This is a genomic window from Marivirga atlantica (assembly GCF_016734805.1).
Taxonomy (GTDB): domain Bacteria; phylum Bacteroidota; class Bacteroidia; order Cytophagales; family Cyclobacteriaceae; genus Marivirga; species Marivirga atlantica.
On the sequence record NZ_JAERQG010000006.1, the window covers coordinates 1 to 98,401 of the forward strand.

Annotated in this window: 94 protein-coding genes; 11 read left to right on the forward strand and 83 right to left on the reverse strand. The window is 38.3% G+C overall.

The genetic code is table 11. The annotated features are described in order from the left end of the window. The 7 genes from JKP34_RS17395 to JKP34_RS17420 all read right to left on the reverse strand — a co-directional run. Positions 1 to 1,150, reverse strand: a 1,150-nt coding sequence (locus tag JKP34_RS17395) for an efflux RND transporter permease subunit (protein WP_201924318.1), incomplete at its 3' end; no start/stop codon positions are given. 329 nt (positions 1,151 to 1,479) lie between these two features. Then, complete coding sequence (locus JKP34_RS17400; RefSeq protein ID WP_201924320.1) at positions 1,480 to 1,797, reverse strand: DUF6660 family protein; 318 nt, start codon at positions 1,795 to 1,797, stop codon at positions 1,480 to 1,482. A gap of 228 nt (positions 1,798 to 2,025) precedes the next feature. Beyond that, a complete protein-coding gene (locus JKP34_RS17405) occupies positions 2,026 to 3,369 on the reverse strand; it encodes a dihydrolipoyl dehydrogenase family protein (RefSeq protein WP_201924322.1) in 1,344 nt (447 codons plus the stop codon). Beyond that, positions 3,369 to 3,587, reverse strand: a complete 219-nt coding sequence (locus JKP34_RS18250; RefSeq protein WP_317193726.1) for a GDCCVxC domain-containing (seleno)protein — start codon at positions 3,585 to 3,587, stop codon at positions 3,369 to 3,371. Before JKP34_RS18250 ends, JKP34_RS17405 begins: the two co-directional genes overlap by 1 nt. Continuing rightward, complete coding sequence (locus JKP34_RS17410; protein ID WP_201924324.1) at positions 3,587 to 3,919, reverse strand: heavy-metal-associated domain-containing protein; 333 nt, start codon at positions 3,917 to 3,919, stop codon at positions 3,587 to 3,589. The genes JKP34_RS18250 and JKP34_RS17410 overlap by 1 nt, the downstream gene beginning before the upstream one ends. A 24-nt stretch (positions 3,920 to 3,943) precedes the next feature. Further along, positions 3,944 to 4,579, reverse strand: a complete 636-nt coding sequence (gene merTP / locus JKP34_RS17415; protein ID WP_201924326.1) for a mercuric transport protein MerTP — start codon at positions 4,577 to 4,579, stop codon at positions 3,944 to 3,946. Beyond that, positions 4,576 to 4,950 (reverse strand): ArsR/SmtB family transcription factor, encoded by a 375-nt coding sequence (locus JKP34_RS17420; RefSeq protein WP_201924328.1) that lies wholly within the window; start codon positions 4,948 to 4,950, stop codon positions 4,576 to 4,578. Before JKP34_RS17420 ends, merTP begins: the two co-directional genes overlap by 4 nt. A gap of 187 nt (positions 4,951 to 5,137) precedes the next feature. Here JKP34_RS17420 and JKP34_RS17425 point away from each other — a divergent pair, with 187 nt between their 5' ends. Then, positions 5,138 to 5,755, forward strand: coding sequence for a recombinase family protein (locus JKP34_RS17425; protein ID WP_201924330.1), 618 nt, complete (start codon positions 5,138 to 5,140; stop codon positions 5,753 to 5,755). Positions 5,756 to 5,779: 24 nt separating this feature from the next. Continuing rightward, complete coding sequence (locus JKP34_RS17430) at positions 5,780 to 8,860, forward strand: Tn3 family transposase (protein WP_201924332.1); 3,081 nt, start codon at positions 5,780 to 5,782, stop codon at positions 8,858 to 8,860. 210 nt (positions 8,861 to 9,070) lie between these two features. Here the strand turns inward: JKP34_RS17430 and JKP34_RS17435 are convergent, their stop codons facing one another. The 6 genes from JKP34_RS17435 to JKP34_RS17460 all read right to left on the reverse strand — a co-directional run bounded on the left by JKP34_RS17435 (position 9,071) and on the right by JKP34_RS17460 (position 14,338). Next, a complete protein-coding gene (locus tag JKP34_RS17435; protein WP_201924334.1) occupies positions 9,071 to 9,241 on the reverse strand; it encodes a hypothetical protein in 171 nt (56 codons plus the stop codon). Between the two features lie 41 nt (positions 9,242 to 9,282). Beyond that, complete coding sequence (locus tag JKP34_RS17440; protein ID WP_201924347.1) at positions 9,283 to 10,248, reverse strand: deoxyhypusine synthase family protein; 966 nt, start codon at positions 10,246 to 10,248, stop codon at positions 9,283 to 9,285. 37 nt (positions 10,249 to 10,285) lie between these two features. Beyond that, positions 10,286 to 10,927 (reverse strand): TetR/AcrR family transcriptional regulator, encoded by a 642-nt coding sequence (locus JKP34_RS17445; protein WP_201924349.1) that lies wholly within the window; start codon positions 10,925 to 10,927, stop codon positions 10,286 to 10,288. A gap of 2 nt (positions 10,928 to 10,929) precedes the next feature. Continuing rightward, positions 10,930 to 12,525 (reverse strand): OmpA family protein, encoded by a 1,596-nt coding sequence (locus JKP34_RS17450; protein WP_201924351.1) that lies wholly within the window; start codon positions 12,523 to 12,525, stop codon positions 10,930 to 10,932. Positions 12,526 to 12,849: 324 nt separating this feature from the next. Beyond that, entirely contained in the window at positions 12,850 to 13,683 is an 834-nt protein-coding gene (locus JKP34_RS17455; RefSeq protein ID WP_201924353.1) for a universal stress protein, read from the reverse strand. A 46-nt stretch (positions 13,684 to 13,729) separates the two neighbouring features. After that, positions 13,730 to 14,338 carry a DNA-3-methyladenine glycosylase gene (locus tag JKP34_RS17460; RefSeq protein WP_201924356.1) on the reverse strand — a complete coding sequence of 203 codons (609 nt, stop codon included), beginning with the start codon at positions 14,336 to 14,338 and terminating at the stop codon, positions 13,730 to 13,732. Positions 14,339 to 14,411: 73 nt separating this feature from the next. On the opposite strand from JKP34_RS17460, the gene JKP34_RS17465 reads away from it, so the two are divergent. After that, a complete protein-coding gene (locus tag JKP34_RS17465; RefSeq protein ID WP_201924363.1) occupies positions 14,412 to 15,281 on the forward strand; it encodes a DUF2911 domain-containing protein in 870 nt (289 codons plus the stop codon). Positions 15,282 to 15,341: 60 nt separating this feature from the next. On the opposite strand, the gene JKP34_RS17470 is transcribed toward JKP34_RS17465, so the two are convergent. The 6 genes from JKP34_RS17470 to JKP34_RS17495 all read right to left on the reverse strand — a co-directional run bounded on the left by JKP34_RS17470 (position 15,342) and on the right by JKP34_RS17495 (position 22,471). After that, on the reverse strand, positions 15,342 to 17,078 hold the full coding sequence (locus JKP34_RS17470) for an OmpA family protein (RefSeq protein WP_236665059.1): 1,737 nt from the start codon (positions 17,076 to 17,078) through the stop codon (positions 15,342 to 15,344). A gap of 64 nt (positions 17,079 to 17,142) precedes the next feature. Further along, positions 17,143 to 18,816 carry a sodium:solute symporter gene (locus JKP34_RS17475; RefSeq protein ID WP_201924369.1) on the reverse strand — a complete coding sequence of 558 codons (1,674 nt, stop codon included), beginning with the start codon at positions 18,814 to 18,816 and terminating at the stop codon, positions 17,143 to 17,145. Beyond that, a complete protein-coding gene (locus JKP34_RS17480) occupies positions 18,813 to 18,950 on the reverse strand; it encodes a hypothetical protein (RefSeq protein ID WP_201924370.1) in 138 nt (45 codons plus the stop codon). The genes JKP34_RS17475 and JKP34_RS17480 overlap by 4 nt, the downstream gene beginning before the upstream one ends. A 66-nt stretch (positions 18,951 to 19,016) precedes the next feature. Continuing rightward, entirely contained in the window at positions 19,017 to 19,958 is a 942-nt protein-coding gene (gene hflC / locus JKP34_RS17485) for a protease modulator HflC (protein ID WP_201924383.1), read from the reverse strand. A 9-nt stretch (positions 19,959 to 19,967) separates the two neighbouring features. Beyond that, entirely contained in the window at positions 19,968 to 20,951 is a 984-nt protein-coding gene (hflK, locus tag JKP34_RS17490; RefSeq protein WP_201924385.1) for an FtsH protease activity modulator HflK, read from the reverse strand. Between the two features lie 53 nt (positions 20,952 to 21,004). Then, positions 21,005 to 22,471: a M20/M25/M40 family metallo-hydrolase gene (locus JKP34_RS17495; RefSeq protein ID WP_201924386.1), complete on the reverse strand. Its 1,467-nt coding sequence runs from the start codon at positions 22,469 to 22,471 to the stop codon at positions 21,005 to 21,007. 118 nt (positions 22,472 to 22,589) lie between these two features. On the opposite strand from JKP34_RS17495, the gene JKP34_RS17500 reads away from it, so the two are divergent. Then, positions 22,590 to 23,015, forward strand: a complete 426-nt coding sequence (locus JKP34_RS17500) for a nucleoside deaminase (RefSeq protein ID WP_201924388.1) — start codon at positions 22,590 to 22,592, stop codon at positions 23,013 to 23,015. A 167-nt stretch (positions 23,016 to 23,182) separates the two neighbouring features. On the opposite strand, the gene JKP34_RS17505 is transcribed toward JKP34_RS17500, so the two are convergent. From JKP34_RS17505 to JKP34_RS17555, 11 genes are all read right to left on the reverse strand, one after another. Beyond that, positions 23,183 to 24,451, reverse strand: a complete 1,269-nt coding sequence (locus tag JKP34_RS17505) for a protoporphyrinogen/coproporphyrinogen oxidase (RefSeq protein WP_201924390.1) — start codon at positions 24,449 to 24,451, stop codon at positions 23,183 to 23,185. 75 nt (positions 24,452 to 24,526) lie between these two features. After that, positions 24,527 to 25,864, reverse strand: a complete 1,338-nt coding sequence (locus tag JKP34_RS17510; protein WP_201924392.1) for a TolC family protein — start codon at positions 25,862 to 25,864, stop codon at positions 24,527 to 24,529. Continuing rightward, a complete protein-coding gene (locus JKP34_RS17515) occupies positions 25,857 to 26,549 on the reverse strand; it encodes an ABC transporter ATP-binding protein (RefSeq protein ID WP_201924394.1) in 693 nt (230 codons plus the stop codon). The genes JKP34_RS17510 and JKP34_RS17515 overlap by 8 nt, the downstream gene beginning before the upstream one ends. 230 nt (positions 26,550 to 26,779) lie before the next feature. Next, entirely contained in the window at positions 26,780 to 29,155 is a 2,376-nt protein-coding gene (locus tag JKP34_RS17520; RefSeq protein ID WP_201924400.1) for an ABC transporter permease, read from the reverse strand. 254 nt (positions 29,156 to 29,409) lie between these two features. Beyond that, positions 29,410 to 31,812 carry an ABC transporter permease gene (locus JKP34_RS17525; RefSeq protein ID WP_201924402.1) on the reverse strand — a complete coding sequence of 801 codons (2,403 nt, stop codon included), beginning with the start codon at positions 31,810 to 31,812 and terminating at the stop codon, positions 29,410 to 29,412. A gap of 79 nt (positions 31,813 to 31,891) precedes the next feature. Beyond that, positions 31,892 to 34,303, reverse strand: a complete 2,412-nt coding sequence (locus JKP34_RS17530; RefSeq protein WP_201924410.1) for an ABC transporter permease — start codon at positions 34,301 to 34,303, stop codon at positions 31,892 to 31,894. Positions 34,304 to 34,397: 94 nt separating this feature from the next. After that, a complete protein-coding gene (locus JKP34_RS17535; RefSeq protein WP_201924417.1) occupies positions 34,398 to 36,752 on the reverse strand; it encodes an ABC transporter permease in 2,355 nt (784 codons plus the stop codon). A gap of 77 nt (positions 36,753 to 36,829) precedes the next feature. Continuing rightward, complete coding sequence (locus JKP34_RS17540; RefSeq protein ID WP_201924425.1) at positions 36,830 to 39,286, reverse strand: ABC transporter permease; 2,457 nt, start codon at positions 39,284 to 39,286, stop codon at positions 36,830 to 36,832. A gap of 79 nt (positions 39,287 to 39,365) precedes the next feature. After that, positions 39,366 to 41,825 (reverse strand): ABC transporter permease, encoded by a 2,460-nt coding sequence (locus tag JKP34_RS17545; RefSeq protein ID WP_236665060.1) that lies wholly within the window; start codon positions 41,823 to 41,825, stop codon positions 39,366 to 39,368. 98 nt (positions 41,826 to 41,923) lie between these two features. Further along, positions 41,924 to 42,622 carry an ABC transporter ATP-binding protein gene (locus JKP34_RS17550; protein WP_201924439.1) on the reverse strand — a complete coding sequence of 233 codons (699 nt, stop codon included), beginning with the start codon at positions 42,620 to 42,622 and terminating at the stop codon, positions 41,924 to 41,926. Positions 42,623 to 42,657: 35 nt separating this feature from the next. Next, positions 42,658 to 43,911 (reverse strand): efflux RND transporter periplasmic adaptor subunit, encoded by a 1,254-nt coding sequence (locus JKP34_RS17555; protein ID WP_201924441.1) that lies wholly within the window; start codon positions 43,909 to 43,911, stop codon positions 42,658 to 42,660. Positions 43,912 to 44,217: 306 nt separating this feature from the next. Between JKP34_RS17555 and JKP34_RS17560 the strand changes: the two genes are divergently transcribed. After that, positions 44,218 to 45,606 (forward strand): sigma-54-dependent transcriptional regulator, encoded by a 1,389-nt coding sequence (locus tag JKP34_RS17560; RefSeq protein WP_201924443.1) that lies wholly within the window; start codon positions 44,218 to 44,220, stop codon positions 45,604 to 45,606. Between the two features lie 71 nt (positions 45,607 to 45,677). Then, positions 45,678 to 47,033 carry a sensor histidine kinase gene (locus tag JKP34_RS17565; protein WP_201924445.1) on the forward strand — a complete coding sequence of 452 codons (1,356 nt, stop codon included), beginning with the start codon at positions 45,678 to 45,680 and terminating at the stop codon, positions 47,031 to 47,033. Positions 47,034 to 47,041: 8 nt separating this feature from the next. Here JKP34_RS17565 and JKP34_RS17570 read toward each other — a convergent pair whose 3' ends face one another. The 4 genes from JKP34_RS17570 to JKP34_RS17585 form a co-directional block, all read right to left on the reverse strand. Then, complete coding sequence (locus JKP34_RS17570) at positions 47,042 to 47,965, reverse strand: caspase family protein (RefSeq protein ID WP_201924447.1); 924 nt, start codon at positions 47,963 to 47,965, stop codon at positions 47,042 to 47,044. A gap of 20 nt (positions 47,966 to 47,985) precedes the next feature. After that, entirely contained in the window at positions 47,986 to 54,000 is a 6,015-nt protein-coding gene (locus tag JKP34_RS17575) for a BspA family leucine-rich repeat surface protein (RefSeq protein ID WP_201924449.1), read from the reverse strand. Positions 54,001 to 54,012: 12 nt separating this feature from the next. Next, positions 54,013 to 54,777 carry a hypothetical protein gene (locus tag JKP34_RS17580; protein WP_201924451.1) on the reverse strand — a complete coding sequence of 255 codons (765 nt, stop codon included), beginning with the start codon at positions 54,775 to 54,777 and terminating at the stop codon, positions 54,013 to 54,015. Positions 54,778 to 54,925: 148 nt separating this feature from the next. After that, complete coding sequence (locus JKP34_RS17585) at positions 54,926 to 55,933, reverse strand: LacI family DNA-binding transcriptional regulator (RefSeq protein ID WP_201924453.1); 1,008 nt, start codon at positions 55,931 to 55,933, stop codon at positions 54,926 to 54,928. Positions 55,934 to 56,549: 616 nt separating this feature from the next. On the opposite strand from JKP34_RS17585, the gene JKP34_RS17590 reads away from it, so the two are divergent. Continuing rightward, positions 56,550 to 57,818 carry a phage integrase SAM-like domain-containing protein gene (locus tag JKP34_RS17590; protein WP_201924455.1) on the forward strand — a complete coding sequence of 423 codons (1,269 nt, stop codon included), beginning with the start codon at positions 56,550 to 56,552 and terminating at the stop codon, positions 57,816 to 57,818. Positions 57,819 to 57,831: 13 nt separating this feature from the next. Here the strand turns inward: JKP34_RS17590 and JKP34_RS17595 are convergent, their stop codons facing one another. From JKP34_RS17595 to JKP34_RS17650, 12 genes are all read right to left on the reverse strand, one after another. Next, entirely contained in the window at positions 57,832 to 58,497 is a 666-nt protein-coding gene (locus tag JKP34_RS17595; RefSeq protein WP_201924457.1) for a hypothetical protein, read from the reverse strand. 2 nt (positions 58,498 to 58,499) lie between these two features. Continuing rightward, positions 58,500 to 58,805, reverse strand: a complete 306-nt coding sequence (locus JKP34_RS17600) for a hypothetical protein (protein ID WP_201924459.1) — start codon at positions 58,803 to 58,805, stop codon at positions 58,500 to 58,502. Next, positions 58,789 to 59,973 carry a hypothetical protein gene (locus tag JKP34_RS17605; RefSeq protein ID WP_236665061.1) on the reverse strand — a complete coding sequence of 395 codons (1,185 nt, stop codon included), beginning with the start codon at positions 59,971 to 59,973 and terminating at the stop codon, positions 58,789 to 58,791. Before JKP34_RS17605 ends, JKP34_RS17600 begins: the two co-directional genes overlap by 17 nt. 65 nt (positions 59,974 to 60,038) lie before the next feature. After that, the gene (dcm, locus tag JKP34_RS17610) at positions 60,039 to 62,099 is read right to left on the reverse strand and encodes a DNA (cytosine-5-)-methyltransferase (RefSeq protein WP_201924470.1); all 2,061 of its coding nucleotides are present in this window, start codon (positions 62,097 to 62,099) and stop codon (positions 60,039 to 60,041) included. After that, positions 62,096 to 62,347, reverse strand: a complete 252-nt coding sequence (locus JKP34_RS17615) for a hypothetical protein (RefSeq protein WP_201924472.1) — start codon at positions 62,345 to 62,347, stop codon at positions 62,096 to 62,098. The genes dcm and JKP34_RS17615 overlap by 4 nt, the downstream gene beginning before the upstream one ends. After that, a complete protein-coding gene (locus tag JKP34_RS17620) occupies positions 62,328 to 62,846 on the reverse strand; it encodes a hypothetical protein (RefSeq protein ID WP_201924474.1) in 519 nt (172 codons plus the stop codon). Before JKP34_RS17620 ends, JKP34_RS17615 begins: the two co-directional genes overlap by 20 nt. A gap of 29 nt (positions 62,847 to 62,875) precedes the next feature. Further along, positions 62,876 to 63,046, reverse strand: a complete 171-nt coding sequence (locus tag JKP34_RS17625) for a hypothetical protein (protein WP_201924475.1) — start codon at positions 63,044 to 63,046, stop codon at positions 62,876 to 62,878. A 76-nt stretch (positions 63,047 to 63,122) separates the two neighbouring features. Beyond that, complete coding sequence (locus tag JKP34_RS17630) at positions 63,123 to 64,079, reverse strand: hypothetical protein (RefSeq protein WP_201924477.1); 957 nt, start codon at positions 64,077 to 64,079, stop codon at positions 63,123 to 63,125. Positions 64,080 to 64,106: 27 nt separating this feature from the next. Continuing rightward, positions 64,107 to 65,414: a hypothetical protein gene (locus JKP34_RS17635; RefSeq protein ID WP_236665062.1), complete on the reverse strand. Its 1,308-nt coding sequence runs from the start codon at positions 65,412 to 65,414 to the stop codon at positions 64,107 to 64,109. A 204-nt stretch (positions 65,415 to 65,618) separates the two neighbouring features. Then, the gene (locus JKP34_RS17640) at positions 65,619 to 67,388 is read right to left on the reverse strand and encodes a DEAD/DEAH box helicase (RefSeq protein WP_201924481.1); all 1,770 of its coding nucleotides are present in this window, start codon (positions 67,386 to 67,388) and stop codon (positions 65,619 to 65,621) included. Between the two features lie 145 nt (positions 67,389 to 67,533). After that, on the reverse strand, positions 67,534 to 68,466 hold the full coding sequence (locus tag JKP34_RS17645) for a nucleotidyl transferase AbiEii/AbiGii toxin family protein (protein WP_317193729.1): 933 nt from the start codon (positions 68,464 to 68,466) through the stop codon (positions 67,534 to 67,536). Between the two features lie 54 nt (positions 68,467 to 68,520). Next, positions 68,521 to 69,138, reverse strand: coding sequence for a DUF6088 family protein (locus JKP34_RS17650; protein ID WP_201924485.1), 618 nt, complete (start codon positions 69,136 to 69,138; stop codon positions 68,521 to 68,523). Between the two features lie 27 nt (positions 69,139 to 69,165). Here JKP34_RS17650 and JKP34_RS18455 point away from each other — a divergent pair, with 27 nt between their 5' ends. Next, complete coding sequence (locus tag JKP34_RS18455) at positions 69,166 to 69,432, forward strand: hypothetical protein (protein WP_394368683.1); 267 nt, start codon at positions 69,166 to 69,168, stop codon at positions 69,430 to 69,432. A 13-nt stretch (positions 69,433 to 69,445) separates the two neighbouring features. Here the strand turns inward: JKP34_RS18455 and JKP34_RS17660 are convergent, their stop codons facing one another. The 19 genes from JKP34_RS17660 to JKP34_RS17750 form a co-directional block, all read right to left on the reverse strand. After that, positions 69,446 to 69,856 (reverse strand): hypothetical protein, encoded by a 411-nt coding sequence (locus tag JKP34_RS17660; RefSeq protein ID WP_201924489.1) that lies wholly within the window; start codon positions 69,854 to 69,856, stop codon positions 69,446 to 69,448. Then, positions 69,856 to 70,263 carry a hypothetical protein gene (locus JKP34_RS17665; RefSeq protein WP_201924491.1) on the reverse strand — a complete coding sequence of 136 codons (408 nt, stop codon included), beginning with the start codon at positions 70,261 to 70,263 and terminating at the stop codon, positions 69,856 to 69,858. The genes JKP34_RS17660 and JKP34_RS17665 overlap by 1 nt, the downstream gene beginning before the upstream one ends. Then, complete coding sequence (locus JKP34_RS17670) at positions 70,260 to 70,487, reverse strand: hypothetical protein (protein WP_201924493.1); 228 nt, start codon at positions 70,485 to 70,487, stop codon at positions 70,260 to 70,262. The genes JKP34_RS17665 and JKP34_RS17670 overlap by 4 nt, the downstream gene beginning before the upstream one ends. Beyond that, positions 70,474 to 70,845, reverse strand: coding sequence for a hypothetical protein (locus tag JKP34_RS18260; RefSeq protein WP_236665063.1), 372 nt, complete (start codon positions 70,843 to 70,845; stop codon positions 70,474 to 70,476). Before JKP34_RS18260 ends, JKP34_RS17670 begins: the two co-directional genes overlap by 14 nt. A gap of 315 nt (positions 70,846 to 71,160) precedes the next feature. Further along, a complete protein-coding gene (locus JKP34_RS17680) occupies positions 71,161 to 71,700 on the reverse strand; it encodes a CHAP domain-containing protein (protein ID WP_201924500.1) in 540 nt (179 codons plus the stop codon). Then, positions 71,622 to 72,017, reverse strand: coding sequence for a hypothetical protein (locus JKP34_RS17685; RefSeq protein WP_201924501.1), 396 nt, complete (start codon positions 72,015 to 72,017; stop codon positions 71,622 to 71,624). The genes JKP34_RS17680 and JKP34_RS17685 overlap by 79 nt, the downstream gene beginning before the upstream one ends. Positions 72,018 to 72,019: 2 nt before the next feature. Further along, positions 72,020 to 73,048 (reverse strand): peptidoglycan-binding domain-containing protein, encoded by a 1,029-nt coding sequence (locus JKP34_RS17690; protein WP_201924502.1) that lies wholly within the window; start codon positions 73,046 to 73,048, stop codon positions 72,020 to 72,022. 2 nt (positions 73,049 to 73,050) lie between these two features. After that, positions 73,051 to 73,473, reverse strand: a complete 423-nt coding sequence (locus tag JKP34_RS17695) for a hypothetical protein (protein ID WP_201924503.1) — start codon at positions 73,471 to 73,473, stop codon at positions 73,051 to 73,053. Between the two features lie 3 nt (positions 73,474 to 73,476). Continuing rightward, entirely contained in the window at positions 73,477 to 73,662 is a 186-nt protein-coding gene (locus JKP34_RS17700; protein WP_201924505.1) for a hypothetical protein, read from the reverse strand. Further along, a complete protein-coding gene (locus JKP34_RS17705; RefSeq protein WP_201924512.1) occupies positions 73,662 to 74,546 on the reverse strand; it encodes a hypothetical protein in 885 nt (294 codons plus the stop codon). The genes JKP34_RS17700 and JKP34_RS17705 overlap by 1 nt, the downstream gene beginning before the upstream one ends. Position 74,547: 1 nt before the next feature. Then, positions 74,548 to 74,859 (reverse strand): hypothetical protein, encoded by a 312-nt coding sequence (locus tag JKP34_RS17710; RefSeq protein ID WP_201924514.1) that lies wholly within the window; start codon positions 74,857 to 74,859, stop codon positions 74,548 to 74,550. Beyond that, entirely contained in the window at positions 74,852 to 75,217 is a 366-nt protein-coding gene (locus JKP34_RS17715; protein WP_236665064.1) for a hypothetical protein, read from the reverse strand. Before JKP34_RS17715 ends, JKP34_RS17710 begins: the two co-directional genes overlap by 8 nt. After that, on the reverse strand, positions 75,177 to 75,563 hold the full coding sequence (locus JKP34_RS17720; RefSeq protein WP_201924518.1) for a hypothetical protein: 387 nt from the start codon (positions 75,561 to 75,563) through the stop codon (positions 75,177 to 75,179). Before JKP34_RS17720 ends, JKP34_RS17715 begins: the two co-directional genes overlap by 41 nt. A gap of 191 nt (positions 75,564 to 75,754) precedes the next feature. Then, positions 75,755 to 76,147, reverse strand: coding sequence for a hypothetical protein (locus tag JKP34_RS17725; RefSeq protein WP_201924520.1), 393 nt, complete (start codon positions 76,145 to 76,147; stop codon positions 75,755 to 75,757). A gap of 11 nt (positions 76,148 to 76,158) precedes the next feature. Further along, complete coding sequence (locus tag JKP34_RS17730) at positions 76,159 to 76,695, reverse strand: hypothetical protein (protein WP_236665065.1); 537 nt, start codon at positions 76,693 to 76,695, stop codon at positions 76,159 to 76,161. Positions 76,696 to 76,829: 134 nt separating this feature from the next. Further along, complete coding sequence (locus tag JKP34_RS17735) at positions 76,830 to 77,420, reverse strand: hypothetical protein (RefSeq protein WP_201924528.1); 591 nt, start codon at positions 77,418 to 77,420, stop codon at positions 76,830 to 76,832. 30 nt (positions 77,421 to 77,450) lie between these two features. Then, positions 77,451 to 78,860 carry a hypothetical protein gene (locus tag JKP34_RS17740; RefSeq protein ID WP_201924530.1) on the reverse strand — a complete coding sequence of 470 codons (1,410 nt, stop codon included), beginning with the start codon at positions 78,858 to 78,860 and terminating at the stop codon, positions 77,451 to 77,453. A gap of 6 nt (positions 78,861 to 78,866) precedes the next feature. Then, positions 78,867 to 79,793, reverse strand: a complete 927-nt coding sequence (locus JKP34_RS17745; RefSeq protein WP_201924531.1) for a transglutaminase-like domain-containing protein — start codon at positions 79,791 to 79,793, stop codon at positions 78,867 to 78,869. Beyond that, positions 79,793 to 80,275 (reverse strand): NDR1/HIN1-like protein, encoded by a 483-nt coding sequence (locus JKP34_RS17750; RefSeq protein WP_236665066.1) that lies wholly within the window; start codon positions 80,273 to 80,275, stop codon positions 79,793 to 79,795. Before JKP34_RS17750 ends, JKP34_RS17745 begins: the two co-directional genes overlap by 1 nt. 163 nt (positions 80,276 to 80,438) lie before the next feature. Here JKP34_RS17750 and JKP34_RS17755 point away from each other — a divergent pair, with 163 nt between their 5' ends. The 3 genes from JKP34_RS17755 to JKP34_RS17765 all read left to right on the forward strand — a co-directional run bounded on the left by JKP34_RS17755 (position 80,439) and on the right by JKP34_RS17765 (position 81,802). Further along, positions 80,439 to 80,624, forward strand: a complete 186-nt coding sequence (locus tag JKP34_RS17755) for a hypothetical protein (protein ID WP_201924603.1) — start codon at positions 80,439 to 80,441, stop codon at positions 80,622 to 80,624. A gap of 133 nt (positions 80,625 to 80,757) precedes the next feature. After that, a complete protein-coding gene (locus JKP34_RS17760) occupies positions 80,758 to 81,531 on the forward strand; it encodes a type IV toxin-antitoxin system AbiEi family antitoxin (protein WP_201924533.1) in 774 nt (257 codons plus the stop codon). Continuing rightward, on the forward strand, positions 81,521 to 81,802 hold the full coding sequence (locus JKP34_RS17765; protein WP_201924535.1) for a nucleotidyl transferase AbiEii/AbiGii toxin family protein: 282 nt from the start codon (positions 81,521 to 81,523) through the stop codon (positions 81,800 to 81,802). Before JKP34_RS17760 ends, JKP34_RS17765 begins: the two co-directional genes overlap by 11 nt. On the opposite strand, the gene JKP34_RS17770 is transcribed toward JKP34_RS17765, so the two are convergent. The 18 genes from JKP34_RS17770 to JKP34_RS17855 form a co-directional block, all read right to left on the reverse strand. Next, entirely contained in the window at positions 81,780 to 82,103 is a 324-nt protein-coding gene (locus tag JKP34_RS17770; RefSeq protein WP_201924537.1) for an SRPBCC family protein, read from the reverse strand. The two genes, JKP34_RS17765 and JKP34_RS17770, sit on opposite strands and share 23 nt — an antisense overlap. A gap of 95 nt (positions 82,104 to 82,198) precedes the next feature. Next, positions 82,199 to 84,613, reverse strand: coding sequence for a TonB-dependent receptor domain-containing protein (locus tag JKP34_RS17775; protein ID WP_201924544.1), 2,415 nt, complete (start codon positions 84,611 to 84,613; stop codon positions 82,199 to 82,201). Next, on the reverse strand, positions 84,600 to 85,070 hold the full coding sequence (locus JKP34_RS17780; RefSeq protein WP_201924551.1) for a PepSY-like domain-containing protein: 471 nt from the start codon (positions 85,068 to 85,070) through the stop codon (positions 84,600 to 84,602). The genes JKP34_RS17775 and JKP34_RS17780 overlap by 14 nt, the downstream gene beginning before the upstream one ends. Before the next feature lie 84 nt (positions 85,071 to 85,154). Next, positions 85,155 to 85,910 (reverse strand): COG4705 family protein, encoded by a 756-nt coding sequence (locus JKP34_RS17785; protein ID WP_201924553.1) that lies wholly within the window; start codon positions 85,908 to 85,910, stop codon positions 85,155 to 85,157. 46 nt (positions 85,911 to 85,956) lie between these two features. Then, positions 85,957 to 86,679 (reverse strand): phosphatase PAP2 family protein, encoded by a 723-nt coding sequence (locus JKP34_RS17790; RefSeq protein WP_201924555.1) that lies wholly within the window; start codon positions 86,677 to 86,679, stop codon positions 85,957 to 85,959. Between the two features lie 64 nt (positions 86,680 to 86,743). After that, entirely contained in the window at positions 86,744 to 88,030 is a 1,287-nt protein-coding gene (locus JKP34_RS17795) for a sensor histidine kinase (protein WP_201924558.1), read from the reverse strand. Beyond that, entirely contained in the window at positions 88,027 to 88,701 is a 675-nt protein-coding gene (locus tag JKP34_RS17800) for a response regulator transcription factor (protein ID WP_201924560.1), read from the reverse strand. The genes JKP34_RS17795 and JKP34_RS17800 overlap by 4 nt, the downstream gene beginning before the upstream one ends. A gap of 52 nt (positions 88,702 to 88,753) precedes the next feature. Further along, positions 88,754 to 89,314 carry a methyltransferase family protein gene (locus tag JKP34_RS17805; RefSeq protein ID WP_201924562.1) on the reverse strand — a complete coding sequence of 187 codons (561 nt, stop codon included), beginning with the start codon at positions 89,312 to 89,314 and terminating at the stop codon, positions 88,754 to 88,756. After that, complete coding sequence (gene nhaA / locus JKP34_RS17810; protein WP_201924564.1) at positions 89,311 to 90,654, reverse strand: Na+/H+ antiporter NhaA; 1,344 nt, start codon at positions 90,652 to 90,654, stop codon at positions 89,311 to 89,313. Before nhaA ends, JKP34_RS17805 begins: the two co-directional genes overlap by 4 nt. After that, the gene (locus JKP34_RS17815) at positions 90,639 to 90,995 is read right to left on the reverse strand and encodes a SpoIIAA family protein (RefSeq protein WP_201924565.1); all 357 of its coding nucleotides are present in this window, start codon (positions 90,993 to 90,995) and stop codon (positions 90,639 to 90,641) included. Before JKP34_RS17815 ends, nhaA begins: the two co-directional genes overlap by 16 nt. A gap of 17 nt (positions 90,996 to 91,012) precedes the next feature. Next, positions 91,013 to 91,186 carry a hypothetical protein gene (locus JKP34_RS17820; protein ID WP_201924567.1) on the reverse strand — a complete coding sequence of 58 codons (174 nt, stop codon included), beginning with the start codon at positions 91,184 to 91,186 and terminating at the stop codon, positions 91,013 to 91,015. A gap of 3 nt (positions 91,187 to 91,189) precedes the next feature. Continuing rightward, complete coding sequence (locus JKP34_RS17825; RefSeq protein WP_201924569.1) at positions 91,190 to 92,188, reverse strand: sodium:calcium antiporter; 999 nt, start codon at positions 92,186 to 92,188, stop codon at positions 91,190 to 91,192. Positions 92,189 to 92,213: 25 nt separating this feature from the next. Continuing rightward, on the reverse strand, positions 92,214 to 93,017 hold the full coding sequence (locus JKP34_RS17830) for a cation transporter (protein WP_201924571.1): 804 nt from the start codon (positions 93,015 to 93,017) through the stop codon (positions 92,214 to 92,216). Positions 93,018 to 93,037: 20 nt separating this feature from the next. After that, positions 93,038 to 93,601, reverse strand: coding sequence for a DUF305 domain-containing protein (locus JKP34_RS17835; RefSeq protein ID WP_201924573.1), 564 nt, complete (start codon positions 93,599 to 93,601; stop codon positions 93,038 to 93,040). Between the two features lie 118 nt (positions 93,602 to 93,719). After that, positions 93,720 to 96,221, reverse strand: a complete 2,502-nt coding sequence (locus JKP34_RS17840; protein WP_201924575.1) for a heavy metal translocating P-type ATPase — start codon at positions 96,219 to 96,221, stop codon at positions 93,720 to 93,722. Between the two features lie 79 nt (positions 96,222 to 96,300). Next, positions 96,301 to 96,717, reverse strand: coding sequence for a Fur family transcriptional regulator (locus tag JKP34_RS17845; RefSeq protein ID WP_201924578.1), 417 nt, complete (start codon positions 96,715 to 96,717; stop codon positions 96,301 to 96,303). A 10-nt stretch (positions 96,718 to 96,727) separates the two neighbouring features. Continuing rightward, complete coding sequence (locus tag JKP34_RS17850) at positions 96,728 to 97,057, reverse strand: P-II family nitrogen regulator (RefSeq protein WP_201924580.1); 330 nt, start codon at positions 97,055 to 97,057, stop codon at positions 96,728 to 96,730. A gap of 88 nt (positions 97,058 to 97,145) precedes the next feature. Further along, positions 97,146 to 98,401: efflux RND transporter periplasmic adaptor subunit (locus JKP34_RS17855; protein ID WP_236665067.1), on the reverse strand; the 1,256-nt coding region annotated here is incomplete at its 5' end.

Consider the following 98,401-nt stretch of genomic DNA (forward strand, 5'->3'; position numbering starts at 1 on the left):
TCAGAATGAAGGCAAAAAGAAGGGAAAGCGGAATAGTTGTGGCGGTGATAATACCACCGCGGATGCTACCCAATAGTATTACCAAGGCAAATATCACAATGAGGGCACCCTCTAGAAGGTTCGTTTTTACTGTACTGGTAGTTCTTTCGATCAGGGAACTACGGTCAAGAAATGGTTTTATTTCCAAGCCTTCTGGCAAAGACTTCTGCACTTTTTTCATTCGTTCCTGTACATTCTGAATGACAGAATTAGGGTTGGCACCCTTGAGCATAAGCACCATACCCCCAACGGCTTCTTTACCATCCTGCGTAAAGGCTCCATAGCGCACTTGATTTCCGAAATGGACCTTTTCAGCAACATCTCCAATAGTTATGGGAATTCCGGTTTCATTTTTTATGACTATTTCTCTAATATCGTCCAAAGAACGAAGCAGGCCTTCTCCACGGATGAAATTGGCCATTTTATTTTTCTCAATATAGGCACCTCCAGTGTTTACATTGTTACGCTGCAAAGCTTCAAAGACTTCCGAAATGGATACATTGATAGCATTTAATTTTTCAGGGTTAATGGCTATTTCATATTGTTTAATTTTACCCCCAAAGGCATTTACATCTACCACACCATCCACCAAAGTCATTTGACGCTTTACAATCCAGTCTTGAATGGTTCGCAGTTCTGTAGGGGTATATACAGTATCATACCCAGGCTTTGGTTTTATGGTATATTGGTATATTTCTCCCAGACCTGTTGTAATGGGGCCCATAGAAGGGCTGCCGAACTTTTCAGGGATTTTGTCACGTACTTCGTTGAGTTTTTCCTGTACCAGTTGCCGGGGTTTGTATATCCCCATTTCGTCTTCAAATACGATAGTAACTACGGATAACCCAAAACGGGATACTGAACGGATTTCTGTAACGCCCGGCAGATTCCCCATGGCTAATTCCACCGGATAGGTGACGAACTGTTCTATATCTTCTGTGGCCAGATTTTGAGACACAGTCATCACCTGGACTTGGTTATTGGTAATGTCGGGTACTGATCCCAAATTGACCGTGTACATGGAGTAGATGCCTACTCCTATGAGGGCCAGCGTCATCAAGCCCACGATGAATTTATTCTTTATTGAAAAAGAAATGATTTTATTGATCATACGAGTTGTTTATTATTTGATATAGTGAATGAAAAAATGTATAAGCTTCACAATTATGACTAGTAATAATATTACCATCATAAGCGCGATGAAGAACCACTTAAGCACCAGTTTCAGTGTGATTTTTTTCTTTAGCTTTTTTCTTTTTTTCTTTTTATTTTTATTCAATTTTTTCAACTTTCTGAATAAGATTGAACATGATTAAAGGGATACCTTTGAAAAAAGGCACGTGAAGGGATGTTTAGCAAGCCATCAGGATGATTAAAAACCTTGCATCTTAATAAAAGACTTTATCGGTCAGACATACTGATCCTACTAAACGCGGGAAATTATGACATTGGAGGCTTGAGAAATCCAGAGATTTCAATGCTTCCGAAATCCTTAAAATAAGCACTGTGTAAAACAAGTAGTTTTTCAGGGTGGGTAAAGGCTATCCCTGAAGTAGATAAGAAATGTATGTGGCAGCAATGGCAAACGCAAAGTGGGGAACAACCGTCCCAACCCTGGTTATGGTCATGGTCATGATTATCAGCAGTATTAACTACAGTGATATTTTCTGAATTGTCCCTCTGAGGCACGGTATCCGCACAGGCCATTCCGGAGAGGGCAAGGAAATAAAAACTTAATATGTAAGCTGCGATCTTCACTGTTGCAAATATACGAATTAATTCAATGCAATGGTATTGCAAAAGTGAATTCTGAAAATTGGCTTTCTTGGTCTAAACGGAGCTATTGTACATTAGATTTACTCTGCCCGAGTAATACTTCTTTGGACTATGGATCTCCGTCTAGCCAACCGTGCCTGAGTACCAACAGCCACAAGGTCGTTGGCTAGATGTTTCTTACTTTTACTCTTTGCTCTAACATTATTGTTTTTAAACCATTGACCCAATATCCGATCCCATGGAGGGATAGGAATAAACCATGTTCCTGATGTCTGCAACTTTTAGTTTTGCCCGAATAGCCATAGCAAAAAGATTAATCATTTCTTCTGCATGGGGACCGATGATATGGGCTCCTAAAATGTGACCTTCTTTGTCGGAAATTACTTTATAAGCGTAAGTCGATTCATTGATCCGTTTGGCATTGTACCAGTTTGATGCAGAGCCATCCTTTACCTGATATTCCAGACTTGATTCTTTTGCCTGAGCTTCCGTCATGCCAACTGCAGCAAGTGTGGGCAAGGTAAAGACTACACTAGGCATTTCCGTATAGTCAGGCTTTTTGGAATTCCCACGGATAATATTGGCTGCTACTGCATGGCCTTCCAATACGGCTACAGGGGTTAAATTAAGCCCTTTACTGGCAGCCGCATCACCTGCTGCGTACACCCGCTCATTGGTTACACTTTGTAGGTATTTATTTACCTCAATCCCTTTCTTACCGTAGGAAATGTTTGCCTTTTCAAGGTTCATTCCATCCAATTCAGGCACTCTACCAGCAGCATTAACTACTAAGTCCGTTTGAACGACCTTTTCACCATTTTTTGATGCTGCCTTGACGGTAAACCCTTTATCCTTTTTTTCTACTGTAACAACATCCGACTCAAGGTGAAGCTCCATACCCAATTCTTCAGTTGCATTTACCAAATGCTTCACGATATCAGCTTCAAAGTTTTCCAAGGGCGTTTTGCCCCTGTGGAATATGGTTACTTTACTTCCCGCTCTGGCAGCTAGATGTGCAAATTCCATAGCAATGTAACCACCTCCTATAAAAGTGATTTCCTTAGGAAGCTCTTCCAGGTTTAGAAAATCTGTGCTGTCAATGGGTAACTCACCACCTGGTATATCCAGGATTACAGGTCGTGCACCTGTGGCTATTACGATTTTATCTGCTTCCAATAGGTTGTCTTCAATGCGGACAGTGTCTTCCGATTCAAAGCTGGCTGCTCCATGATACATGTCTACACCCGCTTTTTCATAACCTTTCTCTACATCTTTTGGCATTTTGGCAACAAAGTCGTTTTTGTAAGCCATCAAGTCTTGCCAGTTAATAGAGATATCACCTTGAATGCCGATCTCCTTCATTTTATATGCCCGGTCAATTATTTCAGCTGCTCCTACCAGTATTTTCTTGGGATCACAGCCGCGTAGCGCACACGTACCCCCGTAAGGTCTGGAGTCTGTAACAGCAGTCTTCAATCCTTTTTTAGCACATTTACTGGCAATGGTCATTCCAGCCATGCCTGATCCGATGACGATTAAATCATATTTTTTCATCAGCAGCAATTGTTTTTACCACCTTCTTGAATGGGAGGACATGAGACAGTTCCATAAGAGCAATACACACAGCAATCCCCGTCTTTTGGTTTTAAGACTTGGTTGCAACTTTTACACTCATAGAAGTACTGACATGCATCCGTTGGCATTGTTTCTTCTTTTTGCTGTCCACAATTCGGACAGGTAATAGTGGATTGTAAAACGATTTCTTTTTCCACTATTTGTCGTTGTTAGGTTTTAGTAATTCAGCTTTATAGCTGGTCTTTTCTTCAATGGCTGCAATGAGTTGCTCTGGTTGGGTCTTTTTAGGATCATAGTCAATCACTGCAATATCACCGGGATATTCCACCGAATTGTCTACAACACCTTTGGTTTCTTTCAAGACCTTGTATAGATGGCTGGCACAGCCCGCACAAGTGAGACCCGTGACTTTCAGCTTAACTGTCTCACTTTTCTGAGAGGACTTGGTTGTTGTAGAATTAGCAGAATGTGCCATTCCATATCCTGCAAGTAAGAAGAAAAATGTTAGGTTTAGAATGATAGTTTTCATTTTCATTTTCTATTTAAATTTTTTTCAATCAATGACTTTTTTATCAGTCACTGTATAGCCAGTAGCTTCCTCAATATTAGTCGCCAATTGATCAACGGATACTTTTGATTGGTCAAATTTGACTATAGCCATACCACTATCATAGGATGAAGATGCTTCGAGAACACCTTCACTATTATTAAGCGCAGCATTCACACTATGCTCACATCCGGTGCAGGTCATGCCTCTAATACTTAGCTCTGCATTCAGAATGTCATTTTCTTTCACCACAATAACGTTTGATGCATTGCTATTACCTGAAAAAAAGATGCCGGAATAGGATGGGAAAGCAAGCATCAGCACGGCAAAAACAGTAACGATTCCCAGAAACTTCTTAGACTGCCAAAAGGAAGGTTTTTCATCCTCTTCGCAAGCACACTCAATTTCCTCCTGGGTTCTGGGCCGTAATTTTTGATACCAGGCAAACCCTAATATCAAAATGGTGAGGCCTATTAAATAAGGTCTAAAAGGTTCCATCCACGAAAAGGATGAAGCAATGCCTCCAATCCCTGCCAGCGTGGCAAAAACAGGTGTGATACAACAAAGTGACGCTGTTATTGCCACCAACAAACCTGCCCCAACACTTTTGGAGGTTGTATTTGTTTGATTTGAATTGCTCATGATACTGATTCTTTTTTATGGTTATCCAACAAGCTTTTTAAGAAAGGCTTAATTACCTGTATATTTTCATCCACCAACGAGTAGAAAACCGTTTGGCCTACTTTCTTGTCTTTGACAAGCTTGCCGTCCTTTAGCTTACGCAAGTGCTGCGAAACTCCTCCTACAGATATATCCAGAATATCGCTCAGGTCACACGGACACATTTCTCCTTCTTTATGAAGAAGAAATAGAATTTTCAGTCTCGCAGCATTCCCTGAGAGATTGAATATCTGGGTTGTCTGGTCAAGCTGATCATCAAGTCGGTTTAGAGATTCCTTGCATTCCTTAATTTGGATAGGATCCGCTAATACTCTTATACAGGTTTTACTCATATTTTAATATTTTAGCAATTACTAAAACGTAAAGATATAAAGAAAGGTTCAGTGTTTCAGTAAATACTTAAATATTGTAAATAGTGTTACCATTATAACCTTGTTACTATACAGTTACTAGAATTATTTAATTATACTTACCTACTAAATGATGTGTCTCCGTTTTAACTAATGTTTATATTGTAACATGAAATCTATTATATATACTAGGGTCTCAAAAAAAGATCAAACGACTACCAGACAAGTCAACGATATGAAGTCGCTTAAGAACTTTGAAGTTATGAAGGTTTTTTCTGAGAAGATTTCAGGTTTTTCGGTTTCTGTCAATAAAAGACCAATACTGCAAAAAGCTCTTTTATATATAAAACAATATGAGATTGATTGTATAATGGTCTCAGAAGTATCTCGGTTAGGAAGAAATACACATGAAGTACTTGGCTTAATTGAGGAATTTAAAATGGAAAGAGTTTCCATTTATATACATAATATTGGGGCAACCATAAATAAAGAAGATTCTTCAAGTGAGATGTTTACTAAACTTATAGTAACTATTATGGCGGATCTAGCTAGACTTGAAAGTGAACAGATGAGTTATCGTATTAAATCTGGTATAAGGTCTAGAAAAGCAAAAGGTTTAACTACTGGTAGAAAAGTTGGATCGAAGGAGACTATAAATAAATTTTTATCCAAGCATCAGGATATACAAAAGTATTTATCCAAAGGGTATTCGTCCAGAGAAATCCAGAAATTGTGTAGATGTTCTCCAAATACTGTAAAGAAGGTCAAAGACTACCTTCAATCTTAAAAGCACAAATTAACGCAAATAAAAATGCCGAAAATAAAGATTTTAAAAAATCATGAAATACATCAATTTGACACTCCTAACTCACTGGTTCTTGAAAATCGCTTAGAATTATTTTCTTTAACAGATGGACCTAAAAAGAATGTTGATTTCACTAAATCGGAAAGTTTAATAGGTTATATAATTCTTAAAGGTTATTTCGTTGCAAATAACAGGTTTTACAAACCTGAAAAGTTTCATAGGGATGATATAAGGTATTGTTGTGAAAAATTCAATGTCAATCCAAATAAATTCCTTTCAAATCAAAACTGGTATAAGGAAGCTACTCTTCGTCTGCATAAAAATGATTTACTCAAGTATTTTAATTATAAATCTTTTCCATCCCAAAGGCTAGAAGTTCTAAATGAGGCAATTGAATTAGTTAAAAATGCAATCAGGCCTAAGAAGGTGCTACTTTCTCTTATAAGGTATTTATATGAAAACCGTATTGAGATTCCAGATTATGGCGTTCTATCTGGAATTATCACACAGGCTTTAAATCTACTTGAAGAAAATATTTCAAATGAATTAATGGATTTACTTGGAGATAAGGAAAAAGAGTTATTGAATGAATTTTTAAATATGACCGTAAATCCTGGTGAGGCATCGACTCATAATCCGTATTTGCTTACTAGTTTAAAAAAACCAAATCAGGAAAGTAATCCTAATAAATTAAAGGAAACAATTCAAGAATTCATGATTGTAGCTGATATGTTCAAACACTTTGAACCAATTCTCAGCAATTTCTCAATATCTGAAGCCCTAGTTAACTATTATGCTGGGTGGGTAATAATTGCTGAGCAACCTCAGTTTAATGCAATTACAAAAGATGAAACAAAATACCTATATGTATTGTCCCTTATTTCATATCAGTATCGAATAAGGCAAGATCTTTTTGTTGATATTTTCCTCAAAGGAATTCAATCATTTTTGAATAGAGTTGATAGAGATATTAAAAATGATTTTTTGAATCAAAAGCAAACGCCTATCAAGCATGTCAAGGAATCAAAGGAAAGAATAGTTAAAAATATAGAGAAAGGAGAAAATAAACTAAATAGAGTACGAGAAATACTACAATCACATCAATATGAGCCTAATGAAAAAATTAGCCTCGCATTGGGCATCATAGAATCAAATCCTGATTTGAAAGAGCAGATAATTAAAGAATTTGAGCTTTTAGAAAATTCAGTTTCACAGCGAATTAAAGATGAGATGTACTTTGAGAAAATTGAAAAAGGTTCTATGAGGTTAAGTAGGAGGTTAAAAGAGCTCTTTATTTCGATTCATTTCAATAAGGATGCATCTGAAAAAAAAATATATGAACCTGTAAGACATTATCAGTCAAAACAAGGAAATACAATATCCATCCCATTACTGACTTTTTTAAAGGATGATCAACGGAAATTCGTAGTAAATGAGAATGGTGTAAATTCTCGACTTTATAAACCACTTCTTTTGATTGAAGCCGCTAATCATATTAAGGCTGGTTCATTAAATCTGAAATTTTCAAATAATTACCGTTCTATAAACGACTATATGATTGAGGAAGAGATATGGAAAACAGATAAAGAATATCTTCTCAAAAGATCTAACCTAACTTCAATGATTGATTTTTCAAGAGTTATTCAGGAGTTAGAGCTAAAGATGGATAAACAATATCATATTACAAATGAAAATATTGAACAAAATCGATATATCTCTTTTAATAAAAATAATAAAGCTGTTGTAGAAACGCCAAAAAATAAAGAGGTTGATAATGAATTCATTCAAAATTTACTTTCAGAAGATGAAGTACTTCCGCTTATTAATGTGCTAGCTGATATATCTGAAGCTACAGAGTTTCTTGACTCATTTTCTCATTATAAAATGAAAGGAGGACAATTAGAAGACAATAAAGAAAGATTAATCGCAGGAATTGTAGCATTAGGATGCAATATTGGAGTAAGAAAAATGGGGAAGATTACAAAGTCAATTGGCGAAGAGAATTTAGTTAATACTATTAGATGGCATTTTTCGACACAAAATTTAAGTGAAGCTAATAGTAGAATTGTAGAGCTGACAGATAGATTATCAATTCCAAAACATTTAAAAGAAGTTGTGGAAGAATTACACACATCAAGTGATGGTCAAAAATTTGGAGTATCTGTCCCTTCGATACATTCAAGTTATTCATATAAATACTTCGGCACAGGTAAAGGAATTTCAGCATATACTTTTATAGATGAGTATAGCAGAGTGTTTTATGATACAGTTATTAGTTCAAGTGAAAGAGAAGCAGCATATGTTCTTGATGGATTACTTTATAATGAGGTAGTAGAAAGTACGATTCATAGTACAGATACCCATGGTTATACAGAGGTGGTGTTTGGAGTAGCTAATTCCTTGGGAATTGAATTTGCACCTAGAATTAAATCCCCTGGGAGTCAAATCATGTATTCTTTCAAAGGGAAGTCCCAAAAATATTACTTGGATAAAGGTTTTAAAATCTTACCGGATAAAGGAAAATACATCAACATTGAACTCTTAGAAGGACAATGGGACAACATACTTAGATTTTTGGTATCAATCAAAACAAAAAAAGTGTCAGCATCGGTTCTTTTAAAAAGGCTTAACTCATATTCAAAGAATCATCCTTTATATCAAGCTTTAAAGGAACTTGGAAGAATACATAAAACAATATTCTTATTGAAGTATTTCGATGATTCAGAGTATAGGCAACGGATCGAAAAGCAATTAAATAAAGGAGAGCTTTGGCATAAATTCGCCAAGGATGTTTGGTTTGGAAATAACCAAGAATTTAATGTTGGTGAAAGAGAGGCTCAAGAATTGGCATTAAGCTGCAGAAATCTAATACAAAACTCAATTCTGTTATGGAATTATTTAAGCTTAACAAAAAAGCTATCGCAATTACCCGCAGAGGAAAGCTTAAAAATAATTGAAAATATGAGTGCAACAAATCTAATTTCATGGAAGCACATAAATATACATGGTGAATATAATTTTGAATCAATAAATAATAAAGTAGCTGTATTTGATATTCGGCAACTTATAGGTTACGAAATAACTTAAAATACTGTTAATCAATTAATTGCGAAATATGGCCTACTTTTGTTGAGGGCCTATACAGGGTGTTGCCAACAGCTTCGGAAGTGCCGCCAGTATATTAGGTTTAGTTGCCGGAGGATTTATATTCGGCTTAATTCAACAGCAGATATTTATCTTATCATGTATTACTATGGGTATTGTATTAATAGTAGGCTTATTTATGAAGGTTGAGGACTAACGCTTTTTAAAAGAAAAAGAGCTGGTGATCATCACTTTAGCTCCATAAGATATAGTTAAACCTACTAGCATTCCTCCAAAGAAACCATATGATTCTTCAGTTATTGAAGTAATATAAATTAGCACTAAGCCAACCATCAAAATAATAAAACCAATAATCCTGTTCATATCAAAAAGTAAAAAGCCCTACTCAAAAGTAGGGCGTTAATTTATTGTTCTAAAATGATCGCAAAAATAAGAGGTGCCACAATAGTGGCATCTGATTCCACAATGAATTTAGGAGTAGTAATATCTAATTTACCCCAGGTGATTTTTTCATTAGGAACAGCTCCTGAATAAGAACCATAGCTTGTTGTAGAATCAGAAATCTGGCAGAAATAGCTCCAGAAGGGAACATCAGTATATTCTAAATCTTGATAAAGCATCGGTACTACGCAGATAGGGAAATCCCCAGCTATACCACCACCTATTTGGAAGAAACCAACACCTTCAGTACCGGCATTAGTCTTATACCAATCAGCTAAGAATGTCATATATTCAATACCAGACTTCATGGTAGAAGGCTTAAGCTCACCTTTCACACAATAGCTCGCAAAGATATTACCCATGGTACTATCTTCCCAACCTGGTACAACAATAGGTAGGTTCTTTTCAGCAGCAGCCACCATCCAGCTATCTTTAGGATCTATCTCGTAATATTGCTCCAGTACGCCAGATTTTATCAACTTATACATAAACTCATGAGGAAAGAATCTTTCACCATTCTCTTCAGCATCTTTCCATATTTTGAAAATATGCTTTTGTAATCTTCTGAATGCCTCTTCCTCAGGTATACAAGTATCAGTAACTCTATTCAGGCCTTTTTCTAATAAGTCCCACTCTTCTTTTGGTGTTAAATCTCTATAGTTAGGAACTCTCTTGTAATGGCTGTGAGCTACCAAATTCATTAAATCTTCCTCCAGATTGGCTCCTGTACAACTGATAATATCTATTTTTCCCTGACGAATCATTTCTGCTAAAGAAATTCCCATTTCAGCAGTTGACATAGCGCCTGCCAGAGTCACCATCATCTTTTTACCACTCTCAACATGTGATTTGTAGGCTTCAGCAGCATCAATGAGTGCAGCTGCGTTAAAATGACGATAATTATGTTTTAAAAATTTAGTAATTTCCATAGTTGCTGTTTTCAGCAAAAATAAGAAAATAACAACACTACATATAAGAATTGAGCACCGATGTGATGTTTTTTTTGAGTAGTCCCTTTAAAGGAAGTTGACGTAGCTTTGAAACTAAAATGGAACCATAAGTGGTAGTTAGCAACATGCTTACCATATCCTCTACATGAGATGATTTTGTGATTTCAGTATTAAAAATTGCTTCAAGCAGATGTTTTTCCAGAAGTTTATCAAATGATAATATCTCTTGTTTAATCGCCTCTTCCGAATTAGGAAATAATAAGGCCTTTTCTGCTTTTTTAATACTGATTGGTTTTAAGACAGTATCAGCCACCGCATAATATTTAATCAAATGCTGCATTAAAGAAGGGTGTTTCTGGCAGAGATCAGCATATTGATCAAAAATATAATTTACCGCTTTGAGTCCTTTAATTTGTTGTTCGTTTAAGTGAACAGAGGTTCTAAACGCCCAAACCCTCAAAAGGTAAAGTAACACATCTTCCTTTTGAGGAAAATACCTAAAGAAGGTAACCTTTGAAATTCCAACTTCTTTGCAAATATCGCTTACGTGAATGTCATTGAAATTTCTCTTTTGAAGCTGCTGCTTCGTTTTATCTAAAATCAGCAATTTGAGCTTTGCTGACTTACGTTCCCTTAAAGATATATCAAGTTTAGCCATTGCTAATTCTTGATAATTGTAAATTCCACTCTTCTATTCAGCTTTCTGGTTGCTTCAGATCTATTACTGGCAATAGGTCTAGAGCCACCATAGCCTTTGCTTTTTAAGCGTTTGGCGCTAACTCCTTTATTAATCAAATAATCCTGAACAGTATCTGAACGTTTTTGCGAAAGCTCAATATTTAATTTTGAACTACCGGTATTGTCCGTGTGTCCTGACAGTTCAATCTCTATATTAGGGTTCTTTTTAAGCATACCAGCAACTCTATCAAGTTCTTCATAAGAACTCTCTAACATATCAGCAGTCCCCCTTTTAAAAAGTACACTTTCGAGTTGTATAGTCGTACCCTTTTCTAATCTCACCAAAGAAAAAGTTACCTCCGAACTATTACTTAAGGTATCAGTTTTAAGCATTTTCTGCTCATCAAGATAGCCTTCAGCATCAATATCCACAGTATAAACAGAGTCTTTCCATAATTTTGTTTGATAAGATGAACCCGAACCTAAAACTATTTCAGAAAAAGAGCTTCTGTTCAATTCATTAATTCCCTTTATAATCAACTGCGGATTTAGTGCATTACCTGTTAATCCATCGATTACATTGATCTTAACGGATATTTTAGGTCTCTCTTCTTTAGAGTCACTATTTTTGCCACTATATGGAATAATAGGCTTTGCAGAAGCCGTCATTGTTTCTTCTAATGTTTTCTCCAGCTGTATATCATCAGGCAATTTTGTTACAAGAATATTGCCCAAGCCAATACTATTCACAGTATTCACCATATAAGCCTGTTCTGTGTTATCGGCCAATCTGTAGTACCAATCTGCTCCCTCGGTATTCAAGATTTCTACATTTTCCGGTTCTGACCATGTAGTCCAGGTAGCATCCATGCGTTTTGAAACAAACACATCACGGCTACCTTTACCCTCTCTGCCATTTGAGCTGAAAAATAGCGTTTTATTATCACTTGCTAAGTATGGCGTTAACTCCTGAGCTTTGGTATTAATGTCAACTCCCAGGTTTCGCACTTCAGTCCATCTGTCGATAGACTTTCTAAAGGCATAGTAAATATCTTCATTACCTTTTGTATCAAAGCTTTGAAGACTTAAAACCATTATTTTTCCATCTCTTGAGAGACTCCCTGAGAGATGATCAGATTTATTCTTGTAATATGGGATATCAACTGACTTAGGTTCGCTCCAATTTTCACCTATTTTTCTCGAATAGGAAATTCCACCCTTTTTAGGACTCTCATAGTTACCAGTAACATACATTATAGAACCATCAGGTGTTATGCCTATAACACTGTTAAATTCATGATTATTTAAAGGACCAACAACCCGCTCAGCAGGAGTCCATTCATTATTAACTCTTTTACTAAACCAAATATCTCCTTTGTCTCTCTCTCCACCGGCATTTGTAGGATGATTCATTTTTGTAAAGTAAAGAATATCACCTTCTGGTGCTAAAACAGGAGAAATATCATCATAAATACTTTCCAAAGTAGATACTAGGGTTGGTTGTGCGGCATTTTGCGCTGAAAGTACAGTAACATTCAGTAGACAAAATAAGACATATATGTAAAATACATTTTTCATCCTCAAAAATTATCTTTAGTAAGCTAGCTTTAAAGTAATCATCTCACAATCACATTTTTATAAAAAACTTACAGGTGCAATAAACTAACCTTCACAATCAAAAAACAGTCCAGCTAGAAACTGTCAACTATCCATTTACTTTAATACAACTGTAATGAAAGTTTAAATGTATTAAAGTACTACAATAAATACAAGCACTTTTTTCATTAATAATCAGTAAGTTATATATAATTATATAGATAAAAGTTGACAACAAAGCAAAACTAATCAGTTACAAAAATGATATAAGTTGATTGCAATTTTAAGTAATAACAAAAATACTTTTTAGGATGGTTCCAGAAAGATTAGTAGCGGATGAGAACTCAGATAAGATATTTCTTGCGATACGCTAGAACTTAGTAAAGTTTCTAAAAAATTTCTTTTTCTCTTAAGCAGTACAAGCAGCTCACCCTCCTGCTCATTAACAAATTCTTCAATACCATGGCTGATATCAGACTTATATTCTTTCAAATAGTAGCTCATTTTATCATAGCCTAAAAAGGTTGATAGCTCTTCTTTAAACCTTTCATAAGTCTGTTCATTCATTTCATTGTTAGAGTGGCTTACGTGCACAACCTTTATTCTACTCTTAAAATTATAAATAAAGCTAACTAATCTTTGAAGCGTGACTCTGTCATGCTTGGAATAGTCAGATGCATAAACCACCGAATTGAATCCATTGAATTGAGCTTGAATAGGCACGGTCATTACAGGTACATTACTGGTATCAACTGTTCTAATGGTTCTACTACCTATTACAGTTTCTTTATTATAACCATTACCCTGAGTACCCATAACTACATAGTCAATATCATTCTTGGCAGTGTATTTATTGATAGATTCATTGACATCGCCAACTGTGATTACATAATCACAATTTACTTCAAAGTTCCTCTCAGTTTCATCTGCCAACACTCTTAATTTGTGTTGCGCATAATCCTTCATATCAGTAAATGAATGAGCATCCTTTTCAGATTCAATGGCGTTAGAAAACTCTTTTTCTGAAAATACATGCATCAGTGTTAGATTCCCCTTTCTAACCTGAAGAATATTAGCCGCAAACTCTAAGGCATTTAGAGAATAAGGTGAGAAATCAACAGGGCATAAAATATTATCCATCAGACTAATACATTAATAATTTGAATTTATGAAAAAATTGCTCTTTTCAATATTTACTCACGGATTTATTTCCTTTTAAATAGAACCTCCACGGTAATAATGCATCTTCTTCTGCATAATCAATTCCTATCCTAGTAGTCGCTACTATCTCTGAGGCATGTACATCCAAGTCATTTTCAATCCATGTATCACTGGATGATGCCAAATAAATGCCATTTCTAACCTTATTAATGCCTAATGCTTTAGTAAGTTTTCCGGGTCCTGCACAAAGCTTATAATCTGCCTGCTTAGTTTTTACCCTACTATGCATTTCATCCAGTCCTTCTGTGGGCATTAGCGCTCTAACTAGCACTGCATCAGCAATTCCCTCAACATTAGTTACAACATTAAACAAATGATGAATGCCATAGCAAAGATAAATATAAGCTGTACCGCCCTTCTGATACATAGTTGAGGTTCGTTTAGTAAACCTACCTAAATGAGCATGACAGGCTTTATCGTTTCTCCCTGAATAAGCTTCAGTTTCAACTATGATACCAGAAGTATAAACACCATCTATATGTGAACATAACTTTTTACCGAGCAGGTCTTGAGCTACTCTTACAACATCATCTGATAAATAGAAACTTGCTTTGAGTTTGTTACCTTTCTTCATTCACATTAAAAACTAACCTTTTACAACATAGTTCGTTCATATGGCAGACTAAAAAACACTAAACCTATTAATTATGAAAAGAAAATTATTATTCTCGCTTCTTTTAGCGACAGTATTATTCACCTATCAATCTGTAGCTCAGATTAATACACCAATGCCATCTCCTAAAGCCAAAACTGAATCTACCGTTGGATTAACGGATATTAGCATCAGTTATTTTAGACCTAGTGTTAAAGGAAGAGCTATTTTCGGAGAAGGTAATGATTACCTACAACCTTATGGCCAACTATGGAGAGCTGGAGCCAATAGTGGATCCGTACTTTCGTTAAGTACAGATGTAAAAATTGCCGGTAAAGAAGTAAAAGCTGGTGACTACCTGATTTTTATGACTCCTGGTAAAGACATGTGGGAATTTAAACTTTACACTGACCTTTCCTTGGGAGGAAACGTAGCTGGTTATGATGACTCAAAAGAAGCACTTTCAGTAAGTGTAGAGCCAAAGAAATTGGCTGAGCCTGTAGAGTCTCTGACTTACATGATTTCTGATATTAGTGAGGATAATACAATGGCTAATATTCATTTTATGTGGGAAAATACTTCTGTAAAAGTACCTGTTGAAGTTTCATTTGATGACATTGTGATGGCTGATATTGAAGCTAAAACTAAGGTAAACCCTAGAAACTTATTGGCAGCAGCTAACTATTACCTTACTGCTGATAAAGATTTAGAGCAGGCCTTAAAGTGGATAAATGCTTATTTGGCTGAAGGTAACAACAGCCAGCAATTCTGGAATGTACATACTAAAGCTCAGATACTCGCAAAAATGGGTAAAACCAAAGAAGCGAAAGAAGTGGCAAAGAAATCAATGGAGCTAGCAAAAGCATCTCCTAATGGTGACTTTGGATATGTGAAAAGAAACGAAGATTTGATTAAGAGTTTATAATCATAAACTTCAAATAAATTTTGAAAGTGGTAATTGGTGAGAATCAATTACCATTTTTTATTACAGATCAGCTAAGTTTAATATTTTCACTTCCGCTCTCCTACTTTTATCATCCGTTCCACTAAGCACTCCGAACCCTCTGGCCGCCAATCGATCTTCTTCAACACCTTGCTCAACAAAAAATTGTAGAACAGCCTGAGCTCTTTTGTTAGATAGTTCAAGATTGTACCTCGCATTTCCATCTGCTGAAGAGAAAGCAGAAATTTGCACACCAAGATTCGTGTTTCCCTTCAAAAAAGTAGACATGTCTTTTAATTTGGCTTCATATTCTTGATCTACCATACTTGAATTAACATCAAAATACACCTGATAGGCAGCAATGCTTAGAACAGAATCAATTAGCTGCTTGGTTTTTAAGTCTTCGTCAGTAACATAGTTGTTCTCTTTCTCCTGAAGCTTAACTATGCGAGAACGAGCTGTTTGTCCAAGGTTGCCAGTATATTTCACCATATAGATATCGGTAAAACCTTGACCTTCCTCTCTTACCGAAGCCAAATAACCTCTTTTACCATCTTTAGAAGGATGGAAATACACCTCATCATCAACAGTATTTACAGGATACCCCAGATTCTCAGGCTTACCCCATTTCTGGTCTTTATCGTTATAAACTGTTTTAAAAACATCAAAGCCTCCAAAGCCTTTTTGGCCTTTACTACTGAAATATAATGTGATTCCATCATTAGCTAAATAAGGTCCATCCTCATCGTATTTAGTATTGATTACAGGCCCCATATTAAAAGGACGCATCCACTTTCCATTCTCCTTATAACAACCATAAATATCGAATCCCCCAAAGCCTCCAGGTCTGTTAGAGGCAAATAGCATAAATTCTCCATCAGCAGATATGCAAACAGATTGCTCTGAAAAACCTTCTGAGTTTATTCTTCCTTCGATTGGTCTTGGTTTACTCCACTCTTCATTTTCGTTCTCGGTAGAATAGAAAATATCTCCTCTTCCCTCATCAGAGTAAATGTATAAGGTTTTACCATCTCTGGTTAAATAAAGGTTAGAGTCGTGATACAGTGTATTGATATTGGTCCCTATGTTTTTAGCATCATCCCACGTTACACCCTTCCTTTTTGAGATAAAGATATCTTCAAAGTAGAAGTTATCAGAATCTACATTCTCATTGGTATTATCCTGCTGCCTTCGGGAAGTAAAGATCATAACTGTTTCATCTTCATTTAGAACAGGAGCATAATCAGGCCAAGCTGAATTAATACTTTCACCTACATTTTCAATTGTATACAAAGTAGGCATGTCAATTATTTCCATACCGTTTAAGCATTCTGAAATTCGCTCATTTACTATGCTTAAACCTGTTCTATCTCCACCTCTGTAACCTTTATTAGCCAGTAATCTTTTCTTGTAGGCTTGAAAGTATTTTAGGGCTTTTTCAAATTCTAACCCATATTGATAACCACGCCCCAGTAAGTAGTCAATGTTAAATTTATATCTGGGATTTAGTCGTTTTACGCGCTCAAAATACTTAGTAGAATAATCCCGGTTTACCGTTTCGAGGTACAATCGGCCAGCCATGAAATTAGCTCTTACATTATTGGTATCAGCCTCTACAGCTTGTACATATATCTCTTTAGCAATTTCTATGGCATCCTTGGCTTCGGCATATACCTGATCAGCCTGCTCCATGTATATTTTGGATAGTTCAGGATCTTGCGACTGAGCAAAAAAAGGACTCAGTGAAAGGATAAGAATTAAATAGTTTTTGCGTAACAAAAGCATAATGTCTTGAAAAATACAATTAGCTTTTCTAAGCTGCAAGTAATTTCTCTGCTCAGTCCTATTTTTTTAATTGCTGAATGGCGAATGATATAATGATTACAGCAAAACAACCTATTACATTGAACCATAGATAGGCCACCTCAGTGAAGAAATAGAAGTATAACACAATGAGCTGAGCTATCACGGCTGCAATAAAAACAGCCTGTCCTTTGACCTGCTTAATAAAAAAGCCGACTAAGAATATCCCTAAAATAGTACCATAAAAGATGGAGCCTAGAATATTAACAGCCTGAATTAAATTATCAAGCAAGCCTGCAAAAAGTGCAAAACCAACAGCAATAGCGCCCCAAAGTAAAGTAGCCATCTTGGAAGCTATCAGATAATGTTTTTCGCTGCCTTTAGTGTTTAAATTTCTTTTATAAACATCTACAATAGTGGTAGATGCTAAAGCATTTAACTCTGATGCTGTTGATGACATGGCTGCTGAGAATATTACTGCCAATAGCAATCCAATGACGCCACTTGGTAAGTACTTCATCACAAATGAAATGAAAACATAATCAGTATCATTAGTTTCTAAATCTTCATCAGTTGATTTAATAATAGATTTAGCCTTATCTCTAAGCAGGTCTGATTCATTTTCAAGCTTTTTGATATCTGCCTGAAGTGCTTCCACTTCAGTATCAGAATTAGACAAAGCTAAAGCTTCAACTTTATCTCTTTTTTGTTCAAATATTTGCTGATAGGCTAGTTCTGTTTCTTCATAAAGCTGTTTATTGGCTGGATTGCTCTTTACTTCCTGCACAGCAGCATCATTAAAAAACACTGGTGGCTGATTGAATTGAAAAAATACGAACACCATAGCTCCAATAAAGAGTATGATAAACTGCATAGGTATTTTTAGCAGCCCATTGAACATTAAACCCAACCTGCTTTCAGTGAGCGACTTACCGCCCAAATAACGTGCTACCTGAGATTGATCAGTACCAAAATATGATAGCGCCACAAATAATCCTCCCAATAAGCCTGTCCATAAAGTATATCGATTATCAGGATCAACAGTAGTATCTATCAGATTAAGTTTTCCCATTCTTCCTGCCACGTTAACAGCCTCTCCAAAACCAATATTTTCAGGAAGAAGATGTACTACGAAGACTCCTGCGACAATCATACCGCCCATCATCACAATCATTTGATGCTTCTGGGTTTGACTTACTGCTTTGGTACCGCCAATAACAGTGTACACTATTACCAATATACCAATGATAAGTGTGGTATATTCTAGCGGCCAGCCAAGAATTGTTGAAAGGATAATAGAAGGTGCATAAATGGTAATACCGGCAGCTAAACCTCTTTGGATTAAAAAAAGCAAGGCTCCTAAAATACGGGTCTTTAAATCGAATCTATTTTCAAGATATTCATAAGCCGTATAAACTTTCAGTTTGTAATAGATAGGAAGCACCCAAATACTTAAGATAATCATGGCTATAGGCAGACCAAAATAAAACTGGATAAAGCCCATACCATCTTGATAGGCCTGACCTGGAGTACTAAGAAAGGTAATGGCGCTGGCTTGAGTAGCCATTATAGATAGACCGATAGACCACCACTTTAGGCTGTTATCACCTTTTAGGTAGCCTTCAATATTTTTACTGCCACGTGTTTTATAAATTCCGTAGCTAACAATTAAGAGCAATGTCCCAAAAAGAACTATCCAGTCCAGTAAACTCATGCGTAGTAATTGGTAATAGAATAGAATATAATGATGAGTAAAACCAACACACCGAAAACGAGCCAGTAAAAATTAGACCATTTACCTAATATAGGAGGCCGTCCGTCAGTGTTCTGTTGTTCCTTTTCACTCATAAATTGATGATTTAGAAGAATTAAGACATAAAAAGAGCAGCCTTTTTTTAGCTGCTCTTTATTAATTTAATCCATACTTTTTAAGTACTTATATAAATCGCTATCCGTTGAAAGGATAACTGTAGTTTCTGTATTAAAGGTTTTCTGGAAGGTTTCCATGGATTTCAAGAAGCTATAAAGATTTCTTGAAGCTCTGTTTTTATCATAAGCTGATGAATAAATGGCTGCTGCTTTGGCATCTGCTACACCTTTTATTTCTTCTGCTTTTCTAAAAGCTTCTGACTGTATGGTTTTTAGCTCTCTTTCTTTCTCACCATTAATTCTAGAAGCTTCCCCTTGTCCTTCCGAACGAAATTTATCAGCAATTCTGTAACGTTCTGATTTCATACGCTCATATACCTGAGTTCTAACTTCTTCCACATAGTTGATTCTTTTGAAACGGAAATCAAGAATAGCTATTCCCAGATCGCTTGCTTGTGCATTTGCTGATTTCTGGATGCTCTCCTGAATACTGTCTCTACCTACATAAATAGTAGTTAAACTATCTTCAATGATTTCACTAATGGCTCCACTAGAAATAGGTGTTCTGTTACTTGTTCTAACTGTTTCTTCCAGATAATTATTTGCAATAAAATCACGTGTTTCACCGTCCAAAATATCATCCAAACGAGATTGAGCACCACGCTCATTTGTTAAACGTTTGTAAAATTGTAATGGATCAGTAATCTGCCAACGAGCGTATGTATCAACGAAGATAAATTTCTTATCCTTGGTTGGTACCTGATTAGGGTCTCCATCCCATTCTAAATATCGCTTATCAAAGAAATTAGCGCGTTGAATAAATGGAATCTTAAAATGCATACCTGCATTAGTAATGGCTTCACCTACTGGTTTACCAAACTGCGTAATCACAACCTGTTCTGACTCACTTACGATGAAAAAGCCTTGCATCACCACAATTAAAAGGGCAAATGCAATTATCAGCGTTACTATTATACCTCTCTTCATAATTTGTCCTTATTTATTTTGTGATGATTTTGTTCCTAATTGTAATAGCGGCAATACGTTCTGCCCTTGATCATCAGTAATGATCTTATCTCCCAGTTTAGGAATCACCTCTTGCATAGTTTCCAGATAAATTCTGCTCTTAGTTACTTCAGGAGCTTTCACATACTCTTTATAAAGTTCATTGAACCTGGCTACTTCACCTTCTGAGTTATTTACACGTTCTGTAGCATAACCCTCAGCCTTTTGGATAGTCTCTTGTGCCTGACCTCTCGCTTTAGGAATTACTTTATTATAATTCGACTTAGCCTGGTTGATCAATGTTTCCTTTTCCTGTTGTGCTTCGTTTACTGCATTAAATGCTGCCTTAACAGGATTAGGAGGTGTTACATCTTGTAATACTACTTGATCTATTTTTAGGCCTAAGTGATATTCATTGGCAATTTCCTGAATAAGCACTTTTAGCTTGCCTGCAATTTCAGAACGACCAACCGTTAACACTTCGTTAACTGTTCTATCACCTACAATCTGACGCATCCCTGCCTCAGCAATATCACGCAAAGTCATTTCAGGATCACGCACTTTGAATAAATAGTTGTAAGGATTATCCACTCTATACTGAACTACCCATTCAACATCAGCTAAATTTAAGTCTCCAGTTAACATCAGCGACTCATCTTCAGCTCCCCTTTTAGAAAAAGTTGATTGCACACCAACACTGGTAGTGCGGAAACCAAATTCTTGTTTCTGCTGACGTTCTACAGGAACCTTATAAACTGCTTCAGCAAAAGGTATCTTAAAGTTCAAGCCCGGTTCCACCGTTCTATCGTATTCTCCCAGACGTGTAATCACGCCCACTTCTTCTGCTTCTATTGTAAAAACTGAGCTCAGTATAATTACCAGCCCTACAACGATCAATATGATCAATCGCATGTTTTTTACAATTTTCTGGAAAGACTCTTTAGCCTTATCTCCATCAAATTCGAATTCTGCCATGTATATTTAGTTAATAGTTATTGATTATTTGTTACCCTTATATTTGAGATTGACTACTCTCCCCACTTCCAGTTATTTCCGAGTTCTAACTCTTCTCTTAAATCCTGATCAATCAGGAATTGTTTTGTTTCTTCAAAATTGAGCTTTTTAGCAGGTATATCATCCATATTAGCTAACTTATATAGGAACATGCTGCTGAAGCGCACTGTATTTTTTAAGTGAGTTTCATTCACCAATGAAAAGTCATCTCCATTACTGTGATAGAAATCGTAAACTACCGGCTCAAGGTTACTAACCAAACCAACAGTTGGTACACCTTCCATCATGTATGTTTGATGATCTGAATGTAAGCCCGCTCTATTTTTAACTTCATTCTCATAAGTAGAATCAACTTCCTGAATGGCTAATCCTATAGTTTCAAATACTGGAACCATTACATCCCATCCTGCCGCATTGAATCCTTTAGGATTTCCGCTCATATCAATGTTCATCATATAGCTTACATTTGCTAACTTATTTTCCTCCTGCAAGTCTTTTACTAATGCTTTTGAACCTAATAGACCTTGCTCCTCACCCATGAACATGACAAATTGAATATTTCGTTTAGGTTGAATGTTAAGTGCTTTAAAAGTTCTGGCCATATCCAATATAGCTGCAATACCAATTCCATTATCTATAGCTCCGGTGGCTAAATCCCATGAGTCTAAGTGACCACCAACCACAATGTTCTGGTCTTTATATTCCGTTCCGGGAAGTGTTGCAATTACATTTCTAGATTTAATAACATCACTATTATTTTTCATGAAAATACTCGCCTTTACAGCTTCACCGGCAGCTAATCTCTTCTTCAACTCCATTCCTTTCTCATAAGTAATACATACCGCTGGGATGTCAATTAATGAACCTGTAACTGAAGCAGTACCTGTTAATAAAACACCATTTGGTACTTTATTGATGATTACAATACCTTTAGCACCATACTCAATAGCCAAAGCTGTTTTCTCTGATCTGTGAATATTTTTTAAATCTTCACCACTATCAGGTAAAATACCTATATAGGCTAATACAATTTTACCTTTTACCGCTTCTTTATTGGCTTCAAAGTCGGCTCTTAAAGCATTGCCTAAGTCTACTAATTCCGCTTCAACTTCAGCTTCAACAGGCGAATGACCCAATGAAACTACTTCCTCTACCGATTCATCATTAAAAGAAATGGCAACGGTATCTCTTGACCATGCTTCAACTTCAAAAGGATAAAATTGAACATCTTCATAGCCATATGATTTAAGCAGATCATAAGTGTATTGTTCTGCCTTTTTTCCATTTTCAGAGCCCGTCAATCTGTGACCTATTTCAGTGGTCATTTTTTTCAGATTACTGTAAGCTTTGCTATTTTCAAGTACCTCTTTATTGATCTTTTCAAGTTGAGATACTTCATTGCTTTCATCCTTTTTGGAAGTACATGCTGCAAACAAGAAAATGCTCAGCACAACAAATGATAGGTAGTTTTTCAATCGCATAGTTTTATGGTATAATTTTCAGATTTTGAAAATAGTAAAATATGATCAGTTTTGTTAAAGATTAGCAATTAACAATTAATATCAGCCAATAACTAAGAAAGATAGACAATCTACATATATGGAGCATAATGATGATTTTTGGATGAAGATAGCTATAGATTTAGCCAAGGAAAGTAAAACACCTTTTGGTGCTGTTATCACCGATTTAAACGGCAATCATGTAGGTGGATATAATACAACTATTCTGGATGGTGCCACAGCTCATGCTGAAATGAATGCTATTCAGAAAATTAAATCGCTGGATCATGATGATGTGCGCGAACTCACTATTTACAGCACAGTTGAACCTTGCCCTATGTGTATGTCGGCCATTATATGGGCAGGAGTAGGAAAACTGGTCTATGGAGCCTCAATTAATTTCGCCAAAACCAAAGGTAACCAGATAACCATATCTTCTAAAGAAGTAGCTATGGAAGCTTGGTATGGCATTGAGATTGAAGCAGGCGTTTTGGAGGTTGAATGTGAAGCTTTGTTTGGGGATTAGTGAATACGCTTTGCTGTTTTGGAGTTATGAATGTTCAATTACGAATGACGATTTACGAATTACAAGTTCTCCATTAGTGGAAATAGATCCCTACAGGATGACATAAATATAGTTATGTAATAAATAGAATTGATCATTGATCATTCAACATTGTTAATTGTCAATGATCAATTCCTAAAGCCATCACCTTTAAAGTCTTCAAATACTGCATGAGCAGCTAACCTACCTGATAGCATAGCAGCATTAATAGAACCATTTAATAAATAGTCACCAGCCAAATAAACGCCATCCTGAATTTTACAATTTGAAGGCTTCATACTATACTGGAAATCGTCAATTTGAGGAAGTGCCTGATCAATATAGAATGTTTTCAAATGAGTTATTTCAGCTTCCTTCATTATTGGCACTAAGGCTACAAGTTCATCTATCACTTTCTTTTTTAGAGCATCATCGGATAACTGAAAATCCTGTGTAACAGAGATAGAAATCAGGTAACTTCCATCGGCAGCATAATCAGTAGAAACATTATTCATTACGCAGAAATTATTGATGAGCATTTCTTCATTGCAGGCAAGAGCAATGGTAGGCTTACCAACAGGATTCACGTTACTGCTAAAGTATAAATTAACCACTTCCTGATGACCATTCACCTGATCTTGCAACTGTGGTAACATATTAGCTGGGTTGGTAGCAATTATAAAAGCATCTGCCTGAATGGTTTCACCATTGGTTAATGTAAGTTCTCTTAAACCGACACTTTTGACTTTCTTACCAAATTGAACATCCGTCTGATCTAATTGCTCCAGCAATTGTTCAGGTATCTTCTGCATACCTCCTGATGGAATAGCGGCATGACCTTCTCCAAACATCTTAAAGACAAACTCCAACATTCGACTGGAAGTGCTTAAGTCATTTTCCAGAAATATTCCTCCGAAAAAAGGTTTGAAGAAATTATCGATTATCTGCTCTGAAAAGCCTTTTTGTCGCAAAAACTTGAGTGAGGTTGTTTCAGGTTTTTTGAACAGGTCTTCTACTGAAGTCCTTTTCAATTGGCTATTCCAGCTATATATTTTCAGTTTATCTCCGAAAGTACCAACAGGAGAAAAAAGCATATTGAGCGCCTTAAGAGGTTGTCTTAACGGATCTGCAACAGTGAATGGATCACCCTCTTTAGGGTAAATAAGTGCACCCGGATCAAAGGTTTTTAAATTAAGCGCTTCATAATCAAGATATCTTTTCGCTTCAGGATAAGCCGTTAATAATACTTGAAAGCCATGATCCAATAAATAGCCATCGATATGATCAGTTTTTATTCTTCCGCCAGCACTATTGCTGGCTTCCAATAAAGTAGGTTTAAAACCTGCCTTTTCTAATTCAATAGCAGCTACTAAACCTGCTACCCCTGCTCCTATGATGACTACTTTTTTGTCTTCCATGCTCAATTTTGAAGTAAATATAATTTGTTAAACTGAGCATGGAAAACGAGCAGAATAGAATATTGTTCTATCAGATTAAAGACTATCTACATTTAATATACCCACCTGATAATCCACAATGATCTGCTGAAATAGGTAAGTAAACCTGGCTTGCTGTGCATTGGACTGCGCACTAACAAAGTTTTGATTAGCAACGGCCAGTTCAGATAAATTGGCTAAGCCCTCGTCATACCGTTGAGACTGAATATTATAAGCTTCTTCAGCTGAAGTAGCAGCAACCTGACTTACTTCTAACCTTTTTTCAGCAGCCTGATAATTAAGGTAAGCATTCTGAACATCCTCAAAAATGGTTCGCTTTAAATTCTGTACATCAAGTTGATTGTTTTCATAAGTCACCTTTGCCCTCGAGACATTTGCTTTATTATTAAAATTACTAAATATAGGGATGTTCAAATTTAGCCCAACCACATTAGTCGGGTACAAATTAGTAAGCTGATTTCTGAAAGATAAATCGTTCAAAGAACTGTATTGCGAGGAATAATTATAAAAAGCGCTCAAACTTGGGTACACAGCCGCTCTGGAAGCAGCAATATTCTTTTGAGCAGATTCAGTTTGTAATTGAAGTTGTTGCAAATCAAGTCTCTGACTTAATGCTTCCTCATAAAGAGATTGTAACTGTGGCATATTAGCAATACCATTGGTTACATCATCCATTTTTTCTATTTCAAACTCAGTAAAAGGAGGTAACAACAATAAGCTGGCAAAACTTGCCTTATCAAGTAATAAAGTATTTTCAGCTTCAATTAAAGCTAATTCTAATTGTTTAACAGATGCTTGCTGACTGAATAAATCTGCCTGAGGACGCAATCCACCTTCAACAAATCCTCTAATTCTACTTAATTGATCCTGCTGATTCTGAACATTCTTTTCTGCTATCTTTAAGAGTTCTTCATCAAGTAAAATCTGGAGATATTGTTGTGCAATATTGAATACCAATTCTTGTTTGCTTCTACCTAAGGCTTTCTCCTGAGCTACTTTATTGAGTTCGGCAATTCTGTAATTGTTTACTTTACGGAAACCTTCGAAAATAGAAAGGTTAGCACCTATCCCACCTGAAAGTCTATCGGCTTGCACGTTAGATATTTCGAAACCATCTTCCACCAATTGAAACTGCTGTCCTTCCTGGCGTGTAGCAGATAAATCTGCACTTACACTTGGTAAAAAGGACATAATAGTCGAGGTTTTATTGGTTTCCAATGCTACAAGTTCATTGCTACTCTTTAAGACATCAACATTGTTTTTAAGACCTATGGCAACTGCCTCTTCAAAAGTGATAAGCTTTTTTTCCTGAGCATAGCTGTTCAAACAATTCATTAAGGACAGCACAATGATAAGTGATTTTAATTTATGCATGCTGTGCTTCTTGACTGTTATAATCCTTTACAATTGCACCATCCTCTAACTCTATAATTCGCTTGCTATATTTCGCATTGTCTTCAGAGTGTGTTACTTGAATAATGGTGGTACCTTCATCATTCAGCTTTTGAAAAAGCTCCATAATTTCTTTTGACTGAGCCGAATGTAAATTACCAGTCGGTTCATCTGCCAAGAGAATTGATGGCTTACCAATAATAGCTCTTGCTACCCCCACCAACTGCTGCTGTCCACCAGAAAGTTGAGCAGGGAATAGATCCTTCTTAGCAACCATACCGAAACGATCTAAGATTTCAGCTACCAAGCTTTTACGTTCCGATGATTTTACATTTCTGTAAAGAAGAGGTGTTTCAATGTTTTCGTAAACCGTTAACTCATCAATTAAATGATAAGCCTGAAACACAAAACCGAAATGCTCTTTATGCATTTTGGCCTTACGCTTGTCACTTAAAGAAGTAAGATCTTCTTCACCTAATAAATACTGACCTGCTGAGGCATCATCAAGCAATCCAATAATATTCAATAAGGTAGATTTACCTGCTCCGCTTGGGCCCATTATGGTAACAAATTCACCTTCTTCAATTTCAAGGTTGATACCTTTCAGAATAAATTCCTTCTGGAATTTACTGGAAATGGTTTTGTCAATATCTGTAAGCTTTATCATAGTTCAATTTTGTTTTGCGTACTTAAGCCAAATGGCATGCCATATTAAAATAAGCCCTTAAATTGCTTTAAATGTATTTTCTGTCAGCTTGGCTGTCTGAATTTGAAAGAAATTATCCGATATCGGACACCTTTTTTCCAATGAACAATGTGCAATTATCAATGATCAATATGTCGGTACTCCTAGACTCCTCTAAATGATCATTGTTAATTCATAATTGATAATTGCCATCATTCGTCTTTCAAAGTAATTGCAGGATTGATTCGTAACGATTTAATAATCTGAAAGCTAATTGTAAGCCATGCAATCAGCAAGGCTATTATTCCTACTCCAGCAAAATACCACCATTCAGGATCAATCCTATAAGCAAAACCATCAAGCCAATTTGACATAATCCAGAAGCTTAAGGGTAAAGCCACAACAATTGCTATTAATATCATCTTAGTGAAATCAGCAGAAAGCAGTTGTATAATTTGCAATCCACCGGCACCCAAAATTTTACGGATACCAATTTCTTTTTGCCTGCGCTCAGCTGTAAAGGCTGCTAAGCCGAACAAACCTAAACAGGAAATAATAATCGCAATTCCTGCAAAGTATCGGCTAAGTAAAGACACCCTTTGCTCCGCTTGATACTGAGCCTGATAATTGGCATCTAGAAACTCATAATCCAATGTGAAATTAGGATTAAAATCACCATAAAGCTTTTTAATATGATCGAGTGTAACTTCTGTTTGAGAAGTTTGTATTTTAGCAAAAATGCTAAGCATAAAGCTTTTATCAAAATGAAATAGCATTGGAGATACTTCTTCATGTAACGAAGAAAAATTGAAGTCTTTTACTACTCCTATTATTGTTTTTTCATTACCCCACATTGTAACTGTTTTACCGATTGGATCTTCTAATCCCATCACTTTAATGGCTGCCTCATTAAAAATAATTTTATCTTCTTCTGCCTGATAATTTTCGGAGAAGCTTCTGCCCTCTTTCATTTTAATTCCTAGTGTTTCAATCAAACCATAGTAGGCTCGGGCTTGCTCAAATAAAATATTACTTTCAGGATTTTTGCCTTCCCAAGTTACTCCGGTAGTTGAAGCACCACTTTTTACAATGGAATGTGTAGTAGCCGAAGCATTCATAACGCCTGGCACTTCTTTTAACTTAGTTAAAAATGATTCCAAATGTCCGGCTACAGCTCCTTCAATTGGGATTTTGATCACCTCTTGTCTATCATAACCTAGGTTCTTATTTTGAACAAATTCAATTTGTTTATAAACCACCCAGACAGACACCAATAAAATAATAGAAACTATAAATTGAAAAACAACTAATCCCTTACGCGTCCAAACTTCACCAGTTGAGGTTTTTAGTTTTCCTTTAAGAATGCTAACAGGCTTAAATCTTGAAAGATAAAAAGCAGGATAGCTTCCAGCTAATAAACCTGTGAAAAGAGTAATACTAAACGTTGCTAAAATTAGGTTTGGATTCAGGTCGATACTCAACTGTTTATCAGTTATGTTATTAAACTGCGGCAACAATAACAACACAAAAAGATAGGCCAATATCAATGAGAGTAACGTCAAGGTAACTGATTCTCCCAAATGCTGTAGAACAAGTTGCTTTCTGTTAGCACCTAAGGTTTTCTTCACGCCTATTTCTTTTAAGCGTTTTGAAGCTCTTGCCGTGCTTAAATTCATGAAATTAATACATGCAATAGCTAAGACAAAGAATGCTATGATAATGAATAACCGTACGTAGCTTATTCTTCCTCCAGCTACTTTACCATTTTCAAATTTTCCGTATAAATATTTGCTTGAATATTTTTTTACGAATGGCTGAACATTCGTCTGTGGCACCCTACTTTTAATTATTGGAGCTATTTTATTATTGACCTTTTCTACATTTGCCCCTTCAGCTAGTTGCACGTAGGTAAGTGCAATATAATTTCCCCAATGATTGCGTTCAGGCCCCATTAGGTCATCAATAAAAACAGAAAAAGGCAATACAAATTCAAAGGATTCTGTGCTGTTTTTAGGTAAATCATTTATAACTCCTGAAACAGTTGCTTGTCCTTTGAATTTTAGAATCTGCCACTCAAGGCTTTTACCAATTACTTCAGTAGTTCCAAAAAGCTTTTTCGCTATTGATTCCGTTAAAACGATGTCATATTTATTCTCCAGCGAGTTTTCAGCATTTCCCTTTAAAAATGGGAAGGAGAAAAGTTGAAAATATTCTTCACCAGAAAATTTACCACGTGCTTTTATTCTTTCACTTCCGATTGATAAAGAGAACCCTTCGCCAAAGTCATTAGTATCGGTATCTTCCACTGCCATAAGTACTTCTGGCACCTCTTCCCTCATTACATCAGCTAAAAGCGCAGGTACGGGTGGAGCAGAGCGAATCATTCCATTTTCTTCATGATGCATATAAACCTGATATAGTTGGTCATCCTTTTCATGAAACTTATCAACAGAGAGCTCATCGTTCACCCACAGGTAAATAAGCAATGTACACGCCATGCCTGTTGAAAGTCCTAAAAGATTAATAAAAAATGTGCTTTTAAAACGTCTGAAATTACGGTAAATAATAAGAAGGTTATGCTTAAACATATTCGGTTGGTTTAACTTAAATACTCAATACCAAGAGGAGTATTCAATTGTAGTGCCACGGAAGAAAGAGTGTGTTATAGCCTTACATTGAACCTTTTCATTAGTTCTGTGTTCGTAATTGCTTTGGTTTCGTCCGTTAGCGGGCGTTCATTTCATTATTAACAATGTACAATTATCAATGATCAATATGTTTGTTCAAGCAGATGTCACCAATTGATCATTGTTAATTGTTAATTCATAATTGAAAATTGCCATTATTCGTCTTTCAAAATTTTTGCTGGATTAGAGCTTGCTGCTCGTAATGAATGAAAGCTGACAATTGTCATACAGAGAATTAAGGCTATAATTCCTGCTAATATGAAAACACCATAAGGAACTTCTATTTTGTATTGAAAGCCATTGAGCCAATCTTTTATAAAGTACCAGGCCGGATAAGCCGCTAGCAAAAAGGCTATACCTATCAGGATTGCATATTCTTTTGAAATTAAAACAATCAATTCTGCAACAGATGCACCCAATACTTTTCTGATGCTAATCTCTTTAGTCCTTTGAGAAATGGTAAAGGAAGCTAATCCAAACAGACCTAAGGCACTAATAAGAATAGCCATGATGGTAGCAAAGAAGAGAATTTTACGCAGCCTTACTTCACTTTGATAAAAGCCTTCAACAGTTTCATCAAGAAATTTAATCTCTGGTCGTTCAACGGAATAAATAGATTTCACCGCATTTTGAATAGCGTCTACAGCACTTGCCAAATTAGCGCCCTTATTGAGTTTGATGTTAACTGTAAATAAATTGCGTATTCCATTTCCTACTAATAGCGGCCTTATTTCTTCATGAAGTGATCTGGTGTGTACATTTTTAATCACGCCCACAACAGTCATATCTTTTTCATCATATACCAGGTGTTTTCCCAATGCGTCTATTGGGCTACTAATCCCTAAAGCAGTTAATGCTGATTCATTTATTACTACTTCCGATTCGTCAGTTGAGTAATTGCGTCCAACTAAAAGAGGCACTTCATACAAGGCCAAATAATTGGTATCGGCTACTTTAGTTTGTACGCCTACTTCAACCAATTCACCGTTTACTTCGTGTTCTACAGAACTTGTCCAAATAGAATTGGAAACTAAGGTTCCACTTGACATGCTGGTTGATTTAACGTCAGATAAACTTGCCAAATTATTTTTCAATTTAACGGTATTATCTAAAGTGCTCTGAAATGGCGTACTGATGTGTAAAACAGCTTCCTTATTGAAGCCAACATCTTTATTCATTAAAAATGAAATCTGGTTGTTAATGGCTAAAACAGCTATTATGAAAGCAATAGAAGAACTGAATTGTAAAATAATCAGGTTTTTACGAATGAGATACTGTAGGTTAAATCCAGGTTTGAACTCCTTTTTATTGTTTAGAGCTTTAATTGGAGTGTAACCTGACAATATCATGGCCGGATACAAACCAGATAAGAAAAGTACCATAACTGATAGGGAAAGTAGGAAAATGAGATTTTCCATAGATAGGTAATCCAGCTCAAAGGTATTTGGAAGTATATCAGCAAAATACCTTATTCCAAACTGGCTAAGTATTAGACCGAAGATGATAGCTAACAGTATGATTACATAAGTTTCCATCAGAAATTGTATAATCAACTGCTTCCTGCTGCTACCAAGTGTTTTTCTAATTCCAACCTCTTTCGATCTTAACCTAGCCTGGGCTGATTCCAAATTGATAAAATTTATGCAAGCAATTACCAGTATAAACAAACCTATAAGCATTAAACCATTAAGGACTGATTTGTCAGCAGAGCGGTAATTGAAATTGCTGCTGAAATGCCATTCACTTAAAGGTTCGAGATTGAAAGTAGTTGTCCATTCTTCATCGTCTTCACCATACTTTTCATCAATAACAGCAAGCTCTTTTTCGGCTTTGGCCTCTTGATTTTGGTGAAGTTTAACAATGGTTTGAGAAGAACTATTGACAGAGTTCCACTCCTCTATATTTAATCTGATTGAAATATCCTTATTTGATTTGGCCGTCTGTAATGAAAGAAAATCGGTAAACTTGAGGTCTGAATTCTCTTGAAAATCGGCCACAACACCACTTACATAAAAAGGAATAGAATCAGCATAAATTAATTCCTTTCCTATAGCTTCTTCCGGTTCTATTGCTCCGAAATATTGTTTAACAGAAGTCTCAGTTAAAACCACTTCGTTAGCTTCGGATAAACTACTTTCCTTATTTCCTGCTAACCATTTATAATCAAATATTTCAAAGTAATGCTGATCAGCATAAGTGACAGTTTGTTTAACTCCGAACTTCTGCTCGTCCGCAAATGTACCAACCATAATACGATAAGTATCAAATATTTGTGCTACATTGTTTACAGCTGACATCTCATTACTAATAGCAGGCCCAATGGGAAATGGTGCACCCGGATTAGGCCAATCTTCTACCCCATTACTGGTTACAGTGGTTACTCGGTAAATCTGATCTGAATCTTTATGAAACTTATCAAAACTATACTCGAAGCTCACCAGATTATAAATCACAAAGCAAACAGCTACACCAATAGACAAACCTATAACATGTATAACAGACCTTAGGCCTTGCTTTCTAATATTTCTTAGGGCGATTTTGAAGTGGTTCTTAAACATAATTTTGAGTTTAGATTGATGATTTTAGAGGTATGTGGTACGATTTGGTTTTTTTGGATTTAGGAATTTGTAATTCGTTTCATTCGTCCTTCAGTGTATCTGCTGGATTAACCAAAGCTGTTTTTAAACTTTGATATAAAGTAGATGCCACAAAAATAAACACGACTATAAAAGCAGGAATGAGGTAAAACCACCATCCTAATTCTATACCTACAATGAAGCTTTTAAGCCAATTAGTAAACAACAGATAGGCAACCGGAATACCTACAGCAAAACATATAGTAAACCACCATACATATTCCTTTGAAATGATCAGGAGTATATCCTGAAAAGAAGCTCCCATAATTTTTCTGATGCTCACTTCTTTAGTCCGTTGTAGCATCAATTGTGTGGTTACGCCAACAATGCCCATAACAGCAATTATGATGGCAATAATAGCAGCTAATGAAAACAGTTGAGCAAACTGTTTCTCGCTTTTATATTGCTTATCAAAATGTTCATCGAGAAAATAATATTCAAAAGGAGAATTAGTGAAAAGTTTAATATAAGTAGCTTCAACCACAGGCAAGAGTTCTTCTATTTTACCCTTTTCTACATCCAAAACATAATAATTTAAATCACCTGGAGAATAATTCAGCACTGCTGGGTCAACTTCAGCTTTTACACCTTGTTGTCGGAAATCTTCCACAACGCCAACTACCGGTACAGCTCCCTGATTAAGATGAAGTTTTTTCCCAATCACCTCCGAAGGCTCGGAAAATCCTAAAGATTGTAATGCCTTTTCATTAATAATGGCCTCTTGTCCATAATCCAAATCCGTATTAAAGCTTTTACCTGCTAGTAAATTAATATCAAAAACATCAAAATAACCGTCCCCTACATGAAGGTATGTAAAGACATTTCCGCCTTTTTCTTTTCCCTCGACAAATACTTCATCAGTTCGCCAGTAAATTTCATTGCCTGGAATTTCATTAGTAGCTGCCACAGCTTTAATACCCTCTATGGAAGTCATAGCATTTCTCATTTGCTCCTGGTAATTTCCACTACCTTCCACAAAAAGCATGGGTGAACGCACAACCAATTTATCTTCAAGAGCTAAGCCTAACTCTTGATTTCTTATAAAGTCAAGTTGAAAATAGGTAGTAAGTATTCCAGATAATATCACCAGACAAAAAATCAATTGAACTACCAATAAAGGTTTAGCCAAACTCTGCTTGAGTTTAAAATTGAAATTCCCTTTAAGGATTTTAGCTGGGGCAAAGGAAGTCAATAACATGGCAGGATAAAAACCGGAAATTAAACTCCCAAAAAACCATAGTACCACTAATATGCCTAAGTACTGGGTAGGTTTAAAAAATTCAGGTGTGATATTTAAATTAAACCAGTCAACTAAAAATGGAGCCCAGAAAGTAAGGATGAGCGCTGCAATTAAAATGGCTAGTAAGTTGATCATGAAACTTTCAAAAATGAACTGAACAAAAAGCTGCTTTTTAGTGCCCCCTGTTACTTTTCTCACGCCAATTTCTTTCACCCTATTATGCGCTCTGGTATTGCTTATATTAATACTATTTATATAAATCATTAAGAGTACAAAAATGGCCACCCAAACAAAATACTGGAGTTTTTCTCCATCAATACCTGCCTCATATTCTCCCGCATAATTCGTAGATGTGTGAATCTGATTAACTGGTTGTAATCCTAGTTCCCACTCGCTTCCTGAGGCCTCCAATTGCTTTCCGTAATTCTTATTGAGTACTGCATTAAACTGATCATTAAGTTGCTCAATAGAAGTGTTTTTACCAGTCGTAACATAAGTATAGAGGTTCAGCCAATCGTATGATTGATCAATCTGTTTGCCGATAAAATGATGTAAGGTAGCATAAGAAATTAAAATCTGAGGTTTCAAATGTCGATTCTCCGGCAGCTCTTCAAAGACACCAGCCACCTTAAAATCCACTGAGCCATCAAAATTTGAGCTATTGATAGCTAATGTTTCCCCAACAGGATTTTTATCTTCAAAAACCTTTTTAGCAATGCTTGAAGATATCATAACAGTTAAAGGTTGGTCCATTTCTGAAGTATTTCCCTTAACTACTTCTATATCAAACAACTTGAAGTAATTCGGATCGGTAAGAAAGATCTGAAGCTCTCTAACAAAATTATTGTTATGCCCAACAATTGATTCACCCAAGATCACAACCCTACTCATTTCCTCTATTCCACTAATTTCATTCTGCGCTATACCACCTATAGCTGGTGAAGTTCTAGAACTTTCTTGCATCAGCTTGCCGTCAGCAAAAGATGTCAAATTAATTCTGTAGAGCTGATCTGATGCTGCAATGTCTTTATCATAACTATTTTCAAAATTCACATAAGTAGCTATAAATAAGACGGCTGCAATACCAAATGCCAATCCACCAATATTGATAACTGAGTAGGCCTTGTTTTTAAATAGTTGGCGGAAGAATATTTTAATGTAGTTCTTAAACATAAGCTTTAGAGTTTAGATTGATAATTTGAGATTTACGATTTGCTAATTCGTCAATCTGAAATCGTAATTCGTTTTGGAGTAATTCGTTTTGGAGCTATTCGTCTTTCAGTGATTTTACAGGATTTAAATTGGCGGTTCTATAAGTCTGCCCGATTACAGTCAGCAAAGCAATTCCTAGTGCCAAAATAGAAGCTACTATGAAAACTCCAGCTGAAATCGTAGTCCGATATTCAAAGCTTTGAAGCCATTCACTCATAAGGTACCATGTTAGTGGAGTAGCAATGGCTATTGCAATTAATATCAATTTTAGAAAATCACTCGACAGTAATATTAAGATCCTTGCTACGGAAGCTCCTAATACTTTTCTCACTCCTATTTCCTTACTTCTCTGTTCTGCGGCAAATGCTGATAACCCAAATAAACCTAAACAAGAAATGATGACTGCTAAACTTGAAAATAAAGTAGTGAGGGTTACAAAACGTTCCTGCTCCTTGTATTGATTAGCAAATGCCTCATCAACAAATTCATACTCAAAAGGTATGTCAGGAAAATGTTTTTCAAAAAGCTGTTCGATTGCAGCTATATTTTCTTTGGTGTTCAATTCAGGATTGAGCTTCATATGAAATGTTTCGAACCAACTTGCGGAGCTTTCAATTACTAAAGGAATCACTTTTTCAAAAGGTGAACCCATTATAAAATCTTCCACCACGCCAACTACATGATATTTTGGTCCATCAGAAATAGTTTGACCAATAGGATCATCGAATCCCATTATTTCTGCAGCTGATTCATTCAAAATGACCGCAGTTGAATCTGTTGCATATTTAGTCACATCAATATCACGACCAGCAACAAGCGTAAGACCAAAAAGCTCTACAGGTTTTATATCCGTTCCGAATCGATGAATTAGTTGCTTGTTATCTTGATCTTTTCCTTCCCAATCCATTCCCCATGAATTGGTTGTGCTGTATGTAATTGGAGACATTGACTTTGACATTCCCTGAACCAGTTTCAACTGAAGTGCTTCTTCTCGAAATGAAACAAAACCTTGCTCAATTTGATCATTTAGGTTATGATAAATAAGCTGCGACTGATCATATCCTTTTGTTCTATTTTGGGCATGTTTTATCTGTTGCCTGATAATAATTGTTGAAGCAATTAGAATAATAGCAAAAGTAAACTGACTAACTACGAGAATCTTTCTAGGAGAAAAGTGAGATCCTATCTTTTTAAAACTGCCCTTTAAAACTTGTGAAGTCTTAAAAGATGAAAGAAAGAAAGCAGGATAACTACCGGCTAAAAGACCGGTTAAGACAACAAATACCAAAACGCCAAGCCAAAAATAAGGTTGACTGTATGGAATACTAAGCTCTAAATCGATAAGTGTATTAAAAGATGGAAGCAGTAATTGAACTAGTATAAGGGCAATTATCGTACTAAACGCAGTAAGCAAAAAAGCTTCTATTAAAAATTGGCTTATTAACATCCCTCTAAAAGCACCTGAAAGTTTTCTAATACCCACCTCCTTTGCTCGTCTTTCACTGCGGGCTGTCGTCAGGTTAACAAAGTTTATGCACGCAATTACTATAATTAAAATAGCAATCATGAGAAAAAGATAAACCAGATCAATTTTACCGCCAGCCGGTTTACCATTCACGAAATTATCTCTCAAATAAGACTCCTCCAATGGATAAAGAAAAACCTCGGTTGTGCTTCCTTGCGAATGATTTTTTGTGACATTTTTAACTTTATCATTCAAGGCAGTTACGTCCACATCCTTTTCTAATTCTAAAAAAGTTGCCACAGAATTGTTTGACCAGCTATTGTCTGCATAGCCTAACTGAACCATAAGCGACCAAGGTAACAGCGCCTCAAATTCAAAATCGGTTACTGTAGGAAGACCTTTTAAGACACCTGTGACCTTTAGTTCAATACTGTTTTCTACTTTAACTATTTGATTAAGTGCATCATCATTTCCAAAGAGTTTTTGAGCAAGTTCCTCAGTAATTACTACTGACATCGGCTCATTTAAAACAGTATTGATATCTCCTTCAATCAATGGAAAGCTAAAAATTTGTAAAAAAGTAGAATCAACAAAAAATGAGTTTCCTTTTAAAAAATTATTATCTTTTTTAAAGATTAGATTACCGGCATCACTATACCTTGAATAATTGACTATTTCAGGAAAGTCGTCAGCCAAAACGGGCGCCAAAGGTTTAGGTGTACTGGTCCAGCACCAAATTTCTCCGTCTACTTTATCCCTATTCCAGGCCTGATAAATTTGCTCACCTTTTTCATGAAATCTATCTACACTAACTTCACGAATAACCCACAAGCCAATCAACATTGCACCAACCATCCCAACAATAAGTCCTGTTATATTAAGGAAGGTGAAAGTCTTGTTTCTGGTTAAATTTCTGAGTGCAATTTTGAGATAGTTCTTAAACATAGCTTTGAGTTTAGATTGATGATTTCAGATTTACGATTTGTTATTCGTCAATCTGAAATCGTAATTCGTAATTGATGCTATTCATCTTTTAATGACTTTATGGGGTTACTAATAGCTGCTCTAATTGAATGGTAGGATACAGTAAACCATGCAATAGCAAAGGCTATTAAACCCGCAATCAGATATAATTCCCAACCTATTTCCACCCGGTAACTATAATTACCAAGCCATGAATTAATGCCCCACCATGCTAATGGAACGGCCAATAAAAAGGCTATAATTACCAATTTTGTGAACTGCTTTGAAAACATGAGCAAAATGCTATTCACAGAAGCGCCAAGTACCTTTCTAATACCTATTTCTTTTGCCTTTTGCTCAGCCATGAAGGAAGCCAGAGCGAACAAGCCGAGACAGCCAATGAAAATGGCTAAACCTGCAAAAATGCTAAATACCTGTGCTAACCTTAGTTCTGAATTATACATGTTGCCGAAATCTTCGTCCAGAAAAGTATAGTTGAAGGGTAAATTTGGGCCGAACTTTTTCCAAACCGCCTCTAGTTGAGCTAATGTTTCGGAAAAATTATCAGTATCAACTTTTATAGAAAGTACACTTCTGCTTGGCGCCAAAAAGAGCCCTACAGGTCCAATATTTTGCTTCATAGATTCATAATGAAAATCTTCTATGGTGCCAATCACTTTATATTTCTCGAAGATGTTCGTCAGAGGCCTGCCTGTTTCTTCGTCAAAAGCATTTGTTTGAATATAATTCTCCTCTCCTTCTTTAAAACCAAACATTTGGAATGCTCTTTTATTAAGAATTACTGAAGATGAATCAGAAGCTATTTGCTCATTAAAGTTTCTCCCTGCCAACAGCTCCATACCCATGGTGTTGACATAATCGCCATCAACTCTCCAAATTTGCAAACCTACCATATTACTTTCTGAGGCATCTTCACCATCAGGCCAATAGGTATTATCACTTCTGTTATAACCACTTACTGGCAAGAAACCGCTATAACTCGCTGACTCCACATGAGGGATATTTTTCACTTCCTCCTTAAACGCCCGAGTTTGCTCTTCGAGCATATAGGGATCTTGCAATAGAATTACCTGATCTTTCTCAAAGCCTATTTTTTTATCCTGAATAAATCTGAGTTGTTTATAGACTGATACGGTACCTATGATCAGTAATATGCTGATGAAGAACTGAAACACTACCAATCCACTTCTAATAAAACCATTACCCGTTCCAATTGATAGCTTGCCTTTCAGGGTTTCTACAGGTTTAAAATTACTCAGATAAAAGGCTGGATATAAACCGGCAAGTATACCAACCACTAATGTTGACAATAGAATAACAGCAATAAATAATGGACTGCTTTCCGGGAGGCTCAATTGTCTGTCTGTAAGATTATTGAAATACGGTAGCACTAAGACCACTATGAACATGCCTAGAATAAAAGATACCAGGCTAATTAAAATAGACTCTGTTAAAAACTGATTAATCAGATTCATTTTAACAGAACCAAGCACCTTTCTTACCCCCACTTCTTTAGCTCTGTGGGTAGAACGTGCCGTTGATAAATTCATAAAGTTTATGCAGGCTAGTACTATGATGAATACCGCAATAAACCCAAACAATACCACATATGATCTATTACCAGTTTTACCAATATCAAAAGTGAAATCAGAAGTAAGGTAGATATCTTCTAATGGTTGTAAGGCAAAATCCATTGAGTTGCCCTCTGCCCTAAATTCTTCAAGCGTTTTGCCATCCATGTATTGCTGTAACACAACCGCTACTTCCTTATCGGCCATTTCGTTTATTTTGGCAATTACAGCCTTTGGATCAGCGTCTTCTCGTATTTCGAAATAAGTGAAAAAATTGTTGCTGGTCCAATTGGTATTTTGCGCCTGATCAGGAATTGAACTCATGGACATGACAAAATCAAACTGGAGATGCGAATTGACAGGCATATCCCCAAAAACTCCCGTTATCTGATACTCATCTTCACCATCCAGTATAAGAGTCTTTCCAATAGGGCTTTCATTCGGAAAGTATTTTTTGGCTACTGTATTACTGATGGCCATGGTGAAAGGTAACTTTAACTGTTCTTTACTTTGACCTTCCAATAGATTGAAAGTAAACAGATCAAAAAAGCCAGAATCAGCGCATACAAGACTAACTTCCTTAAAGCTCTGCTGTGCGACAGGTCTCTTTACCACCATGGTACCTACATTACGCAAACGCACTGATTTTTTTACTTCAGGTACCTCTTCTAATAAAGCTGGCCCTAATGGTGCTGGTGAAACGGCAAAATGATAATAGTTGTCTCCTACAGTAATATCTCGGGTGGTACGGTAGATATTTTCACTGTTTTTATGAAAACTATCATAGCTCATTTCCTGAATTACAAAAAGGGAGATAATTAAAGTACAGGCTACTCCAACAGATAAGCCGACTACATTAATGACAGAATAAAGCTTATGCTTTCTGATATTCCGCCAGGCGATTTTTAGATAGTTTTTTAACATAATATTGGATTTTAGAAGTACGATTTGGGAGCTACGAGTTTTGATTTTGGATTTAAGAATTCTTCATTCGTAAATCGTATCATTCGTCTTTAAGTGTTTTTATCGGATTTGTTAAACTGGCATTGATAGTTTGTACCGATACTATTAAAATGGTAAAAAACACACCTAACAATACTGTAAGCACAAATACACCTAATCCTGGAGCTGTTTTCACTTCAAACTGTTTAAGCCACTCATTCATTAGCCAATAGCTAACAGGTAAAGCAGCCACCACACCAATGACAGTGATCTTTAAGAATTCCTTATTAAACAAAACAGAAATGTTAAAAGCAGAAGCGCCCATGACTTTTCTGATACCTATTTCCTTTAGTCTGCCCGAAATGGCCAAGGAAGCTAAAGCAAATAGTCCCATGCTGGCAATAATGATTGCTACCAATGCTGCCATGCCAACCATTTTGCCTAATTGCTGATCTGCTTCATATTGTTGTTGTACTACTTCATCTAAGAAGGAAAAAGTGAATGGCTCTTCAGGATATAAATTATTCCAAGAACTTTTCAACTTATCAATAACCTGTGTAAAATTATTTGATGACGCTTTTACAAAAACTGTCGGATTAGTACCTCCATTGATATTTAATGAAAAAAGACCTTCAAATAAAGTGGCTGGTTTCAAAGCAATAATTACAGGTTTAATCTCACTATATAAAGCGGCATGATGGAAATCCTTCATTACACCAATAATTCGCTTATCAGCATATTCATCACCTTTAGTTTCAATCCTTTGCTCTAATGGATTTTCCATATTCATCATATCTGCAAAAGCCTGATTGATAATAATGGCATTACTATCTGATGGTATATCTGCCGAGAAATTTCTACCGGCTACAAAATCCAGGTCGAGCAAATCCGCATAATTCACCCCAACAAAACTAAACTCAAAATAGCGCATACTACCATCTTTACCTACTATTCCACCCTGCCACCAAGTATTAGCACCGTTTGTAGCATTACCTATAGCTGTTTTTTCAATTGAGGCTTCTTGTGCTATTGTTCTTCTATACTTTTCAGCTTTTTCAAAACTATTTGAAATGATTTTAGTAAAATCTTGATCGGGTATAGCGGGCACATTTACCAGTAAAATCTGATCTGTAGTAAAGCCCAGATCATAATTTTTAATAGTCTGCATTTGCTTATACATAATGAGTGTGCAGGCTATTAAAAAGAGTGATAAAAAAAGCTGAAAGCCTAATAAAAACTTTCTTAAACCCTGTTTACCAAAATTGACATTCAAATTGTTTTTAAGAATAGCTATTGGCTTGAGTTGAGAAAGAAACAATGCCGGATAAGCACCAGCGATAAAGGTTATTACAAATAGTAGTCCCACTATGATCAGTATCTGTTCCGGTCCAAAGCTAATCTGCAATGACTTACCAAATAAATCATTTAACACAGGCTGTAATAAATTCGCAATTACGAGTCCTATCAGTGCAGAGACAACAGTTATAATAACAGATTCCATCATAAACTGACCAAATAGCTGCTTATGCAATGCCCCCATGGTTTTCCGAACACCTACCTCTTTAGCTCTAGTTGCTGATCTGCCAATGGATAATGTTGTGAAGTTGATACATGCTATTAATAAGATTAGCATTGAAACACCTGACAATATCCATAACAATTTCGGGTTTGTTGAACTGACCAAATCAGTATGGATTTCACTATCCAAATGCATTTGCTCAATTGGCTGAAGCAGTATATTAAAAACTGCATCATCAGCGCTTCTTTCAGGAAGTGTTTTATCAATATATTGAGCGATACCTGCTTCTAAGTTATTGATTGAAGCTTCAGGCTTTAACTGTACAAAACTCCCTCCGAAAGTATTAAACCAACGTGTGTTATAATCATCTCCTGCAATTGTTTTTAATACCTGTTCAGGTAATAAAATTTGAAAATTAAGGCTAGAATTATTCGGTAAATCTTTAAGTACTGAAGCTACTTTAAAAGGCTCATAACTAGCGCCCAACTGAAACAATAGTGTTTCCCCTACTACATCAGACTTTCCGAAAAATTTCTGAGCCATAGTTTCTGTTATAACTACTTTAGAATTGGTTTCATTATTTCCAAAGGGATTACTTGAACCATACAGTGTCTCAAAAGAAAATATCTCAAAGAAATCACCACTGATTATAAAATAAGACTCTTCTATACTTTGTTGACCCTCAGCCTTTATCAAGCCACCTGTATTGATGTAATGCGTGGCATACTTAACTTCATCAAACTCTTCTTTTAAAACGTCCGGTAAAGCAAGAGGTGTACTGGCACTGATACTTGCATTTCCAACCTCTCCAGACTCCCATAACCCCCTTGTGATATGATCTTTATTTTCATGAAAATCATCAAATGAGTTTTCATGCTGCACAAATATGAATATCAAGGTACTTATGCCTAAGCCCACAGAAAGTCCAACAAGATTGATCCCTGTATAAAGTTTGTACTTCATCAGGTTTCTAAAGGCAATTTTTATATAGTTTTTGAGCATAAGCTTTATTTCAGAGGTTCAATTTTATTTATATGATTTTAGATTTTGGATAGACAATTTATAGTTCGTAATTCTTAAATCTTAATTCGGAATTGTTATCACACATGGAATTGCTCTCTTATATTCTCTGTGACTACCTGACCGTCAAATAAATTGATCACTCTATGTGCATAATTACTGTCATGCGGAGAGTGCGTTACCATTACAATGGTTGTACCCTCATTATTGAGTTGTTCGAGTAACTTCATCACTTCTTCCCCATTGGCAGAATCCAAATTACCTGTAGGCTCATCAGCAAGTATTACGTCAGGTTTAGCAACAATAGCCCGACTAATAGCTACACGCTGCTGCTGACCACCGGAAAGCTGTTGAGGAAAATGATTTCTGCGGTGCATAATGTTCATTCTGGTTAGCACTTCCTCTACCTTTGTTTTCCGTTCTGATGCAGGCACTTTCATATAAAGCAAAGGCAACTCTACATTTTCAAAAACAGTAAGCTCATCTATCAAATTGAAACTCTGGAAAACAAAGCCTATCGAGCCTTTTCTTAGCTGCGCTCTTTGTCTTTCCGAGTAGCCTGAAACTTCATGATCAGTAAAATGATACTCTCCTGAATCAGGATTATCAAGAAGTCCTAAGATGTTCAACAGAGTAGATTTGCCACATCCTGAAGGTCCCATTATGGCTACAAACTCACCTTTCATAATTTCAATATTAATTCCATCAAGCGCTGTAGTCTCCACTTCCTCAGTTCTGTAGAGCTTCTTTAAGTTTACTGTTTTAATGACGTGATCCATGTTTATAAATTTAGTTTTGAGTCTTTTTATTCTGATTAATTTAGATTGAGTACTTCATTATCTCCGTAATTGTCATAACCTGATATTACTACCTTATCTCCTACTTCAAGCCCATCAAGTACCTCATAATATTCCGCATTTTTTCTTCCTAATCTTATCTCCTGCTTATAAGCCACCTGATTATCTGATTCGCTTACTACATAAGCCCAGTTACCACCTGTATCTTTGTAGAAGCCACCAACAGGTAGTAGTAAAGTTTCTTCTGCTGCTCCAAGTTCTAACCTGATTCTAACTGTCTGGCCTCTTTTAATACCTTGTGGACTTTCACCTTCAAAAATCATATCAACTTCAAACCTGCCGTTGCTTATTGTTGGATAAATCTTATTAATGGTTACTGAGTAACTATCACCAGAAAAGTTAAAAGTGCCCGACTGACCAACATCTACTCTAGGGAGGTATAACTCATCAATAGCTACTCTAATTTTGTAGTTATTCATGACATCAATCTGTCCTAATCTTTGACCACTCGTTACCGACTGACCTACCTCAAGCTGTGGTGTTGATAATTGTCCATTACGAGTTGCCTTAAGGGTTAGATTATCCAGTATATTACCAACCGCATCAAGGCTACGCTGCATTCTACTTTCTGAATTGTTCAATTGTCTGAGTTGAAACACTCTTGCAATAGAGTCATTTCTATAGCTGGTATATGTTAGTTCCTTTCTTTTTCGGTTGTAATCATAATTTTCTTTTACCTCTTCGAATTCTCTTTCTGAAATTAACTTCTGTTCAAAAAGCTTCTTAAAGCGTTGATACTGTGGCTGGAGAAGATTGAGTTGATAATCAATTTCAGCTAACTGAGCTTGCTGACTTAAATCATTTTGATCTAATAGCAATCTGGTTTGTCTGAGGTTATTGATTTGTTCATAGAGTTGCGTTTCTCTTTGCATCACCTCCAACTGTAAATTAGAATTAGTTAGGGTTAAAATGGTATCGCCTTGCTTCACCTGTGCTCCTGATTCCTTCATGATGCTCGCGATAATGCCACCTTCAATAGCATCCAGATAAAAAGTTTCACCAGGTTCTACATTACCGGTTACAGGAATAAAATCTTTGAACTCACCATTCTGAACTGTGGCAATTGTCAACCTATCCTTTTTTACATTAAGCGTGGATCTGTTATCTGCAAATAGTAATTGATAAACTACAAAGGAAATAATCACCACTCCTAAACCGATTGTTAGAATCTTCTTTGTGGTCCACCTCTTTTGTTCAATCTTCTTATCCATATATTTTAATTAAGCTGCTTGTGCAATTTTTATAAACTCCATTTGCCAACTAATATGCCAAATAATGTAAAACTGCTTCAAAATGGCATAAGAACAATTTGTTACTTTTTTTAGCGTCCAGTGTGATACGCATTCGTCCGAATTCGGACGAATGCCCTATTTTCTGAATTTTACCGTTTTAATAAAAATCGATCATTAATGACCGTAATCGGACGTTTTCTTCTATTTTTAATAAAAATATTAAATCTATTAAAAAGCGGTACATCATTTGAACAATGAGCTATCAACCTAAAAGCATTACAACAGATGAGCGATAAAACAGCCGGCAGTATTCTTATTATTGATGACAATCAAGATTTACTAAATGCAGCCAAAATATTTCTGAAAAGGCATTTTACAAGAGTTGATATTGAAAGTAAGCCAGAGCTAATCCCAACACTTCTTAAGAACGACAACTACGATGTCATTTTGCTTGATATGAACTTTACAAGAGATGTGAGTACAGGTCAGGAAGGATATTATTGGCTTGATAAAATATTAGAGATTGATCCTTCGGCAATCGTAGTTTTGATTACGGCTTATGGCGATGTAAACACTGCCGTTAAAGCGATTAAACAAGGTGCAACCGATTTTGTGCTCAAACCATGGGAAAATGATAAGCTGTTGGCAACACTTCATGCAGCCATGAAATTAAAGGATGTTAGCAATCAAAACACCAAACTCAAATCGCAACAGAAACAGCTATATCAGGATATAGACAGGCAGTTTCGTGATATTATTGGCCAAAGTGTGGCCATGCAAAAAGTATTCGAAACCATAAAGCGCGTTGCCAGAACGGATGCCAACGTTTTAATAACAGGAGAAAATGGTACCGGAAAAGAATTGATCGCAAGAGCCATTCACAGAAACTCTTATCGTGATGAGGAAGCCTTTGTAACCGTAGATTTAGGGGCGGTTACTGAATCACTTTTTGAAAGTGAGTTATTTGGCCATAAGAAAGGAGCCTTTACTGATGCGAAAGAAGACAGAGCCGGAAGGTTTGAGATTGCAGACAAAGGAACACTCTTTTTAGATGAAATTGGTAATATAACACCACCTCAACAAGCAAAGCTTTTAACAGCACTTCAAAACAGAAAAGTGACACGTGTAGGTAGTAATAAGGCAGTAGAAGTAGATATTCGCTTAATAAGTGCTACCAACATGCCAATTCTGGAAATGATACAAAAGGGTGAATTCCGTCAGGATTTATTATATAGAATCAATACCATAGAAATTCAGCTCCCTGCTCTCAGAGAGCGCACTGATGACATCCCACTCCTAGTAGATCATTATATTGATTTCTACGCCAAGAAGTATAATAAAGAAGTGCACAAAGCCAGTGATGCTGTTATTTCTCGCATGCAGAAGTATGAGTGGCCAGGTAACATTAGGGAGCTTCAGCATAGCATTGAAAGAGCTGTGATCATGAGTAGTCAAACTGTATTGCAGCCCGAAGATTTCTTTTTTAGTAGCTCACAAAAAGAAGATGTTAAATCAGGTAAGTTAAAGTTAGATGACTTAAACATTGAAGAAGTTGAGAAGCTGTTGATAAGAAAGGCTCTGGATAAAAATTTTGGCAACATCACGCAAGCTGCACAGGAGCTTGGGCTTACACGCTCCTCTTTATACAGAAGATTAGAGAAATACGGGCTTTAATTTAGGTTTTAGCAATAAACAGGCTTAAACATATACAGCATTAAAAAGACATACTCTTAAACCATAATAAATTGATACTTAAACATTTTAGCATAGGAATTATCGTCAGGCTAGTGTTCGTCTTCTTTGTGTTGGCGTCAATATCCTATCTTTTACAAAGTACAGATAGCTATCTGGCTTCTATTGTTTTAGGCATTATTCTGGTTTTTCAGTTTATAGAGCTTTACCATCATGTAAATAGTGTAAACTATAAACTGATCAGGTTTTTAGAATCTGTTCGCTATTCAGATTTCTCTTCAAGCTTTACTGCTGATAATAAAATGGGGAAATCTTTTAAAGCCCTTAACCTGGCCTTTAACGAGGTAACTGATGCCTTCAAAAAAACAAGAGCCGAGAATGAGCAAAGTTTGCTTATAGTATCCACTGTTCTTCAAAATATAAAAACAGGAATCATACAATTTGATACACACGGAGAAATAGGTTTGATCAATAGCATGTCGAAAAAGCTATTATTAACACCACAGGTGCGCAACATGGATGACATTAAGAAGACCCAGCCTCAGGTGTATGAAAAATTAATGAATATTCTTCCGGGAGATAGTGATTTGGTTGTTATTAATTCTTCAGTAAAACTTTCTTTAAACTGCACGGTAGTACGCATGGGTACGAAGGACTGGAAGATAGTTTCTATACAGAACATACATACTGAGTTACAGCAAAATGAACTGGAAGCCTGGCAAAATCTTACGAAAGTACTGCGCCATGAAATCATGAATTCTGTTACGCCTATTGCTACTTTGGTAGGTTCTATGACCGACATCCTAAAGGAAGAAACTCAAAAGGAAACTAATGGCTATGTCATTCCCGAAGAAGCTCATGAAGACATGATTCTTGGTTTGAAAACGATAGAAAACCGTAGTCGTGGATTAGTTAATTTTATAAATGCTTACAGAGATTACACGAATATTCCTGCACCTAAATTCACAGAGCTATCTGCACAACAACTTATTCAGTACGTTTCGAAACTATTAAAAGAAGAACTAAGCAGAAATAATATTACGCTCGAGCTTAACTTACCGGAGGCAGAAATCTTCTTATGGGCTGATGAAGAACAAATTCAATTGATACTGATTAACCTAATCAAAAATGCCAGAGAATCATTGAACGATACCATGAATGGCTTAATTAAAATAAAATTATTCGTGACTGAGCAGTGGAATTATATCAGCGTTGAGGATAATGGACCAGGAATAGTTCCAGAAGCTCTTGAAAGAATATTTATCCCTTTCTTTACAACTAAGAAAGATGGCTCAGGAATAGGTTTAGCCTTATCAAGACAAATTATGCAACTACATAAAGGGCAACTCAATGTTGATTCAAAGCTAGGAGACTACACTCGCTTTATCATGCAGTTTCCCAAAAAATAAGTTAATTATTACTGCTTTCTTTTAATAAAAATAAAGTCACCCCCTTCATCTCCAGCACCCTGAATTACACCAAATTGCGGTGTAGAAGGTGCATTATTCATCACAGGTTCATATATTCTGCTAAATATTGACGAAGCAGGAAGGAATTGGTATTCATTTTCATCCAAAGTTTTTAACAGCATGTAAAGAAAAAAGCTTTCATCAGGTACTTCTGTGAGGCTACCGCTTGTAATAGCTTTACGGCTTCTATCACGATAAAGCTCATTTATTTTCAATAGACTCATGCTCGATACTGCCCTTGTCTTAAATATACTACCTCCAAAACAAGCATCAGTTATTAAAAGTGTATGCTTTGAAGGAATGGCACTCACATAATCTTTAATGGTACTATTCGCTATCCAGTTTGCTCTACTTTCCGCTTTGGAATCAGAGGGTAACCAGTAACCAAAATCTTTAGCTTCATCATAAAAGCCATGACCAGCATAAAAGATTAATAAGTTGTCTCTTTCCCCTACTACATTGGATACTTCGTAAAAAGTATCAATTAATTTTGCTCTGTCTGGGTTTTTGAGGAATACCACATTTTCAGGATCGAAATTATACTTAGTTGTTAACACCTCATAAAGTTTGGTAGCGTCCTCAACAGGCTTATCTAAATTAGGCAATTTAGCGCCAGCATATTGATATTCAGAAATGCCTATTATAAGTGCGTGATATTTAGGTTTTTCAACTATACCCAGCTTTTCGGTTACTTCATCTTTAGGCGCTTCAACCACCTCCTTTTTGACTTCTGCCATCGCTCTGGATTCCTGTGTGAAGTCTACCTTCACCACATTACTTTTCCCTGAAATGGCTTGTGCATTAAGCTGTGAATTCATTAAAAAACTCACACCAATCAGTAAAACATATTTTATTAGCTTATTTACTAACATAACTTTTGAATAAAATTTACTTATTCCTCAATGATCAATTTGTTAATAAATGATTGATCTCCTTGAGATACTTTAATAAAATGTAGCCCATGTGTTAGCTCAGTAGAGCCCTTGTAGAGCGGTACATTCAAAAGATTAAGCCCTTCATTTACTGAATCAATAGATAAAGACTTAAACAGCTGCCCCTTCATGTTAAATATTTGAATCTCTATAGGCATATTTTTAGATGATTCAGGCACATAAAACTCCAAATTAACCTTATCCTTTGTTGGATTAGGATACATGGAATAAAACACCAAGTGGTTTACTTTAGTTTTCTCCTTAATATATGATGCATCACCGTAGAATATCTTAAAAGCTTTATTAGCTATATTTGAATAACTATAGGCGTTTTCAGACTTCATGTCAATAGCTCTCTCAGCATCCACATCCCATAAATAAAGATCTAACGGTAAATCAGCAATTAGGTCAGCGTCCCAATCCATATTGACTATAGCTGCTGATAAATTATTATCCACATTGAACGTCCATTCAAATTGACTCTGAGTTTTAACTATACTCATGCTTTCTGAATAATCAGCTAATTGTCTGGAATGATTTAACTCTAAGTATTCTTCTAAACGGGGTAAACTGTACTGATCATACTTGTCTGCTAAGTTGTTTGCATCTTGCCTCATACCTACCCCACCAAGGGCGTAAAAGTAATTACCTGATTGCAACTTAACTGGCAAAGTCCAGCCTTCACTTTGACCCAGTTCACGCGCTGAAGATGTGGCAAAATCACCTGTAGGAATTTTAATTTCTATATCACCACCAGAGGTATTATTCACAAAACCACCTGAAAAGGTTGCCAGAGTATTAATATCTACCCAATTACCATTATACCCTCTTAAAGGAAATGATATATCGTTGAAGGTCTGAACAGTGCTCCACGACACATCATATGGATATGGATTACCAATTTGATTCCATCCTGATTTTAAAACAATCTCATAAAACTCTTCAGATGAAGCTTCTACACTGGTTCCTGTCCCAGTATTCAAACTTGCCTGTTCACTAGCCAATAACCAATAGCCATTACCTGGTATTAATGATGAGGTTCCTGATAATTCAGAGTTTGCTCCATTTTGATATCTGAACATTCTCCACTTGGTATTATCATAAGGGCCAAAAGCATTTCCGAAAACATTGCCAACTGTATTATCATCGAGCAAGAGTGGTATAGATACTATTCTGTAATTAGACTGAGAGCTACCAAACGAATTAAACGGAATGCTTAAGCCCGAGCCCGTAAATATTGTTCTTACATTATAAGCTTCTGTGGTGATTGTATTGCCTAAGCCATTAGTAGCTTCAATTTTGAATTCCATCCCTTTATTTGATATGTCAGGTAGTGTAAATGAGTATTGATCTCCTGAGGCAGACATATCATTAGCATTCGCACTACTATAATCTCCTCTGTCAGGAGTAGTATAAATTATTCTAACAGCATTCAAACCAGATTCTGCATCCACTACTGTTAAACTCACAGTGTTAGATTCTCCCAAAACTACCTCATCATCAAAGGTTACAGTTCCTAAAACTGGTAATGTATTATCCTCAAGCGTAGTTGTCTGACCTCTTAGTGGTGATTCAATATTATAATTTATAGTTGTGCCTGAACCATTAAAGGCATAAATAGCATAGTGATAAGTATCTCCTGAAGTTAAATTGATATGAGAGATATTTGTAACTCCGGAGTTTCCTAATATTACCTGGTCTGTGTTACTTCCAACAAAGTCATCTAATTCGTAGGTTACGCCATCTTCGGGCACAAAATCAACAGCTTCACCATTTCTTCCTATTACCAAATAACCATCAGCCCCATTTGTTGAAAACAGCACCTTTAGGTTGTTAAATGAAACATCTTGAAAATTAATGCTAGTAGGTTGATTCGCTGGCTCAACCGCTAATGTTGAAGTGGCAAGAGTAAAATAATTTCCTGTTGAATAATTAGTAAAAGGTCCATCACCTGCTACCGTTATGATGTGATAAAAGTAGCTTGTTTCAGAGTTTAACTCAGATTCAGTAAAGCTATTAGAAGCCCCGAAAAATACCAGTTCGCTGTTACCGATGGTTTCACCAATAATATACTTTTCTCCGTCTGTCGGTACCTGATTCAAAGTTTCGACCTCACTTCTGAAAACCGCATAATTTTTCTGATCAAAAAATACATTTTGAATGCTCAATTGAGTTTCAGGAATGCTACCAACATTCCATGTAGCTCCCTCTGCCAAAGTAGGCCAGAAGTAATACATATTATTGTATATGTGCCCTCCGTTTATTGCTAGATTTGAATTAGGATTGTTTGCGTTATATTCAGTGTCACTTATATAAACATACTCTCTACTTTGTAAGCTGGCATAAGCATCTGCAACATTATAAGGTAGTAGATTAAAAGTACCATTCCTATCCTGATCTCTGAACGCAATATTCAACTGCACACCGCGATCAACATCCCATACCTGAAATGGAACGTTTACATAATCAGTATAAGAATAATTTGCGTCTGCTACTCCAAAAGTAGCATTTGCTGGCACCAAAAATCTATGTGCTTTTTGGCTAACTCCATTACCAAACCTTATAATGATTCTATTATTATTGCTATTTGGTCCTATAGATAAATCATTGTTTGGAAAGGTATTTCCAAAATTGACGAAATCAATAAACGACCTATCTCCTTTCTCAAAAACATAAGTACCGTTAGTGGTTTGATTATTTGCATTAAGCACATCTTCCCATGAAATGGATATATTGTTTTCACCCACATTATCCACAGTAGCTGAAGATACATTTGAAGAAACGTCTTCTTCAAGGGTAAAGAAATCGTATCTTACTTGAGATCCGTTATAATTTCTACTGCTAGCATTACCAGTATATGTAAGCAGATAAACCGCGTATCTTGTTTCTGATGATAAACCATTAATGGTAAATTCGCTTGATGTTCCATCATAACCAACAGTATAGTCACCAAATACCTGGCCTACAGTATAGTTTGACCTATTAAAGAAATTATTTAAAGTTGGGTTTGTATTTCCATTTATCGGAGCATATATAACCATGTATCCTTCAACATTACTATCTGAAGAAGGAATAAATGATCCGCTTAGGCTATTACTTGTTGAAGCTGTTTTGCTAAGTTTAGAGGCTTGCTCTGTTGGGTCGGCATCAACAGTTGTTGCCTCAAGTGTTGTTGTAAACCCTGTGCTGTATTTCCTTGACACTCCATCTCCATTATAGGCCCATATTCTATAGTAATATGTGGTATTAGGAACTAAAACTTCATTAGGATTGAAATCAGTAATTAGTGTGTCATAATTAATGGTATTAATGATATAAGCATCTTCGGCATTAAGATATTCGAAATTTGAATACTCAGTTCCATCAACCAGTACTTCTTGACTAACGAAACCATTACTGCTTCTTACAGCTATGTAACCATCTACAGTTTGGTCAGCTCTATCAAAGCTTAACAAAATTCTATCATCTTCAGCTTCATAAAGCTGAGCATTGGATGGGCCTGACTGAGGCTTTAAACCGAAGCCATTTTCTTTAAACAAATCATTAACATTGTAAGGCGTAATAGCTCTTGGGTAGATCTTAAGATCATCAATCAATCCATTCCACAATTCTAAACCATCTATAAGTGTTCCTACCCAAAAACTACCAAAAGTGTAACTCTTACCCTCACCGGAAGTACCTGCTAATTCATTATTGAGATATATTTTCGAAACATTACCATCATAGGTAGCTACTAAGTGAGTCCACTGGTTTTGTGGCATATCAATACCAGTATCTCCATAAGGGTCTCCAAATCTTAATTGTCCTAAATTATTAACTCCGAAGTAAGTTCTGGCACCCGATAGATCATCATACCAGGAAACTATATTTTGAAAATCGTTATTGCCTCCTTTCCAATTGACCCAAGCACTAATAGAGAAAGGTTGATTATCGCCAAAGCTCCAACCATATTCTAAATACTCGCCTGCAAGTTGATTTAGACTTAGGGCGCTGTCTGGACGCATAAAGCGATCCGCTGCAAATTCAGGTGTATTAGTACCAACAGGATCATTCCCTATAAATCCGCTTTTATCTAAATAATCTCCATCAAAATCATATTGAGCCCATACATAGTTAGGACCACCATTTTCATAATACAAAAAGCCAATATTTTCGTTATCCAGCTCATAATCATAAAACCTTACTTGATCAATTGAACCTGGAAAAAATTCACCTTGGTAGTATTGACTATAACCCAAAGAATAGGATAATGGTGAGGAAGAAGCACTCGCATTGAAAGGTGCGCTGTTTTGAGCGTATAAAGAGTTATCTTTATAGTAACTGATACCATTATCCTGATCAGCAGTAATAGCGATATGGCTCCATTTATCCATTTCAACTGCATCATCTACGGTCAGTAAACCATAATTCTTTCCTTGCTCTAGAACATAAATATATAATCTGTAGGTACCATTACTTTGCTTTTCATAGTATATGTAAAATCCATTAAGGCCATCATAATTCGTAAATAAAGTATAATAATTTAGCTCAAAATCTTCAGGCCGAATCCAGGCGCTAAAACTTAAAGTTTGCTTGATAGAACTTACTGATTCAGAGCCCTCTATACTCATATAATCATCAATACCATCAAATGCATAAGCCTGCTCATCATTTCCAAACCTGTCAAAAGAAGGGCTAGCACCAAAATTGGTTGGTTCTAAGAATTCACCAATATTATTGACTAAATCACCATCATTAAAGTCATAAGCTAATAATGGAGTACAATCAGAATCATCTCCATCAAAAACCCAGCCCTGATCTATTAAGATGTCTCGTTCCAAATCAGCAGAACAGTAAACCAATCCACCACCATTAAAATCTTGATCAGGTTGAACGGTTTGAGCAGCCCAACCCTTTAAGGTCTTATCGTAATTTGCTACACTAAGTCCAGATAAACTTAAAGAATAGGCCAAATCTGTCACTTGTGAAATATCCCAACTGCCTATATCATAATCGAAGTTAGATGCATCATAAAAAATACCCCCCATAAGCTGCAAACTTGCTGTATTCCAGTTACCAATATCATAACTGAATTCAGATGCTTCAAACATCTGCCCCATATTAGTAACATTGGAAACATCCCAACCACTTATGTCCTGATTAAAATCCGAGTCGCGAAACATGCCCTGCATTTCGGTTACATTAGATACATTCCAGTTACCTATGGGCTGATTAAAATCAGAAGCTCTAAACATCGAATTCATTGCAATCACACCGCTAACATTCCAATTAGATATATTTTGGTTAAAATTTGAATCGCTAAAGGTATCATTAAATTGCTCTGCACCGCTTACATTCCAATTACTAATATCAATGTTAAAAGTGGATCCAAAGAAGGTGGAGTTAAAGGTTTTAATATTACTCACATCCCACTCACCTATAGTTTCATTGAATGACGAAACATTAGCAAATGTCAAGGACATATCGGTAACATTCGATAAGTCAGGAATATCAGTGGCCAGATAAACCATGTTCTCACAATCACTAAAAGCAGATTCCAGATTTAACCAAGCTTGTGTTCCCCACTGGTTTAATTCGATCAACTTTAAGGGATCAAGTTCTGTAAAAGACTTAAAATGAGGATATATACCTTCAATTGTTACTACATACGTCCCCGCTGTTGCATAAGTATGTGTAATACTATTAGTCACATTACTATCAGTTGAGCCATCTCCCCAATCAACAGTGAAATTATAAGTATAATCTTCTAAAGTTCCAGTGTTAGCAGGTATGGTAATCTGATTGTCATCTGAACTGCCAGGGTTATCAGTTTTCCAGGTAGTAATAAAAGGAACAGTAGCTGATTTTAACTGAGTATTCTTTTGGTTTAATTCATTTTTGGTTCCTGAATTACTTTCTGATGCAGCTAGTATGCTCTGTGCATTTATATTTGCAGCAAATAAGTATAATATAATGATGCAGTAAATTTTTTTCATGTATCAGGAAATTTAATTTGGTTCAGGTGCTGAAGGTAGTGTTCCAGGTTCATCAGATCCCCCACCTAATAATAATACTGCGGCTGTTCCTGCTATAACTACTCCAGCTCCTCCTAAAATAAGACCAACTGGGAGTTTCTTTGCTATAGCAAAAGGATTGGTAGTCGAGCTACTTTCATCTGTTACCAACTGTATTTTATAATAGGAAGACTTTTCTCCGACTGGTACTTTGTATTTATAAGATTGACTTTCATTTTTCACCTGGCCAATGGTCTTCCATTTCACATCATTCTTCAGCAGGTTTATTGTTATGTCAGTTTGTGGCTTACCATCTTCCCACTGAATAAGTATTTGTTTTCCTGCCTTATATTTTGATTTACTTAAAGCCAGCGCATTAATAGGTTTGTAAGTAGGTGCAGGCGGTACTGCCCGTACTTCCATGATAAGTTCTCCTTTATAAGTACCTAACTCTTGTTTTGCCAGCCATTCTATTCTTTTGCCCTTTCCAGAATTAACACCAGGGCCTACATCACCTCTTACCATTCTAACAGGGTAAGTAAAATCATCTTTTGAAATATGTAGGTAAACAGTAAAGGGCTTATTGGCATCATTATCAATTAAATCGTAAGTGACAATAATAATATCTTGGTCAGTAGTTGCTTTTACGTTTTCAATTGTTTGACTAAACAGAGTTGATGAAAAAAAAGGTATAAACGCCAGTATCGAGCTAAGCCTAAATAGAAAGTGGCTAGTATAAGAGGTTAAAGTTGATAGCATGATTTTAATTTCACATTGAATTAAAACAATAAGTTCTTATCAATAAAGTGAAAAAAAATCAAAAAAGATATTTAATCAGGTATTATTCGTTGAATTTCAGTGATTTACGTAACGTATCACATATACGAAATATAATAAGGGCATTACATTATCTACTTGACTCTCTTTCTATAAGTTCTGCTTCAGTGAAAATCTGTCTGTTCATACTACTCTGAATTCCTGTTTTCTGAACCTCTAACAACATTTTAACTGATTCCCTACCCATTTTCTCCGGCATTTGTGTCACTGTACTCAAGCTTGGTGAAACCATTGTACCTACATCATCTCTTCCGAAACCAATTACTTTAATTTGCTCAGGTATTTTCACTCCCCTCTCTTTTAATTTATTCATAGCCGTAATAGCGATAGGATCACTCACGGCAAAAATACCATCCACATCACCACTTACTAAAATCTTGTCAATCCATGATTCTTTAAATTGAGATGTTTCATAACCGGTTTCTATAATCAATTTATCATCCACTTTAATACCGTGCTTTTCTAAAGCTGCTAAATAACCCTCCTTTCTTCTTCTACTATTTCTTAATCCTGAAGGACCAGCTAAATGGACTATTTTCTTGCATCCCTTTTCAATCAAGTGCTCAGTTGCAATTTTACCTGATTCATAATCATCAGCCTCTACCTGATTAACATGCTTAGCGTCTATCCCCCTATCAAAGAATATCACAGGAACTCCCTGCTCTTCAACTTCTTTAAAGTGATCGTAATTTTTTGTTTCCTGAGATACTGAAACCAAAATACCCTCAGCTCCGCTAGCGACTAATGTATAGAGCTGAGCAATCTCCGTTTCCATATTTTCATTTGACTGACAGATTACAACACGGAGTTCTTCTTTATTAGCCACTTCTTGCATACCACTTATAGCATGAGCAAAAAATGGATTCTTTAAGCTAGGAACTATTACACCAATAAGTTTCGTCTTTTTGGTTCTAAGAGCTGAAGCCCATGTATTCTTCTGATAGTTCAGCTTTTTAGCCACTCTACGTACCGCACGCTTTGTTTTTTCGCTGATGTTCTTGTTATCACTTAAAGCCCTGGAAACGGTTGAAGGTGAAACTCCTAATTCTTTAGCTATATCCTTGATAGTGTTACTCATATACTTTTCCTTAATGGCAGTTTAAAAAAGCACCTAATTTTATACTAATTACGAATTTTTATAATCAATTAACACATTAAAGAACCTTAAAAATTAAAATTTCATCAATTGATAATATAAAAACATTAAATACTAAGCTCTAAGACAAATGCATATACAAATTTTGATTGGCAATTTATAAACATAAAGTGATACTGGATTTATCACCTTTATATTCCTTCATAAGTTATGGTGGTGAAAATTAGATACGAAGAAACAATCGTAACATTTTTGAGCTTAAAAAAAGTTGAGAAAAGAAAATTTTAAAGCACTAATAAAACAAAAAAGCCATTCCGAATATTCGAAATGGCTTTTAAAAAGAGCCTCTTGCCGGGATCGAACCAGCGACCTACTGATTACAAGTGACCAGACATACGGTCTATATTGATCTTCAAAAATTCATAACTATTTGATAAACAAAGATATAAATAAATAATCGGAGTGATTAGGGTTCATCAAAAACCATCTTAAACCACAAAAGGTATTCAAAAAATGTTCAAAATGTCTTGATTCATTTGCCTGCTTAGTTTACTTTAGATGTAACTTAAAATAGCATTTTATGGCCAAATTGAACCTCATGCCCGATCCCAGATACAACAAAACAGACAAGTGTCCTTTGGTAATACGCATATCGCATAAAGGAAAACCGAAATACCTGAAGACCGGGTTTATCCTGAACTCTAAAGAATGGGACGAGAAAAGAAAGCAGATTAAGAGTTCTTTTACAAACTCGGTAAGAGCAAATTCAAAGGTCCAAAAAAAGATGTCGCTGGCGCAGGATGTATTGTCTGATCACCATGCAGTTCTCAAGGAGCTAACCGCTGATCAAATCACCAACCTGATCATACAGCGATTTGAGGAAAATGATAAAGAAAAACTGCCCCCTACCCACAACCTAGCACCTAAATCCCGAAAAACCACCCTCAAAGAATATGGAGAAAAGATTATTGCCCGCTATAAAAAAGCTAACCGCTTCGGGATGGTCGGTTCTTTTGAAGATGCACTGGTTACATTCTTAAAATTTCATAATAACGACAAACTTTTGCTTACCGATATTGACGAAACGTTCTTGGAAGATTTAGAAGCAGATTACCTCGGGCAGGGTCTCAAGCTGAATGGACTGGGTACTAAATTACGTGCAGTACGAAGAATTTATAACCTAGCCATAAAAGACAAGGATACCGAACTGAATGAGACGCACTATCCATTTGGTAAATCCGGCTATTCTATCAGAACAGAAAAAGCAAAAAAAAGGGCGATAAACCTAGAGGCCATTCAGGCTATCCGTGACTTAGACTACCCAATAAACTCCACACGATGGCATCACCGTAACTATTTTCTATTCATGTTCAATATGCGTGGAATGAATTTTATTGATTTAGCTTTTCTTCCCACCGATGCTATACAAGGAGATCGTTTGAAATACAAACGTACAAAAACCAAACGTGGAAACAGTGTTAAGGAATTCAATATCAAAATTACCGAAGAAGCCCAGTACATTCTGGATTATTATGCCGACCCGAAAAATGACAAGGGTCTGACTTTTCCTATTATGCGAGACGTAATTGACTCAGCCGACAAGGAGTATATTTATAAATTGTACCAGAATCGCTTGCGTAACCATAACAGACGGTTGGCATTTATAGGCGAGGCTGTTGGGCTTAAAGAAAACCTCACCACTTATGTAGCGAGACATACTTTTGCAACTGCCGGACTTCATAAAGGCATTTCCAAAGCACAAATTGGCGACATGCTGGGACATACCAACTACTATACTACCGAGGCTTACTTTGATGATTTTGATAAGGATGTACTCGATGATGCTGCGGATCAGATTTTGGGATGATGTCGTGCTGAAGTTAACGGAACAGCTTGTGAAATAGACTCTTTTTTCTTTCCAAAACCACGCTATACAAACTATCTCCCTGAGTGTTGGGGTTGTCAAATCTAATTTCTGCCACGGCTTGTTTTCTTCGAAATAAATTGAAGGGCGCTTTGCCAGGTCTTTTGTAATAGTGAAAAACTTCAAAATTATGTATGACCTTGTATTCAGCAAACAGTGTATCTAACGAAGGCACGTACAAACCGTTGAACTTAAGGTCTGAATTATTGAGGGTAAACTTTTTAGCTGGGATGGGTGGTAAATCTTGTTTTGATTCAATCAAATAGACAGTATCTACTGAGCCGGTTTGGAAAGTTCCGCTAGTGGATGACCTGACCGAAGAGTAGCTAATCAGGTTCCTTTTTAGGTTACCGACTTCCTTTCTTATTGTTTCCTTCAGATCAGCCTCCAGTACCAGTTTGGCGTTGGCGGCATCAATTTTTGCAATTTCAGCCCGGATACGGTTTTTTCCGGCATCATCTCGCCAGATTTCAACCTCTCTTTGCTTAAGGCTGTAGATTTCTTTAAAATCTTCGGTTTTCTGTTTCTCCTTTCTTAGAAAAAAGAAAAGTACGATAATAATAATGGCCTGGAGTATCCAGTAATACTTTTTGATGAAGTTGAAGATCGTGAGAAATGTCATGACTAGTTTCCTTTAGAATTTTCTGAACGGTCTTCTTTGTCCTTTAGCTCCAGCTTGATTTCATAGAGCAACCTGGTCATTTCTGAGTTAGTTTTGGAGAATTGAAGAAACAGCTTTTCCTGTGTAAGCTTGAGTTCAGCGTTATTTTGCTTTTCAGTTGTCACTTCATATTCCAGCCGGGCCAGTCGTACATTCACATTGACCCACATGGTAATGATCACGATAAGCAAACTGACCGAGCTAAAAATCAAGTGCCCCATATTCAGGGTGGTGTTCAACCGTATGATCGCATTATTCTCCTTCTCCATTTTCTTGTTCTTCAAAATTGTTAATTATTTTCTGTTGGGTGATGTTGTACTGAATACCCGTTACTCCATATCGGTTCTTGGTGGCCACTGCATAATTATTGGTGAAAGTGTCATCCACCTTCACTACTTCCAGGTTGATACCGGAATCAAACAAAGGTGCTGTACCTCCGCGTATGGTTCCTTGTGTTGTGCGCTGAAAAATGATGATAAAGATGGTGTTCGGGAACTCCTTTCTTAGCCGGTCAAATTCTGTGGACTTTACATGCAGCTTGTTCCAACTGTCAATGATGATTACTTCAAAATCTTTGGCAGCTTTTCTGATGGTATCAAATCCTTCCGGTAGCTGATCGGTGATAAAAATATTGTTTCTGTTTTCTGCTTCCAGGTATTCTTCCCTCATCCTTCTGACAAGATCAGATTTACGGCCAATCTCTAGGGAAAACATGGCTACTTTCATATCAATATCCGCAAATCCATTGGCCAGTTGATAACTGAAGCGGGTCTTTCCACCTCCCTGGTCACCCTCCAGAGTGATGGCCAGCTCAAACCGCTCCAGGTCTCCCATCAGTGTACCTAAATCACCTGCCAGCCTGAATGAATTTTCAGAGGGTGCTTCATCAATTTCATTCATGGAGTCAAAAATGCTCCTCTTTCGCTTTACTGTAAGCTTTGGGTTTTTTTCAGTTAAAGAAGGGGCACCCACTCCATTCAAAGCCTGCACCTTCTTAGCTCCTGATTCCAGCTCATTTCTCCATGCGTCATTGATGGTAATCCTGACTTTGCCATTATCTGGAAGTCCATTGTATTGCTTAATCAGTACTTCCTGTATTTTGGTAATGTTCCTTGCCTGTAATGATGACTTTCTGATTTGCTTGGTAAGAATAGCTTTCTGCAAGGATTTGATGTAAAGTCCTAGCTGATGCTTCGTTTTTGTCCGGTCATGCATTTTTAGGAATTTCTCTACAAACCTTTTTGCAGCATCGTTTCCCTGCTTCAGGTGGTTATTCAGTTTTTGAATGTAGAGGTCTATAGATTCGGTTACAGTGGGATCCTGTTTGTACCAGGCATTGGCCTCCAGGAAGAATTCATGTCCTCCTTGAAGTACTTTGGGCAGGGTTCGTAGATTGACTTCCTGAATTTTCTCTGAATAATTGTTGATCGAAATCATAAGCCAAGGATAGGCCATTTCGCCAATGTACTTTCGGGTTGATTCGGGTTGGGTTACAGTTAGATTTAATCGGCTAAAATAAGATTTATTTTTAATGCCCTAGCCCGGACTTTCAAGAGATCAGCAACACCATTCAATTCAGCTTTAATCGGATAATTAGCCGTCAGCACTTCGGTTTTAATTTTATTCGTCTGCTTTGTTACCGCCACACCTGTTTGTTTTGTAACAGTATGCCATTTATGTTTTTTGGTAAATTTTTCCAGTACATCAGACGGGTAGCTACTCAGTAGAAACTTTCCTTTGACCTTGCTTAGGACATCAAGTAAGTCTGTAAAGTCTTTTTCGGTGTAGCCTTTATAATGGCCCATATCTGAATTGAAGTATGGTGGATCGCAATAGAAAAAACTATCTGTAGAGTCACGGCTTCTGATAACCTGAAGAGCATCATTGTTTTCAATGTCCACCATATCCAGCCGGTCTTTGATGGCTTCAGTAAAAGCAAGCTTCTTATTGACGAACCGCTTCAGGGTGCCATTGCTGTTTCGCTCATAAGCATAGCCACCAAATATCCGGGAAGAAAAACTCATATTGGTCTGCACCCAAAAAGCCCAGGCCCGTTTGACCAGATCAAATTTACGAGCGCTCTTGAGGATTTCTTGTGCCTCCCGGTGTACCTGCCTGCTGTGTGGAGTGGACTGAACCTGCTTTTCCAGTTTATTAAAATCAATGTGGCATACCCTGTAGAAATTAACCACCTCTCCATTGAGGTCATTGATTACTTCCATTTCTGAGGGTTCTTTGGCAAAGAAAACCGCTGCTCCTCCTACAAAAGGTTCACAGTATAGTTTGTGCTCGGGAATGAGGGAAAGGATCAGGCTGACCAAACGTTGCTTTCCACCATAGTAGGTAATAGGGGTCTTTTTGACAAAATCAAGGTTTCCCAATGGTGATTCTAGAGTGCCATTATTCGATTTGTACTGCCCTTTTGGTTTTAAACTATTCACGATATTTTCGCCAACTACATGTACTACCGGTACACTCACCGCATTGCCCAACAACTGATATCTTTGGCTGTCGCTGATCTCTATTGTTTCCCCATCCAGTATTCCTTTGCTTGTCCAGCCATCAGGAAAACCCTGGAGCCGCTCACATTCCAAGGGTGTGAACCTACGGATCGTTTTCATGTTGGTTAGTAAATTTTCCCGCTCGGTATTGGTAGTTAAGGCCCCGGTGATCCCATCTTCCCGTACTTCAAACTCCCGCTCTCGGAATGGTGCATAGTCTTTTCCTATCTTCTGGTTCTTTCTCCGGATGGCTTTGGCTTTCTCTGTTCTCACAGTACGCATAGGATGCCATTTTTCTAGCAGAAAGTTATGATCGTCAGATTGGGTGATACAATTGGTAACTCCTGCTTTTCGGATATTGAGGTTTTCTCCCTTTTCATACTTCTTACCTCTCAGGGTGAGGATGTACGGAGAGTAATTCCCACTCTCTCCAACCTTGGTGTTTATTGTCGGAGCAATGTTGGCTTGTGTGATGCTTTCATGGCTTTTTTCAACCGCTTGATGATTTGTTCCGATAGGAAATACTTCGGGCCGGGCTTGGCTTCTAAGAGATCCGACAAGGTACACCCGCTCTCTGTTTTGAGGTAGAAACCAGGATGTATTAAGCAGTTGCCATTGGAGGTCATAAACCCCAAGGTCGGCAAACGCCCGCAGTACGATTTCAAAGTCTTTGCCCTGGTTACTGAAGAAAAGTCCTTTGACGTTTTCAAAGATAAACAGACGGGGCTTGAGTTCATGGAGTATTCTAACTGCTTCAAAAAAGAGTCGGCTTCTTTTTCCTTTGATCCCTTTCCTTTTTCCAGCAATGGGTAGATCCTGGCATGGAGATCCGAACGTGACAATGTCAGGTGGTTCAATTTTTCCTTTTTTGACTGTTTCAACGGGTCCGGCATGGATGGCTTGTTTAAAGTTGTATTGGTAGTTGGCAATGGCATATTTGTCAATTTCACTGAAGTAATGCTTTTTAAATGAAAAACCAGCATCAGACAGGCCTTTGGGAAACCCGCCTATACCGCTGAAAAGATCGAGTAGGATTAGCCCTTTCATATCAATCTTTTTCATTTCTTTCTGGCAACCTTTCTGGGTTTCTTCTTTGCAGCCACCAGAGGGTCAAGTACGTCTTCCACATTGTGCAATTCGGTAATTAGGACCTTACGAATGGTATCGGACTGACCGATGGAATTATGAAAGCTGATTTGCTCGGTCAGGTGCCGCTGGTAACACTTTAATGCTTTGATGATGACTTCATCCTGTTTTGTCCTGGTCATGATTTCTTTGTTTTTTTGAACATTATTCATATCGTACCGCATCGGTGGCTCTGCGCCTGAAGACCATCAAAGCGTGTTCCTCTGACTGGCCGAAAACAGGTGGAAGTACATACTCATCAATCTTTTCAGCTATCTTGTTGAGCTCTTGAGTTGGCCAGCCTGCTTCGTTTTGTGTTGCCAGAACAAATAACAACCCTCCTACTGTTAGGAGTTGTAAGGTGTGATGGATGAAGGTTACCACCATCGGCAATGGAGCGGCATGCGGATAATCCGGATAAAAATAGTTGTGGTACGGTGGCCAGCCAATGGCGAGGGCGAATGGATAACCAGGTAGATGGCTTACCTTATGATACGAATCAGTTGATGGCCATTCAAAAAGCGTCTCCAGATGAAGGTTCTTATAATGAACCTGCGAACTGATCCTGTGATACTTATTCTCAGCCTGGAATACAATGGCATTCTGGTCTGACTTGTAACCATGATGCTTTGCCAGTTTCCAAACCAAGTCATTCAATTCTTCAGTGCTCATCACTGGATGCAAATGCTTCAATATTTCCATACCAGGCCGACTTAAAGCTTACCGGAATTCTTTAATTCACGGGTAGCCCGCTGAATGGCTTTTGTCCAGGCCTCACCCTTTTTCCGGGTACGCTTGGCATGTCGGCTAATCATTGTCACTCTCTTAGTATTGGCTGTTTTACCGGAAGTTGATCTTCTTTTAGTTGTCTTCTTTCTTGCCATGATTGCTTTTTTTAACAATCATAGCACAGATCAGAAAACTGCTTTCGGCTTGATTCGGGAAAAGGAGTTTTATGAATTATTTTCGTAGCAGATCTAATAATCTCTCAAACTTAGATTTAGACTCCCAATGATTAAGCTCTTTTTTCAGAGTTGTTTTTTGCGAGACCTCCTTCTGCAATGCGAGATCAAATGTTTTTAAATTTCTCTGGGTTTTTCTAAGCTGTTGATCTTTAAGCTCCAAACCTTCCTTCAAAACGTTAATTTTATCTTGACTAATTTGAATCCTCTGTTTTAATGCTGTGATTTGTTCTTCACGTTCTTTAAGAGCTTCATTTTCTAAATATTTGGAAGTACAGGTATCAATCCAGAGATCACCGTAAATCTGTTTAGAAAAGGCATGTTTCATTATATTTCTCAGTTGGTCTTCTTCACGCTCTGATACCTCGGAAGCTGTTTTTTTAATCTTAAGCTTTGACCCGATCACAACCTCTGCCATGGACAATCCTTTTTTTTCAAAATCAATGATTTTTTGGCCTCTTAATTCATTGGTTACATACACTTCCAGAATCAATATTCTGTTCCATTTAAGTGCGAGCCATGCTGGCTTTGAGAAAAGCACGAGCAAATCAACAATGTATTCATTGTCATTTGCTGTTGTACGATGTTCTTCAAATATTTGGTCTGCTTCAATGTCAATATCTACTTTCTTGTAAGGCTTAAACCGTTTATCGGTAAGTTTAAGGTGTAAGGTACGTAAGTTAGAGATGACCTCCTGAGCCAATTGATGCGCTATGGTCAAGCCTGAAGAGCCTTTTTTATCATCGGGTATTTGTCCCGGATAAAACCTGAATGTTTTCTGACGTTGATTGAAAGTGAGTTTGTAACTATTAGGGTCTTTTTTAAGGTATAATGGAAAATTATGCTCCTTAAATTTTTTGTAATCCAACTCAGACATATGTATTAATTGCCACCTGGTCACGGTCTCCCATTCCCCATCCTTGAAATTATATGCCCTGAGTTTACTTTGTATCATTTATTAATTTTCATATAAACACCCCTCTTATTTATTTGCGATGACTTTAGTGGTTATTCCTCCGATTTCCTTGATATAATTTTCAGTTACCCCCAGAAGTGTCAGGATATCATCAGTTACGTTGGTCTTGGATATGCCAGGCTGCACAATATAAATCTCGTATTTCACTGGAATTTGCTGTTTTACGATTGACAATAAGTTTTCCAAATCGTCTAATGTTCCTTTTTCCAAACGTGAGCACGATGCCCCTTTCCTTGTTTTTGGTTCCCTGCGTAGTAAATGCGAAATGAAATCCCTGCCCTCTTTGTGTTTCCAGTGAACGGATTTTTGAGCCTGACCACATACTTCATAAAGGTTTTTAATATTATTAGATGCCTTCCCATCTACAGCAAATTTTAAATGATACATTTTCACCTCAAGCCTGTCATCATATAATTTTAATGCAAGTACATCCGCAATTTCCCCCGAATAATCGTCATCATATATAATGTCAAAATCTTCCTTTTTCAAATCTTGAATGACCTTGAATTGAATGGAATTGGTCACTTTTGGATCTACCTTTTGTGCCTCTTTACTGATATCCACTCCTGTCCAATCCCATGCGATAATGTTTTCTTTCGGATAAGGGGCTATAATTTGTTTTAGATTATAAAAGACATTGCCTGTTAGTGAAGAGCCATCGGCAAACCAAACAGTTGGTACAAACTCTTCAAAGAACTTATTAGCTACCACACGGTTTGAGCCATATTCTACTTCAATATTGGCTTTGGTTTTTTGAACGATTTTAAAGTCTGGGTATGCCGTATCGGTTTCAGTATTTTCAAATAGCACTACTTCAAACTCGGCAGAAGTATGTTCCGTGACAAGAGCAAACGTGATATTGCCTTCATCGGAAGGATTTGTTAGCGCTAATTCACAATTGGCCATATCATAAAGGGAGCCATCCACTAAAAATCTAAACCTACTCTCATGGCTCATATACATATCAACATCCCAGTCTATCCACACAGGAAAAATTGCAGGGCGCTCAATTACCAGTTTGGGAATTAGAGTTTCTCTAAGGATTTGATTTGGGTCTAACTGATCATTAGCGAGTTTTGCTCCAAGATTTGTGCACCACTTTTTGTAGTGGCCTATGTCCCCAGCCAATTTAGTCCATATCCTCCCTTTGTAAGAGCAACCGATGTTAACGGGCTCTCCATTTTCATATCCAACTCCTACAACAAAAGCCTTTTCCCCTTTTTGTCGCTCTGCTATTCCTAATGCTTCACCAACGTCACTACCTACACTCATCCGGAAACGAATGTCCTTCCCCAAAAAGAGCCGTAAACCCACGTTGTGAAGTTTTGTGCGTTGGATATTGTGAAAAGCTTTAAATACGTTGATCTTATCAATCATCTCAGCATTTTCACCAATCACAGCCTGAGCCAGCTCCTTATAAAGACTGCTGTTATCGGAGCTATTTATAAACAAAAGATTGTTTTTCGTCTCCCAATAAACCAATATCAATTTCCAATCAAGCGCATAAATATTTTTATGTTATACCCAGTCTAATTCCTGTCTTTTGGCTGTAATGAGTACAAACATTTTTTCATCATGATTTATGTCAAAGAATTTATACTCACAGTCTTTAAGGTCGGAAATGCCTTTTTCGTAATTCCTCGGATTCCAGGTGGTAGTATTATTTTTATATGCTACCGTACTCAGTTTGGGCTTGATATTTTGAAAGGGAATATTTGAATCAGCCAGTTTTGTAAAGCCTTGCAATAAATTTTTGTAATCTCCTTCTTCTTCAATTTTAGCATGACTTATATCCGAAAGAAGCCTGTTCCAGTCTGCATCTCTGGAATACAGATCTTCCAGCTCATCTTTCACTTCCACATTAGCTATATTGGCTATAAAGCAAGCGTTGCCTAACTCCTCATCAAACTTGGTTCTTGTAAACCTCCCTGCAAACTGTAGGGTTATGGGCAGACTTTTTCTTATATCATGAAAGGCAGCTATTTTAAGTTCTGGAAGATCAAACCCTTCTCCAAGCATATCCACACAGATTATAATCCTGGATTTCTTCTCAATAATCTGGGCATAATTTTTTTTGAAGTCTTTAACCCCTGAGTATAGAAGTGTGGGGTTTAGATCACCTTCAGCCTCGTATAATTTATAGACGGCTCTAGCCCTTTCCTTATTGGCACACCGAGCCATAAGTATATGGTTAAAACCATTTTTCAAATCCTCTCTCAATTTGTTGATTGCAGTTTCGGCAATTATTCCATCAGATTTTTTAGGGTTGTACTCCCTAATAGGTAGAAATTCAATCTTTTGAAAATATCCCTGATCCTGAGCTTCTTTTAGGGGAAAGTTAAATATCATTTTTCCCTCTATTCTCTTGCCATCATTGCGAAATGGAGTTGCCGTGTATTGAATGATTTTCCTTGCATCAAAACACTGTGCAAAACCATCCCAGGTTTTAGCTTTTACATGATGCGCTTCATCAATAAAAAAATGGGTACATACATCTGATATAGCATTCTGTTGGTCCTCGGGTAATGAAGTCAGAATGTTCATGGTAGTCACCACTACATTGCACTGTTCAAAAAAATCATTGACCTCATTTAAAGTAGAAAACCGCTGCTTGATAATACCTACTATGGGATAAAGGGATTTCTCTCCAACTACTCCGAAATCTTTCAGTAGACCCAATGATAGAAATTTTCCAGATATTTGATTTCTTAACGCATCGGAGGGTACAGCTACTAAAAGCTTCTCACAGTGATTAGCAACAAGGGCCGAAAGCATAGTCTCGGTCTTACCAGTTCCTGTAGGAAGCACTACAATACCTGACTCTAAAGGCATTTTTAAATGCCCCATAATATTATAAAGTGCACCCATTTGTGGTGTCCTTAACCCATTGGTATTACTTGTTGCGTCCTCTTCTTTAAATTGAAAATCATTTTTCCACGATCCTATAACCTGACTTGTTGAATGGTTTATTAACAAGGGGTGTTTTAACCATCCTCTAATTATAAAATCTTCACTGTTGAGTATCTCCCTGGTTGGTTTCCTGTTAATTAAAAGGATAAATTTCTTATCAGATAATTGATTTCTGTTACTGGTTAAAAGAATTGATTTATCACCTACCCTGATAGTCACAGTATTTCGGTCACTTTCAACGATGTTGAAATTTGTCTTCTGCTCTGGTGCCAAAAACTGTTTTATTATGTTTTTATTTCCTGGCTTGTTGTAGATTACTCTTTCTAATCTGGGTATAATTATTTCTGGCATCAATATTTTAATAAAGGTTAGTTTCATAAATCTATGAAAATCTTTTTTGGGTTCATTATTTTGGTAGTAAAAGAGTTGATTTACAACAGATTTAAGGACTCAAACCTCTGATAAAAAAATCGGACAATTAACGAATTTCTTCCAGATGTTTTCGGAGCTCAATTTTTACAATCTACCTAAGCCTCTCTCTCAATTTTTCTAATCTTTTTATTAGCTTATCAAAAGACAAGGTCTCACCATAGATCATACTCTCCTGCATGGTTTGGTAATCTTTCTCCCAGTCTTTTAATATTTCTTCTGGAGGAATAAAATTGACATTATCCTTTCTGTGGTTTTTATATTCAATGCCTCTTACAATATTGAATTTCTTCCTGTGGGCAATGATGGAATTATACAGCTCATCATCCACAATGGCCTCTTTTCCATGATCAGTATCCATTAATTTTTCCAGATCATACAAGTGTCGACTGAGACGGTCAACGCGAATATGCTCTGCGGGTTTTTGGAACTCTTCATGTAAAAGGAATATTTTTTCCAGGAAAGTACGTTTGGGTAGCACCGTGGGAATAGCTATCGGTCTGTCAGCAAAACTTTGTTCACTATATTGTTTCCCAACAAGCGATTGAATGTCCCGTTCTTCAAACGGCTCCATCAACGATCTGGAGCCAATTTCTATCAGAACCCTGGGTTGGATATAAGCCGATTGATCGGTAAGTGCTTTATAGTTTAACTCTATCACCAGCGGGTCCGTATCGAAATCATTGAAGTCCTGAACCGAAAGAGTGACGTCAGGAATGTCTAACTCTTTAAGTCTGGCTTCTACTGCTTTCATAAAATCCCCACTAATAAAACCGCAGGATACCTTCCTTAGTTTTTTTACCTGGGTCTTGCTCAGGTCTCCTTCAAACCCAAGAAACCTCCGATCCAGGGCAAGGTCAATATCTTCAGAAAAGCGCTCGATCAGATCCCAGCCTTTACTTAAAGATGTCCCTCCTTTGAAAACAAGATGTTCAGCTACAGACAATGAAAAGACTGTTCTTAGTACCAATGTTACCCACCAGTCCTTTTCAACTGCTATGGCAGGCAAACCGGTCTGTATGCTCACCTGATTAAATATATTTTTCCTTTGTTGCTCAGTTAATGAAAACCATTCTACCATTCAGCTATCTTGTTTTTTAGTATTCAACATAATTTGTCTTATCCAGGAAGGAGCCAATTTTGCATCATGCGTAAGCTTATTCTGATCCTCCTTAGCCAGAAGTTCATGAATACGCCTGAGTTCAGAGAGTGTAATATTTCCCTTTCCGATTGCTCTCATTGCCTGAACAACCAAGCCGCTTATTTCTCCTTTTACAGCTAAATTTTTGGGAGTAGTGCGCTTGAATTTAATATTGTTTTTACCTACCCTGATATCCCTGGCAGCACCATCGGTAAGGTATACTGCTTTCATAGGCACTTGAGTTGACAGACCTAACTTATTAAGTGCCTGAATTCCAGTAGGGATGATTCTTGCGCGATCCCGTTTGGCAATGGCTTTGGCTATTTCATCAAGCGATGGATGGATAATGCCTAATACATCATCTTTCTTTGGGAAAAGGTAAATGCCCTGCGCAAGGCGAATTAAAAATTCTTTATTTTCTAATCTGAATAAAGCAAGCCTTACGGCTTCACTGGTGCCATAATCAGAAAAATCCTCAGGAAAGTATATTTCTCCTCGTCCATATTTGGTGAGATGATTTATTATTCGATTTTCAACTGAAAGCTGTTTCGTATCCATAATTTCTGTAACAAATTTAGTAAAAATATGTTACAAGATCAATTAAGGCTCCCCCAATCGTTCAAACAAAAACCTCACAATCTCTGGGCGGAGAAGTTTGGTATGTTTGGTATAACCGAATTGCTGGAGTTCTTCAAAATACATATGAATCCAGGCGGAGAAGGTTTTGGTGCAGACACTGTACATCTCGGCCAGCTCATATTTATAGTAGGCTTTGATTTTGGGAGCCACTTCATCCTGGAGCTCTACGGGCATCATCCGGGAAGAGGAATGCTGAGGGGCGGTATGGGATAAAAATTTGTCCATTTTAAAAGGTATTTCCTCCAATTTTCTTCCAGACGCTCAAGGGAATCTCATCACGAAGGGCAGTATCAAATTGGTATGCTTTAATCATGCCGTCACAGGCCGGTTTGGTTTTCAGGACTCTGAGCAGGGCTTTTAAATCGGACAGGTCTTTGGCAGGAAGTACGGCTTTGTGGTTTTTAATCTTACTTTCTAAAGGCTTCAACTCCTTGGCTGCCAGTTTCCGGTTAAGCCCTTTTAATTCAATGGCATAATAGCTTTTGCCTTCTTTCGCTTTTTGGTTGAGGTATTTATGAATTTCTCCGGCAGTAAAAATGCCTTTTCTGACCAGGCGATCATTGCCACTATTGAAAATCGCATAGCGCATTTTGCTACATATTGGCTTATTTCCCGATATGACTACCTTTTTCTTCATCAATACTTCAAAATTTTAAGTTCAGATCGTTTCCAGCCCTTTCTCAGCATCTGATTTAATACAGACTCGGCTTCTTTCTTCGTTTTATAAACCTTTGGTTTAGATTGCACACGGTACTTATCACTTGCTTTGACTTCACTTCCGAAAATGGCATAGCCTTGTCCCTTTTTAATCGGTGCAGTAGGCGTACGTTTTTTCTTTGCTGGTTTTTTTAGCAAGTGGTTTGCTTCCTTCTCCGCCTCTGCAGGTGTGGTATAGATGGCATGAACCTGTTCTATTTTCAATCCACCCAGCACCTGGCGGAAAAGACCAGCCAAAGTATCCGGACGGCCATCAAACACATCGGCTTTTTCGGAATGCCGGGTTGGTTGATACACCACATACAATTTATCAAGATCAATTTTCATAGTGATATCAGTTTAAGTTGTCCGTTGCGGTCTATGTATCCCAAAGTGTTTTGCGGGTGGCATTCTTCAGGGATAAGCTCTTCACCAATAGTGTTACCCAAGAAGCCACCCAGCAAAATAAAGGGATAATAGTCCTCAATTTTCAACTGTTTAGCCATCAAGAATCCAGCCATTGAGCCAATAAGAGCTAATCCTGCCTTTTTGGTATTTTTAGATAGTTGCATAGCTTTTTCGGTTAATAAAAGAGTCGGCTACTACTGCCACTGAAGTTGCTATTAAAGAAGTCCAGGCAGCAATGCTGAGTGTTCTTCTGCGCTCATCCCGGAAGTCAATTAATGTAAGTGTAAAGCGGTTACCATGCATGCTTCGGTGGATTTTCGCCAGCCTCATAAAGAAGTCGTAGTCCGAGGCATCAGCGAAAACCAGGCAACCGGCAGAGAAGTTGTCAATCACATTCGTTGATCCGGATTGCCTGGCTCGGTGGATATTGATCCCGAACTTGCCGGTATCCGGAGACCCGCTTTCAAACCAGTTGAAAATTCCCTTTCGGTCATAATCCCGAATTACCGTCACCGGCTCCATCTGCACGACTGCCTCATAAATCCCACGGTGCAGTCCAATGGCGTAAGCATCCATGTACTGGCCTTTCTTTAAGAAAGCCGTACCCTGAGGATGCATTGGGTTGTCCAGCCAGTATTGCCCCGGATCGGTAGTAGCAGGAAACACGTGATATACCCATTGTTCCCGTTCATTCTTATAAAACACATGGATTTCGTCATCAAAGCGGTTGCTTCGGACATGCTTGCTCCGGTACGCTACGATATTGAGCTGGTATGGATTTTCAAAGATCCGGTAGCCTCTGCTTTTTAAAATGTTCCTGGTTTTCCTAAGCATGCATTAAAAGTCTATGAAATTACCCACCGCCAAAATCTGTCGCTGTACCCTTCGTTTTCGGTAGACACCATCACCTTCACGGGAACCATCATCATTTGTATTTCCTTCTACCGTAATTACCCAGGTGGCCTGCCACTGATCCACAAAACCAATATGGGCAGGCCGCTTCAACCGCTCATACCAGATCAGGAATACATCTCCAGTTTGAGGAATCTGCTTGATAACCTGACCCCGCTGGTAAATCAGGTTTTGCTTTCTAGCGTAGCTCGGTACCCAGGCACTTTTCGGATGCTCAACATCCACCTGCTGGTAGCACCAGCTCACAAAGGCCGCGCACCATGCATATCCAGGGCCAAAGCTTACAGCAGCTAAATATTGCTCCACTTGCTCACCTCGGTTAGCTCCGCCTTGCTCGCGAGTACCGACCTGGCTCAGGTAAATTTCTTGTAGCTCATATCTCTTGCTCAGATGATCCTGGCCAGCAGCACTGCTGCAAACAAGAAAGCAAAGAAGATAAACGTAGAGAGTTTTAGTTTCTGCCATGATGTGATCGTGTTAAAATCCTGAGCAAATTGATGGTCTAAATAATCATCGGAAGTCGGCCAGATCAGCTTCATGAGGATGCGGACAATCCCGTGGAGCAAAAACAGCCCAATTATGGCAAACAAATAGACCTGAAACACACCCGCATCATAAGTCGCGGCTGTCGGATCTATTTTGCGAAGAAACCAGGCACTGTTGGCCCAGAGAAAAAGCGCTACGGCTATGGAAGACAGTTCCCGCCATACTTTCATGTAGTTCCACAGCCATTTGATGAGCGGAACCACATTCGTTTTCAACCATTGTTTGAGTTTTTCCATCGTTATACCAGTTTTAAGTTTTGTGAAGGTGCATATACAGTCACCCCGTTTTCGGTGATAATTTGGGCTACACCTTTTTGATCATTTGCCAGATAACCAACTACTGTTCTAGCAGGAATGGCCGGGATGATATAATCTCCCTGGCCATTGCGCAGCATAGTCGGCTTTTGCGTGATGACCACATCCAGAACCCGGCTGTTTTTCAGGTGGCGTTGTAGGTCATGCATCGTTTCCAGCGCCCCCAATCCGGACAAAGTCCAGGTTCCGGTGGGCGTTTGTTTCAAACCTATTCGAGTAAACTCAGCTCTTATCTTTACTTTGGCTGGTTCATTGTTTTTAAAGGCTACACTCAGCAACGCATTGACAGGGCTGGTCACCCGTACGCCACCCACAATGGCCGTAGCAAAATGGCTTCTGATCGATAAGTAATCACCGGTGTTTTGCATTTGCTTTAAGGCAGCAAGAGCAGTAAATAAGTTCTGGCTGTTTGCTGCTTTGATTAGCTCCTCAGCAACTGCCTTGCTGTTGAATGAGCCACTTTGAGCAACGGCACTACTGCCTACAATTTTGCTGAAGGTGCTTTCCGAAACCGAAGCGGAATAACCTGCTGCCCTCAGCGCTTTTTCGGTACCGCTGCCAAAGACGCCATCAGGAGTGCCGTCCGGACGGATGCTGGTGCTGCGGATATAGGCTGCTGCCTGACCTCCCAGATTGAGCAAGCCTTGCTGCAACTGTTTCACGAGCTCGCCCCTTGATCCGCTTCTGAGTGGAAAGGAACTGCTGACAGTGCTTCTTGGAACAGAACCAGGAAGCGAAGGAATGATGTTGTTGACAATCAAACCCTGTCCCCGATCCATTACCTGGCGGTCTTGCAGGAAATTGTACAGCAGATAACCGCCTCCAAGCACTGCCCCGGCCCCAAGTCCGTAGACAATATATTTTTTCCTCAGATCTGCTTTCTGCTTTTCGGCTGGAAGTTGTCTGCTCGGAGTCCTTGTATTCGTATTTTGCTTGCGTGTTCTAGTTGCCATAATCAGGATTTTGCGTTGATCATCTGTAAAGCGGTGGCGAATTCTTCGGAAGACAATTCGTCCTGTAAATCGGCTGCCAGATTTCTTCCATACAAGTCTCGGTAAGCCCTTTGCACCTTGTTCATAGTGCTTCCATTGGGAATAGACTCTAATACCGAAAAAACCACCTCCTCATCTGTGCCCCAGCCAAAGTAATTGTCGTTTTCAAAAGCCATTTTCAACTGGGTGGCAAAAGCGGCCGGGTTGCCTTCAGTCAAAGCCTGCTGCTCCCGAATGCCCTGCTTGAAGTTTTTCACCACAGCCTTGATGCCCCAAAACACGCCAGCCGCAGCACCTACGGCCAGTACTGTTGAAGTGACTTGGCTGCTGATGCTTATTCTTGGTCGGTTTTGCCATGCTTTATATGCTAAAAGTGGAGCTGCCATAATTTATTTTATACCGAGTTTCATCTTGACCACATTGCGTACAAATGCATCCGACTTAAATATTTTCTCCATTTTGATGATGCCATCAGCTTTAAAACTGGAGACCATCGTTTCAAAGGCCTTCTTCACCTGATTGGCTTCCACCTGGTTTTTAGCCTTCAGTTTGATATTGAGGTTAAATTCTTCCATTAGCTTATACTGTTTGCTTCCGATTCTTCTGTGTGCTTTTGCTTTGAATTTCTGATCTTGCCCATCTGGTTGAGGTAATAGATGACTTTGCTGATCATCGTTTCGTCTTGCTTCACCTGCTCCCCGAGCTGGGTGACCATTTGCACGAGCTGCTCAAACTGCTCATCGTCAAATAGCTCGCGAAAATATTCAGCTATATTGAGCAGGTTTTGCTGCTCTGCTGACAGGCTTGCTGCCGGAAGCAATTGCTTCACATCCTCACCACTCAGGCTTCCCAGCGTAGTAGCAAGTCCCTGCATTTCTTTGGGATATTTACTGGCCAGTCCGTTGATAGCCCCCGGCAGCAGCACTTTTCCCAATTCCACTAGCCCAAGTTTTTTGACGAGCTCCTGAATCTCACCGGACTTTTCCTCAATAGCTTCCTCGGATTTCTCCAGCTCCTTTTCCAGTTTTTCAATATCCTTCTGAAGTCTTGTATTCTCCTTTTTTAAGGATTCAAAATCCCGTTTGAGCAGCTCATCCCTGAGCATTCCTTCCACCTGGTTGTGAATCCCACTAAGAGACTCCTCCTTGCTTCTGGAAATCTCTTCCAGCTTATGCCTGAGCTGCTCATTTTCTAAGGATAGCTTTTGTAAGGCAAGCTTATCCTCCAGAGATTCAGAAGTGGGTTTGACCAACAGTTGGGCTGGCTTTTCCTCGCCTGAATAATCCTTGTCGTTATTCAAGTCAGAAGAATTTCGCAAGACCTGAAGATGTTTCTGCGCTCCGTTGAGTTTGTACTTTACATAAGCACTTTCGTTCTCCAGTCCCAATGTCTCCATCTCTTCGTACTGCTCATCGGTCAATCTTACTGACCCCGGTTTTCTGATCCTGTCTGCTTCCATCTCAATCACTTAATATCACCTGAATAAATTTCACCTTTCCGGGTTCAGTTGACTGGTTTCTGATCTCAATCCTATCCGCATGCTCATGGATGTTTTCCGAAAGCTTGGGATTATTGTAATCATACTCCCCGAAATCCGAGCTGATGCTGATTCCTGATTCCGCTTCCAGCAAAATCCAAAGTTCATTGTAAGCAGCCAGCTGGATCTCCTGCTTTGGCTCCAGATTTAAATCCTGGAATACCAGCCTGTAGCTTTGAAAACCTCTTTCCTGCGCACGCTGTGGAATGTATCGTATGGCCAGTTCTTCAGTCATTCTTCAATAGTTCGGGTTTTTCTTCAATCATCAGCCAAAGCTTTACTTTGTACGGTCCGGTGGCATACCCGCTATCTTTGAATGAGCCGGTCAAGTAATCACCATTGATTTCAATATCCAATGGGTGAATGGGCAAGTTTGGGATTGGTTCGTTAAGCTCAATCTCATTGAAGTTGCAGTTCGTATCAAAATTGAATAGGTAGCGGTCCTGTTTGAGCCGGTCATGATCACGGAAAACAGAAGTGCTTTCTGCTACCTCTGTTTTCAAGGCAATGCCCTCTTTGCTAAATATAGATAGTTCTCCTAATATCATCTGCTCAGTAGTCATATTCGTCATCATCTTCGTCATCGTCCTCATTGCCACCCTCATCATCTTCACCTGAAGTAGGACTGACGATCAGTTCCACTATGCCTAATCCGGCATATTTACTTTCCCAGACCCGGTAATCTTCTTTGAAGTCGGTCCAGAAATCCCTGATTTCAACCACTACCGCATCCTTGAATTTATCTTCCTCTCCATTCAGCTTTAGTTCCGGCATTTCCAGCCTCTTTGGCTGGGCGTAATACAATTTTTCGCCTTGCTTTACTTCAATCCGATAAACCACCGGCTGGCTTCCTATCAGATCATCATTTAGTCTACACACCAATGCCTGGTTGATGGCCATATCGGAAGTGCTGCCTACATACACCCGGTTGTGGTGCATTTTATGATCGGGAGCATCATGGGTTATCACGATGCCCACAACCTTCCTTGTGCCATGGGGCACCTTTTCTTTGAAGGTTTGATACTGGCCATTTTGAATAATTGATATTTCCACCGGGACAAACCGCCTTTTGATCAGCAGCTTTTCCGATCCTTCACCCTCAAGTTTTGACGCTATGCTTACTTTCCGAATCATATCTCTTCTTCTAATAAAAGCACCACCGACACCTGGTAGCCGTTACCCAGCACCGCCCGCTCATGGTCTTTATCTTCATAGCGGACTTTTACTGACAGATCCCCAGGTTGCACTTCTCCCAGATCAAAGAACCGCTCCCGTGGTGCCACGCTGATGCTGGAGATTAGTATCTTGCTGTCAAAACCTTCCGGGAAAAGCTCATCGCCTCCAATCTCAATGCGCTGACTTCCCCTGTAGTACAGTTTATTGGGAAAGTCGGAAGTGAGTTGAAGCCCCTTCACAAAAGCAGTCTTCTTGGGTAGTTCCCATTTGACAGGTGTATAAAGCTTATTGGCTTCATTCACCTGGAAGCTGAAGGTTTTACGGATTTCCCGGGTTTGCTTTTCCATCGGTTTGCAGATTAAGCAGGCACAGTTGAGGTTCCGGCCAGCACTACTTTGATCAGGGTTTTGTCCGGGGCATCATCGCCTAGCTCAAGCGTGAACTCAAACTCTTCATCATCCCTGATAAATCTTGGGTTCTCCAGGTAATAGGTACCAAGGTTCATTTGCAGGTTGTTATCGGTGACAAAATCCTGCATAGGCCGCTCATCAATGATAATCTTCTTGTTGGCCATAAAAGTGAACACTCCGTTTTGCAAACCTGCCACCGCTTTGATAGAATCAAAATTGGTGGACTTGATCAACTGCTTCCAGGCCGTATCGGATTGTGGGATTTCCCCTTCGAATACTTTAGCCAAAAGGATGATGCGGTTGCAGAGGAACAACCTATCTTTTGGTAGTTTGGATTGGGTCACATTGGTTACCCCAATTTCTTTGGCATCCTGGGTTTCAAACATGTGGATGGTGGCCTTATCTCCTCCATACTTGATGGAGTAATAGGCACTGTCAGACAGTTGCAAACGCCCTTCTTTAATTCCCTCGGCTACTTTCACCATAGCAGGATCATGTTTCTTGCCTTGCTCCCTGAGCGAGAGGTGGGCATTGACGATTTCCAGAAATTGTTCTCTTGAATTTTTACGTATCATTTGATTTAGATTTTAGATATGAGATTTAAGATTTAAGAATTCACTTATGCCACCGCATTGAGTTCTAATGCATCGGTGCCTTCCAGTTCTACAATGTCCGGGTTGCCTAAAGCTCCCAGGTCACCGACCTGGCTTCCCTCAAATCCGGTTTGTTCAATCAGGTTATCGGCATTGCCATTTTCCAGTTGGCGGATGATTTCGTCTACTTCCGAGGTATCAAAATTGCCAATATCACCCATGTAGCCGTTGACCATGAGTACTTCACTGTCCTCCATACCATTGAGGCCGAGCTTTTCGCTCAGTGAGGGGGACAATTTGTCCAGGTACACTTTTTTGCCCAGGGCTTTAAGGGAAGACAATGCCCGGTTTTTGGCATTGCCAATTTCATCTTGAAAGCCATCCAGGCCGGATACTTTCTCTTCATTGCGCTGGGCAAAGCCATTGGAGGCCACCATGCCTACACCTGCTGAGGTGAGCCAATCATACTGGTACCATGCCCCACCAAAGATGGTGGCTGCCCCGATCCAAAGGGAATGCCTGCCTACGGCCGATCCGGCTACCATGCCAACCAGTCCTGAGCCCAGGTTCTTGCCTGTTTCAATTAGGCTGTCCTTTATTGCTGCCTTTTTTTCCATTGTTCTTGATTTTAAGTACTTTATTTAGTTTTAGAGAAGCACAGTAGGTACCAGCTTCTTAGATTTCTTGTTTGTTTTGGGTTTGGACGACTTGGTTTTACTCGAGCCTTTAAACCTTCCTTTAATATCTCTTGGAATTCCATCTACCGATTTAGCTTTGCCTTTCTTTTTGGATTGCTTCACCACATAATAGATACCTCCTCCGGCTACCAGCACACCTGCACCGATCAGTAAAGGCGTTTTGTTCTTCTGAAAGAACCCCTGCTTTTCTTCCGGCTGATTTGTGTTATCTATCAGGGTATTCGGAGCTTTTCTTACCAATGCGGTGTTGGCTGGAACCAATGATTGAGTTTTGACTGCTGGTGAAACAGATGCGGTTACCGTTGGCCTTCGTACCAGAGATGTAGTCTGGGGGCTAAACCTCACAAGTGGCTTGGGAATTGGCTGAGGTAGCTGTATCGGGGCTGCTCCACCACTCGGGCGGTTAGGAGTCGGCACAAAGGATTTGGCAGTAGATACTAGGTTCTTTACATCGCTTTGGGTCTTTTTGGCTTTGTCAAATACCCCGGTGATCTTACTAAGCAAAGCAGAAATAGAGGCCACCGCCCCGGAAGCTGCTGCAACGGCAGTGCCGGTCACTACCACTCCTAAGCCTTCCACCTCTATGCCGTCATCCAGTAGCTGCTCTACCTCATCGGCATCAGCTTCCACAATCATTTTTTCAAAGGGATCCACGTAATCATCGGTTGCCGATAATGGACTACCTAACGCAAAGCCGCTCAAGGGCACAGCTTTATCGCTATTGCCTTTTCCTGTGAGGATGGCCTTCTTGAGGTTTTCTTTTTTGCCACCGGCCAGTTCATAGATTTTATCGGCTTTGCTGATGGCTTCTTTCAACTTCGCAAAACCGCTCATGCTCATTCCACGCTTCTGAGCCTCCGCATCGCTGAGGTAACCGAAACGCAGGCGTTCGGCCACTTTCATCAGGTTGACCTTCATGGCTAATAAAAAGCCGTTCCTCAATAATATGGTAGCTGGGTTCAGGTAGCGGTTGACCGTTTTTACCACGGGGGTGATGACTTTCTTAGCTGTGAACTTGGCCGCATTGGACACGCCTTTTGCCACCGGTTTGATGACTTTCTTTCCGACAAACTTGGCAGCATTTTTCAGTCCTTTGCCAATCTTCTTAAAGAAGCCCAGCTCTCCTAAACCATCAATAACATACAAGTTTTCCTCCGCATCGGCATACATGATTACATTGCCGTTTTCATCCTGTATCTCATAAGCGATATCGGGGCTTTGTACATAACCAAGGGCTTCCAGTGCCGCTATTTGCTGGCCTGACATTTCGCCCTCCTCCAGCGTCTCAAAATCTATATCCTGGATGTCCACATTGTCCAATCCAGAAGCGGTAAAACCGTCAAGTCTGTGCAATTCCATAATTCATCATGTTAAGATTTCAGTTAGTTTATAAGCGCCTAAGCCTATTCCCAGGGCAAGGAGAATCTTTCCCGCAAGTCCCAGACCTGTTGTCTTGTCTTCAGCTCTCGGTGCTGTTTGATTTTCCCATGCCGGTGCCACTTCGACTTTCGGTTGAGCATTTACTACCTGCAACACAGGCTGGGATGATGTATTTTGTTCCGGCACCTTTCTGATCGTCAGCTTATCAGGTGTTGTTACCTGGTTTTTCTCATGGCTCATCTTTCTCACTTGCCGAAGTGGTAGCCTCGGTTGCTTTAGGTTATAGATACCCAATCCACCTATAAGCAGGTCGGCTGAATCAACGCCACTGACTTCCAGGATGCCGTTGATCTCGCCTACAGGTTTGCGGTCGTCCATGTCAAAATCTTTTTTGGCTTCCGAATATGGCACTTCGTAATTGAATTGGTCGGTGACGCAATCCAGGGTGAGGTAACCAGTCCCGATAGGAACTATTGGATAGATGTGCTGGAAATAAGGCTTGCCACCGTATTTAGTAATCCTCACCTTATGGGGGATGTTCAGGTTGGAAAGGACGCTGGAAATAAAAACAGTATAACAGTCGCAATCCACACCAGTTTTGCGGTCGGCCCACGTGCGCGATGGTCGCCTCACTTGTTCCACACCGACCTTATCCCTTGTATATTGAATGTGCTTATAAACAAAATTCCAGATGTTTTCGCAGGTGTCTTTAAGCTTTTCAGCTTTTAGCGTTTTAGCCAATAAGGCCGTATCACCTTTGGTATCTCTTACTATCTGCTTGATCAGATTGATGGTGTGGTGCAGACGGGCTTTGCCTTCAGGACGGATGACTTTATCCTGCTTAATGCTCTTGGGAAAAAGCCTGTCAAACGGATGACCAGGGGCGATATGTCGTCTCTTGAGGACCTGCATCAGATGCTTAGTTTGAGGGTTTCCTGTTGCGAATAGTGAAGGCCGTTGACTTTGGTGGTCATTGTTGAAACTACATCCAGCACGGCCTTTTGTCCGCTGCGGATCTTTTGTGTCAGTTCCGTGCCTAACACCTGGATAAGTGAGAGCCATCCGGCTGACTGGATGGTGATAGTGAAAGACTGCTCTCCATTGGCAGGGAGTTGGATGGTTTCATCTTTGACTTGCGAAGAGCCAAGAGAGGCACCTTTATGGGTCAGGTTTACGAAAGGATATTGAATGGAAAGGTTGATGGGATTCGGATTTTGCAATCGCACGCCAGCTTTCAATTCAATGCCCGACAGGCTGACCTTGTTGACCTGGAGCGAAGTCCGGGTCACGATGGTATTGGAGGCTTTATTGAGCCTCAGCAAATACCGGCCTGCGAAAAATGCGGCTACTCCACCTGCGATCCATTTGAGCATTTGATTTACTTTTTTTCTCAAATGAATAATTATTTTCTAATCAGTCCAAATGGGTCTGGGATAGCCTGTTTCGTTCAGGGAATAATGTGGAATAAAGTGTAATTTACGGCTTTCAAAGGCTGTTTTCTGTTTAATGAGGAATCCCTTTGAATTCAATTCTTTAATCACTCTAAATGGTTTTAAAATGAATGAACAAAATTGGGATATGAAGTTTATGAGCAAAGGAGACCTTGCTAAAAAGCTCAATGTTAGTACGGAAACACTTCGGTTAAAAATGAAAGAAATTAAGGGACTGGACACCAGCCGAAGAAAGTTGTTATACCCCTGGGAGGTAAGATTGATTTATCTTCATTTTGGTTACGGAAAATAGATTATCTCGTAATAGAGGTAGTTTTCTTGAGATAGTTTATTTTTATAATTATATAGGGACTTAAAGTACCTATAACAGTATACTTTTAAACTATTGATTTGTTTTAGTTTATTTTTTATACGATATTCGTACTATGAGTACCCAAAAAGAATCTAAAATAAACCAATTACTTCAGTCTCAGCCTTCCGGAGTTGTCTTGCTGTCTTCCTGGTTGTCTGAGAAAGGGTATAGTCTTGACTTACAAAAGCGATATCGTAAGAGTAATTGGTTGGAATCCATCGGGTCAGGGGCTATGAAGCGTGCAGGAGAAAATGTAGGTGTTGCGGGAGCTTTATATGCACTACAATTTCAAAAAGACATGAGTATTCACATTGGAGCTAAGTCCGCTCTTGCATATCTGGGTAAAATACAGTACCTAGAATTTAATACTAAAAAAGTCTTCCTCTTCGGGGGTAAGAATGAAAAGTTACCAGCATGGTTTGATCAGCATAACTGGGAAGTTGAAATCAACTATTTCCGTACTTCCTTCCTTCCTTCAGATTCAGGATTGACTTCTATAGATCAAACCACCTTCCATCTCAAAATTTCAGGTGCAGCCAGAGCGATGATGGAATGCCTGTATTTGGTTCCTGAAGAACAGCATTTGATTGAATGTTATGAGCTTATGGAGAGTTTGAACAACCTGCAACCGGCTAAGGTGCAGGCACTTCTTGAAGCCTGCACTTCCGTAAAAGTGAAAAGATTATTCCTCTACCTGGCAGAAAAAGCCAAGCATGCTTGGTTTAACTATTTAAAACCAGAAAAATTAGACTTGGGAAGTGGTAAAAGAAGTCTGGCTAAAAACGGAACCTACATACCCAAATATCAAATCACCGTACCTAAAGAACTGGAGAATTATGGCCAATGAAACTTACAAAAGACAAGTAGCTCTGTTGCTGGATATACTTCCGGAAGTGGCTAAAGAGACTTTTTTTGCTTTGCATGGTGGCACGGCCATTAATCTGTTTGTCCGTAATATGCCACGATTATCCGTTGATATTGATCTGACTTATCTTCCTATTGAAGACAGGGAAACTTCACTACAAAATATATCGGATGGGCTTTCAAGGATAGAAGAAAGTATACTTTCTGTCTTGCCAAAAGCCAAAATTTCGCTTATGCAGGTGGAAAATCAGTAATTATATAATAGGAGAAGACATTTTCATCAATGTTTTGAATAAAAGTTGAGTAAGTACTCCTATACACCCATTCTGAATAACTGGTAGCATCAGCTAATTTCTCAATAAGCTCCTCCATTGATGCCTTCATTTTAAGTGTAACTCTAACTTCTTTGATTTCCGTGTTACGATTTGGTCTTGTATAAATATTAATACCTTCCTTTTCATCTATCAAGTTCCATGATTCGGAGTTGTTTTGAGCCATGATTTGGGACGCATTTACGTAAAATACTAGCAAATGAATACAAATAAATAATTTCATAGAATTTCTGTTATGGGAAAATTGCATTTACTTAAGTATTGTATATTCTATAGTTACAATCATAGTTTTTTTATACAGCGCTGTCTTCATCGCCTTTAAAATTTGTAATTATACCCTATGCGTATAACCTGTGTTTCATAATAATCTTTACTGGTATAGCTAAAGTTATTACCGTTAATTTTCTTCTGGATAACCATGGTGTTGAGCAGATCAGTCGCATTCAGAAATAATTCTCCTTTACCCTTCTGAACCCCTCTTTTGATGCCTAAATCAAGAGAAAACCTGGAATCAATAGTGCCCTGCGGAATGATGTCAGGAGATAGGTAAATGGCTGTTAATTGTGCTTCTATGTTTTTACCAAATATAAAATTGGTATTCAGTTTTATATTTCCTGAATAGATTTCTTGTTGTTCTGCTGTAAAGGTATTTTCCACAGGATATTGATTTATAACTGTAAATGCATCTATCTGATTATAATACCCATTCAGGTTCAAGTTTATATTAATTTTATCACTAAGTTCTTGACTGATTACTACTTCAACACCTGTATTATTGCTTTTTCCAGCATTCTGTGAAATGTTGTAAATCAAGTTAGTAGTATCGACTGTAGTGGCTACTCGGGTGATGGTGCCATCTGAAATGCGATGATAAGCAGCTCCGTAGAAATATCCTTTATTCCAATCATTTTTGTAACCGAGTTCGAAGCTGTTGGTGAATTGTGGCCGCAAGGAAGGGTTTCCTACCTTAATTATTTCAGCATCATCGTACTTCGGAAATATACGAATGTCCACTTCATCAGGCCGATCAACCCTACGGTTATAAAAGGCGGATAGCTTGTTGCGATCATTAACTTTATACGTCAATCGTGCATTAGGAAATGGCTGAAAGTAATTATAACCATCACTCTTGTAGGTATTATGGTTTGGATCAACATTATATTGTAAATCCACATATTCCACTCTTAGCCCAATTTCAGCTTCCAGTTTTTTTACTTCATAAATATAGTTTCCATAAACAGCCGGAATGCTTTCCTTATAAGTTGCTAAACCATCAGCACCAGTGTCGAGAACAGAGTTTGATTCCGAAGGATTAAATTGCATATTCGTAGGGATTGTCCTTCTACGGAACTTAAAGCCTGTCTCCAAAAAGCCATGTTTCAAGGGCTTCGTGTAGTCAACCGTAAAATCTGTTACTGTCTGATCAGCAATTAGGAAGAAGGATTCTTTACTGGTGAACGAAGGACGGATGTTAGTAAAAAAATATTTTTCATCTTCCCTGTCAAATGTATAATTGAAGCCTATATTTAGTTTGTGTCCAGGCTGCTGAAATTTATGTTGGTAGCTCAGAGAAGCCATAGCTGCTGTTAGCACTTCATCCTCTAAAAACTGCCAAAGCCTCAGCCTTTCATTTAGACCATCATTAAAAAATGGCTGGTCTCCATAATCTTGGATGGACTCCTGGCTGAAGAGGCCGGAAACGGTAAGGCTGTTATAATCATTTATAAACCAGTCCATACCAGCCTTAGAAGAAAAAAAGTTGGTGTTGCGATTCCTTTTCATCTGCTGATTAATGACTGTTCCATCATTATAGGTTCTTGTTACAAATTCATTCTTGTTTAAGGTTTCTGTATACAGGTTGTCTGCTTGCACAAAGAAGTTGATTTTCTTTTTTCTATAATTCAAGGCAATTGATGGGTTTATTTTAGGTGTATTCCGATATTGAGGCCTGATAGTTGGCAGGTTTTCCTTACGAATCCAAAGTGCACCCAAACCAGTTGTCAACCCCACTTTACCATTGAACCCTTGTTGAACTTCCTTCTTCATCACAATATTGATAATACCTGCATTTCCATTGGCATCATATTTTGCAGAAGGGTTATTTATTATTTCAATTTTTTGAATGGCTGATGCAGGGATATTGTCCAACCCATTTTGATTACCAAATCCTGTTACGGCTGTTTGTTTACCATCAATTAAAACCATCACCTGATCACTACCTCTAAGTTGTACCTGACCTTCCTGAATCGTAACACCGGGAAGGTTTTGCATGGATTGTAAGACACTGCCTCCGCTTTGACTCACATTGTCTTCAACTGAATAGGTTTTTTTGTCCATTGTGCCAGTTACAGCATCCTGCTGAGCTGTTACAACTACTTCATTCAATTGCTCAAAATCTTCTTCCAATAGAATTGTTCCTAAGTCAATGAACTCAGAATTTGAACCAATGAATACTGGAGAGCTGTATTTTTTATAACCAATATAGGACACTTCCAACAGGTAGTCATTGGGCTTAGCATCTGAAAAAGTAAACAGACCATTGTCATTTGAGATAGTTCCTGATACAAAGGTTGAATCAGTATGTTTTTTCAATACTACATTAACAAAAGGCAAGGTCTCTTTTGAGACCTTGTCTTTGATTGTACCAGAAACACTAATGGACGATTTTTGCGCAAATACTCCAATAGGACCTAGGAATAAAAAAATAATGATGAACTGATTAATCTTCGTCATTCTCATCCCCTTCTTCGTTTTCTTTTTTCTTGGTTAGATTTCCTTTTGCGTCAATTGTAACTTCGTATTCTTCTTCTCCTACTTCAATTCCCATTTCATAGGATTTGCCTGATGGAGTTTCAGCTATTTCTGCACCTTCGATCTCATAATCAGAGAAATTCTGATCAAGGATGGCTTGAATATTTGAAGGAATTTCAGACCCCTTTATCTCATGTTCGGTTTCATGCCATTCCCCATCTGTGCTGAAATTGGCAGAATATTCTTTACCATTCCATTTAAACTCAGCTTCCCATTCTGATTCATTTTCCATTTCCCACTCTACTTTTTTAGCATCAGGAAACTTTTCATTAAATGTTGAAATCACCTTTTCAGGTACGTTTTTACTGTCTGATTTCTGTGCACATGCGTTCATGGTAAATGCCACGACCACAGCTGCGATAAGTGTTAAATTTTTCATATCTGTACTGGTTTAAAAGTTTATATAGAACAAACTTGCAATATGATTTAGAAGAAAATTAGAATTTTTTAGAGGGAAAAGTGGTCAAAGCCCTGTTACTTCTTTATTTTTTGATAGTTGTACATGTGCCACTATAATAAGGGCAAGTAATAGCCCAGTAGAAACAAATGAAGCATTGAGAGTACCCAAATCCAATCCTCCTTTGGAGACTGGCTTTGTTAAAAAATCACCGAATGTTGCTCCAAAAGGCCTGGTAAATATGAAAGCCATCCAGAAGAGAAGAATTTCATTGATTCGGGTCGCATAATGCAACAATACTACAACAACAATCACACCAGCAGTTACCATTGCCCCTTGTAGGTAGCTTAGTCCTACAACATCACTTAAATAATCTCCAAAAGCCGTTCCTAAACTATTTGAAAACAAAATGGCAATCCAGTAGAAGACTTCTTTATGTCTTTTGACAATTGGGAAGACTTCAAGATTCTTGAACCTTCTATACCATAAAACCAGTGTTACTACCAAACAGCTAAAAAGTATTATGCTCCCAACAGTGTATCCCAAATGAAGGCTCCTGTCTATGAAATCTGATATTTCTGTGCCCAGGGTAGTGGTGGCAATGATCACTAGCCAGTAAACAATGGGGATGTATCTGTTAGTTAATAGCTGAATACTCAAAACCACAAGGAAAGATATTGCAGTGATACCAAGGCTTAAGGCATATCCATAATTTAATGTTATGGATATGTAGTCGCCAAATGTTTCTCCCAAAGTGGTAGCGATGATTTTCATGAGCCAGAAAAGAAGTGTAATCTGGGCAACTTTATTAAATTTATCCATACCTTAAAATTTTTACCAAATGTGGTTCAGGCGTTAAATTGCTTATTCATTTGAGTGAAATAGTTAAGCCAATTCCCATTCCCTTAGGTACATAAATGGGGGAAACCAGCGTGTTGCTGGTTTTTAATTTATTCTTTCTTTTATGCGTTAAATAAACTAAGTTAGTAGATAATACACCAATACCTGCACCTACCAATACATCAGATGCCCAATGTCTGTCATTCATAACTCTTAATACACCCACACTGGTGGCTAAAGTGTAACCTACAATGGTTACGTATGGTCTTCCTCTACCGAATTCTTTATGTAAATAAGTAGCTGCCATAAATGCTTGGGCCGTATGTCCGGAGGGAAAAGAGTTCAAGGAGCCAGTATCAGGTCTTGGCACAGCTGTAAGTGTTTTTCCTGTATAAACTAGTGCACCCATTAATAATTCAGATTTCAATAATAATGATATGCTGTTAAACCAATCATGCCTACCTTCAATCCCTATAGTTTTCATTAAGAAGGCTAATGATAAGGGCGCAAACTGTAAATAATCATCAGCAGTAACGTGAAAATTATAATAATGCTCATTCCTCTCTTCCCTGATTTCTTCTCTTCCTAGAATATCATTATCTGTTATTGCATATAAACCTCCAACAATTAAAGATGCTGGCAAAATAAAAGCCGATATTGTTCTTTCCCTTCTTAAAGTATCTTTTATTTGTGCGTTAACATTACTACTGATAAAAAGAAGTAAACACACTAAAATTTGATGACGCCTCATATAAATATTTGGTTTTTGATGAAGGGCCAAATATTATCACCGATTTAGAAGAAATTTGGAATTTTTAGAAGCTAACAGAAAAAGAATGAAAATTATCCTGAAAGCGATAGACAATACACCATCCATATTTGATGGTAATCTCCTTCACAATGGCCAGTCCTAATCCGCTCCCTATTCTCTCTTTGGTAACAGTGGAGAAACGCTTGAACAGTCTTTGGGAATTCAAAGCTTCTGCTCCACTGTTGGCGATCATCAAATTATCATCCTTTACAGTAATAATAATATTGCCTCCAAAAGGGGTGTGCCTGACAGCATTGGACAATAAATTATAAACAAGAGTTTCCAAAAGGAAAGCATTTGCATTAATGTGTTTTATTTCATCTAATGAAGATTTTATGGATAATTTTTTATCCATGAAATAGTCTTCGAAGAGTGATAAAGCATTTTGCACACTGGTTTTAATATCAATTCTTTCCTGGCTTTCATATTGGTAATTTTCAACCTTAGCTAATAAGAGCAGGTTTTTATTAATCCTTGAAAGGCGGGAAAGTGGAGCTTCAATACCACCTAACAATTCTGAGATTTGAGGTGAGACTTCTTTTTCCTGAAGGAGTAAATCGAGCCTGGATTTGAGTAAAGCAATAGGTGTTTGCAGTTCATGCGATGCATTTTCAGTGAATGCTTTTTGCTGTTGGTAAGTGGATATATTTTTATCCACTAAAGTGCGTAGTACATGGTTAAGCTCTTCAAATTCGTAAATGTTAGTTTCTGCAAGCTCAATCTTTTCATCCCGGGAAAGGTCAAATGATTTAAGTGTCTGAAGTATCATTTTAAAGGGCTTCCAGGTGCTTAAGGCAATGCGCTTATTTAGATAGATCAACCCAATCAGTAGAAGAATGAAGAAAAAGAAAGTAACTAAAGCTATGGCAAAAAGCGTTTCATCAGCCTCTTCCACATTGGTTTCGATGGTGATGCGGTAGGGTTGTCCGTTTATGGCTATAAAAGACTGAAGCCCTCTGAATCGATCCATTCCATTTTCTACATCAAATTCATTTGACCTCATGATTTCATAGATGGAATCTTTTCTGGCCAGTGTAGAATCCCAGGGCGTCAGAGATGCACCCGGCTGAAGTGAGCCCCATATTTCATCTAATTTGTCAATTTCCTCTGCTTTCAGTTGCAGGTTTTGGAGCCTGCGTTTTGTATGCTCCAAAGTGAGCCAGTTTTGTTCATCAAGCTCTTCAAGCCAAATGAAATCAACAACAAAAAAGTAAGCTGGAATACTGATAATCAGGATCAGTAAGGAATAAATTGCGAATGCCTTTAGAGGTCTGTCGAGTAATTTTGTCATATTTCCCATTTATATCCTGTACCATAAACAGTTTTCAGATAATCTGCATATCCGCTTTCCTTAAGTTTTCTTTTTAGGTTTTTTACATGTGCATAGACAAAGCTATGATTATCAAACATATCTGCAAAATCTCCAGAGAGATGTTCTGCTAAAGCACCTTTTGAAAGGACTCTATTCTTGTTACCTATGAAAAAGAGAAGTAGGTCGTATTCTTTCTTTGTTAGAGAAAGAGACTGATCATCAACCATCACTGTCTTTGCATTGATATCAATAGTCAATTCATTTTGAATAATTACATTACTGCTGTCAAATTGCTTTCGCCTAATCAATGATTCTATCCTTGCTGCTAATTCTGCTTGGTGAAATGGTTTGGCGAGATAATCATCTGCTCCAAGTTTCAGCCCTTTTACTTTATCTTCGATAGCGTTTTTAGCTGAGATAATGATTACACCATCTTGTTTATTCTGCTTTTTAAGCTCATCAAGAATAGTAAGTCCGTCTCCTCCCGGCAGCATAAGATCAAGCAGGATACAATCATATTCATAAGCATAAATTTTCTCCATGGCTTGATGATAATCACCAGCAGTTTCGCAGCGATAATGCTCACTACTTAGGTATTTCACAATGTCTTTGGCCAGTTCTGTTTCGTCTTCTATAATCAGGATTTTCATTAATTCAAATTAAGAAGCCAATTTGGAAGAAATTTTGAATTTTCCACAGTCCTCATATCCACCTCCTTACTACCTTCTCATAAGCAAAATAATCTTCTCCAAAAATACTCTCCAGTACTTTTTCTTCCAGCCCGACACGGACAAATACAATTAAGAAACCGAGTAATAGCAGTACACCTGAATAGATACTGGGTATACAAAGAAAAAAGCCAATCAGTGTGATTAGTTGCCCCAGATGAAGTGGATTTCTAGATTTAGCATAAATGCCGGTTGAGAGTAGTAACCAGCCTTTTGTTTCACTTGTTCTATTCAATCTTTGTTGATTTTTAGCTGAGAAAACGATCAGGAAGGCTAGTGACATGAGTCCAATGGCTGCCCAGCTCAACCAATGGCTTTTCAATGCCTCGAATGGCACAATGTATTGATGATAAACCTCAGTGTATAATGAGAAAACAGTCACTAAGGCAATCACTAATAGCCATATCACACTGTTCAATAAGGTCACTGTTTTAAGTTTAGGTGGCTTTTCCTTCTTTTTGGGAGCGTACAGTAAAAATGTAAGTAAAAAGTAAAGAAGGAAAAATACCGGCAGAAATACTCTTAAATGTATCATTCAATTTTGGTTTTAGGTTTTGTAAATAATAATGTTGTAATACCTACTAAAGCAGCTATTAAAGATGCTATTAAGATACTAATCTTGGACACTTTGACCAACTCAGCATCTTCAAAGGCAAGGTTGGTAATAAACAAAGACATGGTAAATCCGATACCAGCAACCATGCCCATACCAATAATATGCCTCCAACTTAAAGAGTGGTGCAATTCTGCTATACCCAGCCTTTCTCCAATAAAGGCAAAGAGACTGATCCCCAACACTTTCCCAACTGCGAGACCTAATAATATACCCAAGCCAAGAGAACCTGATACTACCTCCAAAAAGCTAACATCCAGTTTCACTCCTGCATTGGCAATGGCGAAAATAGGAATAATGAAAAAGGCATTAAAATCAATCAGGGCGTTCTCCAGTTTAAGTAGAGGCGGTCTTGAGTTTTGAGTATCCTTTTTCATGGCTTTAAGGATTTCGCTTTGACGAATATCCTGCATGGGGTCTCGTGTATCAATATCTGTTTTCTCCAATTCAGTCACATTCCTGACGGTGCGTTCTTTCAGTAATTTACTATCGAGTTTAGGTTTTACAGGAATGGTAATGGCAAAAAGCACTCCGGCTATAGTAGGGTGAACGCCAGAATTCAGAAAGCAATACCATAAAGCTATCCCTCCCAATATGTACCAGAAGAGGTTTTTCACTCCAAAACGGTTACATAGCATTAAGAGGATGAATATACCTGTCCCAGCAACCAAGTATAACCAACTGATCTCGTTGCTATAAAACAACGCAATCACAAGAATGGCTCCTAAATCATCGGCAATAGCCAGCGCCACCAAAAAGATTTTAAGCTGAGCAGGTACCCGTTTACCCAACAGGCCAATGATGCCCAAGGAATACGCAATATCGGTGGCCATCGGAATGCCCCATCCGTTGATATTTTCTGTGTCTGAATTAAGAACTGAAAATATTAGGGCAGGCAGTACCATTCCACCCAATGCAGCCAATAGTGGCATAGAAGCTTTCTTAAATGATGATAATTCACCTACCAAAATTTCTCTTTTTAACTCCATCCCTGCCACCAGAAAGAATATAGCCATCAGTCCATCATTGATCCACTCTTCAATGGTCAAACCAAAAGTAAAATGCTCGGATAGCTCAAAGAGAAATTCATCTTTAAGATAGTGATGATAAGCATCCGCCCATTGAGAATTACCTAAAATTAGGGCTAAAATAGTAGCTGCGATTAAAAGTAAACCACCTGAAGTTTCTCTATTTAGAAACTTTCGGGCTGTTTGCTGGATATACGCTATTGTTGACTGATTATTTTTTACAGACTGATCCATTCCTTTGCCTCATTTTTTTCTTCCAAATCAAAGTAACGGATCTCTGCGTTGGTAAACGGTTTCATGAATTGTGTGATCCAATCCTGCCATTTCTTTTCACCGACCATGGCTATCTTTTCATAGTTTTCAGCATGGGATAAATCCATCTTAATATCTTCCCATAACCCCTTTATATTCCATCCTGAGAAATTCTCCATCTCAAAATACCATCTCACATTCTGTCCCCGGTTCACAATGTTGTGAATCAACGGATGTATTTTCTGAATATCCGTTTCAGTCAGGTTATCCTCAGCCCTGGTGGCTATTATATTGTTTTTGGTGAATTCAAGTATCTGTATCATAGTGGTCTATAGTTAAGTTATAAATTTCTTTTTTTCATTTCAGCTTTCGCGATTGCCCGGTCAATGGCTTCTGCCTTTGTGCATTTATTATGGACGTAGAATTCTTTGGCATGTTTTAAAACCAGCATCCTGACATCCTTATCCAGTGCGTTGAGACGGTGCTTATAGTCTTTGAATAAATGCTCTTCCATAGATTAAAAAAGTTTTAAGACGAAAAACGCCATGATCAACAAATAGGCGACATAAGCTGCATCAAATACGAATATTTGCCATCTGCTAAATCCATGAAGCTGATTACTCTGATGGATAAAAACCGAATAAAGCAATGGCATCAATCCTACAAAGGCCAGGTTGACCCAATACAATTGAAAATCCTCCACTGGAGTGGTTACCAGCGCCAACGGGAAAAATGCAACTGTCATGGTTATGGCATTGTCGGCTATCACGCTGGTGGTTCCTGCGGTAACCTCTCCACCTTTTACCACACTCCAGGTCTTAAATACTTCAGGGGCAGTGGTCATAATACCGGTGATGAACAGTCCTCCGACAATCTCTGATATACCCAAAACCGAAACGATGTTCTCAGTGGCTTTCACAATGAAAAATGCCCCGGCCGCTATGGCAAATGCCCCAGCAATGGAAAGCCATATTTTCTTTTGTGTCCATTCTACTTTTTCTCCTTCTTTTCGTCCTTTGACAATCGCGTGAATTAAAAAGGCACCATAAGCCCCGAGCATGATCCAACCGTCAATCGGTTGCAAGCCCCGCCAGGCTTTCGGTAAGGTTAACAAAGCCACCAGTGCGATTATACCCAAATAGGGCAATGACAAAACGGATACAGAACGCTTGTTTAAAGCCAATAGATTAGCATCCAAATGTTCTTGATGCTTGGACTTGTTTTTGAATTGTTTGCGTGAAGCAAAATAGGCTATCGTAACCATGAGGGGAATGGAGATGATATTGGAACCTAGTAAGTTTCCTAAGCCGATATTTGAAACACCCCGGGCAGCACTGGTGATGTTGATAGCTACTTCGGGACTTGCTGTTACAATCGCAAGGAAAGCAGCTCCTGCCGAAGCGGTAAGTCCCCATTGTTTCCGCAACATTCTGAGCGGTGTAAGCAATTGGTCAGCACCCCAATGTGCAGCCCAGGCGGCTGCTACTAAAACTCCTACCCATAACCATGTACTCATTCTTCTGCTTTTATCGGTTAATTATCTATTTAGATATTTTCAATATCCTTAAAGCCCCGCGCATTACGAAGGTGAAAACAATTGCCCCAATGGCCAAATCGGGCCATTTGCTGTTTAGGAAATAAACCAGCACACCGGCTAGGATCACTCCGCCATTCACGATAATGTCATTGGAAGTGAATATGGCACTCGCTTGCATGTGGGCCTCATCGCTTTTGGCTTTATTGATCAGCCAGAGCGAAACCAGGTTGCCGACTAGGGCCAGTACTGATATGATGATCATCCATTGAAACAGCGGTGTTTCGCTTTCGCTGAAAAATCTGCGCAATACTTCTGAAAAGCCTAAGAGTGCCAATGCCATTTGAAAATACCCACTGATTTTGGCTACTTTTTTCTTGCGAGAAATTGCTGCACCAACAGCAAATAAGCTCAGACCGTAGACGATGGAATCTGCCAGCATATCCAACGAATCAGCTACTAAGCCCATGGAGCGTGATATCCATCCGGTAGTCATCTCCACTATGAAGAAACCGAAATTGATACCCAGCACCCACCACAATATTTTTCGCTGTTTAGATTCGTCAGCAGCCAACGGCAGATCCACTTCATCTTCCGTACTTTCCAACCGGTCATTGAGTTTGAGTTCACTGAGGGCTTGATGGATTTTTTCAACTTCTTCGGTGTGATATACCTCCAGTTTACGATTGGGGATATCAAAAGAAAGCTGCTTTACCTCTTTATAAGGCTCCAGTTTCATTCGGATCATCTGCTCCTCGGAGGGGCAGTCCATTTTGCTGATATGGAATGTGGATTTTTTGAAAATATGCATTAAATTAATATCATAGCTTGCTACTCATTCAGGTTTCGTGTTTCTTCTTTTAGCTTACCTTCAAACATAGGCATAGGCCTATTTTTCTTTTCTTCCTCTGTTTCTATTACTCCATTTTCCTTGATATCATTGATCAACCATTGCATTTCCATTATTTCCCTACGTTGTGCCTTGATAATTTCGTTAGCAAGTTTCCTTACCCGCACATCCTTTATTTGAGCACGCTCACTTGTCAAAATAGCAATTGAATGATGTGGAATCATGCCTTCCATGTAGTCAACACCCGTGACGGTTACCTGACTTCTCACCAAACCAATACCACCGGCAATCAATAAGATACCCGACCCGATGATCGCTATGTTTGCGCCTCGCTTCTGGTACATATTCAGCATAAACAGGAGCATTATGATGATCATGGAACCAGCCATGATCAGCGTCATAAAAAGCCTTGTTTCACTAAACCAGAAGTGATCAATAATCTGGTAAGAATGGGTGTACATTAAAAAGAACATTGCTACCATTGCGGTAGCAATCATTGCAAAAAATTTAGCGTAATTGTTGCTGTTTTTGTGTTGGTTTTCCATCTTTTTTAATTTTTATACTTTAATTGTTTTAAAACTTTGCGGGTTAGTCAAGATATTATTGAGAACCTTCTTATTTATTTTTCTTACTCAAAGTTAATAACATTGTTACGGCCTCTTCCTACTCCTTATAAGCTAATAATCGCAGCGCATTAAACACCACCACTAACGTGGATCCTTCATGAATTAACACGGCAATACCAATGTTAGCCAGTCCAAAAATGGTGGATGGAATGAGTAATGCCACGATCCCTAGACTCACCCAGAGGTTTTGCTTGATTATGCCTTTGGCTTTTCTACTTAAACCGATAGCAAAAGGTAAGGTTTCCAGCTTGTCGGCCATCAGGGCAATGTCGGCTGTTTCCAGGGCTACATCACTGCCTGCTGCTCCCATGGCAATTCCCACCGTACTGTTGGCCATGGCCGGGGCATCATTTACACCATCACCTACCATTGCTACTTTAGATTCTTGTTCTTTCAATTTTTTTATGGCATCCACTTTTTCTTCTGGCAATAGACTGCCCCATGCGTCTGTCAGCCCAATTTCTTTGGCTACCGCATCGGCTACTTGTTGGTTATCACCGGTGAGCATGATCATTCGCTTGATACCCAGTTTTTTTAATTGTTCTAGCGTGTTTTTTGCTTCCTTTCTGGGCGTATCCATCAGGGCAATGATACCAATGTAGTCATCATTCTGACGGATCAGCATGGTGGTATTCCCGTCAGATTCCAATGATTTTACTTTTTCTTCTGTTTCCTTCTCGGGCTTATTATCATCCAGGGATTCAAACAAGTCCAGATTACCTATATACACTTTATTATTGCCCAGCGAAGCTTTGATCCCTTTCCCAAGCACCGCTTCCAGATCTTTCGCCTCGGGTATGTCAACACCATCCAATCGCTCTTTCCCATCCCGAACCACGGCTTTTGCCAGTGGATGGTCGCTTAAGGCTTCTACAGCTACTGCTATTTTCAACAGCTCTTCCTCGTTTACATCACCCAAAGCAATTACTTCGGTGAGCTTGGGCTTGCCTTCCGTTAGTGTTCCTGTTTTGTCAAAAGCCAGGGCAGTAAGCACTCCTAAATCTTCCAACGGACGACCACCTTTGATAAGCACCCCACTTTTGGCTGCCCGGGCAACTCCGCTCAGCACTGCACTTGGGGTGGCTATGGCCAAAGCACAAGGGCTGGCTGCCACCAATACGGCCATCGCTCGGTAGAAGCTTTCACTAAAAGACTCATCTATGACAAGAAAAGCAAAATTGAGCAGCACGACCAGTACCAATACCGAAGGCACAAAATACTTCTCAAATTTGTCGGTGAGGCGCTGCGTAGGTGATTTCTGGGTCTGGGCTTCATTGACCAGTTTCACCAGGCGGGAGAGTGTAGAATCCTTTGCTACCTTAATCACTTTGATTTCCAGCGTATTGTTGCCATTGATGGTACCCGAAAAAGCACGGTTCTCGTCTTTGATGTCTTTTTCTTCCGACCAGTCTTTATCGGGACTATCTACTGGCACTTTATCCACTGGTACACTTTCCCCAGTGATAGGAGCCTGATTAACACTACTGGTACCGCTTACAACCACACCATCTGCTGAGATTTTACTATTGGGTTTCACCACGATGATGTCACCGATGCTCAATTCCTCAATACCGACTTCTTCGGTCTTACCATTTCTCTTAAGCAATGCCGTTTTAGGAGCCAGCTCTGCCAAAGCAGCAATGGATTTACGGGCTTTGTTCATGGCGTAGTGTTCCAGTGCATGGCCCATGCTGAACAGGAATAACAATAAGGCGCCTTCCGCCCATTCGCCAAGAATAGCCGCTCCAATGGCAGCCACGAGCATCAGGAAGTCAATTTCAAAGCCTCCTTTGGCCACTGTTTGAATGGCTTCTTTGGCTGTAAAATAGCCGCCAAAGAAATAAGCTCCGATATAAAGTGAAAGACTTACCCAGGAGGGAACAGCTTCTATGTAAGAAAGTCCAAAACCAATACCTAACAGCGCCCCGCAAATGATGGAAAAGATCAGCTCCGTATTTTTACCAAAAATACCACCGTGTGAGTGGTCGTGATCTTCCCCTTCATCATGGTCATGGTGGTCTTTTTCTTCATTTTGTCGCACTTGTTCATCGTCTTCAGCAGTCTTTTTTATGTACTGTTCGACTGCTACTTCTGTGGTAATAATGTCTAGGCCTTCTTTACGCAAAGATTTAAGGATTTCCGCTTCATCTATCTTTGCTGTTTCAAATTCTAATCCGATCATACCAGAAGCAGACACTGCAGACTCTAAGACTCCATCTAATCCCTTGAGTGCTTCTTCAATTTTTCTGGCATGACGGGTATGACGAATTCCTTCTACCTCAATTAACCGGTGACCGTATTTATCAATAATGGAAGCACCTGTCCGCTTAGCTAATTTTTGAATCTGATCAATCGAAATTATCTCAGGATTATAGTGAAAGCATAGCTGGGGTACGCCATTATCTGTTTCATCTGCTACATGCACTTTTTCAAGGCCTTCTTTATCCTGAAGCTGTTGAATAAGTTTTTGCACACATTGATCCTTCTCATCCGGTACTTCTGGTAGGATAAGGGGTATTTTTATTTGTAGTTTTTTCATTATTCTAGTTTTTCAATTCTATTTTAAATAATGCCCTCATGAAGTTATATCACTTACTAATGCACAGAAATTGCATTTTTCAATTTGTACAATCAGCGCACTTTCCTTTTACCACCAAGTTTACTTCGCTCTTACTAAATTTTTCAGGTAGCTCAAAGCTTGGTATCCTGGACTTAGGAAGACAGTAGGTCTTCCCACATTTTTCGCAATGAAAATGGATATGTGCATCATTGTGCTCTCCTGTATCACAGGCATCTGAGCAAAGTGCATATTTGGGCACTCCGGTACCATCATCGATACTATGCACCATGCCATTATCTTCAAAAACCTTTAAGGTTCTATAAATGGTAGTCCTGTCCGATTTCTCAAAGTCTTTATATAGATCGGTAAGGCCTACTGCTGCTTCCTTACCCCTGAGGTACTCTAATACCAACAGCCGCATGGCCGTGGGTTTTATTTTGTGTTGTAATAGGTTTTCTTCTAAGTCCTTTATCATTTGCTTGAGATTATTCTTTTAAGGAATCACCTGTCTTTATTCTATACGCATCGTCTATTTCAGATACGTAAATAATGCCATCTCCCGGTTCTGGCGTTTTGGCTTTTCCGCATATCAATTGTACTGCTTTATCCATTTCTTCATTTTGGCAAACAAGCTCCAGTTTTACTATCGGGCTATCGGTAAAATGAAAGTCTAGTGAAGGTGATGCATCGGGATCTTTATGAGCTCCCGTACCTTCTCCTTTGGAAAGGGTTACACTTTCAAACCCTGCATCGCGCAGCGATTCTACCACTACCTGTACTCTTTTCGGCTTTATAAATGCTTTGATCTCTTTCATCTTGCTGTTTTTTTTAGATTTTTAATTTTTTTAAAGCTGCAAACGACAGTTGGCAAGAAAACTTGCCAAACTGCCTTTTGCAACTCATCTAGTGACTATGGGAAGTCTGGCTTTTCTTCATTTCAGAAATCAGGTAATAGGCGTTGTTCCATGCGACCTGGGTACCGTCAGGAAGTGGTTCTAATAATTTAATCTCTACCCATCCATCTTCTGTCATGCCTGTTCGCACTTCCACCGCTTTAAATGCCCATTCAGTCTTTCCGTCTTCTTCATGTGCTTCTGCCATAAAAATATAAGGCTTGCCTTCTTCTTCTATGATGGCGCTTTCAGGTAAGGCCTTTACCGGATTATTTCCGGTACGTATTTTACCATTGATGTACATACCCGGGATCAGAAAATCTTCCTTTTGATCTATCTCTGCATGTACATGTACGGCTTTTGGATTTTGCTCAAATTGTTTGCCTACCGAATAAATTTTGGCAGTCAACGTATTTCCCGGAACAGACTCCACAGTAAAGGACAACTTTTGTCCCTTCTTTACTTTATATACATCTTTTTCAAACACCATCAGGTCGGCATGAATATGGTCGGTATTGACAATCATAAACATCTCGGTCTGAGGGTCTACATATTGGCCAACCTGAACCTCTACTTTTTCAATGTATCCATCAATTGGACTAACCACCGGTACATATTGATAGATATCACCATCCTGTACTTTTTTCACATTCAGACTTAGCTGCTTCAATTGGGCTTCATAGCCTTTCACCTCACCCCTCATGGCCTGGTAGTCCGCCTGGATTTGCTGATAGGCCTTCCCTGAACCTACTTCCTCTTCGTATAACCTTTTCTGTCGTTGGTTTTCTTTTTCTACAAACTGTAGTTGGCTGTAAGCCCGTACATAGTCAGTCTGTAATTTCGTCAGGTTAGGGTGGGAGAGATATGCCAACACCTGTCCTTTGCTCACCTGATCTCCCTCTATTACTTTGATGGAAGTAACATTGGCTCCCAATATAGCAGTAACAGTGGCCTCGTACTGTGGTGGCACTTCTAACTGGCCATTTGCTTCTACCACACCCGATAGTCCGCGAGTGGGTAGTGTGTCAATCTTGATGCCCAGGCTTTCAAATTTGAGGTCTGAAAGGTGAAGCTCAGCCATCCCTTCTTCATTATTTTCGCTTTCACCTTCGTGCCCAGCCTCGCCCTCACTGTGTTCCTCGTGAGAAGCTTCAGCTGAGCTATCAGCAGACTTGCTTCCGCAACCCGTAAATACTGATACCATCAGTACCAGTGCTACTATATATATAATTTGCTTTTTCATTTCTTCTATTATTTGTCTGACTT

Excerpts from the sequence above, each read along its gene's own strand:
- nhaA (WP_201924564.1), bottom strand. The coding sequence starts at position 90,654 with ATGGATCAGTCTGTAAAAAATAATCAGTCAACAATAGCGTATATCCAG.
- JKP34_RS17825 (WP_201924569.1), bottom strand. The coding sequence starts at position 92,188 with ATGAGTACATGGTTATGGGTAGGAGTTTTAGTAGCAGCCGCCTGGGCT.
- JKP34_RS17535 (WP_201924417.1), bottom strand. The coding sequence starts at position 36,752 with ATGTTTAAGAACTATCTCAAAATTGCACTCAGAAATTTAACCAGAAAC.
- JKP34_RS17720 (WP_201924518.1), bottom strand. The coding sequence starts at position 75,563 with ATGCACCACAACCGGGTGTATGTAGGCAGCACTTCCGATATGGCCATC.
- JKP34_RS17650 (WP_201924485.1), bottom strand. The coding sequence starts at position 69,138 with ATGGATACGAAACAGCTTTCAGTTGAAAATCGAATAATAAATCATCTC.
- JKP34_RS17515 (WP_201924394.1), bottom strand. The coding sequence starts at position 26,549 with ATGATAAAGCTTACAGATATTGACAAAACCATTTCCAGTAAATTCCAG.
- JKP34_RS17830 (WP_201924571.1), bottom strand. The coding sequence starts at position 93,017 with ATGCATATTTTCAAAAAATCCACATTCCATATCAGCAAAATGGACTGC.
- JKP34_RS17480 (WP_201924370.1), bottom strand. The coding sequence starts at position 18,950 with ATGAGTGAAAAGGAACAACAGAACACTGACGGACGGCCTCCTATATTA.
- JKP34_RS17685 (WP_201924501.1), bottom strand. The coding sequence starts at position 72,017 with ATGGAAAAACTCAAACAATGGTTGAAAACGAATGTGGTTCCGCTCATC.
- JKP34_RS17505 (WP_201924390.1), bottom strand. The coding sequence starts at position 24,451 with ATGGAAGACAAAAAAGTAGTCATCATAGGAGCAGGGGTAGCAGGTTTA.
- JKP34_RS17580 (WP_201924451.1), bottom strand. The coding sequence starts at position 54,777 with ATGCTATCAACTTTAACCTCTTATACTAGCCACTTTCTATTTAGGCTT.
- JKP34_RS17465 (WP_201924363.1), top strand. The coding sequence starts at position 14,412 with ATGAAAAGAAAATTATTATTCTCGCTTCTTTTAGCGACAGTATTATTC.
- JKP34_RS17725 (WP_201924520.1), bottom strand. The coding sequence starts at position 76,147 with ATGGAAAAGCAAACCCGGGAAATCCGTAAAACCTTCAGCTTCCAGGTG.
- JKP34_RS17585 (WP_201924453.1), bottom strand. The coding sequence starts at position 55,933 with ATGAGTAACACTATCAAGGATATAGCTAAAGAATTAGGAGTTTCACCT.
- hflK (WP_201924385.1), bottom strand. The coding sequence starts at position 20,951 with ATGGCAGAATTCGAATTTGATGGAGATAAGGCTAAAGAGTCTTTCCAG.
- JKP34_RS17525 (WP_201924402.1), bottom strand. The coding sequence starts at position 31,812 with ATGTTTAAGAACCACTTCAAAATCGCCCTAAGAAATATTAGAAAGCAA.
- JKP34_RS17445 (WP_201924349.1), bottom strand. The coding sequence starts at position 10,927 with ATGGCTAAACTTGATATATCTTTAAGGGAACGTAAGTCAGCAAAGCTC.
- JKP34_RS17560 (WP_201924443.1), top strand. The coding sequence starts at position 44,218 with ATGAGCGATAAAACAGCCGGCAGTATTCTTATTATTGATGACAATCAA.
- JKP34_RS17680 (WP_201924500.1), bottom strand. The coding sequence starts at position 71,700 with ATGGCAGAAACTAAAACTCTCTACGTTTATCTTCTTTGCTTTCTTGTT.
- JKP34_RS17605 (WP_236665061.1), bottom strand. The coding sequence starts at position 59,973 with ATGATTTCGATCAACAATTATTCAGAGAAAATTCAGGAAGTCAATCTA.
- hflC (WP_201924383.1), bottom strand. The coding sequence starts at position 19,958 with ATGAAGAGAGGTATAATAGTAACGCTGATAATTGCATTTGCCCTTTTA.
- JKP34_RS17600 (WP_201924459.1), bottom strand. The coding sequence starts at position 58,805 with ATGGAGAAGGAGAATAATGCGATCATACGGTTGAACACCACCCTGAAT.
- JKP34_RS17805 (WP_201924562.1), bottom strand. The coding sequence starts at position 89,314 with ATGATACATTTAAGAGTATTTCTGCCGGTATTTTTCCTTCTTTACTTT.
- JKP34_RS17660 (WP_201924489.1), bottom strand. The coding sequence starts at position 69,856 with ATGAAGAAAAAGGTAGTCATATCGGGAAATAAGCCAATATGTAGCAAA.
- JKP34_RS17435 (WP_201924334.1), bottom strand. The coding sequence starts at position 9,241 with ATGAACAGGATTATTGGTTTTATTATTTTGATGGTTGGCTTAGTGCTA.
- JKP34_RS17495 (WP_201924386.1), bottom strand. The coding sequence starts at position 22,471 with ATGCGATTGAAAAACTACCTATCATTTGTTGTGCTGAGCATTTTCTTG.
- JKP34_RS17545 (WP_236665060.1), bottom strand. The coding sequence starts at position 41,825 with ATGCTCAAAAACTATATAAAAATTGCCTTTAGAAACCTGATGAAGTAC.
- JKP34_RS17425 (WP_201924330.1), top strand. The coding sequence starts at position 5,138 with ATGAAATCTATTATATATACTAGGGTCTCAAAAAAAGATCAAACGACT.
- JKP34_RS18260 (WP_236665063.1), bottom strand. The coding sequence starts at position 70,845 with ATGGAGCCGGTGACGGTAATTCGGGATTATGACCGAAAGGGAATTTTC.
- JKP34_RS17630 (WP_201924477.1), bottom strand. The coding sequence starts at position 64,079 with ATGATACAAAGTAAACTCAGGGCATATAATTTCAAGGATGGGGAATGG.
- JKP34_RS17595 (WP_201924457.1), bottom strand. The coding sequence starts at position 58,497 with ATGACATTTCTCACGATCTTCAACTTCATCAAAAAGTATTACTGGATA.
- JKP34_RS17775 (WP_201924544.1), bottom strand. The coding sequence starts at position 84,613 with ATGACGAAGATTAATCAGTTCATCATTATTTTTTTATTCCTAGGTCCT.
- JKP34_RS17540 (WP_201924425.1), bottom strand. The coding sequence starts at position 39,286 with ATGTTAAAAAACTATCTAAAAATCGCCTGGCGGAATATCAGAAAGCAT.
- JKP34_RS17575 (WP_201924449.1), bottom strand. The coding sequence starts at position 54,000 with ATGAAAAAAATTTACTGCATCATTATATTATACTTATTTGCTGCAAAT.
- JKP34_RS17640 (WP_201924481.1), bottom strand. The coding sequence starts at position 67,388 with ATGAAACTAACCTTTATTAAAATATTGATGCCAGAAATAATTATACCC.
- JKP34_RS17570 (WP_201924447.1), bottom strand. The coding sequence starts at position 47,965 with ATGTTAGTAAATAAGCTAATAAAATATGTTTTACTGATTGGTGTGAGT.
- JKP34_RS17450 (WP_201924351.1), bottom strand. The coding sequence starts at position 12,525 with ATGAAAAATGTATTTTACATATATGTCTTATTTTGTCTACTGAATGTT.
- JKP34_RS17615 (WP_201924472.1), bottom strand. The coding sequence starts at position 62,347 with ATGCGGTACGATATGAATAATGTTCAAAAAAACAAAGAAATCATGACC.
- JKP34_RS17845 (WP_201924578.1), bottom strand. The coding sequence starts at position 96,717 with ATGATAAAGGACTTAGAAGAAAACCTATTACAACACAAAATAAAACCC.
- JKP34_RS17510 (WP_201924392.1), bottom strand. The coding sequence starts at position 25,864 with ATGCATAAATTAAAATCACTTATCATTGTGCTGTCCTTAATGAATTGT.
- JKP34_RS17745 (WP_201924531.1), bottom strand. The coding sequence starts at position 79,793 with ATGCAGGTCCTCAAGAGACGACATATCGCCCCTGGTCATCCGTTTGAC.
- JKP34_RS17800 (WP_201924560.1), bottom strand. The coding sequence starts at position 88,701 with ATGAAAATCCTGATTATAGAAGACGAAACAGAACTGGCCAAAGACATT.
- JKP34_RS17835 (WP_201924573.1), bottom strand. The coding sequence starts at position 93,601 with ATGGAAAACCAACACAAAAACAGCAACAATTACGCTAAATTTTTTGCA.
- JKP34_RS17410 (WP_201924324.1), bottom strand. The coding sequence starts at position 3,919 with ATGAAAACTATCATTCTAAACCTAACATTTTTCTTCTTACTTGCAGGA.
- JKP34_RS17715 (WP_236665064.1), bottom strand. The coding sequence starts at position 75,217 with ATGAGGACGATGACGAAGATGATGACGAATATGACTACTGAGCAGATG.
- JKP34_RS17430 (WP_201924332.1), top strand. The coding sequence starts at position 5,780 with ATGCCGAAAATAAAGATTTTAAAAAATCATGAAATACATCAATTTGAC.
- JKP34_RS17785 (WP_201924553.1), bottom strand. The coding sequence starts at position 85,910 with ATGGATAAATTTAATAAAGTTGCCCAGATTACACTTCTTTTCTGGCTC.
- JKP34_RS17730 (WP_236665065.1), bottom strand. The coding sequence starts at position 76,695 with ATGGTGAAAGTAGCCGAGGGAATTAAAGAAGGGCGTTTGCAACTGTCT.
- merTP (WP_201924326.1), bottom strand. The coding sequence starts at position 4,579 with ATGAGCAATTCAAATCAAACAAATACAACCTCCAAAAGTGTTGGGGCA.
- JKP34_RS17790 (WP_201924555.1), bottom strand. The coding sequence starts at position 86,679 with ATGAGGCGTCATCAAATTTTAGTGTGTTTACTTCTTTTTATCAGTAGT.
- JKP34_RS17840 (WP_201924575.1), bottom strand. The coding sequence starts at position 96,221 with ATGAAAAAACTACAAATAAAAATACCCCTTATCCTACCAGAAGTACCG.
- JKP34_RS17815 (WP_201924565.1), bottom strand. The coding sequence starts at position 90,995 with ATGATACAGATACTTGAATTCACCAAAAACAATATAATAGCCACCAGG.
- dcm (WP_201924470.1), bottom strand. The coding sequence starts at position 62,099 with ATGAAAAAGATTGATATGAAAGGGCTAATCCTACTCGATCTTTTCAGC.
- JKP34_RS17460 (WP_201924356.1), bottom strand. The coding sequence starts at position 14,338 with ATGAAGAAAGGTAACAAACTCAAAGCAAGTTTCTATTTATCAGATGAT.
- JKP34_RS17420 (WP_201924328.1), bottom strand. The coding sequence starts at position 4,950 with ATGAGTAAAACCTGTATAAGAGTATTAGCGGATCCTATCCAAATTAAG.
- JKP34_RS17850 (WP_201924580.1), bottom strand. The coding sequence starts at position 97,057 with ATGAAAGAGATCAAAGCATTTATAAAGCCGAAAAGAGTACAGGTAGTG.
- JKP34_RS17455 (WP_201924353.1), bottom strand. The coding sequence starts at position 13,683 with ATGGATAATATTTTATGCCCTGTTGATTTCTCACCTTATTCTCTAAAT.
- JKP34_RS17770 (WP_201924537.1), bottom strand. The coding sequence starts at position 82,103 with ATGAAATTATTTATTTGTATTCATTTGCTAGTATTTTACGTAAATGCG.
- JKP34_RS17755 (WP_201924603.1), top strand. The coding sequence starts at position 80,439 with ATGAATGAACAAAATTGGGATATGAAGTTTATGAGCAAAGGAGACCTT.
- JKP34_RS17695 (WP_201924503.1), bottom strand. The coding sequence starts at position 73,473 with ATGGCAGCTCCACTTTTAGCATATAAAGCATGGCAAAACCGACCAAGA.
- JKP34_RS17795 (WP_201924558.1), bottom strand. The coding sequence starts at position 88,030 with ATGACAAAATTACTCGACAGACCTCTAAAGGCATTCGCAATTTATTCC.
- JKP34_RS17735 (WP_201924528.1), bottom strand. The coding sequence starts at position 77,420 with ATGGAAAAAAAGGCAGCAATAAAGGACAGCCTAATTGAAACAGGCAAG.
- JKP34_RS17625 (WP_201924475.1), bottom strand. The coding sequence starts at position 63,046 with ATGGCAAGAAAGAAGACAACTAAAAGAAGATCAACTTCCGGTAAAACA.
- JKP34_RS17740 (WP_201924530.1), bottom strand. The coding sequence starts at position 78,860 with ATGGAATTGCACAGACTTGACGGTTTTACCGCTTCTGGATTGGACAAT.
- JKP34_RS17705 (WP_201924512.1), bottom strand. The coding sequence starts at position 74,546 with ATGGAAGCAGACAGGATCAGAAAACCGGGGTCAGTAAGATTGACCGAT.
- JKP34_RS17780 (WP_201924551.1), bottom strand. The coding sequence starts at position 85,070 with ATGAAAAATTTAACACTTATCGCAGCTGTGGTCGTGGCATTTACCATG.
- JKP34_RS17440 (WP_201924347.1), bottom strand. The coding sequence starts at position 10,248 with ATGGAAATTACTAAATTTTTAAAACATAATTATCGTCATTTTAACGCA.
- JKP34_RS17670 (WP_201924493.1), bottom strand. The coding sequence starts at position 70,487 with ATGCAACTATCTAAAAATACCAAAAAGGCAGGATTAGCTCTTATTGGC.
- JKP34_RS17760 (WP_201924533.1), top strand. The coding sequence starts at position 80,758 with ATGAGTACCCAAAAAGAATCTAAAATAAACCAATTACTTCAGTCTCAG.
- JKP34_RS17690 (WP_201924502.1), bottom strand. The coding sequence starts at position 73,048 with ATGGCAACTAGAACACGCAAGCAAAATACGAATACAAGGACTCCGAGC.
- JKP34_RS17530 (WP_201924410.1), bottom strand. The coding sequence starts at position 34,303 with ATGTTTAAGAACTACATTAAAATATTCTTCCGCCAACTATTTAAAAAC.
- JKP34_RS17820 (WP_201924567.1), bottom strand. The coding sequence starts at position 91,186 with ATGGAAGAGCATTTATTCAAAGACTATAAGCACCGTCTCAACGCACTG.
- JKP34_RS17475 (WP_201924369.1), bottom strand. The coding sequence starts at position 18,816 with ATGAGTTTACTGGACTGGATAGTTCTTTTTGGGACATTGCTCTTAATT.
- JKP34_RS17710 (WP_201924514.1), bottom strand. The coding sequence starts at position 74,859 with ATGACTGAAGAACTGGCCATACGATACATTCCACAGCGTGCGCAGGAA.
- JKP34_RS18455 (WP_394368683.1), top strand. The coding sequence starts at position 69,166 with ATGTTACAAGATCAATTAAGGCTCCCCCAATCGTTCAAACAAAAACCT.
- JKP34_RS17405 (WP_201924322.1), bottom strand. The coding sequence starts at position 3,369 with ATGAAAAAATATGATTTAATCGTCATCGGATCAGGCATGGCTGGAATG.
- JKP34_RS17555 (WP_201924441.1), bottom strand. The coding sequence starts at position 43,911 with ATGGATAAGAAGATTGAACAAAAGAGGTGGACCACAAAGAAGATTCTA.
- JKP34_RS17765 (WP_201924535.1), top strand. The coding sequence starts at position 81,521 with ATGGCCAATGAAACTTACAAAAGACAAGTAGCTCTGTTGCTGGATATA.
- JKP34_RS17500 (WP_201924388.1), top strand. The coding sequence starts at position 22,590 with ATGGAGCATAATGATGATTTTTGGATGAAGATAGCTATAGATTTAGCC.
- JKP34_RS17550 (WP_201924439.1), bottom strand. The coding sequence starts at position 42,622 with ATGGATCACGTCATTAAAACAGTAAACTTAAAGAAGCTCTACAGAACT.
- JKP34_RS17665 (WP_201924491.1), bottom strand. The coding sequence starts at position 70,263 with ATGAAAATTGATCTTGATAAATTGTATGTGGTGTATCAACCAACCCGG.
- JKP34_RS17700 (WP_201924505.1), bottom strand. The coding sequence starts at position 73,662 with ATGGAAGAATTTAACCTCAATATCAAACTGAAGGCTAAAAACCAGGTG.
- JKP34_RS17590 (WP_201924455.1), top strand. The coding sequence starts at position 56,550 with ATGCCCGATCCCAGATACAACAAAACAGACAAGTGTCCTTTGGTAATA.
- JKP34_RS17520 (WP_201924400.1), bottom strand. The coding sequence starts at position 29,155 with ATGTTTAAGCATAACCTTCTTATTATTTACCGTAATTTCAGACGTTTT.